Origin of the sequence: Frigoribacterium endophyticum (assembly GCF_011759585.1) — a bacterium.
Lineage (GTDB): Bacteria > Actinomycetota > Actinomycetes > Actinomycetales > Microbacteriaceae > Frigoribacterium > Frigoribacterium endophyticum.
In genome coordinates, this window is record NZ_JAAOYV010000001.1 from 1428814 (window position 1) to 1544156 (window position 115343).

Genomic DNA, 115343 nt, shown 5'->3' on the forward strand with positions numbered 1-115343 from the left:
GCGGCCGCCGGGCCGCCGGGAGACGCGGGGGCGGGGGACGCTGCCGGTGGCGGGCTGGGCTCGTTCTGTCGTCTGCACGGGGAGGGCCAACCGCCCGGCCCGCCCGCGTGTTCCCGGCGCAGACTGGTCGAGTGACCACGACCGCCCCGCCCACCGTGACCTTCCCCGACGGCCGCACCGCCCCCGCCCTCGGCCAGGGCACCTGGTACCTCGGCGACGACCCTCGCCGCCGCGCGGCCGAGCTGGAGGCCCTCCGCACCGGGCTCGACCTCGGCCTCACGCTCGTCGACACCGCCGAGATGTACGGCGACGGGGCCGCGGAGGCCCTCGTCGGCGAGGCGATCGCCGGCCGCCGCGACGAGGTCTTCCTGGTCAGCAAGGTGCTGCCGGGCAACGCCAGCCGCCGGGGCACCGTCGACGCCTGCCACGCGAGCCTCCGGCGCCTCGGCACCGACCGTCTCGACCTCTACCTGCTGCACTGGCGGGGCGGCCACCCTCTCTCCGACACGGTGGAAGCGATGGAGGCGCTGGTCGAGGAGGGCGCGATCGGCGCCTGGGGCGTCAGCAACTTCGACGTCGACGACCTGGACGACCTGGCCGCGGCGACCGGCGCCGGGGGCTCGCCCCGCGCCTCCGGCCCCCACACCGACCAGGTGCTCTACAACCTCGCCCGCCGCGGCCCCGAGTTCGACCTGCTGCCCCGGCTGCGCGCCGACGGCGTGCCGCTGATGGCGTACTCGCCCGTCGACCACGGCGAGCTGCTCGACCACCCGGTCGTCGCGTCGGTCGCCCACGACCTCGGCGTGACGCCGGCCCAGCTGGCGCTCGCCTGGGTGCTGCGCCTCGCCCCCGACGTGTGCGTCGCCGTCAAGGCCGGCAGCGCCGCCCACACGCGCGAGAACGCGGCGGCGCTCGACGTCGACATCGACGACCAGGCCTTCGTGCAGCTCGAGCGGGCCTTCCCCGCGCCGACCGCGGCCGTGCCGCTCGAGGTGCTCTGACCCGTGACCGGCCCCCGACCGGCCCGCGCAGCCCCGGCGACGCCCGGTACGCTCGCCCCATGTCGGTCGTGCGCGAGTTCAGGTCGGGCGCGGCCCTGCTCGGCCGCGGGCTGCGCCTCTGGGGCACGTCGCCCCGCCTGATGCTGCTCGGCGCCGTCCCCGCCGTGATCGTCGGCCTCGTCTTCGTCGGGCTGCTCGTGCTCGTCAACGGCTACGCCGACGACGTCGCCGCGGCGCTCACCCCGTTCGCCGACGCCTGGCCCGAGTGGGAGGCCCAGGTCGTCCGCCTCGTCATCGGCCTCGCCGTGGCGGCCCTCGCCGTGCTGCTCGCCGTGTTCACCTTCACCGCCGTGACCCTGCTGGTGGGCGACCCGTTCTACGAGCGCATCTGGCGACACGTCGAGCGACGCGAGGGCGACGCCCCGGCCGACCTCGGCACCGGGTTCTGGCGAGGTCTCGCCAAGAGCGTCGGCGACTCGCTCCGGCTGCTGCTCGCGACGGCGTCGGTCGGCCTCCTCCTGTTCGTCGGCGGCTTCGTGCCCGTCGTCGGGCAGACGGTCGTGCCGGTGCTGGCCGCCGTGACCGGCGGGTGGTTCCTCACCGTCGAGCTCACCGGCTTCGCGTTCGACGCCCGCGGCCGGACCCTCCGCGAGCGGAGGCGGGCGCTGGGCCTCCGACGGGCGCACACGCTGGGCTTCGGCACCGTCACCTGGCTCTCGTTCCTCGTGCCGTTCGGGGCCGTGCTCGTGATGCCGGCCGCGGTGGCGGGGGCGACCCTGCTCGCGCGGGAGGCCGACGCGGCCGCCCGCGGTGCGGCGCCCGCGGTGTCCGCACCGCCCACGCCGCCGTCTCCGCCCACCCCGCCCGTGCCGACCGCGCCGCAGAAGGGCCGAGCGGGCTGACGCCCGACCGGGCGGCCTGACAGACTCAGTGGCACCACGCCCGCCGACGAAGGAGTCGCCCCGCATGAAGATCGACAAGGCCGAGGTGATCGTCACCAGCCCCGACCGCAACTTCGTGACCCTCAAGCTCACGACCGACGACGGGGTCACCGGCCTCGGCGACGCCACCCTCAACGGCCGGGAGCTCGCGGTCGTCGCGTACCTCTCCGAGCACGTCGTGCCGCTCCTCCTCGGCCGGGACGCCGCCCGCATCGAGGACACCTGGCAGTTCCTGTACCGGAGCGCCTACTGGCGGCGCGGACCCGTCACGATGGCCGCGATCGCCGCCGTCGACGTCGCCCTCTGGGACATCAAGGCGAAGGTCGCCGGCATGCCGCTCTACCAGCTGCTCGGGGGCGCCTCCCGCACCGGCCTGCTCGCCTACGGCCACGCCTCCGGCAAGGACCTCCCCGAGCTGTTCGACAGCGTGCGCGAGCACCAGGAGCAGGGCTACCGCGCGATCCGCGTGCAGACCGGCGTGCCCGGGCTCACGTCGATCTACGGCATCGCCTCGAACGCCACCTTCGACGCCAACGCCGGGGTGCGCTACGACCACGAGCCGGCCCAGCGCGGCGCCCTGCCGAACGAGGAGGACTGGGACACCCGCTCGTACCTGCGCCACGTGCCCACCGTCTTCGAGGCCGTGCGCGCCGAGTTCGGGCCGGAGATCCCCCTCCTCCACGACGGGCACCACCGCATGACGCCGATCCAGGCCGCGTCGCTCGGCAAGAGCCTCGAGCCCTACGACCTCTTCTGGCTCGAGGACGTCACGCCCGCCGAGAACCCCGAGGCCCTGCGCCTGGTGCGGCAGCACACGACCACGCCGCTCGCGATCGGCGAGATCTTCAACACCGTCTGGGACTACCAGCAGATCATCCGCGAGCAGCTGATCGACTACGTGCGGAGCACCGTCACCCACACCGGCGGCATCACGCACCTCAAGCGGGTGCTCGAGTACGCCGCGCAGTACCAGATCCGGTCGGGCATGCACGGCCCGACCGACATCTCGCCGGTGGGCATGGCGGCGGCGATGCACCTCGGGCTGTCGATCCACAACTTCGGGATCCAGGAGTACATGCAGCACGGCTCGCGGACGGACAGCGTGTTCCGGCAGTCGTTCACGTTCGAGGGCGGCATGCTGCACCCGGGCGAGCAGCCGGGGCTCGGCGTCGAGCTCGACGTCGACGAGGCCGGGAAGTACCCGTACGAGAAGGCGTACCTGCCCTACAACCGACTGGCCGACGGCACCGTCCACGACTGGTAGCCCCGGGGAGGCGCGGGTCGGGTCAGGTGCCCGCGTAGGCGGACCGCAGGTCGTCGACCACGAGCCGGCCCATGCCCATCATGGCCGCCATGGCCCGGGCCGCCCCCTCCGGGTCCGGGCCGCCGAGGGTCTCGCCGAGGGCGCTCGGGACGATCTGCCAGGAGAAGCCCCAGCGGTCGGTGAGCCAGCCGCAGCGGCCCTCCTCGCCGCCGTCGGCGACGAGGGCGTCCCACAGGCGGTCGAGCTCGGGCTGGTCGGAGACCGGCACCGAGAACGACACGGCGTCGGAGGGGGCGTGCCCCGGCCCGCCGTTCAGCCCCTGGAAGCCCTGGCCGTCGAGCTCGAACTCGACCACGAGCGCCTGGCCGGCGAGGGCCGGGTCGGGGAAGTCGTCGGGGTACCGGGAGACGTCGGTGACACGGGAACCGGGGAAGAGCGAGACGTAGAACGTCGCGGCGGCCTCGGCCTCGCCGTCGAACCAGAGCACGGGGGTGATGCGGGGCACAGTGCGCCTCCTCGGTCAGGGGCGGCAGCGTCGTCGCCGCCGCGTGCCGCCCACCGTACCGCCGCCCCGCTCAGCCGACCAGGGCCTCGATCGGGCCGCGCACGAAGTAGACGAGGAACCCCAGCGACACGATCCAGAGCAGCGGGCTGATCTCGCGCGCCTTGCCGGAGGCGGCCCGGACGATCACCCAGCTGATGAAGCCGACGCCGATGCCGTTGGCGATCGAGTAGGTCAGCGGCATGGTGATGATGGTGAGGAAGACCGGCAGGGCGACGGAGAAGTCGGTCCAGTCGACGTCCTTGATCTGCGAGACCATGAGCGCGCCCACGATGACGAGCGCGGAGGCGGCCACCTCGAGCGGCACGACCTGCGTCAGCGGCGTGAAGAACATGGCGAGCACGAAGAGCAGGCCGGTGACGACCGAGGCCGCGCCGGTGCGGGCGCCCTCGCCGATGCCCGAGGCCGACTCGACGAAGACCGTGTTCGACGACGAGCTGGTGGCCCCGCCGGCGATCGCGCCGACGCCCTCGATGACGAGCGCGCTCTTGAGGCGGGGGAAGGTGCCGTCGGGTCGGGCGACGTCGGAGGCCTTGGCGAGGCCGGTCATCGTGCCCATCGCGTCGAAGAAGTTCGTGAAGACCAGCGTGAAGACCAGCATCACGGCCGAGAGGACGCCGATGCGGGCGAAGGCGCCGAAGCTGATGTCGCCGATGAGCGACAGGTCGGGCAGGGCCACGATCTGGGTCGGCATGACGGGGGCGTTGAGGTTCCAGTCGTCGAGGTTCTGCCCGTTCGACGTCGGCACCTGGAAGATCGCCTGCAGCACGATCGCGATGACCGTGGTGGCCACGATGCCGATGAAGATCGCCCCGCGCACGCGGCGGGCCATCAGCACGCCGATCACGACGAGCCCGATGACGAAGGTGATGGTCGGCAGCGTCGCGACGGAGCCGGCGGAGCCGAGCTGGAGGGGCGGCGACGCGGAGCCGCTGGTGCGGACGAAGCCGGAGTCGACGAGCCCGATGAACGCGATGAAGAGGCCGATCCCGACCGTGATCGCCGTCTTGAGCGCGGCGGGGACGGCGTTGAAGATCAGGCCGCGGAGGCCGGTGACGGCGAGGATCGTGATCACGAGGCCGTTGATGACGACGAGGCCCATCGCCTCGGGCCAGGTGACGTCCTGCACGACGGTGACCGCGAGGAACGAGTTGATGCCGAGGCCGGCCGCGAAGGCGAACGGGAGGCGCGCCACCGCCCCGAAGAGGATGGTCATGACGCCCGCGGTGAGGGCGGTGACGGCGCCCACCTGGGCGTTCTGCAGCCAGCCTCCCGCGACGTCCTGCGCAGCCTGGTCGGCGCTGAAGCCGCCGAGGATCAGCGGGTTGAGGATGACGATGTACGCCATCGTCACGAAGGTGACGACGCCGCCGCGGATCTCGCGGGCCCAGCTGGAGCCGCGGGCCGTGACCTCGAACCAGGAGTCGAGGCGTCCGGCGACGCCGGAGCGGGGTGCCGGCGCGCCCGTGGGCGCGGACGACGACGAGACGGGAGAGGACATGGCGGCGGCTCCGGTGGTGCGGGGGACGGTGCGGGCACGCGCTCGGCTCTGGGCGCTCTCCCAGCTTACGGGGCCGTGACGTGTCCCCCGTCGTCGGGGTGGTCGACGGGGTCGTCCTCGCCGACGACGGCGGCGACCATCGCGGCCACGACCTCGACGTCGGCCAGCTCGGCGGGCAGCACGACGGGGACGCGGCGGCCCGCCACCTCGACCCAGGTGCGCAGGACGACGGGCGTGGCCCGCGCCTCCGGCGTCCGGACCGCGAGGCCGTCGAGCCAGGGGCACTCCGTCTCGATCCAGCGGGTGTGCACGGTCGGGGCCTCGTCGCCGGGCGGGGCGAAGGCGGGGTCGTCGAGGAGGCGTCGGTGGAAGGGCGCGGAGGTCGCGGGGCCGTCGACGACGAGGTCGTCGAGGGCGCGTCGGGAGCGGCGCAGCGCCTCGTCACGGTCGCGGCCCCAGACCGAGAGGGTCATCAGCAGCGAGTCGCGACCGGGCGGGACATCGTCGCCGGGGGCCACGCCGGCGTCGACGCGGACGCCCGGCCCGCCGGGGAACTCGAGACGGGCGACCGGGGCCGGGGCCGGCAGGAAGCCACGGCCCGGGTCCTCGGCCGTGACGCGGAACGAGAGGGCGTGCCCGAGCACCGGCGGGGCGGCGGCGACCTCGAAGGGCCGCCCGTCGGCGAGCAGCAGCTGCTGCCGGACGAGGTCGACCCCGGTCGTCAGCTCGGTGACGGCGTGCTCGACGGACAGCGCCGTGCCGACCTCCAGGAAGGACACCTGGCCGGACTGCGAGACGAGGAACTCCACGGTGCCGGCGCCGCGGTACGAGACGGCCCCGCAGACGGCCGTGCTGACGTCGACGACGACGGCCAGCTGCTCGTCGGTGAGGAAGGGCGCCGGGGCCTCGGCGAGGAGCTTCTGGTGCCGGCGCTGCACCGAGCACTCGCGCGTGCCGACGACGACGACCCCGCCCTCGCCGTCGCCGAGCACCTGGGCCTCGACGTGCCGGGGCCGGTCGAGGTACTGCTCGACGAAGCACTCCCCGCGGCCGAAGACGGCGACGGCCTCGCGCACCGCGCTGTCGTGCAGGTCGGCCACCTCGTCGAGGCGACGCGCGACGCGGAGCCCCAGGCCGCCTCCCCCGTTCGCCGCCTTGAGGGCGATCGGGAGCCCGTGGCGCTGGGCGAACGCGACGGCCTGGTCGGGCCGGCGGACCGGCCCGGAGGTGCCCACGACGAGAGGCGCGCCGACCGAGTCGGCGAGGGCGCGCGCGGCGATCTTGTCGCCGAGCACCTCCATCGTCGCGGGGTCGGGGCCGACCCAGGTGAGCCCGGCCGCGACGACGCGGCGCGCGAACTCGGCGCTCTCGGAGAGCGGGCCGGCGCCCGGGTGCACCGCGTCGGCGCCGCTGCGCACGGCGGCGTCGAGCATCGCCTGCATGTCGCGGTAGGCGTCGGGGCGGCCGACCGGGGGCGTGCCGACGGCGGTGCCGACTGCGGTGCCCGCGCCGGGTGAGCCACCGACGGCGCCGACGGCCGGGGCGGCGTCGACCGCCGAGCCGGCGTCGAGCGCGTCGACGGGCTCGAGCGCCCAGGCCTCGTCGGCCGCGCGCACGTGCAGGGCGGCGGCGTCGTCGGCCGTGTAGACGGCGACCGAGGGCAGCTGGAGGTCGGCGCAGGCGCGGGCGATGCGCACGGCGACCTCGCCGCGCTCCGCGATGAGGAGCTTGATCACCGTTCCGTCCCCCGCTCGGCCGCGAGGCGCTCGTCGAGGTGGTCGTCCTGCCGGTCGCCGCGGCGACCCCGCCCGAGGTCGGGCCCGGGCACGACCCGGAACCGCACGCGGGCGCCGATCGGCACCTGGGCGGCCCGGTCGAGCTGGTCGCCCACGACGCACGCCACGACCGGGTAGCCGCCCGTCACCGGGTGGTCGGCCATGAAGAGCACGGGGTGGCCGGAGGGCGGCACCTGCAGGGCCCCCGACACGGTCGCCTCGCTCGGCAGCTCGGCGGGCAGCCCGTCGGCGACGAGGCGCTCGAGGGGCCGCTCGCCCTCGAGCCGCAGGCCGATGCGGTTCGACTGCGCCGTGACGGTGAAGCGCTGCTCGGTCAGCAGCTCGACGGCCTCGGGCGTGAACCAGTCGTCCCGCGGGCCGAGCACGACGTCGAGGAAGGTCACCTCGTCGGGCGCCGAGACCGTGCGCTGCACGTCGGGCGCCGCCGCGGCGACGCTCTCGGCCCAGGCGCGGCCCACCGCGAGCTCGTCGCCGACGCGCACCCGCTGCGGGCCGAGCCCGGCGAGCACGTCGCCCGAGACGCTGTCGAGCACCGGCTCGGCCTCCCAGCCGCCGCGGACGGCGAGGTACGAGTAGACGCCCCGGGGAGGCGCCCCCACGTTGAGCACGTCGCCGTCGTCGAGTGCGAAGGCGGCACCCACCACGGCAGGGCGGGGGCCGGCGGGACCGGTGACCGTGATCGGCACGGGAGCACCCGCCACGGCGAGCACGAGGTCGCCGCGCGCCGTCGCCTCGAGGCCGCCGTAGGCCAGCTCGAGGGCGGCCGAGCCGGTGGCGGCGCCGACGAGGCGGTTCGCCTCGCGGAGCGCCCGGTGGTCCATCGCGCCGGAGCGGGAGACCCCGAGGCCGGAGCGGCCGGGCCGGCCGAGGTCCTCGAGGATCGTGTGCGGGCCGGGGCGGTCGACGACCAGGGCCCGGTCAGGGCGGGGCGGCGGCGCGATCGGCGACGACGCGGCCTGCGACGACGCGGCCCGGGTCGACGCGGAGCGCACCACGGCCCCGTCGGCCGGCGCCACGGCCGCGTCGGGCCGGTCGCCGGTGCTCGCCGTGACGTCGACGAAGCGCACCCGCATGCCCGGCTGCAGCAGCGCGGGCACGCGCTCGGCGAGGTCCCAGAGGGCGACCTCGGTGCGGCCGACGATCTGCCAGCCGCCCGGGCTCTCGCGGGGGTAGACACCGCAGAACTCGCCCGCGAGGGCGACGGCGCCGGCCGGCACGTGGGTGCGCGGCACGGCCCGTCGCGGCACGGCGAGGGCGGGGTCGCCGCCGGAGAGGTAGGCGAAGCCCGGCGCGAAGCCGGTGAAGGCGACGGTGTGCACGGCGCCGGTGTGGCGGCGCACGACCTCCTCGACCGTCAGGCCGCTCAGCTCGGCGACCTCGGCGAGGTCGTCGCCGTCGTAGCGCACCGGGATCTCGACGAGGCGCCCCTCGGTCGCGGCGTCGCGCGAGCTCGGCAGCGACCGGATCACCGAGAGCAGGGAGCTGACCGGCAGCAGCGCGGGCAGGAAGCGGACGGCGACGGTGCGCGGTGCAGGGACGACGTCGAGGATCCCCGCCACGGGCTGCGCGAGGAGCGCCCCGAACAGGGCCAGCGACTCGTCGAGGTCGGCGGTCTCGATGAGGATCCCGTCCGTGCCGAGGGGAAGGATGCGCGGCTCCCGCGGGAGGCCGCCGTGCCGGTCGGCGGAGCCGGAGCGGTCGTGGCCGCTCACGTCGACGCCCCCGGGACGGTGACGAAGGAGCGCAGGGCGACCCCCGCCTCCTCGAGGCCGGTGCGGACGGCGCGCGCGACCTCGACCGCGTCGGGCGAGTCGCCGTGCACGCAGACCGTGCGCGCGTCGACCTCGACCTCGTGGCCGTCGACGGAGGCGACCCGCCCCGTCTCGACGAGCGAGAGCACGCGGTCGCGGATCTCGGCGGGGTCGTGCAGCACCGCCCCGGGCTCGCGACGGGGCACGAGCTCGCCCGACGCCGTGTAGGCGCGGTCGGCGAAGGCCTCGGGCACGGTGACGAGGCCCGCGGCGGAGGCGCGGCGGAGGAAGGCCGACCCGGCCAGCCCCACGACGGCGAGCGCCGGGTCGACCCGCAGCACGGCCTCGACGACCGCGTCGGCGTGGGCGGCTCCGCGGTCGTCGTCGCGGGCGATGGTCGTGTAGAGCGCACCGTGCGGCTTGACGTACCGCACGGCCGTGCCGGCGGCCCGGGCGAGGCCGTCGAGGGCGCCCACCTGGTAGGCGACGTCGCCTACCAGCTCGGAGGGCGAGGCGTCGAGGTAGCGGCGCCCGAAGCCGGCGAGGTCGCGGTACGACACGTGCGCGCCGACGACGACACCGCGCCGGTGCGCCTGGCCCACGACGCGGAGGAGGGACTCGGGGTCGCCGGCGTGGAAGCCGCAGGCGACGTTCGCGCTCGTGACGACGTCCAGCAGGGCCTCGTCGTCGCCCAGGGTCCACCGGCCGAAGCCCTCGCCGAGGTCGGCGTTGAGGTCGATGGTCGTCATGGTGGGGCCTTCCGTGCGGCGGGGCCGTCGGTGGGGGGCGGGGTGGGCGGCGTGCGGTGCCGAGCGCCGGGCGGCCGGGCGGTGGTCAGCCCGGTCGGTCGGCGTCCACCGTACCGGCAGGTACGGTCGCGCCCGGTGGGAGCGCGTTCAGCCGGCTCGCCGCACGAGCAGGGCCCGCGTCACGAGCGGCACCTGGAGCGGCAGGCGCACGAGGGTCACGACGCGGCGCACGCGGGAGGCACGGGCGCTGTGCAGGGACCGCGTCGCCATCGACACGTTGGCCGGGAACACGGCGACGAACAGGGCCGCGGCGAGCGCGCCCCCCACGCGCCGGGTGGGGCGGGAGGCCAGCGCCGCCGCGACGACGAGCTCGGCGACCCCGGAGGAGACCGTCCAGAAGCGGGCGGGGCCGGGCATGCTGCGCGGCACGACGGCGTCGTAGGTCGCGGGCGCGACGAGGTGGAGGACGCCGCTCCCGCCGAGGGCCGCGGCGAGGAGGCGGGCGGTGCGGGCGGCGGAGGCGTGCTCGGTGCGGGCGGCGGCGGTGCGGCCGGGGCGACCGGGGCGGGGGCGTCGGGGGCTCATGCGGTCCATCTTCCTCGCCCGCGACTCCTCGGTGCCTGGCCCGTGCCCGCTCGGTGCCTGCCCCGTGCCCGGGGCGTGCCTCAGACGGCGGGGGTGCGGCCCGAGCCGCCGAAGCGGATCGAGACGTCGAGGCGCCAGGCCTTCGGCTCGCCCGTGACGTGGGTCGTGCCGACGAAGCGCAGCCGGTCGCCGGCGCCGAGGCTCAGCACGCCGTGGACGTCCTCCCGGCCCTCGAGCCAGAAGGCGATGTCGTGCTCGTCGAGCAGGTCGTCGTCGACGGTGGCACCGAAGGTGGCCCCGTCGAACTTGAGAGGCACGTCACGGAAGTGCAGGCGCGGCGGGGCGTCCGACCAGTCGACGTCGGCCGGCAGGCGCTCGGCGACCACGGTGGCGTCGACCACCCCGTCGCTCCCGAGCGTCACGGACGAGGCGCGCAGGTCGATGCCGAGGTCGTCGCCGTCGACACGGAATCGGTTCTCCACCCCGCCCACGCTAGCGGCGCGGCCCCGTCTCGTCACCTGTGCCGTGCAGGAGGAATGGGGGCGTGCCCCGCGGGGTTGGCGCTGAGCATGGAGAAGAGCATCGGGTTCCTGTCGTTCGGGCACTACCAGGACGTGCCCGGGTCACGGACCCCGACCGCCCGGGAGGCGCTGGTCCAGTCGATCGAGCTGGCGGTCGCCGCCGAGGAGATCGGCATCGACCAGGCGTCGGTGCGCGTGCACCACTTCGCGAAGCAGCTGGCGAGCCCCTTCCCGCTGCTGGCCGCCATGGCGGCGCGGACGAGCCGCATCGAGCTCGGCACCGGCATCATCGACATGCGCTACGAGAACCCGCTCTCGATGGCCGAGCAGGCCGCGGCCGCGGACCTGATCAGCGCGGGTCGCCTGCAGCTCGGCGTGAGCCGGGGGTCGCCCGAGACGTCCCTGCGCGGCTACGAGGCTTTCGGCCACGTGCCCGTCGACGGCGAGACCGACGCGGACATGGCGCGCCGCCACACCGCGCTGTTCCGCTCCGCGATCGCGGGCGACGCGGTCGCGACGAGCGACCCGCGCATGACCGGCTGGTCGAGCCCGCTCGCGATCGAGCCGCTGTCCCCCGGGCTGGGCGACCGCATCTGGTGGGGCTCCGGCACCCGCGCGACGGCGACGTGGACGGCCGAGCAGGGCATGAACCTCATGAGCAGCACCCTCCTGACGGAGGACACCGGCGTGCCGTTCGACGAGCTGCAGGCGGAGCAGATCGCGCTCTACCGCGAGGCGTGGGCCGCCGCCGGTCACGCCCGCGAGCCCCGCGTCTCGGTGAGCCGCAGCGTCATCCCGATCACCACCGACGAGGACGTCCGGTACTTCGGCGTCCGCGCCCAGCAGGACTCGCGCGACCAGGTCGGCCTGCTCGACGGGGTGCAGTCGCGCTTCGGCAAGAGCTACGTCGGCGAGCCCGACGTGATCGCCGCGCAGCTCGCCGACGACGCGGCCGTCCGGGCGGCCGACACCGTGCTGCTCACCGTGCCGAACCAGCTCGGGGTCGACTACAACGCCCGGCTGCTGCGCACGGTGGCCGACCACGTCGCGCCCGCGTTCGGCTGGGCCCCGGCGCACGCGGCGACGCGCCCGCGCTGACCGACGCGCGGGCACGCCGCGCGACACGGCGACGAGGTGCCCCGCCCTGTGGTCTCCGGGAGTCGGAGGCCGCAGGACGGGGCACCTCGGTGCACGTCGGTGCACCAGCGTCGGCGCGTCAGCCGGCGATGGGCGTCGGGTCGACCGGGTTCGGCGGCACCGGCAGCGAGCCGCGGATCTGGTTCTGCGCCTGGCACTGGCTGGTGCAGTTCGTGGCCCCGGCGCTGAGCTCGATCGCGTCCTCGCCGAGCACGCCGCCGAGGCGGCCGCCGGGCTGCACGAGCCACTTCGTGACGGTGCCGCTCTGGAACGTCTTCGTCGCCACCTGAGGGCTGTCCTTGCCGAGCAGCATCTGGTGCGCGTCGGCCCCCGACGTGACCGCGTCGACCCCGTCGCCGAAGTTGACCTTGCCCGTGTACTGGTTGACGAAGTAGAAGACGCCGGGCGCGAGGGTGTGCACGTACTCGACGGGGGCGGCGAACTCGGCCTCCATCTGGAAGATGCCGCCCTGCGCACCGTCCTTCGCCTGGATCTTGAACTTCCCGGCCGACGTGCTGAACAGCAGCGTCAGGGTGTCGTCCTTGACCTCGAGGGACTTGATGGTCGCTCCCGCCCGCTGCGCCGGCGTCAGCGTCGGCACCTTGGAGGCGAAGACCACGGTGGGCCGCGTCACCATGCGCTGCGTGTCGGGGGCACCGGTGAGCGTGTAGTCGTAGACGCCGAGGGTCGCGACGTCGACGTCGAAGCCGTTGTTCACGCCCCGCACCGCGATGCGGGCGGACGGCGCGAGGTCGGCGAGCTTGAGGCTGCGGCCCGGCGCGGGGTCGTAGGTGGTGCCGCCGATCGTGACGGCGTAGTTCCCGCCGGCGCTGGTCTTGCCGGAGGCGCTGGCCGGGGCGGCCGAGAGGGCGAGCGACCCGGCGACGACGGCGGCGACGAGCACCGCGGCGCGGGCGGAGCGGAGGAGTGACGAGGGCATGGTGGGGGCCTTCCGAGGAGGGTGTGCGGCCGGCTCCGGCCGCATACCGAGTCTCGGCGGGCGCCCGACGCCGCACCATCGGACCTTGGTACTAGTACCCGTGGTCGCGGGCCCAGAGCGCCGCGCTCGTGCGGTCGCCCACACCCACGCGGCGGAAGATGCTGCCCACGTGGGCCTTGACCGTCCGCTCGGCGATGCCGAGCTCGTGACCGATCTGGCGGTTGGAGAGCCCCCGCCCCAGCAGGCGCAGCACGTCGGCCTCCCGACCGACGACGACCCGCGCCTCCGGCGGGTCCTCCTCGCCCCGGCCGCCCGGGTCGGGGACGGTGACCGCCGGAGTCGCGGCGCGGGCCGGCAGGAGCGCCCGCGCCGCCCTCGGGTCGAGCGGTGCGTCGCCGCGCGCCGCCGACCGGACGCCGTCGAGGACGGTCGCCGGGTCGGCGTCCTTGAGCAGGTAGCCCGTCGCCCCGGCGGCGAGGGCGCCCTGGACGGTCGCCGCGTCGGGGAACGAGGTCAGGACGACCACCCGTGCCGACGAACCGCCGTCGATCAGCCGTCGTGTCGCCTCGACCCCGCCGATGCCCGGCATCGACACGTCCATCAGCACGACGTCGGGATCGAGGGGCGGCACGAGCCGCAGCGCGGCCTCGCCGTCCGCCGCCTCGCCCACGACGCGGACGTCGTCCGCGCCGTCGAGCAGGGCGCGGAGCCCCGCCCGCACGAGCGGGTGGTCGTCGACCACCACGACCGTGATCACGGCGCGCCGGTCGTGAGGCGCCACCGGCTGCCCCGGCCCGGCGCGGTCGCGAGCTCGAGGGTCGCCTCCGCCTCGGCGGCGAGGTCGCGGAGCACGCGCAGCCCGAAGTGGGAGGGGTCGGGCCGGTCGAGGAGCGCGGGGTCGAAGCCGACCCCGTCGTCGGCGATCGTCACGACGGCCCCGGGCCGGCCGGCCGGGGCGGCCACGCGCACGGTGCACGTCGAGGCCCGGGCGTGGGCGACCACGTTCACCAGCGACTCCTGCACGACCCGGAAGACCAGGCGCTGGTGGTCGGCGGAGAGAGCCCTCGCGACGTCGGGGTCGACGTCGAGGCGGACGGGCACGCCGCGCGCCGACGCGGCCTGGGCGAGGTCGACGAGGGCCGGCTCGAGCCCCGACGCGGCGAGGCTCGCCGGGTAGATGTCGACCAGGAGGCTGCGGAGGGCGCCCACGCTGCCGCGGACGGTCGCGGCGACGGCGTCGAGCCCGTCGGCCGTCGCCGGGTCGCCGCGGCGTCGCGACGCGGCGGACTCGGCCGAGACCGCGAGCGAGGTCGCGACGAGGTCCTGGACGACGCCGTCGTGGAGGGCGCCCGCGATGCGCCGCCGCTCGTCGCCGCTCGCCTCGAGGGCGCGCTCGAGCAGCGCCTCGCGGTGGCGGCGAGCGCCCTGCAGGGCGCGGAGCAGACGGGCGAGCACGGGGAGCAGCAGCAGCACGACGAGCAGGATGCTGCCGATGGTGATGCCCGCGAAGCCGACCCAGATCTGGCCGCTCCGCTGCACGACCTCGTCGTAGCGGAAGTACACCTCGGCGAGCAGCGGTCGGCCGCTGGGCGTGCGGACGGAGCGGTAGGCCTCGAGCAGGCGGCCCTCGTCGCGTTCGTAGACGTTCTCGGGCTCGGTGAGGTCGCTGACCTCCGACTCGACGCCCGAGCCGCGGAGGGCCTCGAGGTCGTCGTCGCCGAGCTCGAACCGCTGACCGATCAGCCGGTGCTCGTCGCTCCAGACGACCCGGCCGGTCTCGTCCCAGATCTTGACCCGGGCGATGCTCTCGCTGAGCACGTGGTCGCGGACGACGGCGTCCATGACGGCGACGGCCGCGGGGTCGCCCTCGACCAGGGCGTCGGTGAGGTCCGGCTCGATCAGGGCGTCGCCGATGCGGTCCGCGCGATCGGCCGCGTCGGCCACGGACTCCGCCTCGGCGAGGCGCCGGGCGGCGACCAGGGCCGCGACGGAGACCGCGACGATGACGAGCACGGCGACGACCGCGACCCAGACCACGACGCGCCCGGCGCTGGGGTCGTGCGACGCCGACGACGTCGACCGGTCGGGCCGTGTGACGACCCGCCACGGCGGGGCGTCGGCGCTCGCCTCCCCCTGAGGACTGCTCATGCGTCCATCCTGCCCCGGCGGGGGCGCACCTCCGAGCCGACTCGACGTGGGAGCCTCCCCCCGGAGCAGACTCGGGGCATGAAGTCGATCATCTACACCGAGACCGGTCCCGCCTCCGACGTGCTGCGGCTCGTCGACCGCGAGGTGCCCGAGCCCGGCGCCGGCGAGGTGCGCGTGCGCGTCGTCGTGTCGGGCGTCAACCCCACCGACTGGAAGTCGCGCCAGGGCTCCGGCCCCGGCGAGGCCACGCCGTACCCCGAGGTCACCCCGGACCAGGACGGCGCGGGCGTCGTCGACGCCGTGGGCGAGGGCGTCACCGACCTCGCCGTCGGCGACCGGGTCTGGTCGTTCATCTCCGCGAACGGCCACGCGACCGGCACTGCGCAGCAGTACACCGTCCTCCCCCGCGAGCGCGTCGACCCCCTCCCCGACGGGGCCTCGTTCGACCTCGGCGCGAGCCTCGGGGTCCCCGCCATGACGGCGCACCGCGCGCTCACCGTCCACGAGGACGGCCCCACGCGCCTCTCGCCCGGCGCGCTCGACGGCGTCACCGTCCTCGTCTCCGGAGGCGCGGGCGCGGTGGGCCACGCCGCGATCCAGCTGGCCGCCTGGGCCGGCGCCACGGTGATCACCACGATCTCGAGCGACGAGAAGGCGGCCCTCGCCCGCGCCGCCGGAGCCCACCACGTCGTGAACTACCGCGAGCAGGACGCGGCCGCCGAGATCCGCCGACTCGCCCCCGACGGCGTGCAGGTGGTCGTCGAGGTGTCGATCCGGCAGAACGCGGAGCTGGTGGCCGCGGTCGTCGCGCCCCGCGCCTCCGTCGCGATCTACGCGAACGACGGCGGCGACGAGGTCTCGCTGCCGCTCCGCGCCAACATGGGCACCAACACCCGCTACCAGTTCGTGCTGCTGTACACGGTCGGCGAGGAGGCCCTCCAGGCCGCCGCCGAGGACGTCACGGCCGCCGTGCGCGACGGGGCGCTGCCCGTCGGCGAGGAGGCCGGGCTGCCGCTGCACCGGTTCCCGCTCGAACGGACCGCCGCCGCGCACGAGGCCGTCGAGGCCGGCGTGACCGGCAAGGTGCTGGTCGACGTCGCCCCCGAGTGAGCTGAGGCGCACCGAGGTGACCCGTCCTGGGCCCGGGAGAGCCCCGGCGGCCCAGGACGGGTCACCTCGACAGTGCACCGGCGACGCTGCCGACGCCCGGACCGGTCCCGGTGCCCGGGCTAGGCTCGCCGGGTGCCCGCTCCCGCCCCGATCAGCTCCGTGCAGGCCGAGGCCCTGCGCACCCGCTCGCTCCCTCCCCTCGAGGAGGTACGGCACGGCGTCTGGTCGCTGTCGTCGACCGTGGGCGACCGCGTCGAGGGCCACTCGTTCAGCTACCTCGTCGAGGGCTCCGACGGCTCCCTCGCGCTGATCGACCCGGGCTGGGCCGGGCCCGACGCCGTCCCCCGGCTCGAGGCCGCGCTGCGGTCGGTCGACCACGAGCTCTCCGACCTGACGCTCGTCGTGGTCACCCACCTGCACCTCGACCACCTGGGGGCCGCTGACGACGTGCGCCGCGCCTCCGGGGCCCGCGTCGCGATGCACGCCCTCGAGTCCGCCGCCCTCGACCGGCGCGCCGCCGACGGGGCCGCCGCCGACGCCGACGTCGCCCGCTGGGGCGCCCCCCGGGAGCTGACGGAGGCGCTGGTCGCCTCCTGGGGGTCCGGTCGCGCCCTGCCCGCGGTCACGCCCGACCTGCTGCTCGCCGACGGCGACGAGCTGCCGGTCGCGGGCCGCCGCCTGCGGGCCGTGCACACGCCGGGCCACACCGCCGGCCACCTGTGCGTCGTCGAGCCCGAGCAGCGCCTCGTCTTCACCGGCGACCACGTGCTGCCGACGATCAACCCCGGCATCGGCCTCGGCGGCCGCACCGCGTCCAACCCCCTCGACGACCACCTCGCCTCGCTGCGGGCGATGGTCCCCCTCGACCGGCCCGGAGCGGACGCCCTCGAGGTCTGCCCCGGCCACGAGTACCGGTTCGTCGGCCTCGCCGAGCGGGCGGAGGCGCTGGTCGCGCACCGTGCCGACCGCACCCTCGACGCGGTGACCGCGCTCGACGCCCTGCGCGCCGAGGGCGCGGGCGCGGCCTCCCCCACGGTCTTCGAGGTCGCCGAGCGCATGACGGGCTGGCGCGGCGGCCTCCGGTCGATGACGGGCTTCGTGCTCGCCTCCGCGCTCGCCCAGACGGAGTGGCACCTCCGGTCGGCCGGACGCGCCGACGAGCTCGCGACGGACTGAGGGCGCCTCCCGGGCCGGAGACGGCGACCCGGGCCAGACTCGGCGCATGACCACCGACTCCCCCGCTCGCGACTGCGACGCCGACGCCGACTCTGACGCCCGCGCCGCCGCCGCCGTGCCGTCGATCACCGACCCCGTCGCCCCGATGCTCGCGAAGGCCGTCGCGACCGTGCCCGACGCCGACAGCGTCGAGGGCGGCCTGTCGTACGAGCCGAAGTGGGACGGCTTCCGCGGCCTCGTCTACTTCGACGGCGAGACGGTAGAGCTCGGCAGCCGCGGCTCGAAGCCGCTCACCCGGTACTTCCCCGAGCTCGTGGCCGCGCTCGCCGAGGGCCTGCCCGGCCCGTGCGTGCTCGACGGCGAGATCGTGCTGCGGCAGGGCGAGCCCGGCGACGAGCGGCTCGACTGGGACGCCCTCTCGCAGCGCATCCACCCCGCGGCCTCGCGCGTCGCGACGCTCTCGGTCTCGACGCCGGCCTCGTTCGTGGCGTTCGACCTGCTCGCCGAGGGCGACGAGAGCCTGGTGGAGCGCCCCTTCGGCGAGCGCCGGGCCGCCCTCGAGCGCCTCCTCGCCGACGTGGCCGCCCCGCTGCACCTCGGGCGCACGACGACCGACGCCGACGTCGCCCGCCGCTGGCTCGTCGAGTTCGAGGGCGCCGGGCTCGACGGCGTCGTCGCCAAGCCCCTGGCGAGCCCCTACCAGCCCGGCAAGCGCACCATGCTCAAGGTCAAGCACCACCGCACCGCCGACGTCGTCGTGCTCGGCTACCGGGTGCACAAGAGCGGGCAGGGCGTGGGGTCGCTGCTGCTCGGCCTGCACGACGCCGACGGCGAACTCCGGAACGTGGGAGGCGCCTCCGCGTTCTCGGACGCCCGTCGCCTCGAGCTCGTCGACGAGCTGGCCGACCTCGTCGTGCGCGACGACGACGGCGAGGTCGCGCGGGCCGAGACCGACCGCAGCCGCTTCTCGTCGGGGAAGGACGTCTCGTACGTCCCGCTCCGCCCCGAGCGGGTCGTGGAGGTGCGCTACGACCAGATGGAGGGGCAGCGGTTCCGGCACACGGTGCAGGTGGCCCGATGGCGGACCGACCGCGAGGCGCGCTCGTGCGGGTTCGACCAGCTGGAGGTGCCGGCGGCGTACGACCTGGGCGAGGTGCTCGTCCGGGCCTGACGGGACTGCGAGGCGCCTGCGGGAGTCGACCCGCGACTCCCGCCGGCCGACCCGTCGGACTACTCGGTCTGCCCGGTCGCCTCGGCCTGGTCGCCCTGCGGCGCCGCCTTCGCGCGGCTGGGCTGGACGCGGGGCGGCTCGCCCGGCATCTTCGGGAAGTCGGGCGGGAAGGGCAGCTCGCCGAGGCCCGCCTCGACGTCGCGCTCCCACCAGCCGAGCAGCGCGTCGATCGTGCCGGGCTCGTCGTGCATGTGCTCCCACGGGTCGCGCGTCGCGGCGAGGCGGCCCGGCACGGTGAGCACGGTGTGCGCCGCCGGGTCGGTCGCGTCGAGCTCGCTCCACTCGAGCGGGGTCGAGACGGAGGCGCGGGCCAGCGCCCGGGGAGACCAGGCGCCCGCCATGGTGCGGTCGCGGTTCGCCTGGTTGTAGTCGACGAAGACGCGGCGGCCCCGCTCCTCCTTCCACCAGTTCGTGGTCACGGCGTCGGGCATGCGGCGCTCGAGCTCGCGCGCCGCGGCGATCACCGCGTGCCGCACGTCGAGGAACTCCCGGGTCGGCTCGATCGGCGCGAAGACGTGCAGGCCGCGGTTGCCGCTCGTCTTGACGAACGCGGTCAGCCCGGCGTCGGCCAGCACGCGCCGGAGCTCGTGCGCCGCGGGCACCGCGTCGGAGAAGTCGGTGCCCGGCTGGGGGTCGAGGTCGACCCGCAGCTGGTCGGGCAGGTCGCTCGCCCCGGCCCGCGAGGCCCAGGGGTGGAAGACGACCGTGTTCATCTGCGCCGCCCAGACGGCCCCGGCCGGCTCGTCGATGACGAGCTGGGGGTGCGAGCGCGCGCTCGGGTAGGTCACGACGACGCTGCGCACGTGGTCGGGGGCGCCGCGGGGCGGGTTCTTCGAGAAGTAGTCGTCGCCGTCGACCCCGCCGGGGAACCTCTGCAGCGAGATCGGGCGGTCGCCGTTCGCGCGGACGAACGCGTCGCCCACGTCGACGAGGTAGCGCGCGAGGTCGAGCTTCGTCACGCCCAGGTCGTGCCAGAGCACCCGGCCCGGGCTCGAGATCCGGACCTCGCGGTCGCCCACCTGCAGCATCGTCGCCTCGCTCGCCATGCCTCACCCTAGCTCCGGGGCCCGGGCGGGGCCGGCGGGGTCCCGGCGGCGCGGGGGCGCCCGCCGCGGGGCGGGTACGCTCGGGCGGTGACCTCCCCCCTCCGCATCGCGCTCGTCTCGCTGCACACCTCCCCCGGTGCCGAGCCCGGCTCGGGCGACGTGGGCGGCATGAACGTCGTCGTGCGCAACCAGGCCGAGGCCCTCGGCGAGGCCGGGCACCGGGTCGAGATCCTCACCCGGCGCTCGTCGCCCGACGGGCCCGACACCGTCGAGCTCGCGCCCGGGGTCACGCTGCGCGTCCTCACCGCCGGCCCGACCGAGCCCGTCACGAAGGGCCGCCACGAGGAGTTCGTCGACGAGTTCCGCGAGCGCCTGGCCGAGCAGGGCCCCTGGGACGTCATCCACTCGCACCACTGGTTCAGCGGCGTCGCCGCGCTGCCGGTCGCGCGCGAGCGCGGCGTGCCGCACGTGCAGAGCTTCCACTCGATCGCCGCGGGCGACGAGACGCCCCTCTCCGACGGCGAGCGTGCCGAGTCGCCCGGCCGGCTCGCCGGGGAGGCCCTGCTCGCGCGGGAGAGCGACGCGGTCGTCGCGATCAGCCGTGCGGAGGCCGAGACGGTCGCCACGCGGCTCGGCGGCGACCCGGCCCGGCTCTGGGTGGTGCTGCCCGGTGTCGACGCCGAGCTCTTCCGGCCAGCGACGCCGGGCAAGCCCCGCTCCGACCGGCCCTACGTCGTGGTCGCCGGTCGGCTCGAGCCGCTGAAGGCGCCCGACCTCGCCGTGGCCGCGGTCGCGGCCGTCCCCGCCGACCTTCGCCCCGAGCTCGTGATCGCCGGCGGAGCCAGCACCGAGCACGCCGGCTACGAGCACGAGCTGGAGGACCTCGCCGCCCGCCTCGACCTCGACGTGCGCTTCCTGGGGCCGCGGACGCGAGCGGGCCTCGCCGCCCTGCTCCGCGACTCCCGCCTGGTGCTCGTGCCCTCGCACTCGGAGACGTACGGGCTGATCGCCCTCGAGGCGGCCGCGAGCGGGGTCCCGGTCGTCGCCGCCGCGTCGGGGGGCCTGCGCGAGTCGGTCGTCGACGGCGTCACCGGCGTCGTCCTCGACAGCCGCGAGCCGGCCCGCTGGGGCGAGACGCTGACCCGACTCCTCGGCGACGACGCGACCTGGCAGCGCCTCGCGACCGCCGCCCGGCAGCGCGCCCTCGAGCACCCCTGGTCGCTCTCCGCCGCCGAGCTGGCCGACGTGTACTGCCGCCTCACGGGCAGCGACGACTGCACCGAGCTCGCAGCCGCGGGCGGGCGGCGCTGACCCTGCCGCACCGCGCCGACGCCGACGCCCACCCAGACGGCGCTCAGGCCGCCCTCCGGCCCGCGGCCCTAGGCTCGGGGCGGGCGACGACGCCCGCACCACCCGACTCCCCGGAGGCACCCATGACCGACGACACGCTGCTGCGCACCCTCGAGGAGCAGGAGGAGCGCCTGACGTTCCGCCGCTTCACGACCGAGACCGCCCTCGACCTCGGCGCCCACGTGCTCGCCGAGGCCCGTCGCCGTCAGCTGCCCGTGGCGATCGCCGTGATGAAGGGCCGGCAGCGCGTCTTCCACGCCGCCCTGCCCGGCACCTCGCGCGACAACGACGAGTGGCTCGACCGCAAGGCCCGCGTCGTCGAGCGCTGGGGCCAGAGCTCGTACCGCGTCGGCGAGACCTTCCGCGTCGCCGGCTCGACCTTCGACGAGAAGTCGCGGCTCGACCCGGGCGTCTACGCCGCCCACGGCGGGGTGTTCCCCGTCATCGTGCGCGGGGTCGGCCCGGTCGGCTCGGTCGGGGTCTCGGGCCTCCCCCAGGCCGACGACCACGCCCTCGTCGTCGAGCTCGTCGAGGACTTCCTCGCCCACGGCTACGACAGCTGACCCCACCCACGACGGCACGACCGACCGCACGACACCGACCGAGGGAGGCGCGGTGAGCGACGACGAGGCCACGCGCGCGGCCGCGGCCCTGGCCGGCCTGCTCGGCCGCACGGTCGCCGAGCTGGCGGCCCGCGACGCCCGCCAGGAGTCGCTCGCGACCGTGAAGGCGTCACGACGGCTGCTGCTCGTGCACACGTCGGCGTCGCTGCTGCCGGCGGGCCGGGCCTGGCGCCTCGGGGTGCTGCTGCTCGGCGCCGAGGGGCAGGTCTGGGCGACCGGCACCATCACCCGCGCCACCGAGCCGAAGCGCGAGCAGCACCTGTCGGCCTCGGTCGAGGAGCGGCGCGACGCCCGACGGGCCGCGTCGCGGAGGTTCGCCGAGGGCGAGGTCGTCAACTACGGCCACGTGCCGGTGCGCACCGACGCCGAGGCCCTGCGCTCCGGCGCGGCCGAGCCCCTCGTGCTCGTCGGCGACGCCGTGCACGTGCGCTGGGGCCGCGGCCCGGGCGAGCTGCGCGAGCTCGGCGCGTACCTCGCCGACCGCGCCGACCTGCTCTGAGCCGCGGTCTCCCGCGTCTGCCCTCGCTCCCGCCCCGCGCCTCCCCCGCACTCTCTTGCTCGACCTTGCCCCGCGCCTCCCCCCGCCCTGCCCCTCCGGAACCACGTACTCGCAGGCGAACCACGCCGCGGTGTGGTTCCGGTGCGAGGACGTGGTTCGACACGGCGACGCGAGTCAGCCCGCGCCGGTCAGCCCGTGGGCTGACCCGCGCCCGGCGCTGGCACGGTCTGCCAGCTGTCTCGCCTAGCATCGGGAGCGACCCTGGCCCGACCCCCTGGAGGACGCACCGTGCGCCGTCTGCTCATCGCCGCCTCCGTCGTGTTCTGCCTCGGGGCCGTCGGGCTCGTCGTCGCGGTCGCGATGGTCGTGTCGTCGCTGAGCGCTCCCCGTGACGAACCGACCGCCGCCGCGGTCACGAGCCAGCCGACCTGCCCCGACGTGCCGCCCGTGCAGATCGGCACCATCTCGGTGCCCGCCGGCCCCGTCGCCGGCTACTGCCAGGACCGCCTCGTCAACGCCGCGTGGATCATGGAGGCCGCCAAGGCGCAGGGCATCGGCACCCACACGCAGGCCATCGGCGTGATGACCGCGATGGGCGAGTCGAGCCTCCGCAACATCGACCACGGCGACGACGTCGGCCCCGACAGCCGAGGGCTCTTCCAGCAGCGAGACAACGGCCTCTGGGGCACCTACGAGCAGCGGATGGACCCGTACACCGCCGCCACGATGTTCTTCACGAAGCTCGTGCGCATCCCCGGCTGGAAGGAGCTCTCGCCCACCGAGGCCGCCCACGCCGTGCAGGTCAACGCCGACCCCGACCACTACACGCGGTGGTTCGCCGACGCCGAGGTGGTCGTCGCCGAGCTGACGGCGCGCACGACGCCGTAGCTGCCTGGCGCGGCGACACGCACGACGACGCCGGGGCCGCCGGCTCCGCTACCAGCCCATCGTGCCGGGCGCGCCCTTGAACGGGCCGACGACCGACGCCGTGATCCAGCCGCCGTAGAAGTCGCCCTCCTGGGCCTGGACGACCTCGCCGTCGATCTCGCACGAGTCCATCCGCCCCGGGTAGAGCGCGACGTGGTCGACGAGCACCTCGTAGCCCGCCCACGGGCTCGGGTACGTCCAGCCGGCCGAGGAGGCGCGGGCCCCGCCGCCGACCACGTCGACGTACTTCGCGCGGCCCTTGTACTCGCACATGCTCGTGCCGGAGGCCGGCTGCAGCGCCCCCTCCGCGAAGGCCGTGCGCGGCAGGTACCAGACCGGCGGGTGGCTCGTCTCGAGCACCCGGTACGCCGCGGTCGTGTCGGCGACGACCTGGCCGCCGAGGCGGACGACCACCCGCTCGGAGCGGGCCTCGACCCGCGGGGGCCGGGGGTAGTCCCAGACGGACTCCTGGCCCGGGCCGGGCTCCTGACGGCGGACGGGCTCTCGCTTCGCTCTCATGCGGCCATCATGCTCGCGGGGGCTCGGAGACCGCTGCCCGCCCACCTGAGCCTGGGCTGCACGTGTCGCACATCGGGCGGACCGCCTGGTTCGGTCGGGTCTACCGTGCACCCCATGAAGGCACTCCAGTACACCCAGGTCGGTCAGCACCCCGTCGTCGTCGAGGTCGAGAAGCCCTCGCCGGGGCCGGGGCAGGTGCTGCTCCGCGTCACCGCCGCTGGCGTCTGCCACAGCGACGAGTACGTCATGAGCCTCTCGGAGGAGGACTACACGGCGCAGGGCTACCCCCTGCCGCTCACCCTCGGGCACGAGGGCGTCGGCGTCGTCGAGGAGCTCGGCGAGGGCGTCGAGCACGTCTCGGTCGGCGACGCGGTCGCCGTCTACGGCCCGTGGGGCTGCGGACGCTGCCACCAGTGCGCGCAGGGCAAGGAGAACTACTGCGTCAACGCCGCCGCCGAGGGCATCAAGCCCCCCGGGCTCGGCGCCCCCGGCTCGATGGCCGAGTACATGATCGTCGACGACCCGCGCCACCTCGTGCCGCTCGGCGACCTCGACCCCGTCGAGAACGTCTCGCTCACCGACGCCGGCCTGACGCCGTACCACGCGATCAAGGCGTCGCTGCCGAAGCTCGGGGCGGGCACCTTCGCCGTCGTCATCGGCACGGGCGGCCTCGGGCACGTCGGCATCCAGATCCTCAAGGCGCTCTCGGGAGCGCAGGTGATCGCCCTCGACGTCAACGACGAGAAGCTCGAGCTGGCGACGCACGTCGGCGCCGACCACGTCGTGATCAGTGACGAGCACGCCGCCGAGGCCGTCCGCGCCATCACCGGCGGCGTCGGCGCGAACGCGGTCTTCGACTTCGTCGGCGCGCGCCCCACGATGGCCACGGCGGTCGCGGTGGCGGCCACTGAGGCGGACGTCACCATCGTCGGCATCGGCGGCGGCACGGTCGAGCTCGGCTTCGGCTCGATCGCCTACGACGCGGCCGTGCGGGTGCCCTACTGGGGCAGCCGCAGCGAGCTGATCGAGGTGCTCGACCTCGCGCGCGCCGGTCGGGTGAGCGTCGAGACGCAGCGCTACTCGCTCGACGACGCCCCGTCGGCCTACGAGGCGCTCGCGGCCGGGACCGTGCGCGGCCGGGCCGTCATCGTCCCGTAGCGAGGGACAGGCCGAGCTCGACGGGCCGGCGCGGTCAGCCGGCCTGGCTCGACCGACCGAGCTGGTCGTCGAGCCACTCGGCGCAGTCGCGGGTCCACGCCGCGGCGGGCCCGGCGCCCTCGGCGAGCCCGAGGCCGTGCCGGCCCGAGGCGTAGACGTGCAGGGCGTGTGGCACGCCGACCTCGGCGAGGGCCGCGCCCATCAGGTAGGCGTGCTCGACGGGCACCGTCTCGTCGTCGGCCGTGTGCCAGACGAAGGTCGGCGGGGAGTCGCGGGTCACCAGGGCGTCGAGCGACGTCGCGGCCCGGAGGTCGTCGGGGGCGTCGAGACCGATCAGCGCCGCGCGCGAGCCGCCGTGGGTGGGCGTGCGCATGGAGACGACCGGGTAGGCCAGCACGACCAGGTCGACCCGCGCCTCCCCCGTGGCCCCGGGAGCGAGGGCGGCGAGGCCCGCGGCGTGGCCGCCGGCGGAGAAGCCGAGCAGGCCCACGCGCTCGTGGCCCGCCCTGCGGGCGGCCCGGACGGCCTCGCGCACGTGCTCGAGGGGGCCGGGGTGCCGCGTGTCGAGCGGGTAGCGGACGACCTCGGCGCCGTGCCCGAGCGAGCGCAGCCACTCGGCCACGGGCTCGCCCTCGTGGTCGGCGAGGTGCTGGTAGCCCCCGCCGGGCAGGACGAGGACGTGCAGCGGACGGGCGGTCGGCTCGGGGCTCCCGGCGTCGGCCGGGCGGTGGTCGGTCACGGGCAGGACGCTACTCGAAGCGGCCGGGCGGCGCCGCCCGGACGTGCATGCGCTCGCCCTGCCGGCCGAACAGGCTGAGGAACTCGACGTCGCCGGGCCCCACCCGGCCGAACCAGTGCGGTGTGCGGGTGTCGAACTCGGCCGCCTCGCCCGCGGGCAGCACGAGGTCGTGCTCGCCGAGCACCACGCGCAGCCGGCCCTTCAGCACGTAGAGCCAGTCCCAGCCGTCGTGCGTGCGCAGCTCGGGCGTGCCCTCGGGCACCGACGCCGGGATGACGTGCTTGAACGCCTGCAGGCCGCTCCCCCCGCGCGACAGCGGCAGGATCGACCCGCCGCGCCATGCGACGGCCTTGAGGTGCACCCGCGGGTCGCCCGTCTCCGGCGCGCCGACGAGCTCGTCGAGCGGCACCCCGTGCACCCGGGCGAGCGGCAGCAGCAGCTCGAGCGCGGGGCGGCGCTGCCCCGACTCGAGGCGCGACAGGGTGCTGACCGAGATGCCCGTCTCGGCGGAGAGCTGGTCGAGGGTCGCGCCCCGGGCGGTGCGCAGGGCGCGGAGGCGCGGGCCGACCCCGGCGAGGACGGCGTCGGTGTCGTCGGCCGGGGCGGGGGCGGTCGGGCCGTGTCGGTGCGTGTCCATGCCCGCATCTTGCCACTTCGGCAAGAGAGCTTGTCGCCAGTGGAGGCGCGGGGCGACCATCGAGGCAGGAGGTCACCACCATGACGAACGACCACAGCACCCCCGCCCCGAGCGGCTCCCCCGACCCTGTCCGTGACGCCGGTCACGCCGGTGACGCCCGCGCCGTCGTCCGCGACGTGCTCGTCGTCGGCGGCGGCGCCGCCGGGCTCAGCGCGGGCCTCACGCTCGCCCGCGCCCGCCGCGACGTCGTCGTCGTCGACGCGGGCGAGACCCGCAACGCCCCGGCCGCCGGGGTGCACGGCTACCTCACCCGCGACGGGATCGCCCCCGCCGAGCTGACGCGCCTCGGCCGCGCCGAGGTCGAGTCCCACGGCGGCGAGGTCCGTGCCGGGACGGTCACGGCCCTCGACCGCGTCGAGCCGGCCCCGGGAGTCGCGGCCCGCTTCCGGGCGTCCGTCACGCACGCGGGCGGCGGGGTCGAGACCGTCCTCGCCCGGCGGGTCGTCGTCACGACCGGCGTCAGCGACCAGCTCCCGCCCGTGGCCGGCCTCGCCGAGCGGTGGGGCCGGGACGCCGTGCACTGCCCGTACTGCCACGGCTGGGAGGTGCGCGACCGGCTGATCGGCGTGCTCGGCGGCGGGCCGCTGTCGGTGCACCAGGCGCTGCTCTTCCGGCAGTGGAGCGATCGCGTGGTGCTGTTCCTCAACGACGCGGTGGAGCCCACGGAGGAGGAGTGGGAGCAGCTCGCCGCGCGGGGCATCGGTGTCGTGACGGGAGCCGTCACCCGGGTGCTCGTCACCGACGACCGGATGAGCGGGGTCGAGCTCGCGTCGGGGCGCACCCGCCCGGTGGAGGCCCTGGCGCTCGGGGCTGCCCTGCGCGTGAACTCGGACCTGCTGACCGGGCTGGGCGTCGAGCAGGAGCCCCACCCGCTGGGCGTGGGGCTCGTCGTGCCGTCCGACCCGGCCACCGGCGCCACGAGCGTGCCGGGCCTCTGGCTGGCGGGCAACGTCGCCGACCCGATGATGCAGGTGGTCGCGGCGGGGGCGTCCGGAGTGAGGGCAGCCGCCCTCGCGAACGCCGACCTCGTGGCGGAGGACACCGCCCTCGCCGTAGCGGCCCGACGGGCTCCGTTCAGCGCCGCCGCCGAGTCGGCGGGCACCGCCCGGCTGCTCGGCGAGCGGCGGCACGGGGTCGCGCCCCGGTCCGGCGACGCCGACGGGGCCGCGCCGGGCCGCCCCGAGCAGGAGGTCTTCGACCGCGCGTACTGGGAGGAGCGCTACGGCTCGGAGGGCTTCACCTGGAGCGGCGAGCCCAACGCCCAGCTCGTCGCCGAGACGGTCGACCTGACGCCCGGGCGGGCGCTCGACGTCGGCAGCGGCGAGGGCGGCGACGCGATCTGGCTGGCCCGGCGGGGCTGGACGGTGACCGGCACCGACATCGCGGAGGCGGCGCTCGCCAAGGCCGCCCGTCGCGCCGAGGCGACCGACCCGGCCGCCGCCGCCCGGATCACCTGGGAGCAGCACGACGTCACGGCCTGGGCCCCCGCGCCGGGTCGCTTCGACCTCGTCTCGGCGCAGTTCATGCACCTCGCCGACCCGGAGCGAGCCGTGCTCTTCCGGGCGCTCGCGGCGGCGGTGGCTCCCGGCGGGACGCTGCTCGTCGTCGGCCACGACCTCACCGACGACCCGGAGCGCATGGCGCACCGCCGCGACCTGATGTTCACGGTCGACGACGTCCTCGCCGCGATCGAGGGCGAGGGGCTCGAGGTCGAGGTGGCCGGGTCGCGCGAGCGAGCCGCCACCTCGGCGCACCACGGGGGCGGCCCGATGCGCGACGTGGTCGTCCGCGCGCACCGCGCCTCCTGAGCCCGGCCACCGGGTGGTCGCGATCTGCTGCTCCCCGCGGGGGGACGAGCCGTTCGCGACCACTCGGCGAGCACGATCCCGACCGACCCCGCGTGGCCCGGGGTGCCGGGCTAGCCCAGCGCGCTGAGGCGCAGGCGCAGCGCGTGCGCGCCGGGCCGCAGCACGTGGGGCGCCGACACGTCGGGCCCGCAGGCCCGGGAGCCGAGCCCGTGCTGCGCGGCGTCGAGCCACAGGTGCGTGGCCGTCGGCGCCGGCAGCTCGTGCGGGTGCGCGGCCGCGTCGACCTGCTGCGCGGTGTGGCGGCGCAGCGTGAAGCCGGGGCGACGACCCGCCGTGTCGGGCAGGGCCTCGACGCGCAGCCACGCGCCTCCCTCGGCGGTGGCGAGGTCGAGCTGTCGGAGGTCGCTGCGGTGGCCGCTCTCCTGCGGGCGGGCGTAGTCGACGACGAGGTCGTCGACCGCCGACTCGAAGCGGCCGACGACGGCGGCGTGCCGCGAGTCGGGGTACGACTCGGCCGGTCCGGTGCCGAACCACGACGCCCGCTCGACGTCGACGGGCAGGTCGAGCCGCACGCCGACTCGGGGCCAGGTGACGTCCCAGCCCGCGGTCGGCACGAGGTCGAGGGCGAGCCAGACGTCGTCGCCGTCGAGCGTCCAGCGCTCGTCGACGGTGACGGCCTGACCGGCGTCGGCCGCCGCCCAGCGCGTGCGGACCTGCACCGAGGTCGGCGTCGTCGAGACGGCGAGCACACGGCCCGTGAGGCGGTCGAGGCCGGCGCGGCGCCAGACCGTCTCGGCGCTCGGCTCGAGGCTCTCGAGGTAGCGGTCGCTGCGGTGCCGGTCGCGCATGACGTCAGCGTCGCGATCACGAGGTGCCCACCAGTGGCCGCGGTCGTTGTCGGTGGGGGCGCGCCACAGCTCGAGGCGGGGCCCGTCGACCGGCCGGCCGGCCAGGGCCACCAGACGGCCGTCGACGAAGCTCGCGGGGCCGAGGTCGAGCCGACCGGAGGCGATGCCCGCCGCGGTGTCGAGGGCCGTCGCCACCGTGGGCCGCGGCGCGGCCGACGCGACCGGGGCGGAGCCCGGCAGCGTGAGGTCGAGCTGCGCGGTCGAGACGACGTGGCCGGCCGGGGACCAGGCCGCGTCGGCGACGGTGACGACCTCGATCGTCAGCCAGGTCTCGCCGAGGGCCGCGACCGGCACCTCCGGCAGGGCGAGGCGCACGACCTCGCCCGCGGCGAGGGCCCCGCCGCCGAGGCCGACGACGTCGAGCACGCCCGAGGCCGCCTCCACGCCGTCGTGGGCGACCGACCAGCGGAAGGCCACGTCGGAGGCGTCGGCCGAGTGCCGCCGGTTCGACACGACCACGACGGCCCCGCCGCCCTCGACGGCCTCGAACCGCACCCGCAGGGGCGCGACGACCTGGGCCCACTCGGCGAGGCCGGGCGACGCCGTGTCGTCGCTGAGCACCATGCCGTCCATCACGAAGTTGCCGTCGTGCACCACCTCGCCGAAGTCGCCGCCGTAGCCGAAGAACTCGGTGCCGTCGGCCGCCCGCGTGCGGATGCCGTGGTCTCGCCACTCCCAGACGAAGCCGCCGTGCAGGCGGGGGAACTCGTCGACGAGGTCCTCGTACTCGTCGCTCGCGCCGGGGCCGTTGCCCATCGCGTGGACGTACTCGCAGAGGAGGAACGGCTTCGAGCGCTGGCGGGCCGCCTCCGCCGCCGTGGTGCCGAGCAGGGGCACGCTCTCGTCGCCGGCGCCGATCGCGCGCGTCTCGTCGACGAACGAGTACATGCGCGAGTAGACGTCGGTGTAGGCGCCCGTGTAGTCGCCCTCGTAGTGCACCGGGCGGCCGGCGTCGCGGGCGTGGGTCCACGCGGCCATCGCGGCGAGGTTCTGCCCCGTGCCCGCCTCGTTGCCGAGCGACCACATCACGATCGACGGGTGGTTCTTGTCGCGCTCGACCGTGCGCACCATCCGGTCGACCAGGGCGTCGTGCCAGGCCGGGTCGTCACTGGGGTTGCCGACCCAGGCGCCGCGCTCGAAGCCGTGCGTCTCGAGGTCGTTCTCGAGCACGACCCAGAAGCCGTACTCGTCGGCCAGGTCGAGGAGGCGCGGGTGCGGCGGGTAGTGCGAGGTGCGGATCGCGTTCACGTTGTGCCGCTTCATCTGCTCGAGGTCGCGGCGCGACCACTCCTCGTCGAACACGCGGCCGCGGTCGGGGTGCGTCTCGTGCCGGTTCACGCCGTGGAACACGACGCGGCGGCCGTTGACGGTGAAGAGGTCGCCGTCGACGCGGACGGTGCGGAAGCCGAGGCGGAGCGAGATTGTCTCCGCTCCCCCGGCGCTCGTCACGGTCGCGTCGTACAGGCGGGGCGTCTCGGCGCTCCACGGCGCGACGCCCTCCGCGATCTCGACCGGGGCGACGTCGGCGGGCGACGACCAGGTCACCTCGACGCCCAGCTCGGGCACCGCGAGCACCACCGGCCAGGCCGCGGGGCCGGCCGTGACCTCGGCGACGATCGACGCGCCTCCCTCGGGCTCGCCGGCGGCGCCGTGCCACGGCGTCTGCAGCCAGACGTCGTCGAGGCCGCCGACCGGCCGTGCCTGCAGCGTGACGCTGCGGAAGATGCCGGGCAGCCACCACTGGTCCTGGTCCTCGACGTAGCTCGACGCCGACCACTGGTGCACGCGCACCGCGACGACGTTCTCGCCGGGGCGGACGACGTCGGTGACGTCGAACTCCTGCGCGAGGCGGCTGCCGACGCCCATGCCGACCTCGACGCCGTTGACCCAGGCCACGTAGCGCGACTCGACGCCCTCGAAGCGCAGCAGCACGCGCTCGGCGCCGGCGAAGCTCGCGGGCAGCGTGAAGCGGCGGCGGTGGTCGCCCGTGGGGTTCGCGTCGGGCACGGCGGGCGGCTCGGTCGGGAAGGGGAACTGCACGTTGGTGTAGATCGGCAGGCCGCGCTCGCCGTCGCCGGTCAGCACCCAGTGCGACGGCACCCCGACGGTCTCCCAGCCGGAGTCGTCGTGGTCGACCGCGGCGAAGTCCGTCGGGCCCTCGCGCTCGGGCAGGACGCCCCGGCCGCCGGACGTGCCGGGCGCGCCGCTCAGCAGGCGGAAGGCCCACTCGCCGTCGAGCGAGAGGGTCGGGGCGTCGGTGTGCAACGCGGAGCGGGCGGGGCTGCGGAGGCCCGTGCCGGGGCCCGTGTCGGTGAGGTACGAGGCGGTGTTCGTCACGGGACGAGTCCTTCCGGGGCCGCCGCGGGAGGGCGTCGACCGTGCTGAGGGGGGGCGGGCGGGGCGGCCGTCGACGACGACCGGGGCGCAGGCGCGGGCCCCCGGCGACGTGGGCGGGACGCGACGACGCTAACACAGCGTCGAGTGGTCGCTCGAAATTCGCGGGACACGTCGCCGGGCGTCGTAGGCTGCCCCCCATGACCGCCTCGCCCGCCGACCCCGCCGCCGCGCCGGGCAGCGCCGACGCCCCGCGGGCTCGCCGGGGCCCGTACGCCAAGTCGGCGGAGCGCCGGGCCGCGATCGTCGCGGCCGCGTTCGAGGTCTTCGCGGCGCACGGCTACGCGGGGGGCTCGCTGCAGAAGGTCGCCGACGTCGTCGGCATGAGCCAGACGAGCCTGCTGCACTACTTCCCCACCAAGAGCCACCTGCTGCTCGCCGTCCTCGCGCGCCGCGACGAGGTCTCGGCGGGGCCGATGCCGGCGACGCCCGCCGAGGGCTCGATGGTCGAGGCCGTCGTGCGGCAGGCCCGCGCGAACGAGGCCGTGCCCGGGGTCGTCGAGCTCTACGCGGTGCTCTCGGGCGAGGCCGTCACGGCGGGCAACCCGGGCCGCGACTACGTCTCCGCCCGCCTCGCCGGGCTCCGTCGCGAGTTCGGCGACGCCTTCCGCGGGCTCGAGGCGGCCGGGCTCCTGCGGCCCGGCGTCGACCCCGACCGGGCCGCGACCGCCCTCGTCGCCCTCTGGGACGGCCTGCAGCTGCAGTGGCTGCTCGCGCCCGACGAGGTCGACGTGCCGGGGCAGCTGCGCGACCACCTCGAGCTCGTCGTCGTGCCGGAGGCGCCCGCCGCCTCCTGAGGCCGGCGTCGGCCGGGCAGGGGCCGGCAGGGCCGGGGCCGGCAGGGTCGGTGGTGCGTGGCACCATGGCCCGATGACCGACACCGCCGCCCCCGCCGTGACCGACGTCGACGCCGAGGCCCTCGAGCTGCTGCGACGCCTGACCGGGCGTGACGACGCCGTCTTCCACGACGGCCAGCTCGAGGCGATCCGCGCCCTCGTCGCCGACCGCCGACGCGCGCTCGTCGTGCAGCGCACCGGCTGGGGCAAGTCCGCGGTCTACTTCATCGCCACCCTCCTGCTGCGGCGTCGCGGCACGGGGCCCGCCCTGCTCGTCTCGCCGCTGCTCGCGCTGATGCGCGACCAGGTGGCCGCGGCCGCCCGGGCCGGCGTCCGCGCGGTCGCCCTCAACTCGGCCAACGCCCACGAGTGGGCCGACGTGCAGCAGGCGCTGCTCGCCGACGAGGTCGACGTGCTGCTCGTGTCGCCCGAGCGCCTCAACAACCCGAGGTTCCGCGACGAGCAGCTGCCGCTGCTGGTCGACCGGCTCGGCATGCTCGTCGTCGACGAGGCGCACTGCATCAGCGACTGGGGGCACGACTTCCGCCCCGACTACCGGCGCCTGGCCGAGCTCATCCGCACGCTGCCGGCCGGCGTGCCCGTCCTCGCCACGACGGCCACCGCGAACGAGCGCGTCGTGGCCGACGTCGAGGAGCAGCTGACCGAGGGGCCGGAGACCTCGGTGCTGACGATCCGCGGCTCGCTGGCCCGCGCCTCCCTGCGGCTGGGGGTGCTCGACCTGCCCACCTCGCGCGACCGGCTCGGCTGGCTGCTCGCCCACCTGGGCGACCTCGCGGGCAGCGGCATCATCTACACGCTGACCATCTCGGCGGCCGACGACACCGCCCGGCTGCTGCGCGAGGCCGGCCACGACGTCCGCTCGTACACCGGCCGCACCGACCCGGAGGAGCGCGAGCAGCTCGAGCAGCGCCTCAAGACCAACGACCTCAAGGCGCTCGTCGCGACGAGCGCGCTCGGCATGGGCTTCGACAAGCCCGACCTCGGCTTCGTGGTGCACCTCGGCGCGCCGTCGTCGCCGGTCGCCTACTACCAGCAGATCGGCCGCGCCGGGCGCGCGACCGACAACGCCGACGTGCTGCTGCTGCCCGGGCGGGAGGACCGCGAGATCTGGCAGTACTTCGCGACGGCGTCGATGCCCTCCGAGGCGCGCGCGAGCGCCGTGCTCGCCGAGCTGGGCGAGACGCCGCTCTCGACGCCGGCGCTGGAGGCGCGGGTCGACATCAAGCGCACCCCGCTCGAGCTGCTGCTCAAGGTGCTCGACGTCGACGGCGCCGTGCACCGCGTGCAGGGCGGCTGGGTCTCGACCGGGCGGCCGTGGGTCTACGACCGCGAGCGGTACGACCGCATCGCCACCGCCCGGCTCGCCGAGCAGGAGTCGATGATCCGCTACGAGGCGGGCGCCACCTGCCGCATGCAGATGCTGCAGCTCGACCTCGACGACCCCGCCGCGGTGCCGTGCGGCCGGTGCGACGTCTGTGCGGGCCCCTGGTACCCGATCGACGTGACGAGCGACGCGGCCGCGTCGGCCGCCAGCTCGCTCGACCGCGTGGGCGTCGAGGTCGAGCCGCGGGCGCAGTGGCCCACCGGCGCCGACCGGGCGGGCGTGCCCGCCAAGGGCAAGATCGCGCCCGACGAGCGCGTCGAGCAGGGGCGGGCCCTCGCGCGCCTCACCGACCTGGGCTGGGGCACGACACTCCGCGAGGTGTTCGCGCCCTCGACGCCCGACCAGCCCGTCACGCGGGCGCTCGTCGACGGCTGCGTGCGGGTGCTGGCCGACTGGGGCTGGGCCGAGCGGCCCGTCGGCATCGTCGTGATGCCGTCGCAGGGCCACCCGCAGCTCGTGGCCTCGCTGGGCGAGGCCCTCGGCCACGTCGGGCGCCTGCCCGTGCTCGGCCAGCTCACGCCGACCCGCCAGCGCTCGTCCGACGCCCCGCGCGGCGGCGGCAACAGCGTCTACCGCCTCGCCGACGTGTGGGGGTCGGTGGAGGTCGGCCCCGAGCTGGCCGCGGCCCTCGCGGCGACGCCCGGGCCCGTGCTGCTCGTCGACGACCTCGTGGACAGCCGGTGGACGATCACGGTCGCGGGCCGTGAGCTGCGTCGGGCGGGGGCCTCCGCGGTGCTGCCGTTCGCGCTCGGGATCGTCGCGTAGCGCGCGGGCCGGGCGGCGGGCCCGACGAGCGCCGGGCCCGACGAGCCCGACGAGCGCCGCGCTGGCCCGGCTCGGTGAGCGGTGGTCTCAGCGCACCGTGACCTGGTGCTCGTCCCAGCCCTCGGCGCCGTTCGGGGCGGGGGCCATCCGGGCCTCCCGCTGCACCTCGCCGTCGGCGCCGGTCGCCCGGACCCTCACGGTGTGCCGCCCGCTCGTCGCCTCCCAGCGGTGCACCCACTGCACCCAGGTGTCCGCCGAGACGGAGTCCGCGAGCTGGGCGTCGACCCACGGCTCCTCGTCGATCTGCACCTCGACGCGCGCGACGCCCGTGTGCGGGTGCCACGCCACGCCCGCGATCGGCACGGTGCCCGCGTCGACCGACGTGCCCGACGCCGGCACGTCGACCCGCGACTCCAGCTTGACCGGGCCGAGGGCGTCCCAGCCGCGGGGCGTCCAGTACCCCTCGGCGTCGGCGAAGCGGGTGACCTCGAGGTCGACGACCCACTTCGTCGCCGAGACGTAGCCGAAGAGGCCCGGCACGACCATGCGCACGGGGAAGCCGTGCTCCTGCGGCAGGGGCTGCCCGTTCATGCCCACGGCGAGCAGGGCGTCGGTGCCCTCGTCGGTGAGCACGTCGAGGGGGGTGCCCGCGGTGAAGCCGTCCTCGCTGGTCGAGAGCACCATGTCGGCGCCCGCCGTCGGCACGGCCCGGGCGAGCAGGGTGCGGATCGGGTGGCCGAGCCAGAGGGCGGTGCCGATCAGGTCGCCGCCGACCTCGTTCGACACGCAGCTGAGGGTGGCGAGGTGCTCCTCGAGGGGCAGGGCGAGCAGCTCGTCGAACGAGACGACGATCTCGTTCTCGACGAGGCCGTGGATGCGCAGGCTCCACTCGGCGGGGTCGATCGAGGGCACGCGGAGAGCCGTGTCGATGCGGTAGAAGTCCTCGTTCGAGGTCACGTAGGGCGTGATGCCGGGCACGTCGAGGGAGGCGCCGGCCGGCACGGGCTCGGCGGTGACGGCCGCCTCCGGGAGGGCGATGCCGTCGCGCAGGGCCGCGACGTCGGCGCGGCCCGCGTTGATCACCCGGGCGCCGGCGCCCACGACGACCGCGACGGCGCTCGTGAGCCCGATCGCGGTGAGGAAGCTGCGGCGCTCGACCGGGGCTCCGCCGAGCGGCGGCGTGGGCTCGGTCGCGGCGGCCCAGCCGGGGGTGGTCGAGAGGCGCCAGCGCCACAGCCGTCGGAGCAGGCCGGGCAGCACCACGACCGCCACCACCGTGCCGATCACGGCCGGGGCCGCGTCGAGGCTGCCGCTGCCGGCCCGGGTGAGCACCGCGGCGACCGCGAGGGCCCCGCCGACCCCGAAGAGGACGCGGCCGAGCGGCGGGCGGCGCTGCTCGGCGACGCCGGCCAGGCCCGTGACGACGACGAGCACCACGGCCATCAGCACGCCGAGGGCGACCTTGTCGCCGGTGCCGAACAGGCCAACCATCGTGTCCTTGGCGGCGGCCGGCGCGAGGTCGATCACGGCGGAGCCGACGGCGAGCAGCGGGCTGCCCCCGGGCCCGGTGACGACGGCGGCCGCCTCGGCGGCGCCGGCCCAGGCCACGAACGAGACGACGCCGGCGAGGGCGGCCCAGCCCGAGGAGGCGCGGGGCGGCATCCCCGCGGAGGCGGGCTCGACGGGGGTCTCCAGGCGCACGGACATGCCCCGAGGCTAGGCCCGGGGACGGTGAGCCAGCTGACGGCGGCGCGAGCCGTCACCGGTCGCGACGCCCTGGGGCTCAGTCCTCGTCGACGAGGCTCTCGGTCAGCTCGACGATGAAGGCCGCCGACGACTCCGACCCGGCAGCCGGCTCGACGTCGTCGGGCGCGTCGACGACGAGCAGCGGGATGCCCGGGCCGAGCAGCAGCTGCGCCATGTGGGCCACGCCGTCGAGGCGGCAGGCGACCGGCACGCGGAAGGTGCGGTCGTCGTCGCTGAACTCCATCGCCGCGGCCAGCAGCACCTCGGCCAGCTCGTCGGTCACGATCAGCTCCTGGCCCGCGTAGTACAGAGTCTTCATGCGCCCACCCTAGGGGCGGTGACGCTTGCGCTTGAGTGCACTCCAGCTCGTACGGTCGCCCCATGAGGACCACGACCGCCCATGCCCTGCTCGCCCCCGGCGCCCCGCTCCAGCAGATCACGCTCGACCGCCGCGACCTCCGCCCCGACGACCTCGCCGTGCGGGTCGACTTCTGCGGCGTCTGCCACAGCGACCTGCACGCCCTCGAGCAGGCCGGGCCCGGCCAGCTGCCGCTCGTGCCGGGCCACGAGTTCGTCGGCGAGGTCGTCGCCGTCGGCCCGGCGGTCACCGGCTTCGCCGTCGGCGACCCGGTCGCCGTCGGCAACATCGTCGACTCCTGCGGCACGTGCGAGAACTGCCTCGCCGACGAGCAGTCGCTCTGCGTGGAGTTCCCGACCCTCACCTACGGCGGGCGTGACCGCCACGACGGCAGCCGCACCCAGGGCGCCTGGTCGGGCGAGTACGTCGTCCGCGAGTCGTTCGCCTACCACCTGCCGACGGGCCTCGACCCGGCCGCCGTCGCCCCGCTGATGTGCGCGGGCGTGACGACCTGGGCCCCGCTCGCCCGGGCGGGCGTGGGGCCCGGCGACCGGGTCGGCGTCGTCGGGCTGGGCGGCCTCGGCCACCTCGCGGTGAAGTTCGCCGTCGCCCGGGGCGCGGAGGTCTCCGTCTTCACGACGTCGCCGCGCAAGCGGGCCGACGCCCTCGCGCTCGGCGCCGTCGAGGTCGTCGTCTCGACCGACCCCGCGGCCATGGCGGCCGCCGCCCGGCGCTTCGACCTCGTCGTCGACACCGCCTCGGGCGACCACGACCCGTCGCCGTACCTCGAGACGCTGCGTCGCGGCGGCACCCTCTGCATGCTCGGCATCCCGCCGCGGTACAGCGTCTCGGCGATGAGCCTCCTGCCCCACCGGTCGCTGACCGCCTCGGGCAGCGCCGGTCGGGCCGACACCCAGGCGATGCTCGACTTCGCGGCCGAGCACGGCGTCGTCGCCGACGTCGAGGTGCTGCCGGCCGCCCGGCTCGCCGAGGCCCTCGACCGCCTCGCCCACAACGACGTCCGCTACCGGTTCGTCCTCGACCTGCGACCGGGGGCCGACCCGCAGGCGGCCTCGGCGGCCTCGCCCGCCCGCTCCTCCGCCTCCGCCGCCGACGCCGGGGGCACACGGGCCCCGGGCGACCGGGAGGGCGGACGTACCCTGTGACGATGACGCTCGCGACGCCTCCCCCGCTCCGTCCCGTCGACGGCGACGCGGGTCGCGCGCACGACGCGGCCGACCTCGACGACGTCCTCGAGGAGGCGCGGGTCGCCCCGGTCGGCATCGGTCGCGTCGCCGAGGCGACCGGCCTCAGCGTCGACGCCCTGCGCTGGTACGAACGGGAGGGGCTGCTCCCCCTCGTCGGCCGGGGCGCGGACGGCCGACGCCGGTACGGCCCGGCCGCCGTGCGCTTCGTGCGGCTCGTGCAGGCGCTCCGGCGGACGGGCATGCCCGTCGCGGACGTGCGCGCCTTCGTGCAGGCGGGCCGGGGCGAGCTCGTGACGCACCCCGTGCGGCTGGCCCTGCTCGAGGCCCAGGTGACCGCGATCGAGCAGCAGATGACGCAGCTCCGGGCCGACCTCGGCGTGCTCACCGCGAAGTGCGACGACTACCGCGGCCTCATCGCGCGCGGGCTCGACTGCGAGGACGAGGTCGGGGACTGAGCGCGAGCGCATGCGCGGGCACGAGCGTGAGCGGAGTCGGGACCGCTGCGGCCCCGGCAGCGCGCGGCCTCGACGCCGTGCCGTAGCCTCGGCCCATGGCTGACGAACGTGCACCGCAGATCGTGACCGGCGACCCCGACGTGACCCGCGCCTCCCTCGAGCTGAAGCTCCCGGCCGCGCTGCTGCCGGGGCTCGTGCGCCGGGCCGTGCAGTCGACGCCCGGCTTCAGCGTCACCTCGGCCGACGAGGAGGGCGCCGAGCTGCTGCGCCGCAGCGCGACGGCGAGCGACCGCGACGTCGTGCGCCTGGTGTTCACGCCGACCGACCAGGGCATCCGCGTGACCGGCGAGGTGCACTCCCCCGCCGGCACGATCGGCGCGAGCGTCAAGAAGCGCGACGCCGACACGACGGCGCTCTTCCAGGCGATCGCCTCGGCGGCCGGGCCCTTCTAGGCCGGGCCACGCCTCCCCGGAGGCGCCGGCGCACGGGTCCGGGGCCGGCAGGGCCTGCTCCGCGGCACGGGCCGACCCCTGACGCGTCCGCAGGAAGACTCGTCAGCCCTCGGCGGGTGCGCGTCCTCCCCGGCCGGTCAGCGCCGGCCCGCCCGGGAAGACGAGGATCCGCCGCTACGAAGCAGCCTCGTCGTCGTCGTACCGGTCGATGCTGATCGTCGGGATCGACGCCGTGATGACCGAGCCGTCGGCGCGCATCAGGCCGCGCAGGTCGCTCGTCGTCGGCACCTTCGTCGTGATGCGGGGCCCCTGGTCGTCGAGAGCCACGCGCACGGGGAGCTCGCCGACCTCCACCCGCTCGCCGCGGACGCCGACGCTCACGCCGGTGCCCTCCTCGACCGTGAAGACGATCTCGTGCTGCGCGAGGTCGACGCGCACCCGCGAGCCGTGGATGGTGAGCTTGAAGCTCAGCTCCTCCCAGTCGGCGGGCAGGCGCGGGTCGAAGGTGATGTCGCCGAGGTAGTCGCGCATGCCGCCGTAGCCGCTGACCAGCGCGCTCCAGATGCCGCCGGTCGAGGCGACGTGCACGCCGTCGGCCGTGTTGCGGTGCAGGTCGGCGAGGTCGACGTACAGCGACGACAGGAAGTACTGCTGCGACAGCTGGTGGTGGCCCACCTCGGCCGCGATGATCGACTGCACGACGCCCGAGAGGGTCGAGTCGCCGGTCGTCAGCGCGTCGTAGTACTCGAAGTCGCGGAGCTTCTGCTCGGCGGTGAACTCGTCGCCCTGGAGGAAGAGCGCGAGCACGACGTCGGCCTGCTTGAGCACCTGGAAGCGGTAGATCACGAGCGGGTGGTAGTGCAGCAGCAGCGGGCGCTTGCTGGCCGGCGTCGACTCGAGGTCCCACAGCTCCTTGTCGAGGAACTGCGCGTCCTGAGGGTGGATGCCGCGGTGCTCGTCGTAGGGGATCTCCATCGCCTCGGCGGCGACCTGCCAGCCGGTGACCTCGTGGTCCTCCAGGTCGAGGCGGGTGACCATCCTCGAGTAGGCAGCGGGCGACTCCTCGGCCAGGCGGGTGACGTAGCGGACGGCGGCCCGGAGGTTCGCGCGCGCCATGACGTTCGTGTAGAGGTTGTCGTCGACGACCGTCGTGTACTCGTCGGGGCCGGTGACCCCGTCGATGTGGAACCGCTGGTCGCCGTTCGAGCGCCAGAAGCCCAGGTCGGCCCAAAGGCGTGCCGTCTCGACGAGAATGTCGACGGCGCCGCGCTCGATGAAGTCGAGGTCACCGCTCGCCTGCACGTACTGGCTGAGGGCGTGGCTGATGTCGGCGTCGATGTGGTACTGCGCGGTGCCGGCGGCGTAGTACGCCGACGACTCGAGGCCGTTGATGGTGCGCCACGGGAAGAGCGCGCCGCGCTGGTTCAATTCGACCGCCCGGTCACGGGCCGCGTCGAGCATGCCGAGGCGGAAGCGCAGGGCGTTCCGGGCGACGTTCGGTGCCGTGTAGGTGAGGAAGGGCAGGACGTAGATCTCGGTGTCCCAGAAGTAGTGCCCGCCGTAGCCCGATCCGGTGACGCCCTTGGCGGCGACGCCCTGGCCGTCGGTGCGCGCCGTGGCCTGCGCGAGCTGGAAGAGGTTCCAGCGCACGGCCTGCTGCACCTCGGGCTGGCCGCCGACGACCACGTCGGTGCGGGCCCAGTAGTCGTCGAGCCACGCGCGCTGCTTGTCGAACATCGCCGACGGGGGCTCCTCGGCGACGCGGTCGAGGGTGCGGTCGCAGCGGTCGGCGAGCTCGCGCGGGGGCACGCCGCGGCTGGTGTGGTAAGTGATCGTCTTGACGATGCGCGTCGAGACGCCCGCCTTGGCCCGCACCCGGTAGACGTGCTTGGCGAGGTCGTCGTCGATCGACGACGACTCGTCCCACTCGTTCTCGGTGTCCATGACGTGGTCGGCGCCGACCGCGATGGTCATGCCCGAGTTCGTCGTGCGGTAGCCGAGCACCGCGCGCGTGCCGCCGTTGCGCTTCAGCACCGGCTGGAGCACGCGCGAGTCGAAGGCCTCGGCACGGCGCGGGTCGAAGGCGCCGGCCGCGGCGCGCATGCCCGCGTGGTACTCGTCGCCCATGTCCTGCCGGTTGAGGATCTGGCTCGAGATGAGCAGCGACGCGTCGGCGTCGAGCACCGTCACCTCGTACTCGATGATCGCGAGGTGGCGGTCCTCGAAGCTGACCAGGCGACGGCTGGTGACGAGCACGCGCTTGCCTGAGGGGGTGCGCCACTCGACGTCGCGGGTGAGCACGCCGTCGCGGAAGTCGAGGCGACGCGTGTGGTCGAGGATGTCGGCCTCGAAGAGCACGAACGGCTCGTCGTCGACGTAGAGGCGGATCACCTTGGCGTCGGGCACGTTGACGATGGTCTGGCCGACGCGGGCGAAGCCGAAGGCCTCCTCCGCGTGGCGGATCGGCCACGTCTCGTGGAAGCCGTTGACGTAGGTGCCGAACGAGTGGCCGCCGCGCCCCTCGTCGGGGTTGCCGCGGAGGCCCAGGTAGCCGTTGCCCACGGCGAAGATCGTCTCGGTGACGCCCTCGTCGCCCTGCACGTACTCGTCCTCGACGAGCGCCCACTCGTCGACCGGGAAGCGGTGCCGGTCGAGCGGGTCGGTGGTGATGGTGTTCACGAGGGGTCCTCTGCGTCGCTGCTGGTCGTGTCGCTGCTGGTCGTGTCGCCGGTGCTGCCGGAGCCGGCGGAGTCGCGGGTCGCGCCGAGCGCGTCGACCACGTCGCCGAGGTCGTCGACGACCACGTCGGCGCCCGAGGCGAGCAGGGCGGCGTGGCCGGCCCCGCGGTCGACGCCCAGGACGAGGCCGAACGACCCGCGCCTCCCGGCCTCGACGCCGGAGGTGGCGTCCTCGACGACGACGCAGTCCTCCGCGGTGAGGCCGAGGCGGCGGGCGCCCTCGAGGTAGGTGTCGGGGGCGGGCTTGCCGGCGATGCCCTCGGCCGCGGCGACGGCGCCGTCGACGACGACCTCGAAGCGGTCGCGGAGGCCGGCGGCCTCGAGCACGGGCACGGCGTTGCGCGAGCTCGAGACGACGGCGACGTGCACGCCGAGCGCGATGGCCCGGTCGAGGAAGGCGACGCTGCCCGGGTAGGGCTCGACGCCGTTCTCGGCGAGCTCGGCGGCGAAGACCGCGTTCTTGCGGTTGCCGAGGCCGCGCACGGTCTCGGTGTCGGGGCTGTCGTCGTCGTGGCCCTCGGGCAGGGTGACGCCGCGGGCGGCGAGCATGGCGCGGACGCCGTCGAAGCGCGGTCGCCCGTCGACGTGCTCGAAGTAGTCGGCGTCGGTGTACGGGCCGAGGTCGTGGGCGGCGAACCACTCGGAGAAGAGGCGCGACCAGGCCCGCATGTGCACCTCGGCGGTCGGCGTGAGGACGCCGTCGAGGTCGAACAGGAGGGCGCGGAGCTCGCCCAGGCGCGAGGAGTCGCGGGGCAGGAGGGAGGACATGGCGCGGTTCCTTCGGTGGATCGATGTCGGTCGGGGCAGATGCGCGGGAACGACGTCGGTCCGTGGCAGCTCTCGGTGCTCCGGCAGGGATCAGGCCGGGGTCGACGAGCACGGGGTCGGACTCGTCGCGACAAGTGTGGCACTCCGCGAGGGGCGCGCGCGCCCACCCGGCCGAGGGTCGTCCGCCCTCGGGACGACGACAGGGCACGACCGCGCCGGCGGTCGTGCCCTGTCTGGCGCTGGCGTCGCCCTGCGACTGAGCTTCACGGGCAGGGGTGCAGTGCGACACCGGCCGGTGGGAGCGCTGAACGCTTCCAGCCCGTGGAACGGTACGCCCTCACCCGCGGTGTCACCCAGGTCGCGGTCAGCGGGGTACGCGGCGCGCCCCGCACCGCCCCGAGCTGTCCCCCGTCGCGCTCTCGGGGTCTCACTCGGGGTGCGTCCTCAGCGGAGGGCGCGGACCACCTTCGCGACGCCCCGCACCGCGACCACCCCGGTGACGACCCACGGCCCGGCGACGATCAGCGGGTCGAGCCAGCGGTGGCGGCGGTCGACGCGGGTGCGGTCCCGCGACGTGGCCCGCGCCTCCTTCCGGGCCTCGGCCGTGACGCCGGTCTCGCGCAGCAGGTCGTCGGGGCGGCCGCTGACCAGCGACCGCAGGTGGGCGCCGGTCGAGTCGACCCGGTCGCCGACGACGAGGAGGAGCCAGTGCGCGAGCCGGCCCTCGCTGTAGCGGTCGTACGCCACGCGGCGGATCGCGCCCGAGAGCCCGTGCAGAGGCTGCGCCGTGCCGAAGACCGGCGTGACGAAGGCGTGCTCGATCGAGCGCTCCCGCCCCTCGCCGCCCGGCTGCCGCTCGGGGAACTCCCAGTGGGCTCCGGAGGCGCCGGGCGCGTACTGCAGCTTCGGGTGCGACGGGCGGTCGGCCGGGTCGAGGTCGGCGCCCCAGCCGGGCACGCGGGCCCGGAGCTGCTCCTGCGTCGGGACGGCACGGGGCTTCGAGGGGAGGTAGGCGAGGGGGACGTCGTCGTGGTCGCTCATGGGGGCCTCCAGGTGCAGGGATGTGGGGGTGGGTCGTGAGGGTCGGGGGGCGGGGTCAGGCGCCGGGGACGACGAGGGTCTTGATGTTCCCGTCGAGCTTCGCGGAGAAGAGGTGGTACCCCTCGGCGATGTGCTCGAGCGGCACCCGGTGGGTGACGACGTCGCTCGGCCGGAAGTGCCCGGCGCGGATGTGCTCGAACAGGCGCGGCCACTGGCGCTTGACCGGCGCCTGGTTCATGCGCAGCGTGAGGCCCTTGTTGAGGGCGTCGCCGAACTTGACGGCGCTCGGGATGGGGCCGTAGGCGCCCAGGACGGAGACGGTGCCGCCCTTGCGGACGCCGTCGATGGCCCAGTTCAGGGCGACGGGAGACCCTCCCTGCAGCTTGGCCTTGGCGCTGGTCAGGTGCTGCACGAGGTCGCCGTCGGCCTCGGCGCCCACCGCGTCGATGACGACGTCGGCTCCCAGGTAGTCGGTCTGCTTCTTCAGCTCGACGACCACGTCGTCGTGCTCCGCGAAGTTGATCGTCTCGGCGTGGGCGAAGGTGCGGGCCTTCTCCAGCCGGTACTCGAGGTGGTCGACGACGATCACCCGCGCGGCGCCCATGAACCACGCCGACCGCGCCGCGAAGAGGCCCACCGGCCCGGCGCCGAGCACGACGACCGTGTCGCCCTGGCTGATCTCGCCGAGCTGCGCGCCGAAGTAGCCGGTGCTGAGCGCGTCGGTCATCAGCAGGGCGTCCTCGTCGGCGATGTCGTCGGGGATGATGCTCGGCCCCACGTCGGCGAACGGCACGCGGACGAACTCGGCCTGGCCGCCGTCGTAGCCGCCCGTGGTGTGCGAGTAGCCGTAGATGCCGCCGACGGCCGTGGCGTTCGCGTTGACGTTGTGGCAGTTGGACCACAGCCCGCGCGCGCAGAACCAGCACGAGCCGCAGTAGATGTTGAAGGGCACCATCACGCGGTCGCCCCTCTTCAGGGTCTCGACCGACGACCCGACCTCCTCGACGACCCCGATGAACTCGTGGCCGAAGGTGTGCCCGATCCGGGTGTCGGGCATGAGCCCGTGGTAGAGGTGCAGGTCGGAGCCGCAGATCGCCGCCAGCGTCACCCGGACGATCGCGTCGTTCGGGTGCTCGATGCGCGGCACGTCCTTCTCCTCCACGCGGATCTTGTACGGCCCCCGGTAGGTCATCGCTCGCACGGCTCGTCCTCCCTCGTCGTCGGGCGCCCGCCCTCGGCGCGGCGACCCCTGGTCGACGCCAGTGAACGACGGGAGTCGCGGTGAGGGCCGACCGGGCCGGGGGCCTTGCCTCCGGCGCACGTCCCCGGTTACCATCCGCGGCGGCCCCGCGGGGGCCGGTGCGCGGCGGCGACCGGTGTCGGCGGTCGCTGCGAAGATGGTCGACATGCCCCTCCTCGACGTCGCGCCGCTCGTCGACGCCGTCGACGTCATCCGGTTCGTCGGCCCGCGCCCGTTCGCCAAGGGGCGGCAGTACTCGCGCGAAGACCGGGTCCGCGACATCACCTACGACCCCGTCGACCAGGTCGTCACCGGCACCGTCCGCGGCAGCAGCGCTGAGCCCTACCGGTGCGAGATCGTCCTCCAGCCGACGCGCGGCGAGCAGAGCCGCCCCTCGCGCAGCACCTGCACCTGCCCGCTCGGCGGCGACTGCAAGCACGTCGCGGCCGTGCTGCTCGCCAACAACGCGGCGGCGCTGGCCCCGCCCGCGGCCGCGCCGCTCGGCGGCGACGGCGACCTCCCCTCGCCCCGGGCCGGCGGCGGCGCGGCCGGCGACGCGGCCCCCTCCCCCGACGACTGGCGTGCCCGGCTCGGCGGCCTCACCGGCCGGCCGGCGCCCCGCGACGCCCGCACCACCTCCATGGGCCTGCTGTTCGAGCTGCGGCCGCGGGTCGCCCCGCCCCGCAGCGCCCGGTGGGACGCCCCGCGCGTCGACCGGCACGAGCGCTCGACGGGCGGGCTCGGCGGGGGCCTCGTGAGCGGCAGCTCCCTCGCGGGCGCGGGGGGCGCCTCCCCGGCTCCGGTCCGGCCGTCGGGGGCGGCGAGCTGGCGTCTGGGCGTGCGGCCGGTCAGCCTCAGCCCGACGGGCAACTGGGTGCGGGGCGACCTCACCTGGACGTCGCTGCCCTACCAGATGAACCGGCTCGCGATCGGGGCGGAGCAGCACGCCTGGTTCGGGCAGTTCGCCGCCCTGCACCGGTCGGTGCACGCCTCGTACGTGCCGGGCGAGGCGGACTGGCTGATGCTCGACGACTTCACGAGCCCGCTGCTCTGGCCCCTGCTCGCCGAGGCCCGCCGGCTCGGCGTCGCCCTCGTCACCGGCAAGCGCGCCACCGACGTCACGGTCGCCGCGGGGGCCCGCGTCACCGTCGACGCGCGCACCGATCCGGGCCGGGGCCTCGTGCTGAGCGCCGGGGTCACGGTCGACGGCGAGCCGCACGCCGCCGCCGACACGGGCACGATCGGCGACCACGGCGTGTACGTGGCGACGCCCCAGCCGCACCTCGCCGTCGTGCTCGCCCCGACCGTCGCCCCGCTGGCCCCCGAGCAGAAGCAGCTGCTGACGAGCACGGCCGAGATCACGGTGCCCGAGGCCGACGCCGAGGAGTTCCTCCGCGACTGGTACCCGGGCCTGCAGCAGGCGGTCGCCGTGACCAGCCGTGACGAGTCGGTCGCGCTGCCCGAGGTGCTGCCTCCCCAGCTCGTGCTCACGGCGTCGTTCGGCGCCGGCGACGCCCTCGCCCTGACCTGGCGCTGGGTGATCGCCGGCCGCACCGAGCCCTTCTCCGCGCACGAGACGTCGCTCGACCTGGAGGCGCTCGGCGTCCCCGCGCGCGGGGCGACCCTGAAGGGCGTCGCCGCCGCCGAGTTCGTGGCCACCCGCCTGCCCGAGCTCGAGGGGCGCGACGACCTCCGCGTCGTCGTCGACGGCGAGCGCCCCGACTACCGCGAGCTCACCGAGGCGCCGCACCTGACGGTCACCACGGTCGAGACCGACAAGAGGGACTGGTTCGACCTCGGGGTGCTCGTCACGGTCGAGGGGCGGACGGTGCCGCTCGTGCCGCTGCTCACGGCCCTCGCGAGGCGGCGCGACAAGATGCTGCTCGTCGACAAGTCGTACCTGTCGCTCGCCCACCCCGCCTTCGACGAGCTGAAGCGCTTGATCGACGAGGCCACCGGCCTCGACGAGTGGGAGGCCGGGCCGCGCATCAACCGCTACCAGGCCTCGCTCTGGTCGGAGTTCGACGACCTCGCCGACGCGACGGTGCAGGCCGACGCCTGGCGGAGCGCCGTGGGCGGCCTGCTCGAGCTCGCGGCCGGCGACCAGCTGCCGGGCGTGGCCGACACCCCCGTGCCGGCCGGCCTCGACGCCGAGCTGCGGCCGTACCAGCTCGACGGCTTCCGCTGGCTCGCGTTCCTGCACCAGCACGGCCTCGGCGGGGTCCTCGCCGACGACATGGGCCTCGGCAAGACGGTGCAGACGCTGGCGCTCGTCGCGCACGTGCGCGAGGTGGAGGCACGGGCGCACGTGCGCGAGGAGGAGGCGCGCGGGCGGGAGGCGCGGGCCGGGTCGGCGGGGCGCCCGCCGTTCCTCGTGGTCGCGCCCACCTCGGTCGTGCCGAACTGGGCGTCGGAGGCGGCGCGCTTCACCCCCGGCCTCCGCGTGCACGTCGTGACCGAGACCGAGGCGAAGAGCCGGCGGCGGCTCGCCGCGGTCCTCGCCGGCGGCGACGTCGACCTCGTCGTCACGTCGTACGCGCTGTTCCGGCTCGACGCGGCCAGCTACTCCCGGCACGCCTGGGCGGGGCTGGTGCTCGACGAGGCGCAGTTCGTCAAGAACCCCTCCTCGCAGGCGCACCGCTGCGCCGTCGAGCTCGACGCGCCGTTCAAGCTCGCGATCACGGGCACGCCGCTCGAGAACTCGCTGACCGACCTCTGGGCGCTCTTCCACGTCGTGGCCCCGGGGCTGCTCTCGACGCACGTCCGCTTCTCCGACGACTACGTCAAGCCGATCGCGACCGGTGAACGACCGGAGCTGCTCGCGCGGCTGCGGGCGCGCATCCGGCCCCTCATGCTCCGCCGCACGAAGGAGCTCGTCGCCGCCGACCTGCCCGCCAAGCAGGAGCAGCTGCTGCGCGTCGATCTCGCCCCGGCGCACCGCGAGCTGTACGACGCGTTCCTCCAGCGCGAGCGCCTCAAGCTGCTCGACCTCATCGACGACCTCGACCGCAACCGGTTCATCGTCTTCCGCTCGCTGACGCTGCTGCGCATGCTCGCGCTCGACGCGGCGCTGATCGATCCCGAGTACTCCGACGTGCCGTCGGCGAAGCTCGACCAGCTGCTCGACGAGCTCGACGACGTCGTGGCCGAGGGGCACCGGGCCCTGGTCTTCAGCCAGTTCACCTCGTTCCTCGGGCGCGTGGCCGAGCGCCTCGAGCAGCGGGGCACGGCGCACGAGTACCTCGACGGCTCGACGCGGCGACGGGGCGAGGTGATCGAGAGGTTCAAGGGGGGCGCCTCCCCCGTGTTCCTGATCAGCCTCAAGGCGGGCGGCTTCGGGCTCAACCTCACCGAGGCCGACTACGTGTTCATGCTCGACCCGTGGTGGAACCCCGCGTCGGAGTCGCAGGCCGTCGACCGCACGCACCGCATCGGCCAGACGAAGAACGTCATGGTGTACCGGATGATCGCGAACGACACCGTCGAGGAGAAGGTCCTCGCGCTGCAGCAGAAGAAGGCCGCGCTCTTCGACGCCGTCGTCGACGACGACGCCGTCTTCAGCTCGGCGCTGACGGCCGACGACATCCGCGGGCTGCTCAACTAGGCGGTCGCGCCCCGCCGTGTCAAGGCGTCACCGGCCGACGAGCCCCGGTGCTTGCGTGGGAGCCATGTCTCCCCTGCGCCCCCGTGCCGTGCTCGACCGCGACGTCGCCCCCGGGGTGCACCGGCTCGAGCACGCCGACACGAACCTCTACCTCGTCGAGCACGGCGACCGCGTGCTCATCGTCGACGCGGGCCTGCCGGGGGTGTGGCCGCACCTCGTCGAGTCGCTCTTCGAGCTGGGCCACGGCCTCGGCGACGTCGACGGCGTGCTGCTCACGCACGCGCACTTCGACCACGTCGGCACGGCCCGGCGGCTGCGCCAGCAGTGGGGGCTGCCCGTCTGGGTGCACCCCGACGACGCCCGGCTCGCGCGGCACCCCTACTCGTACCGGCACGAGCGGCCCCGGTGGCGCTACCCGGTCGAGCACCCCGCCGCGGTGCCCGCGCTGACCCGCATGGCCCTGGCCGGTGCCCTCTCCGTGCCCGCCGTGCTCGACACGCGCCCGATCACGGAGGCGGCCCTGCCCGAGGGCGCCGTGCTGCTCGAGACCCCGGGGCACACCGACGGCCACGTCGCGCTGCACCTGCCCGACCGCGACGCGGTCATCGTCGGCGACGCCGTGGTGACGCTCGACCCGTACACGGGCCGACGGGGCCCGCAGATCGTCGCGGGCGCGGCGACGGCCGACAGCGAGCTGGCCCTGGCGTCGCTCGACACGATCGCGGCGACGGGGGCACGGGTACTGCTGCCCGGCCACGGAGCGCCGTTCCGGGGAGGCGCGGCGCAGGCGGTCTCGGAGGCCCGGCGCCGCGGGGCGCACTGAGGGCTCGAGCGCGCTGGGGTGTCGAGGGCGCTGAGGTCTCGGACTCGCTGACGTCTCGGACTCGCTGAGGCGCGTGCCGGGGCGACCGACCACGGGTCGCCGCTCCGCGCCTCCGAGGACGCCGACAATGCGAGGGACCCTCCGCGTAGCGTCACGCGCATGGACTCCGACGACTCGACCGCACCGCGCACGCCCGAGCAGGACGCCGCCGAGCTCGCGCTCGCGATCGTCTCGCACGCCACCGCCATCACGCAGGAGGACGACGCGGCCCTCGACGCGAGCGACGAGAACCTGCGAGAGGTCGTGGCGGGGCAGACCGACCAGCCCCTCACGGAGCGGCAGCAGGAGGTCGTCACGACCCTCGGCACGGCCGGCGGGGCCCTCGCGGCTGGCCTGAGCCACGCCCTGGCCGACGCCCGTGGCGTCGACGCCGCCGAGGTGCTCGGCGCGACGGCCCGCTCGGTCGTCGCCCACGCCCGCGACGGCGAGGCGCTCGACGACGCCGTGCGTGACGCAGCCGACGACGAGCTGGCGGCACGGCACGGCGGGGCCCCGGCGCCGTCGGACGACGACCTCGAGGCCGCCGACCCGCGCCGGGGCACGCTGCCCGAGGGCGAGGCCGACCGCCGTGACCTGCACGACGCCGGCGACCAGGGCCTGCGCTCCTCGGGCAGCGACCGCCAGCACGGCGAGGGCGACTCCCCCCGCTGACGCTGCTCCCCCCGGCTCGCCGGCCGAGCGCCCGGCCCGCCCCAGCCCGGCCCTGCCCTGCCCTGCGCACCGAACCAGTCCGCCGAACCACCGACTGATCAACGAACCACGTCATGGCGTGGTTCGTTGATCAGTCGGTGGTTCGCCGGCGTGACGGGTGCGCCGATGGCGGACGAGGGGCGGCGGGGCCGGGCGCTACGCGGAGACGGGTGCCGGGGCGCGGGCCGCGTCGGCGACGACGGCCGACATGCGCCGCAGCAGCTCCTCGCCGGCCAGCACGCCGTCGGCGTCGGTCACCGTGAGGTGCGACGCCGTCCAGCCGAGGTCGTGCAGCTCGCCGTGGGCAGGGCGGAAGGCGTGGTCGGCGACCTCCAGCATGCCCTGGTCGAGCAGCGAGTCGCCCGCGGCGAGCACGAGGTCGGCGCCCGTGCGGGCCCGCACCTCCTCGAGGGCCGCCGCCTTGGTGACCGGGCTCGGCACGCAGTAGACCTTCCGGCCCTGCACCGAGACCGTCCAGCCGAGCTCGTCGCAGCGCGCCGCCAGGTCGGCCACCGCCGTCTCGGGCATCTCGGCACGGTCGACGACCGCGTAGACGAAGAGGTCCTCCGCGACCTTGACCGAGAGCGTCCAGGTGCTCCAGTGCGCATCGGTCAGGAGGGCCTCGACCTGGGCGAGGGGCGCGCACTCCTCCGCGACGCGGGCGTCGAGGCGTCGTCGCCAGTCGAGGTCGGGCACGCCGTCGACGAGCAGCGCGCCGCCGTTGGTCGTCACCGCGTGCGTCGGCCGGACGCCCGGCAGCCGCACGCGCTGGTACTGGGCCACGGTGCGCGTCGTCACCGGGACGAGGTGCGCCGCGGCCGCGAGCGAGACGAGCAGCCCCTCGGAGGCGCGGGTCGTGAACGAGATCGGCACGCCCCCGTAGACCTCCGCCACGAGCAGGTCGGGCGCGTCGCGGTCGTCGCCCTGCAGGCGCAGCGCGGCGGCGGAGTAGATCAGGGTGCGGTCGAGGTCGCAGGCGACGACCACGGGGGCGCGGCTCATCGGGCACCTCCGTCGGTCGAGGAGGTCGGGGCTGGCTCGGCGCGCACGGCGCGCCCGTCGGCACCGGTCGCCCCGGCGGTGTGCACGGGGTGGATCAGCCCGACGCAGCTGTAGGGCAGCTCGTCGACGACCTCCACCGGCACGCCGCGCTGCTCGGCCAGCAGCAGCACGTGGCGGACCTCGTCGAGGGCGTCGGCGCGCACGAGCACCTTCCAGGGGATGCGCCGCAGCAGCACGCGGGTCGTCTCGCCCACGCCGGGCTTGACGAGGTTCACGTCGTGCACGCCCTGCTCGTCGCTGATGCGCTCGACGGCCTCCCAGCCGGCCCAGGTCGGGCCGGCGGCCCGGTCGGGCTCCGTCGCCGCGGCCGCGACGCGACGGTCGACCTCGTCGACGACGGCGTCGAAGCGCGCCGAGACCGTGTCGACGAAGGCGCGCGACACGTCGGCTTCGGCGAGCTCCGAGTAGAACTTGCCGCCGTGGAAGTCGTGGTCGCCGATCAGCCGGCGGTTGTAGACCGTGCGCGAGACGAGGCCCGAGACGGTCGAGTTGAGGCAGGCGGACGGGATGAGGAAGTCGTCGCGGGTGCCCCAGGTCGACGCGCAGCGGCCCGGGTCAGCGAGCACGGCGAGGTCGTCGCCGAAGCGCACGCCGTCGGTCTCCTCGAAGCGCGCCAGGGCCTCGGTCAGCTCGCGGGTGATGGCGCCCTTGCCCGTCCAGCCGTCCACGAAGACGACGCGCGCCGGGTCGTGGTGGGCGACCAGCCAGCGCAGGGCGACCGGGTCGAGGCCCACGCCGCGCACGATGCTCATCGTGAGGTGCGGGGCGTCGACGCCGCGCACGCGGGCGGCCCAGCGGCGCATCAGTACCCCGACGGGGGTGCCGGCCCGCGCGAGCGAGACGAGCACCGGCGCCTGGTCGCGGGCGGCGAGCACGAGGTCGGTGACGACCCCGACGGCCGTCGCGACGCGGTCGGCCGACCGGGCCAGCGCCTCCTCGTACAGGGCCTGGTACTCGGGGGTGGGCTGGTACTCGATCGGCAGCGACTCGGCGTAGTTGGCCGTCCCGCCCTGCAGCGTCGCCTCGCGCTCGTGCGCGGGCGCCTCGAGCTGCGCGTCGCCGAGGTCGGTGAGCAGCCACGACACGTCGTCGGCGTCGTACGAGCCGAACGCCGGGCCGACGAGCGGCTCGGGCAGGTCGGGGCGCTCGGGCCGCTCGGGCAGCTCGTCGGCGGGGCGCGACGCCCCGGTCGGGGCGGCGGGGGCGGTGGAGGCGGGGCTGGGCTGCACGTCGGATCTCTCGGTGAGGCTGTCGGCGGGGCGGGCGGGCGCGGGGGCGGGGGCTTCGTCGGCCGCCGCGAGCAGCACGACGAGCACGTGATCGGCGACCTCGCGGAGCGCCTCGGTGACGCTCCCGGCACCGACGAGCTCGTCGGGGTCGGTGCCCGGCTCGGGCATCAGCACGACGACGCGGGGCCGGGCTCCGGCCCGGGACAGGTTGTAGGCGTGCCGCGGCCCGGGGCCGTCGAGGGTCACGTCGTGGCTGCGGAAGGTGACGCCCGAGGCGACCGCGTAGTCGGGGCGGTCCAGCACGGCGATGGGCGACCGCGTGGTCGACGAGGCCCGCGTGGGCAGGTGGCCGTCGAGCTCGTGCGCGACGGCGAGGGGGACGGAGAGGAACTCCTCGGTGCCGAGCACGACGACCGGGTCGCCGCCTCGGGCGCCCGCGCGCAGGTCGGTCGGCAGGGCCTCGAGCACGGCCGCCACGACGCCGGCCACGTCGACGGCGGCCGTCGCGGCCGGGGCGTCGACCCCGAACCGCTCGCTCCGCACCGGCGCGACGACGTCGCGGAGGTCGAGCAGCGCGACGGCGTCGGCCGCCGCGGCACGGAGGAGGGCGGGCACGGCCTCGCCGAGCCCGGCCGCCACGTCGGCCCCGACGGTCAGCACGTCGGCGGGCAGCTCGACGCGCCCCTGCCCGAGCGCCACGACGTCGACGCGGGTGCCGAGCTCGCGCGCGACGGCGTCGAGCGCGGCCCGGTCGTCGTCGCCCCGGAGGTCGACGAGGGCCGCGACCACGAAGCGCTCCTGCGGCACCCGCGCGTGCAGGTCGCGGACGGTGTCGACCACCGTCGCCCCGGTGCTCAGCTCGTCGTCGACGAGCACCACGGTGCCGCCGACGCGCAGCCGAGACGGGTCGGTCGGCAGCAGCCGGTGGCTGGTGGCGTGCGAGTGGGCCTCCTCGAACGCGCCGAAGGCGACGGCGCCCGCGGGGTCGTGACGGGTCGAGTGGAGGTACCACGAGCCGAGGGCGTCGGCGACGAGGCGCCCTAGCCCGGTCGCCGTCTCGGCGTAGCCGAGCGTCGCGACGCCGGGGTGCCCGGTGCGGAGGGCGGCCAGCTCACGGCGCAGGGCCGTGAGGTCGCCCCGGAGTCGCGCCCGCGCCTCCCCCTCGGCCTCCCGCTCGGCCAGCAGCCTGGTGAACTCGCCCGCCAGCCGCCGGAGCTCGGCACCGCGGGCGCCCGCGTCGCCCTCGGCCAGCGCGAGGTCCGCCGCCGTGCCGAGCAGCTCGCCCGCCACCACGGCGAGGCCGGGGACGGTCGGCACGTGCTTGGCGAGCACGGTGGAGACGAGGAGGTGCGCCCGTCGGGGGTTCCGCCGGAGCGCGAGGCCGACGAGGAGCTCGACGGGCACCAGGCCGTCGCCCTCGGAGCGCACGACGATGCCGACCCGGTCGTGCACGAAGCCGCTCTCGGGCGACATCGGAAGGGCGGGCGGCGTCGAGGCAGCGACGGGTGCGGCGGCGGCGGGCGCGGCGGACCGCACCGCCTCGGAGACCGGGCCGGGGCTCGCGCTCACGCCGCGCCTCCGGCCAGGCTCAGCGAGGTCGCCCGCATGCTGAGCTCGAGCAGGTCGACGTACGTGGTCTCCTCCGCGGCGACCCCGAAGGCCGCGGCGCGCAGCAGCGTGCGCTCGGCCCAGGCGCGGTGCGGCTTCATCTCGTTCATCTTGTTGCGGTACGGCGAGGCGACCGCGCCGCCGCCCTGGCGACCCGTGATCGCGAGGGCGTCGTGGTACTCCTCGTGGCTGACGACGCTCATGGCGTGCACGAGCGCGACGTGCGACGGGTGGATGACGGTCTTGCCCGTGATGCCGTTCGCCTGGTCGAGCGCGATCTCGCGCAGCAGGCCGTCGAAGTTCTCGAGCAGCAGTCGGCGGCGCAGGTCGACGTCGTCGGCCTCGACGAAGGGCGTCATGCGCAGCTGGGGGCGCAGGAGGCGCTCGGTGTCGGCGTAGTGCTCCCAGACCGGGCCGCTGATGACGAAGCCGCGGTCGTGGCGCCCCAGCCGGTTGACGATGTCGGCGATCATGGACGCGACGACGCCCACGTCGTAGATCGTGAGGTCGCGCGACCGGCGGAGGCCGAAGGCGCTCGAGAGGTCGGTCGCGCCGATGCGGACGGCGAGCACGTCCTCACGGTGGCGCTGCAGCACCTCGGTGATGCCCTCGAGCGCCGCGGTGCGCGTCTCGGCGTGGATCATCACGGGCGACTCGAGGATGGGCATGACCCGGAGCCGCCGACGGGCCGCGTCGCCGCCCTGGTCGAAGCGCTCGTGGATCTCGTGCAGCACGGCGAAGAAGCGGTCGGCGTAGCCGTCCTGGTTCTCGAACTTCGGCAGCACGAAGCCGCTGAGCACGTCGAGCGCGGAGCCCGACCGCTCGGCCACGCGGAGCATCTGCTCGGGCGTCCGCACGCGCACGAAGAGCAGGGGCGCGGGCAGCGGCGCCGCGTCGGGCGCGAGGTCGCCGGCCTGCTCACGGTGCAGCTCGGCCAGGGCCGCCACCACGGCGTCCTCGGCCTGGTCGACCTCGTCGTCGGCGACGCTGTCCTCCAGGCAGAGCACCATGCTCATGACGCCGCGGGCCGCCTGCTTGTGCACCGCACCGACGAGGTCGGGGCGCGTGCCGGGGCAGTAGAGCGTGGCCCCGAGGGCGACCGCGAGCAGCGGCGCGGGCGACGAGAAGTCGAGCCGCTGCGGGATCGTGTGGAAGACGAGCGACAGCTGCTCGTCGCTGAGGAAGCCGAAATGGCGCATGGGCGATCATCTCCCGTTCGGGGCGCTGTCACCGGGACGCTCGGGGATCGAGTACCCGAATCTCTGGTGGACGAGAGGTGGCGTGAGGGTGTCCGGCAGGGTCACCCGGCGCAGCTCGAGGAGGCCGTCGACGACGAGCACCGCCAGCGCGACCCGCTCGCCGGGCTCGGCCGGGTCGACCGAGAGGCGGCGGTCGCCGGGCAGCTCGACCTGCAGCCACGCACCGTCGCCCGCCACGACCAGGGCCCGGCGCAGCTCGCGCACGTGCCGCAGGGTGACGAGCACCTCGTCGCCGTCGAAGGCCACGAGCGGGCGGTTGCCGCTGGTCGTCACGACGTCGCCCATGCGCTGGCCGGTCGAGAACGCCGCCCCGTCGACCAGCTCCGTGCTCTCCCACACGGCGTGCACGCCGGCGGTGACGACGAGCGTGCCGATCGCCGACCGCCGCGGCGAGAGCCGCACGACGGGCTGGTCGCGGCTCAGCTCGCGGACGTCGGTGACGTCGGGGGCCGGGAACGGCGCGGGTCGTGTCGGGCGGGCGGGGCGAGCGGGGCGGGCGGGGCGAGTCGTGCCGGTCACGCTCGACGGGCCGGAGGCGGGGCGCGAGCCGGGCGCGGAGGTCGCGGCCGCGGCCCCTCCGCGGGGTCCGCCCAGCGAGAGGCCCGACGACGCGGGCGGCGTGGCCGTCGGCGTCGGCGTCCGAGTCGGCGTCGGCGTCACCGGCGTTGAGGCCGGCGCCGCCGTGTGCGTCGCGGCGACGTCGGGCACCGCGACCTGCGGCTTCACCCGCCGTCGCAGGAAGACGAGGTCGGTGCGCGTCGGACGCTCGGCCACGGCTAGAGCGTCACCTTGTAGTCGCGGGCCACGCCGGCGAGGCCGGTGGTGTAGCCCTGGCCGAGGGCACGGAACTTCCAGTCGTCGCGGTGGCGGTAGAGCTCGCCGAAGAGCATCGCGTTGATCGCGTGGTTCTCGTCGCTCGGCACGACGAAGCGGACGAGATCGCGGCCGTCCTTCGTGGCGACGCGCATGCTCGCCTGGCGGACGGCCCCGAAGGTGCCGAGGCCGCGGCGGTCGGGGTCGACGTAGACGACGAAGACGATCTTGGCCACGTCGTCGGGCACGAGGGCGAGGTCGACGTCGATCTGCTCCTGGTCGGCGTCGCCGTCGAACGCGACGGCGCCGTCGGCCGAGACGAGCTGGTTGAAGAACACCACGTCGTCGCCGGTGCGGGCGGTGCCGTCCGCGCCGCAGAGCACCGCGAGGGGCACGAGCTCGGGCTGCGGGCCGCGGCTCGGCGTGGTCTGCCACGAGAAGCCGACGAGCAGCTCGTGCACGTCGGGGTTCTCGGCGGTCAGCGCGGCGTTGCTGCCGGGCACCATCTCGCCCATCAGGGTCCTTCCAGTCGGAGGGTCGGCTCGTCGAACTTCGAGCGGAGGAAGCGGCCGTGGGTCGACAGCTCCTCGATCGCGCCGAGCCTGACCTGGTTCGTGAAGTCCAGGACGGTCTCGTGGACGATGCCGAGCTGCTCGACGAAGAGAGCGGTGGGGCGGGAGTCCTCGGTGCGGTCGACCGCGGGCAGCGAGAGGTAGCGGCCGAGCGGCGTGGGCACGTGGTCCTCGACGAGCTGCTCCATGAGCACCCGCTGCTCGGTCGAGGCGCCCTGCGACTCGATCAGGGCCGCCGACTCGCGGAGCACGTCGACGATCTGGAGCAGGTGCGAGGTGACGAGGGTGGGCAGGCGGCCTCCGCCGGCGTCGATCGAGCGCGCCAGCTCCTCCAGCCGACGGGCCTCCGGCGTCGTGGAGCCCTGCCCGAGCGCCGACGCGACGACCTCGCCAGCCGCGGCCACCGCCTCCACCGGGGTCGACGACGGACGCGCCGGGACGGAGTCGTCCCGGTCGCGCCCGAAGATCCTGCCGAAGACCATCGGCTAGGCCGAGGGGCCGCCCAGCGCCGGGCGGGCGGTCGCGCCGCCGAGCTCGGCGGCCTCGCCCTGGCGGCTGCGCTCCAGGTAGGGCTTGGCCCGGGTGATGCCGGCCTCGAGGGCCGCCACCGTGCCGGACATGTTCTGCGCGGCCTGCGAGCGGAAGGAGTCGATCGAGTCCATCGTCGCGAAGACGTTGTCGAAGGCCTTCTGCAGCGTGTCGACGCTGACGCCCGATGACGACGCCTGCTCGTGGATGCGGGCGGTCTGGTCCTTCAGCATCTCGCTGGTCTGCAGGATCATGTTGTTCGTCGTGGTGTTGATGGCGTCGATCTGGTCGAGCACCATCTTCTGGTTGGCCAGGGCCGCCGCGACCGTGACGGCCGTGCGGAGGGCGGCGATGGTCGTCGTGCGGGCGCGGTCGACGCCCTTCACCAGCTCGACGTTGTTCTTGCGGATGAGGTCCATGGCGAGGTAGCCCTGCACCGACACCGCCAGCTGCGTGAGGATGTCCTGTCGGCGCTGGCGGATCGGGAAGAGGACGTCGGCCTCGAGCTTCTGCGCCTGCTCCAGCTGGCCGGAGGCGCGGGCGGAGTCGATCTTGGCGGTCGCGGCCTGGTCGAGGGCGTCGGCGAAGACGGCGTACTCGCTGAGCTGACCCATCGTCTCCCAGAGCTGCTGCTTCTCGCCGGCCAGGGCCGCGTTGTCTTTCAGGAGCTCGTCCTTGCCCGACATGAGCGACTTGATGATCGCGTCGAGCTGCGTCTGGGCCGACTCGTACTTCTGGAAGTACTTGGCCAGCTTGTTCCCGCCCGGGATGAACCCGAGGATCTTCCGGCCCACGCCGAGGTCGGCCTGGTTCGGCGTGAGGTCCTCCACCGTCGACCGCAGGTCGCCCAGGGTGTTCGCGACCTTGATCTGGGCGCTGTCGCCGCCGCGCTTCGCCCCGGCGACCGACGAGCTCGACCGCTCGAGCATGCGCGTCGAGTAGCCGCTCGACGAGGTCATCTCGGCGCTGGCGAGGCTCGAGATGCCCTCGACCTTCTCCGTGAACTCGGGCGCCCGCGGGTCGAGGGTCGACACGTCGCGGATGAACTCCTGCGCCTGGCGCCGGATCTCGACCTGGCGCTCCTCCGGCACGGGGATCATGCCGGGCGCCGTCTCGGGCTCGACGATCGCCGGCGCCTCGGGTGCGCGCAGGACGAGTTCGCCGCTCTCGTCGGGGTCGGGAGGAGTGAGGGTCATGCTCATGGGTGATCCGATCCTGAGGTGTCGACGGGGTGGAACCGGGTGGTGGGGTCGGCTCAGCCGAAGGTGACGCCGAAGTCGCCGGCGATGCCCGCGAGGCCGGTGGTGTAGCCCTGGCCGACCGCCTTGAACTTCCACTCCGAGCCGCTGCGGTAGACCTCGGCGAAGACCATGGCGGTCTCGGGCGCGGCGTCCTCGCTGAGGTCGAAGCGGACGATCTCCTTGTCGTCCTGGTCGAGCACGCGGCAGTAGGCGCCGCGGACCTGGCCGAAGTTCTGGCGACGCTCGTCGGCCTGGTCGATCGAGACCGCGATGACGACGCGGTCGACGTCGGCCGACACGCTCTGCAGGTCGATCGAGATCTGCTCGTCGTCGCCGTCGCCCGCGCCGGAGCGGTTGTCGCCGAGGTGCTTCACCGAGCCGTCGGCGGCCTCGGTCTGGTTGTAGAAGATGAAGTCGGCCGACGAGCGGACCTTGCCGGCCGGGCCGACGAGGAGGGCCGAGGCGTCGAGGTCGAAGGCCTCGCCGCTGGTCGTGCGCGGGTCCCAGCCGAGGCCGACGGTGGCGACGGTCAGCCCGGGGCTGGTCTTGGTGAGCGAGAGGTTGTTGCCCTTGGCGAGCGAGAGTCCGGCCATGGTGTCGTCCTTCTGTCGTGGTGGTGCGCGTACGGGGTGCGGTGGCGCTGGCGGTGCGGGGCGGTGCGGGCCCGGGCTCAGTCGAGCACGATGCCGAAGTCGGTGGCGATGCCGTAGAGGCCGGTGGAGTAGCCCTGGCCCACGGCGCGGAACTTCCACTCGGCGCCGTGGCGGTAGATCTCGGAGAAGATCATGGCCGTCTCGGAGGCGGCGTCCTCGCTGAGGTCGTAGCGCACGACCTCCTGCCCGGTGTCTTCGTTGACGACACGGCAGAACGCGTCGCGCACCTGCCCGAAGTTCTGCCGACGGACGTCGCCCTGGTCGATCGTGACGCAGATGACGATGCGGTCGACGTCGGCGGGCAGCAGCGACAGGTCGATGCGGATCTGCTCGTCGTCGCCGTCGCCCTCGCCGGTGCGGTTGTCGCCGAGGTGGGCGACCGATCCGTCGGGGGTGGCCAGCTGGTTGTAGAAGATGAAGTCGTCCTGCGACCGGACCTTCCCGTCGGCGCCGAGCAGCAGCGCCGAGGCGTCGAGGTCGAAGGCCTGGCCGGCGGTGGTCCGCGGATCCCAGCCGAGGCCGACGACGGCACGGCTCAGGGTCGGGTCGGCCTTGGAGAGGGAGAGGTTGTGGCCCTTGGAGAGGGTGAGGCTCGCCATCGATGTGTTCCTTCCGTGCGGGGTGCCGTGGTGCGGGGTGCTGTCGGCTCGGCCGACGACCTAGAGCGCGGCGGCGGCGGGGCCGACGAGCTCGGGCACGGCCCGGCCGTTCGCCCGGTCGCCGATGGCGGTGAAGGTCCAGCCCTCGGTCGTGCGCGCGACCTTGGCCATGATCATGGCGGTGTGCGTGCCCGAGTCGGTCAGCTGGTAGCGCGCGACCTCGGGGCTGCCGGCGGTCGAGTCGTCGACGACGCGGCAGAACGCGTTCTTGACGAGGTCGAAGGTCTGACGGCTGTAGCTGCTGATGACGAAGACGATCTGGCTGACGCTCGGCGAGACGCGGGTGAGGTCGATCATGATCGTCTCGTCGTCGCCGTCGCCCTCGCCGGTGAGGTTGTCGCCGGTGTGCCGGGCCGAGCCGTCCTTGCTCGCGAGCTGCTGGAACCAGACGAGGTCGAGCACCGCGCCGTTCGCGTCGAAGAAGATCGCGGAGGCGTCGAGGTCGACGTCGGCCTCCTTCTTGAGGCCGCCGAAGAAGCCCTTCTTGGCCGGCGTCGCGCTGTCCCAGCCGAGGCCGAGGCGCACCTTCGACAGCTGGCCGCCGTCGGCCTTCTTGAGGCTCAGCGACTGGCCCTTCTGCAAGCTCAGACCCATGATGTTCTCCTTCGATGATCGTGGTGGAGAGCTGCCGCGAGGACCGCTCCTCCTGTTCGTTGCCTGTGTGACTGGTGACATCCTGTCCGAACGACCTGGGCTGGTGCTGACCGCGGGCGATGGAGCAGCTGTCGGAGCCCTGTGCCCGAGGAGGCGCGGAACGGCACCCGGAGCCCGCTAGCGGGAGGCGGTGACCGGCGCCTCCGCCGCCTCCTCGCGCGCCACGCGCCGGTTGCGCACCAGCGACGACGCGAACGCGGCGAGGATGAAGACGACCCCGATGAGGCCCGTGACGACCTCGTTGACGTGGACGCTGATCGACACGAGCAGGATCGTGGCCAGCGCGCCGATCGCCCAGTGCGCGCCGTGGTCGAGGTAGACGTAGTCGTCGAGCGTGCCGGCCCGGACGAGGAAGACCGTGAGCGACCGGACGAAGATCGCGCCGATGAGGCCGAGGCCGAGCGCGATGAGGATGGGGTCGCTCGTGATGGCGAACGCGCCGATGACCCCGTCGAACGAGAACGACGCGTCGATGACCTCGAGGTAGAGGAAGAGCAGGAAGGCCGCGCGGCCCACGACCTTGCCGCCGGTGTTGCGCGGGCCGCCGGCGCTGATGCGCTCGGCACGCGCGGCGACCTCCTCCGGGTCGATGTCCTGGTCGTCGTCGTCGTCCGACACGTCGAACAGGGCTCCGAGGCCCGTGACGAGGAAGTACGCGACCATGCCGAGCGCCCCGGCGACGAGCACGACCGCCTGCTTCTCGCCCGCCGCGAGCGAGGCCACGACGAGGGCGACGAGGCCGATGACGACGGAGGCGCTGCTGAGCTTGCCGACCCAGGCGAAGGCGAGCTCGGGGATCTTCAGCCAGCGGATGTCGCGGTCCTCGAACATGAAGTCGAGGAAGAGCATGAGCAGGAAGATCCCACCGAAGGCCGCGATCTGCGGGTGCGCGTCGTTGAGGATGTACGCGTAGGTGCCGGGCTCCTCGATGCTGCCCTGCTCGAGAGCCAGGCGGATGGCCTCGACCGGGTTCAGCTGCGCCGTGACGGCGACGATCAGCAGCGGGAAGAGGATCCGCATGCCGAGCACGGCGATGAGGATGCCCACGGTGAGGAACATCTTCTGCCAGAAGGCGCTCATGCGCTCGAGGATGCGGGCGTTGACCACCGCGTTGTCGAAGCTGAGGCTGATCTCGAGGATGCCGAGCACCGCGACCAGGATCAGCGCCTCGACGCCGCCGTACACGAAGCCCACCGCGAGGGCCAGCACCGTGACGACCAGCGACCCCGCGAACGTCTTGAAGAACACCTGGCGACTCCCCCTCGGCCGGTCGTGCCGGCCTGCTCGTGACCGTGCGGGCCCGGGCCCCCACGGGGTGCCCCGGCCGTCGGCCCGGGCACCCGCCGAGTATATGGGCGCGCCGCGGGCTCGGCACGGCGGTCGTGCACATCGTGCAGCCGGGCCGGGCCGGGCCGGGCGGGGCGGCGCCGGGGCCTACGGGATGAGGCGCGCCTCGCGGTAGCGGGCGAAGAGCCGGGCGAAGGCGGTCTCGGTGCGGACGAAGCCGAGGAAGCCGGCCTCGCGGCTCTTGCCCATGTCGGTCACGACCTCCATCTCGCGGCCGAGGTCGGCGTCGGTGTGCCACCACGAGGCGACCCGGGAGAGGTCGGCCTCCGCCAGGCCGAGGCGCCCGGCGATCTCGGCCCAGTCGGCCTCCCGCCCCGCGAACTGCTGCTCGAAGGGGCGCGGCGCCCCCTCGTAGCCCTGCACGAGGGCGGGGTCGACGCCGAGGTGCTCGGCGAGGCGCGGCCACATCCAGCGCCACCGGAACACGTCGCCGTTGACGACGTTGAACGGCTCGTCGGCGCCGGCCGGGTCGGTGGCGGCCCAGACCATGTGGTCGGCGAGCAGGCCCGCGTCGGTCATGTCGGTGAGCGAGTTCCACTGTGTCTCGCTGCCGGGGAAGGTGAAGGGCAGGCCGAGCTCTCGGCTGAGCGTGGCGGCGGCCGCGACGGTCAGGCCCATGTTCATGGCGTTGCCGACGGCGTAGCCGATCACCGTGTGCGAGCGGTGCACCGACCAGGTGAAGCCCTGGCGCTCGGCGGCCGCGAACAGCTCGTCCTCCTGCGCGTAGTAGAAGTTCGGGGTGTCGAGCCGCGGCTCCTCCTCGTGGAAGGGCGTGTCGGGCATCTCGCCGGCCGCGTACGCCTCGAACGGCCCGAGGTAGTGCTTGAGGCCGGTGACGAGGGCGACGTGCTGGAGGGGCGCGTGCGCCAGGGCCGCGAGCAGGTCGCGCACCATGCCGGCGTTGACGGCGATGTTCTCGGCCTCGGTCTCCTGTCGCGACCACGCCGTGAAGAAGACGTGCGTCGGCCGTTCGTCGCGGAGCGCCTCGGCGAGGCTCTCCGCGCTGCGCAGGTCGGCGGCGACGCCGCGCACGCCGGGGGCGGAGGAGGCGCGGCGCGAGAGCGCGAGGACCTCCCACCCGTCGCGCGTGAGCGCCTCGACGAGCGCTGTGCCCGTGATGCCGCTGGCGCCGACGACGAGCGCGGTGCGGTCGGCCTCGCCGGAGGCGCGGGCGGGGCCGGGCCCCGCCTCGCCCTCGGTCGACGGGCCGGTGGTCGTGGGGGTGGTCGTGTTGTCGGTCACGTGTCGTGAAAGTACGCGGCGCCGCTCCGTGTTCCCCCACAGCCCCGCCCGGGCGCGTCGCCCGACCGGCCGCCCCACGGTCCACGGGCCGTCCCCCGGTCGCGCTTACAGTGGAGGGACGCCCCCGGGCCGACCCGCCAGACCGATCCGCTCGGTCGCCCGACCGAACGGAGCGCTGATCGCGCTGAGCACCACCTCGACGACCCTCGCCGGCCTCGGCGGCCCGACCCGCGCCTCCTCGGGGGCCCGGCCGTGAGCGACGGCCCCCGCGCGTACGACCCGCCGCCGCGGCCGGTCGCGCCCGAGACGACCGCACCCTCGCCCACGACCGCGGTGACCCCGGCCGCGGGCGCGCCGCTCCGCGACCCGTCGGCGCCGCCGCCTCCGCGCCGCGAGGCCGCCTCACCCGCGGGCAAGCCCGCCGCCCGCCCGGCCCGCCAGCGCCGCCGCCGGGTCAACCCGCAGGAGATGCGCGACGTCCGTGCCCGCCTCCGCGGCACCATCTACGAGGGCACGACCCCGCAGCACGGCCGGCTCGGCGACCTCTACTCGCCCCGCCAGATCGTCGACTTCTGCCTCGACCTCGGCGAGGTGATGCTCGCCTCCGGCGCCGACGTCCGCACGGTCGAGGTGGCCATCGTCGCCGTGAGCACGAAGTGGAACCTCGCCCCGCTCGAGCTCGACATCACGGGCACCGCGATCACGCTGCAGTACGCCCCGGCCGAGGGCCCGCCGCTCGTCAAGATGCGCGTGGTGAGCGCGGAGGGCAGCGACCTGCACCGGCTGTCGCTCGTCTACCAGATCGTCGACGAGCTGCTGCACGACGACCGCGACATGACGAGCGCCGTCGAGGGCCTGGTCGAGGTGCTGCAGTCGCCGCCTCGGTGGCCGTCGTGGATCACCGACGGGGCCATGGGCCTCTTCGGCGTCTCGGTCTCGCTGCAGGCCGGCGGCTCCATCGTCGGCGCCGTCGGGGCCTTCGTGCTGATGATCGGCGTCATGACGCTGGGCCGCTGGCTCGCCCGCAAGGGGATCCCGCAGTTCTTCGCGGTCGTGCTGCAGTCGGCCTGCGTCGCCGCCCTCGGCACCCTCGCGATCTGGGCGGGGGCGATGCCCGCGGGCAGCGCGGCGGCGATGGTGGCCGCGGTGGTCGTGCTCATCCTGCCCCACGTGACGATCGTCACCTGGGCGCAGGACGCCATCTCGGGGTTCCGGGCCATGGCCGTGTCGCGAGCGCTCGTGATCGTGCTGATCGTGGCGGGCATCGTCGTGGGGATCCCCGGCGGCCTCGCGCTCACCTCGGGCGTCGCGCTCGAGGTCGACCCGACCGACATCACCCTGCGGTCGCTGCCGATCTGGCTGCTGCTCATCACCACCTTCTTCGCCGCCGCGGCCACGGCCGTGACGCAGGGCGCCAACGCGCGCGTGATGCCGGTGGCGATCGGGGTCGCGATCGTCGGCACCGTGTCGCTCTGGGGGCTGAAGCAGCTCGGGCTGCCGCTGCTCGGCGCGACCTTCCTCGTCGCGGTGCTGCTCGGGGCGCTCAGCACGGTGGTCGCGGCGCGGCTGCGGGTCTCGGCGACGGCGATCGCGGTGCCGGCGTTCTGCGGCTCGCTGCTGCCCTCGCTGGCGGTGGCGTCGGCGCTGCTCAACTTCATGGCGGGCACCGACGGCGCGGCGGTCGACTTCGTCGCCTCGATGTCGACGACGCTCGCGATCGGCGCCGGGCTCGTGCTCGGCAGCCTCCTCGCGACGCCCGGCGCGCGCCGCTACCTGCGCCGTCGCACGAAGCGCGTCGTCGTGCAGTCGCAGCGGCTCGACACGTCGCCGATCGCGATCGTGCCGCCGGCGCCGGCCGTGCCGCCCGTCCCGCCGACCTGAGCGCGCGGCGCGACGCCCGGCGGCAGCGGCAGCCCGCGGGCAAGCGGGCCGGGCCGGGCTGGTCGTCAGGCACCACGTCCTCGCCTCCGAACCACGCCGCGGCGTGGTTCCCCTGCGACGACGTGGTTCCTCCTGCTCGGGCCGGGCCCGGCCGGGCCGGGCAGCGGGGTCGCTAGCCTGGCGACGGTCGTGCACCGCGGCGCGGCCGGACCCCAGGAGGCGCCCGTGACCACCCAGCTCCGTGCCGCGACGGCCGACGACGCCGAGTTCCTGGCCGAGGTGCTGTTCCAGGCCTTCACCTGGCGGGGCCAGCCCGACGGCCTCGACCGCGCCGGCCTCCGTCAGAGGCCCGAGATCTGGCACTACGTCGCGGGCTGGCCGCGGGCCGGTGACGCCGGGCGCGTGGCGGTCGTGGACGGGCACCCTGCCGGTGCCGCCTGGTGGCGGACCTTCGACGAGCGCGACCGCGGCTACGGCTGGGTCGCCGACGACGTGCCCGAGCTCAGCATGGGCGTGGCGCCCGCGCACCGTGGTCGCGGTCTCGGCGGGCAGCTGCTCGACGTCCTCGTCGCCGACGCGCGCGAGGCTGGCCTGCCCGGCCTGAGCCTCTCGGTCGAGGACGGCAACGACCCGGCGCGTGCCCTCTACGAGCACCGCGGCTTCGTCCCCGCCGGCCGCGACGGCGACTCCGACACCCTGCTGCTGCGCATGCGGTGATCGCGGAGGCCCGCCGAGCGGGCCTCCGTGCGCCCGACCGGGCCCGCCCGGGCCGCGGATCGGGGCGCTGGAGTACAGTCCGCCCCGATCTCCCGGCACGCCCCGGTGTCGATCAGGACGTCGACCCTCTACCCTTGCAGGATGAGCCCCACCGATACGCGCGACGAGATCGACGCCGACACCCCCGACTCTGCGCCGACCTTCTCCGACCTGGGGCTCAGCGATGCCGTCCTCAAGGCCGTGAAGGAGATCGGCTACGAGACCCCCTCCGCCATCCAGGCGGCCACCATCCCCACCCTCCTGTCGGGTCGCGACGTCGTCGGGCTCGCCCAGACGGGCACCGGCAAGACGGCGGCCTTCGCGCTGCCGATCCTCAGCCGCCTCGACGTCTCGGCCAAGAAGCCGCAGGCGCTCGTGCTCTCCCCCACCCGTGAGCTCGCGCTCCAGGTGTGCGAGGCGTTCGAGCAGTTCGCCTCCGGCATGCGCGGCGTCCACGTGCTCCCCGTCTACGGCGGCCAGGCCTACGGCGTCCAGCTGAGCGCGCTCCGTCGCGGCGTCCACGTCGTCGTCGGCACGCCCGGCCGCATCATGGACCACCTCGCGAAGGGCACGCTCGACCTCTCCGAGCTCAAGTACCTCGTGCTCGACGAGGCCGACGAGATGCTCAAGATGGGCTTCGCGGAGGACGTCGAGACGATCCTCGCCGACACCCCCGACGACAAGCAGGTCGCGCTCTTCTCCGCGACGATGCCGCCCCAGATCCGTCGCATCTCGAAGCAGTACCTCAACGACGCCGAAGAGATCACGGTCAAGCAGAAGACCACGACCTCGGCGAACACCACCCAGCGCTACCTGATGGTGTCGTACCCGCAGAAGGTCGACGCCCTCACGCGCATCCTCGAGGTCGAGAACTTCGAGGGCATGATCATCTTCGTCCGCACGAAGAACGAGACCGAGACCCTCGCCGAGAAGCTGCGCGCCCGCGGCTACTCCGCCGCCGCCATCAGCGGCGACGTGGCGCAGGCCCAGCGCGAGCGCACGGTCAACCAGCTCAAGAGCGGCAAGCTCGACATCCTCGTCGCGACCGACGTCGCGGCCCGCGGCCTCGACGTCGACCGCATCAGCCACGTCGTCAACTACGACCTGCCGATCGACACCGAGTCGTACGTGCACCGCATCGGCCGCACCGGCCGTGCCGGCCGCAGCGGCGCGGCGATCAGCTTCGTCACGCCCCGCGAGCGTCGCCTGCTCGGCGCGATCGAGAAGGCCACGCGTCAGCCGCTGACGCAGATGCAGCTGCCCACGCTGGAGGACGTCAACGTCACGCGCCTCGCGCGCTTCGACGACCAGATCACGGAGGCGCTGGCCCAGGAGAGCCGGATCGCCGCCTTCCGCGACATCATCGGCCACTACGTCGAGCACCACGACGTGCCGGAGGCCGACGTGGCCGCCGCCCTCGCCGTGGTCGCCCAGGGCGAGACGCCGCTGCTGCTCGACCCGAAAGACGAGCGACCGGCCCGGCGCGAGCGTGACGACCGTCCCGCCCGTGACGACCGCGGCGGCGACGACCGGGGCGGCCGCTTCGACCGCGACGACCGTGGCTCGCGCCCCGAGCGCGACCGCGGCCCCCGCACGTCGAAGCCGATGACGGCCTACCGCATCGAGGTCGGTCGTCGTCAGCGCGTCGAGCCCCGCCAGATCGTCGGCGCCCTCGCCAACGAGGGCGGCCTCAGCCGTGACGACTTCGGCGCGATCCAGATCCGCCCCGACTTCTCCGTCGTCGAGCTCGCCTCGGACGTCAGCAAGGAGATGCTCGACCGTCTCGTCGACACCCGCATCAGCGGCGTGCTCATCGAGATCAAGCCCGACCGCCGTGGCGGCGGCTCCGGTGCGCCCCGTCGCGACGACCGCGACGAGCGCCCCCGCAAGCCGCGTCACTCGTAGGCCCGGCTCCGCCTCCCCGGACGGCGCCCGCTCGCAGGTGACTGCGACGGGCGCCGTCCGTCGTCCCGGCCCCGACCGGCCGTCCGTCCGTCACGTCGCCCTGGAGTACCCGTGGTCCCCCTCCTCACCGCTGCACCGTCCGGCCCCACCGGCACCGGCGCCCTGTTCGGCGTCGTGCAGACGACGCTCACCATCGGAAGCGTCGTGCCGCTGCTGCTCGCGGTGGTGGCCCTCGTGCTATGGGCCAGGATGCGCCTCCGTCGCCCCGACCTGGCCGGAGACGACGACGGCGGGCAGCGACGTCACGACCTGGGGCGGGTGAGCCTGCTCGGAGCAGCCTTCGCACTGGTGCTGCTCGCGATCGGCGAGGTCGTCGTCGGCTACGGCCGACCGGGCGGCGTCGTCGGGGCGTTCGGCGACGGCGTCTCGCCGCTCGTGCCGGTCGCGGCGGCCCTCACGGTCGTCGCGGCGGTCGTCTTCGCGATCTCCCCGGCGCCGCGGCGCTGACGAGCGCCGGCCGACGGCGTCAGCGCCGCCGTCAGCCCTGTCGGCGCCCGGTCAGCCGTCGCACGCTCTGCACGACGCCGAGCACGCACATGGCGGGCGCCAGCCAGATGAGCACGCCGCCGAGCCCGCTCTCGGTCGACCCGAGACCGGCCGGGTCCTGCGTGAGGAGGCGCGACACGACGAGCAGGACGACCCCCGCGATCGCGGTGAGCAGCGTGCCGACGGCGGCGAGCCCGAAGACGCGCAGCCCGCGACCGCGGATCATCGCGACGACCCCGTCGATGAGGAACGACGCGACGAGCGGAACGCCGACCGCGAGGGCGACCAGCCCGGCGATCATGAGGAGGACGGCGAAGAAGCTCTCGGGGTCGAGCACGGCACACCTCCTTCGTCTCCGTCGACGTTAGCGAGGGCGTGCTGGGGGAACGCCCTCGACGAGGCGACGGGTGTCGGCGAGGCGACCCGCGACTCCCCCCGTCCGGCCGCACCGGGCACAGCCCCGGGGCGAGGTCAGCGGTCGGCGAGGGCGCGGAGCTCGCCGGGCGTGACGGCGACGGAGCGCTCCCCCGGCTCGACGACGACGCCGGCGTGCCCCTCGGCGAGCGCCACGACGGCCAGGTCGGCGAACGAGACCGCCCGGGCCGTGGAGCCGGGCGCCCAGGCCCAGGCGGCCGCCGGGGTGGCGTGGACGACCGACCAGGTCTCGCCCTGCTCGCCGGTGGCCGTGGCGACGACGGTCGAGGTGGCTTCGCCCTCCGCGTCGCGCTGCTCGACCTCGGCGACGTACAGCGACGGCGAGGTGCGGAGCAGCTCGAGCATGTCGGGCCAGGCGATGGTGCGCTCGGCGAGCGCCCGCGCGACCGGGACGGAGGCGGTGACGTCGTCGCCGAGGCCGCGTCGGAGCTCGTCCGAGTAGGCGATGAACTGCGTCTCGGGGGTGCCGGGGTCGAGGGCGAGCCCCTCGTACTCGCGCACGGCCTGGTCGACGACGACGGCCGCGGGCTGGGCGAACGGCACCGGAGTCTCCCCGTCGCGGTAGCGGGCGAGGCGGTCGGCGCTGGTGAAGGCGAGGAGGAGGCGCTTGCCGGCGTTGTCGGTCTGGTGCGCGATGGCGACGACGTCGCCGTGCTGGGGCCCGGCGGCGGGGTCGGCGAGGGTCGAGCGGGTGAGGTCGACCAGCAGCTCACCGGCGGTCAGCTCGGCCATGACGGCGCCCAGCGTGACGGAGTTCTTCTCCCGCCCCCAGCCGGTCAGGGCCTGCTGCAGGGCGGTGTGGACGACGGGCCCCGAGGAGTCGCGGGTGGGCTGACCAGCCTCGGTCACCTCGGTCTCGGCGCGGCTGGCCTTCGCGGGGCCCACCTCGTCGGCCTGCGGCTCCGTGCTCGGGGGCGCCTCCGCGGGTCGGACTGACGTGCGGCGCGAGAAGAGACCCATGGGGACGAGCCTACGACGGGTGGGCGGCGGCCTCGGTCAGTAGGTGTCGAACGAGGTCTCGTCGTCGCGGAGGAGGAAGCAGCGTGAGGCCGACACCACCGTGAGGTCGCCGTCGTCGTCGACGTCGGCGACGAACGACAGCCCCTCGGGCCCCGACACGACCATGAGAGGCGTCGTCGAGCCCTCTCGGAGCTCGGCGGAGAAGCCGTCGTCGTCACGGAACCCGGCCCCGACGTCTTCGAGCACGTCACGCCGGTCGCGGCCTCCCTCGAGCTGGAACGTCGTGCGTCCTGTCCACTGGTACGCCGTCTCCGAGCAGGAGAGGAGCACGCCGTCCGGCTTCTGTTCGGACGACACGACCTCGCCCTCGGGCAGGCTCTCCGCGACTCCGCTCTCAAGAGCCTGCGTCTCCGCCTTGGCCTCGACGACGGTGAGGGCAGGGTCGGTCTGACCGGCCCCGCCGCCCGAGCACCCACCGAGGACGACGCAGCAGACCAGAGCGACACCGGCCCCGATCCGCCGGGGAGGCCTCGTCGTCGTGTGTGCGACAGTTGGCAGAATCAGTACCTGTCGTGGACGGATTCGCCGTCACGGAGCACGAAGCAACGGGACGCCGAGGCGACGGACAGCACGTCGGAGTCGTCGACCCTGGCGACGAAGGCGAGCCCGTCCGGGCCCGAGACGAGGATGCGTTCGCGTTCACCGTTGTCCTCGGACGTCGAGCGGAAACCGTCCTGCGACGTGAACCCGGTCGCGACGGCCTCCAGGACGTCGTGCTCGGAGCGACTGCCGTCGAGCTGGAAAGTGATGCGCCCCGCCCACTGGTGGGTGTCGTCACTGCAGGAGAGCAACGTCCCCTCGTCGCGCTGCTCGGACGAGAGGACTTCACCGTCGCCGAGGAACGAGGCGACGCCCTTCTCAAGCTCCATCGTCTCTGCCTTGGCCTCGGTCACCGTCAGGCCTTCATCCACGTCCACGTCTCCTCCTCCGGTCTGTCCAGCCGCACACCCTGTCGAGACGGAGAGGAGAGCCATCACGACCGCAGTCGCGGCGATCCTGGTCGCCGGTCGTCGCCATCTCATCATTTGTCCCTGCCCACGCGGATGCGCTCGTAGATCGAGTCCAGCACACCCAGATTCTCCGCTTCCTGTGATGCGATCAGCTCGTGGTTCCTCTGCGGATGGACCGTGACGTCGAAGCCGGGAGGCGGCTGCAGCGACATCCCCTGCGGGTCACCGTCGGACACGTACCAGGTGAAGTCACCTTCCCGGGTCAAGATCTCGGAATGGAAGTCGGGGCTCCCACTGGGGTTGTTCCCCCCACCGACCATCCCCGAGTACTGAGCCATCGACAGGAAGTCTCGGTAGCTCTGGTGGCTGTACTGGGTGTCAGGGCGCGCTTCCCAACCCGGTGGCATGTAGGCGCCGGCCAGCGACTCCACCTGGGCGTAGTGCGCGTTCGCCACTTCCGAGCCCGTCACGGCTGCGAGACCCCAGGAATGGCCGATGCCGACGTCGTACGTGGTGCCGAGCCACGGGTCGGTGTGCACGACGTCCTGGAAGGACGCGAGGTCGCGGCCCTTGCGCAACGCGAAGTCGGTCTCATTGGCCTCAGAGAGGCCGTGGGCGATGTTCTCGCCCTCGCTCCCACCCGGGAACTCCCCGTCCATCCAGACGAAAGCGACCGTCTCGTCGTCCTGACCACTCAAGTAGTCCGACACCTGCTGCACACCGCCATGGTAGAACGACTGGATGGTCGTGGCCGTGCCGGGGCTGTACGTGATGGTCGTCGTCGTGTCGCGGCTAGGCGTGCCGAACATCTGCACGATGCGCGCGTGGTCAGGGTCGTAGAGCACGAGCTGCACGGCGTAGGTCCCGTCCTCCGTCGGGGTCGTCGCCCTCTTCAGGTAATCCACGTCGTCATCGAAGGCCGAGACGGCGGCGCGGAGACGCTCTTCCTCAGGGTCGTCCACACCATCCCGAGAGTAGATCTCGTGCCGGTCCTCCAGGTATTCGTCCAGAGACTCCTGAGCTCGCTCTTGCCGATCGCGGACACGCGCCAGCTCGTCCTCTGCGTTGTGGCGGTTGGCTTCCAGACGCACAGGCAGCGGGACTCCCCCCAGCGCACCGATGATCGCGGGCGCTCCGAGCACGAGCGCAGACTGCACCGGAGACGTCGCGCCGTCTTCGGCGAGCCCGTTCCACCAGTCGAGCGCCTCCTCCGGCTCGGGCGGGTGCTCGCGCAGGTGGTCGACCCACTCCGGGTGCTCCTCGACCAGGCGTTCCACGGCTTCGGGGTCAGACAGTGCGAGGCGGTCGAGCACCGCGCGGCCGAGGTCGGCGTCGAACGACGTCTGGGCCGCTGCCCCCGAGGTGCCGAGGGCGGCCTGGTCCGCGGCTCCCGACAGGGCGGTCAGCCCGGCCGGGTCGGCGAGGGCGGAGAGGTCGGCCGTCGCCTCGTCGACGGCGGTCTCGATGAGCGTGCGGATCGCCTCCCGTTCGTTGACGAGGTCGAGGTGCCGCTCGTACTGCCCGGGGCCCCAGACGTCGCCGGCGTCGGACTCGTCCACCTCCATCAGCTCGGCCTGGTCGGAGCGGTACGACGCGACGGAGGCGCGGAACGGCGGGATCTCCGCCGCGAGCGTCTCGAGGCGCTGCTTCGCCCCGGCGAGCGCCTCGGCGCAGGTCGACAACGTCGACGCGACGGACGACAGGGACTCGGTGAAGTCGTCACCTGCGGTCCCGACCACCCCCATCTTGCTGATCAGGGATTCGGTCTCGGGAGCGTCGTAGTGGGAGCCGAGTCGCCCCCAGCGGGCGACGACGTCCTCCGTGGCCGGGGACACGAGGCCGGCCTGCTGCGACAGGGTCGTCGCGGCGGCGTCTAGCCCGTCGACGTCGACCGTGATCTCGGGCAGCGAGGCCACGGTGATCAGCCCGCTCATCGCGGCACCGATCCGAAGCGGCCCGCGTAGGGGTTGGTCGCGGGCGACGCCTCCTGGGCGGTGGCCGTCGACGCGGCCATGCTCTCGTCGGCCTGCACGTAGAGCACGGCGTTGGCCTGGACCGTCCTCACGAGCTCCCCGGCACGAGCCACGAGGTTCGGTCCCGTCGTCCGTCGGCCCTCTACCGCTCCGCGCAGGGCTGCGGCGAGCCCGCCCTCGGCGCTCACCGCCCCCAGGGCGTCGTCGACGGCCGTCAGCGCCCCGTCGATCGCCCCCGAGGCCTCGTCGAGCTCTCCCGTGACGTCGGCGGTGACGTCCGAGATGCCCCCCACGTCCATCAAGTACTTCACGGGCCCCACGCTAACGGCATCTCGGCCCCAGCGGAACGATCGGTCCGTTTCTCCACCTCACGGCGTACGCGCAGGTCACCCGCCCCTCCCCCGAGAGGAGTCGCGGGCCTGCACCCACAAGCCGTCCCCGACGCCCCCGGCTCGGCCTCGATCCCGCCCTACCGTCGCCGCATGATCATCGAAGCCGGGTACGACCTCCACCAGATCCTCATGCCGACCGTCCACGAGAGCCGGGCACGGGGCGAGCACGGGCCCCACGACAGCCCGCTGTGGCTGCTCACCCTCGACCGGGACCTGCGGGTGCAGTACCTGGTTCAGGTGACGCCCGACATGCGCGGCCGCCCCGCCGACGAGAGGGAGGCCATCGCCGCGGCGCTCGACTGCAGCGACCTCTTCGCGGTGAGGTGGCTCGTCTTCGCCTGGTGGTCGCCGACGGTCGCTCCGGTCGACGAGAGCTGGCAGCGCCACCTCGACGACGAGGCCCTGAGGGCCGCCCCGGAGCTGGCCGACTACGAGCTGCTCGGCACCGTGGTGTACGACGACGAGGGCTTCGCGTGCACCTTCCCGCGGTTCAGCTTCTGCGACTACGACGAGGGGCTGCCCGTCGCGGCGGTCATCCACGGCCGGCACCCGCGCGGCTGCGACTGCCTCGCCTGCGAGCAGGCGCGAGTGCGGCGCGCCGAGCGGGAGGAGCGGCGAGAGGCGGCACATGGGGGCTCGGCCTGACCAGCCCGCCGCGTCCGGCCGCGGGCGACTTCGACTCTGACGACGAGACCCGGCGCCGCATGAGCCGGATCCGCCGTCGTGACACGCGCCCCGAGCTCGCTCTGCGACGGGGGCTGCACGCGAGGGGCTGGCGGTACTTCGTGGACCGCCCCGTGGCGGGGGTCTCACGGTGTCGCCCCGACCTGCTCTTCCCGCGCCTCCGCGTCGCCGTCTTCGTGGACGGCTGCTTCTGGCACTTCTGCGTCGAGCACACGCACCTCCCGATCGCGAACGCGGCCTACTGGCACGCCAAGCTGCTCGCCAACCGGCGGCGCGACGCGGCCCACGACCACGAGCTGAGGTCGGCGGGGTGGGCGGTCGTCCGGGTGTGGGAGCACACGCCCCCGGCCGAGGCGATCGACGCCGTGGAGGCGGTGCTGCGGCGCGCGGTCGCGGGCGTGTGACGCGAGCTCGAGGCCGCGACGACGCACCACTTCTTCGCAGGGGAACCAGGCCGCGGCGTGGTTCGGGTGCGAGAACGTGGTGCCGCTCGGGCAGGTAGGACGGCCGCTCGCCGAGATGAACCCCGTTCTCGCAGGGGAACCCTGCCGCGGCGGGGTTCCCGTGCGAGAACGGGGTGTCCCGCGGGCCGGAGCGGCGCGCGCCGCCCGCGGGACACCCACGGGCCAGCACGGCGCGCGCCGCCGGGCCCACCCGCCTCGCGCGCGCGTCAGCGCCGCTCGACCAGCTCGATGAACCGCGACAGCGTGCCGAGCCCCGCGATCGACGTGGGCATCGAGCTGGCGAGCGCGGGCGAGTGCACGAGGTACGCCGCCCACTGCGCGCGGCTGATGCCGACGTTGAGCCGGTTGGGCATGAGCAGGAAGTCCAGGCCGCGCGGGATGTCGGCGGCGCTCGACGCGGCCAGCGAGACGATCGCGACCACCGCCTCCCGCCCCTGGAAGAGATCGACGGTGCCGACCGTCGTGCCGGTCAGGCCCGCGGCGTCGAGCGCGTCGCGGATCACGGCACCCTGCGCGTTGTACGGCGCGACGACGATCACGTCGTCGTCCGTCAGCCGACGCGTGCCGTGCTCGTCCGACCACTCCCGACCGACGCCCGACCGGGCGAGGTCGACCACGCGCTCGGCCTCCTCGACCGACGACGTCGTGTTGCCCGCGTGCTCGACCGGTACGGCGTGCAGCCCGGGTTCGACGCCCTCGAGGTGCCGCTCGGGCGCCCGCGACTCGAGCGCGCCCTCGTACGAGAGCCGCGACACCGGCGCCGTCACCGCCGGGTGCATCCGGTACGTCCGCGACAGGAAGTAGCCGAGCTCCGGCGGCAGCACGTCGTGCCCGTCGGCGAGCCAGCCGAGCGACGACGCGTCGACGGGCTCGGGGTGCGAGCCCTGGCTGACCTGAGGCAGCTGCTGCGGGTCGCCGAGCAGCAGCAGGCGCTGCGCGGCGACGGCCGACGCGATCGTCGGCGCCAGCGAGAACTGACCGGCCTCGTCGACGACGAGCAGGTCGAGCGAGTGCCGCGCGACGTAGTCCGGGTTGGCGAAGGTCCAGGCGGTGCCCCCGACGACTCCGCCGGTCTCGCCCGGGCCGGTGAGGAACTCGGCCAGGCCGGCCCCGTTCTTCACGGGCGTCCACGCGGCGGCCTCGACCGCCTCCGCGCTCGCTCCGCTCTTCGGCACCTTGACGACCAGCGCGGGGTCGACCCCCTTGCCGACCACCGCCTCCAGGAAGTTCTCCACCACCGCGTGCGACTGGCCGACGACGCCCACGCGCCAGCCGTGCTCCCGCACCAGCCGCGCCACGACCGTCGACCCGACGTAGGTCTTGCCCGTTCCGGGCGGGCCCTGCACGGCGAGGTACGACCGCTCGAGGCCGAGCAGCGTCGCCGTGACGGCGCCCACGGTGTCGTCGCCGACGACGGGCACGACCCCGCCCCGCGGAGGGACGCGACGCAGCAGGTCGAGCACCGCGTCGTCGACGAAGGCGGGCAGGCCGTCGAGCACCGAGCGACCCCACTCGGAGATCGCCGCGGGCTGCGGGGCCGCGCGCGGCGGCGCCGCCGGCGTGATCGCGAGCGGGAACGCCTCGTGCGGGTCGGCGCCCCCGGGCAGCGACTCCTTCACGAGCATCACGACGCCGTCGTGGTCGGCGTCGACGTCGAGCACCGCGACCCGCGACGTCGCGCCGCGCAGGCCCGGCCCCGACGCCGTGATCGAGGGAGGCAGCGGGGCGTCGTAGACGAGGTGCGGCGCTCCCCCGGGCGTCAGCCGGCTGCCGGGCGCGAGCGAGCCCCTCAGCCGCAGGTCGCGCGACAGGGTGCGGGCGCGCGGCAGCTTCTCCCAGTCGCGGACCACCTGGGCCTGCTCGACGACGAAGACGTCCCGCGTGTCGGCCCATTCGTCGAGCGGGTCGCGGAGCCGCCCGAAGTGCTCCTGCCAGAACGTCTTCGCCTCGCGCCGGTGGTAGTCGATCGCGGCCGCGGCGAGCGCGAGGGCCGTCTGGTCGGGCGTGCGGTCGAGCGGGTCGACGTCGGCGAGCAGGGCCGACAGCTCGACGAACACCGGGTCGGGCTCGGCGCGCACGCGCTCGTCGTCGACGAGGGCGACCGCCTCGTCGGTCGTCGACCCGGGCGGCACGAACGACAGCAGCCAGTCGCGCAGCCGGAGCGTCGACCGGCAGTCGTACTCGTTGTAGTCGGCGACCTGGTCGAGCCGCGCCTGGCCGGCCGGGTCGCCGGCCCGCACCGCCGCGATCGCCTCGACGTAGGCGGTGATGCTGTCGGCGCCGTTGAGGACCCCGTCGCCGTCGCGGAGGTCGCCGCCCATGTAGAGCGGCTCCAACTTCTTGATCGAGTAGCTGCGCGAGCCGACGACGAGAGCCTTGCGCACCACGGGGTAGAGGTCGACGAGCACGCCGTCGCGCAGCAGGTCGTCGACCTCCTCCTCGCCGACGCCGTGCCGGGCGGCGAGCGAGAGCAGGTGGGTCCGCTCGTAGGAGGCGTAGTGGTAGACGTGCATGCCCGGGTGCGCCGCCCGTCGCTCCCGCACGAAGGCCAGGAAGTCGACGAGCGCCTGCCGCTCGGCCCGGAGGTCGTGCGCCCAGAAGGCGGTCGAGCGAGCCTCGACGTCGACCAGCCCGAAGAGGTAGTCGAGGCCCCAGGTGCCGCCGTCGCCCTCCGTGTACAGCGGGTCGCCCTCGAAGTCGAAGAACACGTCGCCGTCGTCAGGGGCGGGGATCGCCGCGAGCGCCCCGGGGTCGACGAGGCGCACCTCGGGCACGCCGCCCTCGCTGGCGACCTGCAGCTGCGCCTGGGCGCGCAGCCGCGACAGGGCGGCCCCGCCCACGCCCGGCACGCCTCCCGTGCTCCGGGCGAGCGCGTCGATGCTGTCGACGCCCGCGGCGATCAGCGCGGCCCGCTGCCCGAGGCTCAGCCCGGCGACGAGCACGAGGTCGCGGTGCGCCTCGACCTGCGCCGCGCACTGGGAGCACCGGCCGCAGGCCGTCACCCCGGGTGCGCCCCAGGGCAGGGCCGAGGAGGCGCGCTGCCGTCGTTCGACCGCGTCGCGCAGCCGAGACCGCTGGGCCCGGTGCACGGGGGCGATGTCGGCGAGCTCGTGCGTCGACCGCGACCCGTCGCCCAGCACCAGGTGCACCTGCGCCCCCACCGGCACCCCGAGCGCCGCGATCTGCTCGGCGTAGGCCGCGAGCTGGAGGAGGGCGGGGATCTTCGCGTGCCGGGCGAGCTTGGTGTCGTAGACCTCGTACTCGCCGGCGTCGTTGCGCACGAGGAAGTCGGAGAAGCCGATGAAGGTCGGGTCGTGGAACGTCGCCTGGTAGAGCACCGGCACGCCGTCGCGCATCGCCTGCTCCGCGGCGGCCGCCGCCGCCGGGTACCCCTCCCGGGACGGGCGCTCGAACTCGACCACCTCGTGGCTCGCGCGCAGCTGCTCGAGGAAGCGCACCTCGTGGTCGTCGCCCATCCGCGCCGTCCGGTCGAGCATGGCGTCCGACACGGCGTCGATCCGGTCGATGCGCCCCAGGGCGGCGTCGAGCCGCCGGAGGAACGCCCACTCGCACGCCGCCCAGGTGGTGAGGTCGGACGGGCTGGTGACGACGAGGTCGGTGTCGGGGTCGATGTAGATGGCGGCCTCCTCGGCGGGCGGTGCGGGCGGTGCGGGCGGTGCGGTGCGGGGCGGTGCTGACGCGCACGTCGGGCCCGGGCGGCGACCCGGCCGTGCTCGAACGCTAGCGGGCGCGACCGACAGCGGGGGCGACTCCCCCGGGCTCCCGGAGCCGCGGTCAGCGCGTCGAGCGTCCGTGCAACAGCCGGGGCGCGAGCGTGACGCGGCGGGCGCCGCCGGAGTCGTCGCGGTCGCCGCTCGCCAGGGCGTCGAGCAGCAGCCGCACGGCCTCCCGGCCCATGGCGGGCCACGGGTGGCGGAGGGTCGTGATCTCGCGCTCGTCGTCGCCCTCGACCGACGACACGTCGAGCAGGCTCGCGACCTGCACGGCCCCCGGCACGTCGACGCCGTTGAGGCGGAGCACCGTGACCAGGCCGTGCGCCACGTCGTCGTTGGCGCAGACGATCGCGTCGAGCCGCGCGAGGTCGCCGCTCGCGACGAGCTCGTTCGCGGCGGCGACACCGCCGGCGAGCTCGGCCCCGGCCGGTCGCGCGCCGTCGAACCGCACGCCGCGCAGCTCGCACGAGGCCCGCACGGCCGCGATGCGGCGGGCGTCGGCGGGGTCGGCCGGCGACAGGCCGACGGTCACGAGCTCCGTCGCCCCGCCGTCCGCGAGGGCGCCGACGAGCAGGTCGGTCGCCCGGTTGTCGTCGAGGCCCACCGAGTCGGTGCCGTCGCCGAAGATGTGGCGGCCCACCTGCACGACGGGCACGCGGTCGGCGGCCGCGACGGCGTCACGGCTGACCTCCTCCGTCGGGGGGCAGATGACGAGGCCGTCGACGCGGCGGCTGAGGAGCGACTCGACCGTGCGGGCGTCGTGGTCGTCGCCCTCCGCGGAGTACCGCAGCACCAGCGAGAGCCCGGCGTCGTCGAGGGCCTCGCTGACCGACTCGATCAGGGCGGAGAGGAAGCCCGTCGTGTACCGGGGCAGGATGAGCCCGACGGTCTCGGTGCGCTGGCTCCGCAGGGCGCTGGCGACGGCGTTGTGCCGGTAGCCGAGCTCGGTGATGGCCTTCCGCACCGCGCGGGCCCGGGCCTCCGAGACGTGCTGGGCCCCGGAGAGCACGCGTGAGGCGGTCGCGATCGACACCCCGGCCTCCCGGGCCACGTCGACCAGGGTGGGGACGGACGTCGGGCTCACCGCGCCTCCGCCCGGCCCGCGAGCACGCCGGCGACGAAGTCGTCGAGCACGGCGAGGCACCCCTCCACGGTGGCCGCGAGCAGCCGCTCGCCCTTCTCGGCGGTCGCGAGGGCGGGGTCGCCGAACACGCCGCTGGGCGAGAACGGGTGCAGCGGCATCGGCGCGGTGCCGAAGTGCGACGGGAACACCGGGTAGCAGGCCTCGTACCGGTCGGGGTGGACGTCACCCGGCGCGAGGCGCAGCATGATCGAGGTCTCGACCTCCTCCGCGTGGGCCAGGCCGGGCGCCGCGGGGGCGCTCTCGCGCACCTCGTCGATCGCCTCGGCCATGCCGGGGTGGTCGAGCGTGACGACGGGCAGCACGCCCTCCTCCGTGAGCTGCTGGGCCGCGACGAGCAGCGGCGCCCGGTTGCCCCAGTCGCCGTTCACGACGACGAGGCCGCCCGCGCCCGACGCGGCGAGCGCCCGCCCCAGGTCGACGACGATCGCGGTGACCGTCGCGGCCGAGAGCGAGAGCGTGCCCGGCCAGCCCGAGGTGCCCCAGGTCGCGCCGTAGTGCACCGGGGGCAGCAGCACGGCGTCGAGGCGCTCGGCCAGGCGGCGGGCGACCTCGACGGCGGTGGCCGTGTCGGTGCCCAGGGGCAGGTGCGGCCCGTGCTGCTCGTGCGCGCCGACGGGCAGCACGGCGAGGCCGGCTCCGCGGCGGTGGGCGGCGGCCACGTCGGGCCAGGGCGTGTGGTCGGCGTCGATCATCACTAGGGAGCGTACGTCTGCACGGTGCGGCCGTGCGACCGGTCGGTGAGCCCGGGCAGGCGCTCGTTCATCTCGGTCATCAGCGGCCCGAGGTCGACGTCGACGAGGCGGCCGTGCTCGACGACGACCCGGCCGGCGACGATCACCGTCTCGACGTCGCTCGCCCGCACGCTGAGCACGAGGGCGGCGGCGAGGTCGTTCATCGGCTGGAGGTGCGGCTTCCAGGGGTCGATCAGCACTATGTCCGCGGCGAACCCGGGCGCGAGCGACCCGAGGTCGTGCTCGCGCCCGATGACGGCGGCGCCCTGGCGGGTCATGAGGTCGAGGGCGTGGGCGCTCGTCATCCAGGTGGCGTCGCCCGTGTGGGCCTTCTGCACGAGGGCCATCGTGCGGGTGCTCTCGAGCACGTCGAGGGTGTTGCCCGACGCGCAGCCGTCCGTGCCGATCCCCACCGGCACGCCCGCGTCGTGCAGCAGGCGGATCGGAGTGGGCCCGTGCGTGTGCTTCTGGTAGACCTTCGCGCAGCACGCGACGCCGACCCGGTCGGCGACGGGCGTCAGCCACTCCAGGTCGCTCTCGACGATGCCCGTCCCGTGCGCGATCAGGGCTCCCGCGTCGAGCACGCCGGTGTCGTGCAGCACCTGGATCGGCGTCGCCCCGCGCCGGGCGAGCGACGACTCCGTCTGGTGCATGGTCTCCGACGCGTGGATGTGCGTCCGCACCCCGATCGACCGGGCGGCCTCGGCCGTGCGGGCCAGGTCGGCGTCGTCGACGGTGTAGACGGCGTGCGGCCCGAGCATCGTGGTGATGCGCCCGCCGGCCGCGCCGTCCCACTCGGCCGCGAAGGAGGCGCTCCGGTCGAGGCCCTCCGCGCCCTGCGACGAGAAGAAGGTGCGGGCGAGCACGGCCCGCATGCCGCCCTCGTCGACCGCCGTGGCGATCTGCTCGGTCGAGAAGTAGTGGTCGGCCACCGTGGTCACGCCCGCGAGCAGCATCTCGGCGACCGCGAGGCGCGCGCCGAGCAGCACGTCGCGGTCGGTGAGGTTGACCTCCATCGGCCAGATGTGGTCGTTGAACCAGGAGGCGGTGGGCACGTCCTCCGCGGAGCCCCGGAAGAAGGTCATCGACGAGTGGCTGTGGGCGTTGACCAGGCCGGGGATCGCGACGCGGCCCGGCGCGTCGACCACCCGGGCGCCGGCGAGGTCGGCCGGGCCGAGGTCGGCGTCGGGCACGATCCAGGCGATGACGCCGCCCGCGACGCCGATCGCCTGGTCGGCCACGAACACGGCCGGGGCCGGTCGCCCGGGGTCGCCGGGGTCGAGGTCGGTATACCCGACCGGTGGCCGGACGGTCGGCGCGAGCACGGTCACGCGACGGACGACGAGGTCGACGGGCACCGGAGCGGCGCCGGGAGCTGCGGGGGTCATGTCGCCAGCGTGCCACGGACGCGGGAGTCGCTGAGAACGTTTACCCGACTCCTTACGTCCCCGAAACACGTCGGTAACACGAGCCGGTCTACGGTTGTGGCACCCCTGCACCCCCTCGGAGCCGATCCTGCGAGCGCCCGAGGCCACCTGCCGTGAAAACGTTCACAGAACCGGAGCACCCCATGCCCCTGCGCCGCCCCCGTCGCCTCCTGATCGTCTCGGGAGCCGCGCTCAGCGCCACGCTCCTCCTCGCCTCCTGCTCGGGCCAGACGGCCGCGACGGCCCCCTCGGCCGACCCCGACGCCGCGACGGTCGCGCTGCTCTACGGCACGACGGGCGACTACTCGATCATGGACGGCGGCTACGCCGGCTTCACCGCGGCGCAGGAGGACCTGGGCTTCAACCCCCTCGAGCTGTCGAGCCCGAACACCGACGACTACCAGGACCGCCTCGACCTCGCCGTCTCGCAGGGCGCCGACCTCGCCGTCGGCATCGGCTTCCAGTTCGCCCAGCCGATGGGCGACACCGAGCACCCCGACACCGCGTTCGTCGACGTCGACACCGACATCGGCACCGAGATCGACGGCGTGACGACCATCTCGTTCGCCGCGAACGAGTCGTCGTACCTCGTCGGGGTGGCCGCCGCGCTGACCTCGACCACCGGCCACATCGGCTTCGTGGGCGGCGTCGACCAGCCGTCGATCCAGAACTTCTTCGTCGGCTACGAGGCCGGGGCGAAGAGCGTCGACCCCGACGTCGTCGTCGACTCCACCTACCTGTCGCCGCTCGGCGACTTCACCGGGTTCTCCGACCCGACCAAGGGCAAGGAGGCCGCCGCCTCGATGTACGCGGGCGGCGCCGACGTCGTCTACGCGGCCGCCGGCGGCTCGGGCCAGGGCGTCTACGAGCAGGCCGCGGCCGCGAGCACCGACTCCGCCAAGGTCTGGGCGATCGGCGTCGACGGCGACGCGTACGCGCAGGTCGACGACGACATCAAGCCGTTCATCCTCACCTCGGCGCTGAAGAACGTCGACGTGGCCGTCCAGGACGTCATCACCTCCTTCGACGAGGGCAGCCTCGAGCCCGGCGAGCAGGTCTTCGACCTGGAGACCGGCGGCGTCGGCTACTCGACCAGCGGCGGCTTCGTCGACGGCATCGCCGACCAGCTCGAGGCGGCGAAGACGGCCGTCGTCGACGGCGACGTCACCGTCCCGACGGCACTCTGACACCGTGGGGGCGCAGGAGGCGGCGGTCCGGCTGACCGGGATCGTCAAGCGCTTCGGGACGTTCACCGCGAACGACCGGATCGACGTCCTCGTGCGCCCCGGCACGGTGCACGCCGTCGTCGGCGAGAACGGGGCCGGCAAGTCGACCCTGATGAAGGTGCTCGCCGGCGAGGAGCGCCCCGACGAGGGCACGGTCGAGGTCGAGGGAGTCGCGCACGACTTCCGCTCGCCGCGCCAGGCCCAGCAGGCCGGCGTGGGCATCGTCCACCAGCACTTCCTCCTCGCGGGCGCCCTCCGCGTCTGGGAGAACGTCGTCCTCGCCGACGAGCCCGGCTCGGCCTGGCGCATCGACGCCGCCGCTGCTCGCCGGCGCGTCGGCGAGCTGGCGTCGGCCAACGGCTTCGACGTCGACCCCGAGGCGTTCGTGTCCGACCTCGGCGTCGGCGACCGGCAGCGGGTCGAGATCCTCAAGGTGCTCTGGCGCGAGGCCCGCGTCATCATCCTCGACGAGCCCACGGCGGTGCTCGTGCCGTCGGAGGCGACCGCCCTCTTCGCGTCGATCCGCGCACTCACCGCGAGGGGCGCCTCCGTCGTCTTCATCTCGCACAAGCTCGACGAGGTCCTCGCCTTCGCCGACGACATCACGGTCATCCGGGCGGGGCGCGTGGTGGGGCGCACGACGGCCGCCGAGACCACGCCGCGGGAGCTGGCCGGGCTGATGGTCGAGGTCGCGATGCCGACCGTGGAGCCGCGCAGCACGCCGCCGGGCGACGACGTCGTGCTCGCGGTCGAGGGGCTCACCGTCGGCCGACCCGGCGAGCGCCCGCTGGTCGACGACCTGTCGCTCACCGTGCGCCGGGGCGAGGTCGTCGGCGTCGCGGGCGTCGAGGGCAACGGCCAGTCGGAGCTGCTGGCCGCGCTGCTCGGGCGGGTCGAGCACACGGGCAGCGTGTCGCTCGGCGGGCGCGTCATCGACGACCTGCCCACCCGCGAGCGCCGCGCGCTCGGGCTCGCGTACATCCCGGAGGACCGCCACCGCGACGGGGTCGTGCTCGACCTGAGCCTCGCCGAGAACGCCGCGCTCGGCTACCAGGGCCGGGCACCGATCCGTCGGGGCTGGTGGTTCAGCCGCTCGGCCGCCACGGCGGCGGCCGCAGAGATCATCCGGCGCTTCGACGTGCGGGGCGGCACCCCGTCGACCCGCGCCCGGGCGCTCTCCGGCGGCAACCAGCAGAAGTTCATCATCGGCCGCGAGCTCGGCTCCGACCCGACGGTGCTGGTCGCGGCGCACCCGACCCGCGGCGTCGACGTCGGCGCGCAGAGCGCCGTCTGGCGCGAGCTCGTCGAGGCCCGCGACGCCGGCCTCGGCACGCTGCTCGTCTCGGCCGACCTCGACGAGCTGCTCGCCCTGAGCGACCGGCTGCTCGTCATGTACGGCGGCCGCGTCGTCGCCGAGCTCGACCCCCGACACGTCACCGCCCTCGACCTGGGAGAACACATGACCGGCGCCCACGCCCCCGCGACGGGAGGGGCGAGCTGATGCGCCGCGTCGTCGTCACCGCGGCCGGGCCCGTCGTCTCGGTGCTGCTGGCCCTCGCCGTCACCGCCCTCTTCCTCACCGTCGGCGGCTACAGCGCGTCGAGCGCCTTCTCGGTGATGTGGTCGTACGGCACGCAGCCGTCGTCGCTCGTCGCGAGCCTCGACTCGGCCGTGCCGCTCTACCTCGCCGCGGTCGCGGGCGCCTTCGCGGTGCGGATGGGCCTCTTCAACATCGGCGTCGACGGGCAGTACCGCATGGCGGCCCTGGCCGGCGCGGTGGCCGCCGCGTCGCTGCCGTTCCCCCTCGCCGTGCGCCTGCCGCTGACCCTGCTGATCTCGTGCGCCGTGGGCGCCGGCTGGGCCCTCATCCCCGCCCTGCTCAAGATCCACCGCGGCGTCAACGAGGTCATCACCTCCATCCTCCTCAACGCGGTCGCGACCACCGTCGTCGCCGTGCTGCTCAGCGGCGTCTTCCGGTCGGGCGGCGGGCAGAACACCGGCACGGCGATGATCGACGCCGGGGGGCTCATGCCCGCGCTGCCCGGCACGGGCAGCGGGCAGGGAGCCGTCTCGAGCTTCGTCGTCGTCGCCGTGCTGGTCGGCGTCGTGTACCACCTCGTCGTCGACCGCAGCCTCTTCGGCTACGGCCTCCGGGTCGCGGCCCGGTCGCCCGAGGCGGCGGAGTCGGCCGGCATCCGGGTCGACCGCAAGATCGTCCAGGCGATGCTCGTCAGCGGCGCCGTCGCCGGGCTCGTCGGGCTGCCCCACGTGCTCTCGGTCGCCGGCCGCTTCGACGGCACGCTGCCGACCGACCTCATGTTCACCGGGCTGGCCGCGACCCTCCTCGGCCGTCAGCACCCGGTCGGCATGGCGCTCGGGGCGTTCGTGCTCGCCTTCGTCGAGCGCAGCAGCCAGGTGCTCGGCCTCGTGCAGCTGCCGACCGAGGTGGGCCAGGTCTTCCTCGCCGTCGTGCTGCTCTCGTCGGCCGTCGGGTACTGGCTCACCGAGCGCGTCGACCAGCGCGTCGCCCTCGCCGCCGCCGTGCGCCGCCGCCTCCGGGCCGCCCGCACCCCCGACGCCGCCCCGACCGGAGGAGCCTCCTGATGAGCACCGGCACCGATCCCCTCGCCGCGGTGACCCCCTCGGGGGCCGGGCCCGCCCGCGCCTCCGTCGACCGCCTCCGCCCGTCCGCCCGCCACGTGCGCGCCGCGCTCCGCTGGGCCCTGATCGGCCTGGGCCTGCTCATCCTCGCCCGCTACCTGGCCGACGCCCCCGGCATCACGGCGTCGGCGACCTGGGGCTCGGCCCTCCGGCTGACCGTGCCGATCGCCGTCGTCGCGATGGGCGGCCTCCTCTCCGAGCGCTCGGGCGTCATCAACGTCGGCCTCGAGGGCATGATGATCGGCGGCACCTGGACGGCCGGCCTGCTCGGCGCCGTCGCGGGCCCGTGGGCCGCCCTGGTCGGCGGCGTCGCCGGAGGGCTGGTCTTCGGGGTGCTGATGGCGGTGCTCTGCATCGAGATGGGCATCAACCAGCTGATCGTCGGCGTCTCGATCAACGTCATCGCGGCGGCTGTCGCGCGCTTCGCCTCCGACATCGTCTTCAGCGGGATGGACGGCGGCACCATCGCGCGCTCGCCCCGCATCGGCGCGGACGTGCCGCACCTGTCGCTGCCGTTCGTCAGCGGCGGCCTCGGCACGCCCGACCTGAGCCGCACGATGGAGGCCTCGGAGCTGCCCGTCGTCGCCCAGGTCGGCGGCCTCGTCGGGGGCCTGACCCGCGACGTCTCGCTCGCCGCGGTGATCGGCCTGCTGATCATCCCCGTCATCGCGTGGGTGCTCTGGAAGACGCCGTTCGGCCTGCGCTGGCGCGCCGCCGGCGAGGAGCCCGCCGCCCTGCAGGCCCTCGGCGGCAGCGTGCACCGCACGCGCTGGATCGCGGTGCTCGTCGGCTCGGGGCTCGCGGGCTTCGCGGGGGGCTACCTCACCCTCATCTCGCAGGGCTACATCGAGAACCAGACCGCCGGCCGCGGCTTCATCGGCCTCGCCACGCTGATCTTCGGCAACTGGACGCCGTCGGGCGTGTTCTTCGGCGCCGCCCTCTTCGGCGTCAGCGACGCCGTCGGCATCGGCCGGCCGGAGACGCTGCGGGCGCTCGTGCTCGTGCTCGCCGTCGTCTTCACGGCCCTCGGCCTGCTCCGGCTGCGCCGCACGGTGCCCGGCCGGAAGCTGCGCGAGGGCCTGCCGCCCCTGGTCGTGGGCGTCGTGCTGCTCGTCGTGTTCGTCGCGGTGCCGCTGCCCGCCGCGGTCTCCAGCGCGACCCCGTACGTCGTGACGCTGGCGGTGCTGGTCGTCGCCTGCACCCGCATGCGGCCCCCGGCGGCGCTCGGGCGGCTGGTGCCGCGACGCACGCGCCGCAGCTGACACCGCTCGGCCCGTCCTGCCCCTGCCACTGCCCCTGCTCCTGCTCCTGCTCCTGCTCCTGCTCCTGCTCCTGCTCCCCCGACCTCTCGAGGACCCACCGTGCTCCACCATGCCTCCCCCACCTCCCTCGCCGGCGTCGACGTCTGGGACGGCCACGGCGCGCTCGGCCCGAGCACCGTCAGCTGGGGCCCCGCGCGGCCCGGCGTCGAGACGGACGCTGTGGTCACCGCGGTGGAGCCCGCCGAGCCGTCGGCCCGCTTCGAGGGGCTGTCGCTCGTGCCCGGTCTCGTCGACACCCACGTCCACCTGATCGGGAACGCGGGAGGCGCCTCCTCGGGGTTCCTGACCTGGCCGCTCGTCACGCCCCCCACCGAGCAGGTGCTGCACGGCCTGGCCCACGCCCGGCGTGCCCTGGCCGGCGGGGTCACCACCCTGCGCGACCTGTCGGCCGACGAGGTGCAGTTCTCGCTGGCGCGCGCCGTGGAGGCGGGGCTCGTCGAGGCGCCGCGGATCCTCGCGCACGGCATGGTGAGCATGACGGGAGGGCACGGCGACATGTTCGTGCCCCCGGGCGTCGACCCGCGCCTCCGGAAGCCCACCGCCGACGGCGTCGACGCCTGCCGCGCCCTGGTGCGGACGCACGCGCGCGCGGGGGCGACGGGCATCAAGATCGCGACGAGCGGCGGGCTGCTCTCCGAGGGCGACGCCCCCTCCTGGCGCAACCACACGAGCGCCGAGATCGACGCGATCGTCGACGAGGCGCACGCGCTCGGCCTGCTCGTCGCGGCCCACGCCCACACCGCCGAGGGCATCCGCGTGGCCCTCCGCGCGGGCGTCGACTCGATCGAGCACGCCACGCAGCTCGACGGCGACCTCGCCCGGCAGGTCGTGGCGGCCGGGCTGCCCGTCGCCCCCACGCTGCTGATCAACGACGCCATCGCCGAGGGCTCGGTGCCCGTCTCGGCCGAGCAGCGCGAGACGGCGGCCGCGCTCGTCGCGACCCGCGACCCCGCGTTCCGCGCCGCCGCCCAGGCCGGCGTCGACTTCGTGCTCGGCACCGACGCCAACGGGTTCCACGTCGCGTTCGGCGACCAGATGCGCGAGCTGCGGCGGATGGGCGACGTCTTCGGCTGGTCGCCCGAGCGGGTGCTCCGGGCGGGCACGTCGCGCGCGGCGGCGGCGATCGGCCGGTCGACGCAGCTCGGCCGCGTGGCCGTCGGGGCCGCCGCCGACTTCGTGCTGCTGCGCGGGCGCCCGTGGGAGGACGCGGCCGCGCTCGACCGTGACGCGATCGTCGCGGTCGTGGCCCGCGGGCGGGTGGTCGCGGGGGCGCTGCCCGCGGCCTGAGGACGGTGCTGCCCGCGGCGCGAGGACGGCGCGGCCCGCCAGCGCCGCCCGACCAGGCCCCGTCCGGCCCTGACCTCAGCCCTTCCGCTGCGCCCGGTACCCCACCGGCGTCGACCCGTGCACCGCCTTGAACTGGCGCGAGAAGTAGAAGGGGTCGACGTAGCCCACCCGCTCCGCCACGAGCCCGACCGGCAGGTCGGTGGTGTCGAGCAGCTCCCGGGCCCGCGCCATGCGCAGCTGCGTCTGGTACCGCAGCGGGGTCGACCCGGTCTCCGCCTTGAAGCGCGCCGCGAAGTGCGACGGGCTGAGCCGGGCGAGGGCCGCGAGCTCCTCGACCGAGACGCGGTCGGTGACGTGCTTGCGCAGGTAGTCCTGCGCCTGCTCGACCGCCGACTCCCGCGGGCTGCCGACCCGCCGCTCCGAGCAGAGCAGGGCCATGAGGTGCCACGCGGCGCCCGACGCGGCGAGCACGCTGGCGAAGGTCTGGTCGCGCTCCATCGCCTGCACGACCTCCTCGATCAGCGCGACGACGCGGTAGACGTCGGTGAGCTGCCGCACCGGCGCCGACGCGGTCAGGCCGGCGACGCGGAGGAACTCGGCGAGGTCGCGCCCGTCGAGGTGCAGCCACCAGAGCGTCCAGGGCGCCGCGTCGTCCGAGCCGTACTCGTGCGCCGTCTCGGGCGGCACGACGACGACCTGCCCGGCGCTGACGACGTGCCGCACGCCGCCGACCTCGCACCAGCCGCCGCCGCGCACGCAGACGAGCACGACGCTCTGCGGCACCCCGGCGGGGCGGGCCATGCCGTGCGCCCGGGCCTCGGGGAAGTACCCCGCGTCGGTCACGACCAGGTGCGACGTGCCCGGCTGCGTGAGGGCGGTGCGCACCGCCTGGCGGGGCATGACGAGCAGCCGCTGCCCGGGGAAGCCGTCCTCGATGGTCATGGGTCGATGATGGCGGGCGATCGTCGTTTCGTCCAGGGACGCCGGTGGATCGGGCGTTCCGGAGGCGCGGGTCGGCTCCGTACGCTGGCCCCATGCTCACCGCCGAGTCGAGGTTGACTCTTCCCCCCGTGCCCGCTGACCAGGCCTCGGCAGGCGTCGCCGCCTGGTCGGAACCCCTCGTCGTCGACACCTACCTGCCGGGCGAGCCCGACAGGTACCCGGCCTTCCTCGACTCCCGGGTCTACCAAGGATCGTCCGGGCGGGTCTTCCCGCTGCCGTTCCACGAGCGCATCGAGGCCGAGAAGCGGCCCCACGCGTGGGACGCCGTGCACCTCGAGAACGAGTGGCTGCGCCTCGTCGTCCTGCCGCAGCTCGGCGGCCGCATCCACGTGGCCTACGACAAGACGGCCGACTACGACATCTTCTACCGCAACAACGTCGTCAAGCCCGCGCTCGTCGGCCTCGCCGGGCCCTGGATCTCCGGCGGCGTCGAGTTCAACTGGCCCCAGCACCACCGCCCCGCGACGTTCCTCCCCACCGACGTGTCGATCGAGCGCGAGGCCGACGGGGCCGTCACCGTGTGGTGCTCCGACCACGACCCCTTCGCGCGGATGAAGGGCATGCACGGCATCCGCCTGCGGCCCGGCTCTTCCCTGATCGAGGCCCGCGTGCGGCTCTTCAACCGCAGCGACGAGACGCAGACCTTCCTCTGGTGGGCGAACGTCGCCGCCGCGGTCAACGACGACTACCAGTCGTTCTTCCCGACCGACGTCCGGCACGTGGCCGACCACGCGAAGCGCGCCGTCGTCGACTTCCCCCGGGTCGCCGGCGAGTACTACGGCGTCGACTACCCCGCGCGCGTCGACGCCGACCACCCCGACGGCGACCGGCTCGACTGGTACCGCAACATCCCGGTGCCGACCTCGTACATGGTCACGCACACCGACGACGACTTCTTCGGCGGCTACGACCACGGCCGTCGGGCGGGCTTCGTCCACTGGGCCGACCGGGCGATCTCCCCCGGCAAGAAGCAGTGGACGTGGGGCGACGCTCCCTTCGGCTGGGCCTGGGACGACAACCTCACCGACGGCGACGGCCCCTACGTCGAGCTCATGGCCGGCGTGTACACCGACAACCAGCCCGACTTCTCCTTCCTCACGCCCGGCGAGACGAAGACCTTCAGCCAGTTCTGGTACCCGATCACCGAGATCGGCCCGGCTCATCAGGCGACGCGCGACGCCGCGCTGCGTGTCGACCTGCCCGAGGAGGGGCCCGCGGTGCTCCGCGTCGGCCTCGCCGTGACGCACGCCCACCCCGCCGTCGACGTCGTCGTCCGGGCCCGCGACGGCCGGGTGCTCGACCAGCACCGCGTCGCCGTCGCGCCCGGCTCGCCCGCGGTGCTCGACCGCCCGCTGCCCGAGGGCACGGTGCTCGACGACGTCCTGGTGGAGGCGCGGGCCGAGGGGCGCGTGCTCGTCGCGGTCGACGGCCGCAGCGTGGCCGCCCAGCTCGACGCCGAGGCCGGCGCGGACGGCACCGGCGGCCCCGACGGCACCGGCACCGTCGACGCCCCGGCCGCCGCGGTCGCTCCGCCGGCCCCCGCCGACGTCGCCACCGTCGACGAGCTCTTCCTCGTCGGCCAGTACCTGCAGCAGTACCGCCACGCGACCCGGTCGCCCGAGCCGTACTGGCGGGAGGCGCTCCGTCGCGATCCCGGAGACGTGCGGGTCAACGTCGCGCTGGCGACGCTCCTGCACGACTCCGCCCGCTGGGGCGAGGCGCTCGACCTGCTGCGCACGGCCGTGACGCGCCAGCTGGCCTGGGCACCGAACCCCGCCGACGGCGAGCCGCTCTACCGGCTCGGCCTCGCCCTCACCCGTCTCGGCCGCGGGGCGGAGGCGCAGGAGGCGCTGGCGAAGTCCGCCTGGAACGCCGCCTGGGCCGGGCCCGCCTCGCTGGCCCGCGCGCGCCTCCTCGGCCGCTCCGACCCCGCCGCCGCGGAGCAGCTGCTCCGCGCGGTGCTGCGCCGCGACGCCGACAACCTGCAGGCCCGCGACCTCCTCGTCCTGACCCTCCGCGACCTCGACCGACGCGAGGAGGCCGACGACCTGCTGCACGAGACGCTGGCCCTCGACCCGCTCGACCAGTGGGCCCGGCACCTCGCCGGCCGGGTCCTCTCCGACGACTCCCCCACCCTGCTCGACGTCGCCCTCGAGTACGGCTCGGCGGGGTACCTCGACGAGGCCCTCTCGGTGCTCGACCTCGCCCAGGCGCAGCTCCCCCGCGCCGCGCAGGGTCAGGTGAACGTGGGCCCCCTGCTCGGCTACCATCGCGCCTCCCTGCTGGCCCGGGCCGGCCGCACGGCCGAGGCCCGCCGCGCCCTCGTCTCGCTGCACGCCGTCGACGCCACCCGCTGCCTGCCCTCGCGGCTCGACGACGTCACCGTGCTGCTCGAGGCCGTGCAGGTGGTGCCGGCCGACGGCCTCGCCTGGTCGCTGCTCGGCAGCTGGTACTACGCCCACGGCCGCGGCGCCGACGCCGCCGACGCGTGGCGTCGGGCCCTCCAGGGCGACCTCGACGACGCCCAGGCCGCGGTCGTCGAGCGCAACCTCGGCGTGGCCGCCTACAACGTCGCCCACGACCCCGAGGCGGCGGCCGAGCACTACGCCGCGGCCCGCCAGCTCCGGCCCGACGACTCGCGCCTGCTCTTCGAGAGCGACCAGCTCGCCGAGCGCCGTGGGGTGCCCGCGGCCGAGCGACTCGACGCCCTCGAACGGCAGTCGGCCCTCGTGCTCGAGCGCGACGACCTCAGCGTCGTCCGCGCCCGGCTGCTCACCGCCGTCGGCCGTCACGACGACGCCCTCGCCGCGGTGCGCGCTCGTCGGTTCCAGCCCTGGGAGGGCGGCGAGGGCCAGGTGCTCGGCGCCTGGGAGGCCGCCTCGCTGGCGGCCGCCCGCGCGGCGCTCGCCGCGGGCGACGCCGACACGGCGCACGACCACGTCGTCGCCGCGCTCGAGCCCCCGACGACCCTGGGCGAGGCCCGCCACCCCCTGCAGACGACGGCGGAGCTCCACCTCGCCCTCGGCGACGCCCTCGCCGCTCGCGGCGACGACGACGCCGCCCGGTGGGCCTGGCGGCAGGCGGCCGACGCCACGGGCGACTTCGCCGGCATGGCCGCCCAGGCCTTCACCGAGCGGAGCGCCGCGTCGGTCACCGCCCTGACCAGGCTCGGCGCCGACGACGAGGCGCGGGCCCTGCTCCGCCGGTTCGACGCGTTCGTCGACGAGCTGGCCGCCGCCCCGGCCGAGGTCGACTACTTCGCCACCTCGCTGCCCACGATGCTGCTCTTCCAGGACGACCCGCAGCAGGGGCGCGACGCCGAGGTCACCCGGCTGCGCCACGTGGTCGCCGAGCTGTGGACGGGGCTGGGCCACGAGCCCTCCCCCGTCGACCCCACCACCCCCGACCCGACCGCCCCCGCGGTCACGTCCGGCGACGACGCCGGGCGCCCCTAGGAAGGAACCATGACCACCATGTCGACACCGATCAGGCCGAGGGCGCGACGCCGCGTCCTCTCCGCCGCCGCGCTCCTCGCGGCGGCCGCCGCCCTCGCGGGCTGCTCCATCCCCAGCGCCGACGGCGGCGAGGGCGGCGCCGAGCGCATCGGCGCCCTCTACCTCGACTCGCAGGGCTTCTACGGCGGCGTCAAGAAGGGCGTCCAGGACGCGGCGGACGCCGACTCGAAGAAGGTCGACTTCCTCGAGTCGACCTCGGCGGGCGACGTCTCGAAAGAGAGCTCGTTCATGAACACGCTCACCTCCTCCGGCGTCAGCGCGATCATCATGTCGGCGGTCTCGACCGACGGCAGCGTGCCCGCGGTGCGCCAGGCCAGCGAGGCCGGGATCCCGGTCATCTGCTACAACACCTGCGTCAGCGACGACGCCGTCGACCAGTACGTCACGGCCTGGGTGCTGGGCGACCCGCTGAAGTTCGGCGGCGACCTCGGCACGCAGGCGGCGGCGTACTTCACCGAGGCCGGCATCACGGCCCCGAAGATGGGCGTCATCAACTGCGAGCAGTACGAGGTCTGCCAGCAGCGCTTCAGGGGCTTCTCCGAGGCCCTGACCGCAGCGCTGCCCGGCACGGTCTTCGTCGCGAACCAGGAGGGCGCCGAGGTCGACCAGGCGGTCTCGACCGCCGAGCAGATGCTCAGCGCGAACCCCGACCTCGACGGGCTCTACGGCGAGGCCGGCGGCGCGACGGTCGGGGCCTACAAGGCCGTCCAGACCCGCGGCCTCACCGGCCAGGTCGCCGTCTTCGGCTCCGACATGACGTCCGACATCGCGGCCGAGCTCGCCGACGGCTCCGTGCTCAAGGCCGTCGTCGACATCAGCGGCATCGAGGCGGGCAAGCTCGCCTTCGCCGCCGCGCAGGACGCCATCGACGGGAAGACCCCCGACGAGAAGGTCGTCGCGGCGCCGATCGACCTCTACCTGCCCGCCGACGCGGCCGGGTGGACCGAGACCCACCCCGACGGTCTCCCGTGATCGGCACGGTGAGCCCGGCCCCCGCCGGGCTCACCGTCGCCCCTCTCATCCACCACCACCCGATCCCCGGAGGATCCCCTTGTCAGAGTCGACAGCCGACACCCCGATCGCGCCGCTCGATCCCGCCCGCGACCGCGGCGCCCCCATCGCCGAGGCCCGCGGCGTCAGCCAGGTCTACCCCGGCGTCACCGCCCTCGACGGGGTCGACTTCACCGTCCACGCCGGCGAGGTCCGCGCCCTGCTCGGCCAGAACGGCGCCGGCAAGTCGACGCTGATCCGCCTGCTCAGCGGCGTCGAGACCCCCAGCGCCGGTGAGGTCCTGCTCGGCGGGCAGCCGCTCGGCAACGGCGGCGTCACCGCCGCCTCCGCCGCGGGCGTCGCCACGTGCTACCAGGAGCTCAGCCTCGTGCCCGGCGTCACCGTCGCCGAGAACCTCGCCATGGGCCGCTGGCCCCGCGGCCGGTTCGGCATCGACACCCGCGCGATGGTCGAGCGGGCCCGCGCGACCTTCGAGCGCCTCGGGGCCGACATCGACGTGCACGCCGAGGTCGCCGGGCTCACGCTCGCCCAGCAGCAGATCGTCGAGATCGGCCGTGCCCTGCAGGACGACCCGCGCCTGCTCATCCTCGACGAGCCGACGAGCGCGCTCGCGGCGGCGGAGGTCGACCTCGTGCTCGACACCGTCAAGCGGCTCGCCGCCCAGGGCGTCGCGGTGCTCTACGTCAGCCACCGGATGGACGAGATCCGTCAGATCGCCGACACCGCGACCGTGATGCGCAACGGCAAGGTCGTCGAGACCGTCTCCATCGCGGGCAGCGACACCGCCCACATCATCGAGCTGATGATCGGCGCCGACCCCGAGCAGCGGGCCGTCGCCACGCGACCCGTCACCTCGGGCGAGGTGCTCCTCCGCGTCGACGACCTCGACGTGGCCCCGAAGCTCCGGGGCGTCAGCTTCGAGGGCCGGGCCGGCGAGGTGCTCGGCATCGCGGGGCTCCTCGGCTCCGGGCGCACCGAGCTGCTGCAGGCGATCGCGGGCTTCCGGCCGGCGACGGGCGGCACCGTCTCGATCGCGGGCTCCGTCGTCGACCGGCCGACCGCCTCCCGCATGCTGGCCCTCGGGGTCGGCATGACCCCGGAGGACCGCAAGGGCCGCGGCGTCGTGCCCGGCCTCGGCATCGACGAGAACATCGTCATGAGCGACTTCGGCCGGGTCACCCGGGGAGGCGCGCTGTCGGCCGGTGCGATCGCCACCGCCACGAAGGCGCTCGCCGACCGGCTCAGCATCAAGGCGCACGACCTCTCGCGCCCGATCAGCACCCTCAGCGGCGGCAACCAGCAGAAGGCGGTCATCGCCCGCTGGCTGCACGCCGACAGCCGGGTGCTCCTCCTCGACGAGCCCACCCGCGGCGTCGACGTCGAGGCGAAGGCGCAGATCTACGAGATCATGCGCGCCGTCGCCGACACCGGCAAGCTCGTCGTCTTCGTCTCGAGCGAGATCGAGGAGCTGCCCCTGGCCTGCGACCGCGTGCTCGTCCTCCGAGACGGCGGCCTCCGCGAGGAGTACCGCGCCCCCGACATCTCCCTGCCCGTGCTGCTCCAGGCCTCCATGGTCTCGAGCTGAAGAAGGACGACCCGATGACCTCCACGCTCGACCCCACCACCACCTCGGCCACGCCCGGCGATCGCCCCCGCGGCGGCGCCGTCGGCCGCGTCCGCGACGCGTTCCGTCGCAACACGACCCTCGTCAACATCGTCGGCCTGCTGGTCGCGATCGTCGCGCTGTACCTCTACCTGATGTTCAACGCGGTGGGCTTCTTCACCGTCGCCAACCAGAGCGGGCTGCTCCGCGACGCCGCGCTGATCGGCATCGCCGCGACGGGCATGACCCTCGTGATCATCGCCGGCGAGATCGACGTGAGCACCGGCCCGGCCGTCGCCCTGTCGTCGGTCATCGTCGCCGTGGCGATGACGCAGTGGGGGCTGCCCGCGCTGCTCGCCATCCTGATCACCCTCGTGGTCGGGGCGGGCTGGGGCGCCCTCGCCGGCGTGCTGCGGGCCCGCTTCCTCGTGCCGTCGTTCATCGCGACGCTCGGGCTCTGGAGCGTGCTGCGCGGCCTCGGCCAGTTCAGCACCGACGCGCTGCCCGTGCCGCTGCCCCTCGACGAGCCGGTCATGCCGTTCCTCACCGGCACCGTGCTCGGCGTGCCGACCCCGGCCGTCATCATGATCGTCGCCTTCCTGGTCTTCGCCTTCGTCGCCCGCAAGACGGCCTTCGGCCGCTCGGTCTTCGCCATCGGCGGCAACGCCGCGGCGGCCCGGCTCGCGGGCATCAAGGTCGCCCGCGTGCGGGTGCTGCTCTTCGCGATCATGGGCATGCTCGGCGCCCTGAGCGGCGTGCTGCTCGCCGCCCGCCTCGGCTCGGGCAACGCCGGTGCGGCCAACGGCCTCGAGTTCGACGTCATCGCCGCGGTCGTGATCGGCGGCACCGCGATGTCGGGCGGGCGCGGCAGCCTCGTCGGCACCTTCCTCGGCGTGATCTTCATCACGCTGATCGGCAACGGGCTCGTGCTGCTCGGCGTCGACTCCTTCCTCCAGAGCGTCGTGCGCGGTGTGATCATCGTGCTCGCCGTCCTGCTCAACGTCACCCTCTCCCGCAAGCGCGGGTCGATCGAAGAGAGCTAGGCCATGACCACCACCGTCCCCTCCCCCGAGGCCGCGACCCGCGCCTCCTCGCCCGCCGGCACCATGCAGGGCGTGTTCCTGCCCGGCGACGGCACCGCCGAGCTGCGCACGCATGACGTGCCGACGCCCGGCCCCGGTCAGGTGCTCGTGCAAGTGGGCGCGAGCGGCATCTGCGGCAGCGACATCGGCTTCATCTACAACGGCTACAAGACGCACAAGGGCCTCGACGGGGCGCCCGCCTACAAGGGCGTCGTCGCGGGCCACGAGCCGTGCGGGCGCATCGTGTCGTCGGGGCCCGGGGTCACCCGCTTCGGCGTCGGCGACGACGTCATCGTGTACCACATCCAGGGCTGCGGCCGGTGCCGCAACTGCCGGGCGGGCTACTTCATCAGCTGCACCGACCAGCCGCACAAGGCGTCGTACGGCTGGCAGCGCGACGGCGGCCACGCGGAGTACGTGCTGGTCGACGAGTCGACCTGCGTGCCCCTGCCCGACGGGCTGTCGTACGTCGACGGCGCGCTGATCGCCTGCGGCTTCGGAACGGCCTACGAGGGCCTCCGCCGCACGGGCATCCACGGCGGAGAAGACCTGCTCGTCGTCGGCCTGGGCCCGGTCGGCCTCGCCGCCGCCATGCTCGGCCGGATGCTCGGCGCCCGCCGCGTGATCGGGGTCGAGCGGTCGGCGGAGCGCATCGAGTTCGTCCGCGCGACCGGCCTCGTCGACGACGTCGTGCTGGCCGACGGCGACGCCGTCGAGAACGTGCTCGCGCTCACCGACGGCGTGGGCTGCCAGGTCACGGTCGACTGCTCGGGCAGCACGCCGGGCCGCCTCACCGCGGTCGAGGCCGCGGCGGAGTGGGGCCGGGTGGGGCTGCTCGGCGAGGGCGGCCGGCTCGAGACCGAGGTCTCCGACACGCTCCTGCACAAACAGCTCACGATCACCGCGTCGTGGGTGACGTCGCTCCAGGGCATGGAGGACGTCGCGCGCATGATCGCCGAGGGCGGCCTCAGCCCCCAGATCGTCGTCTCGCACACGCTGCCGCTCACCGACGCCGACGAGGCGTACCGGATCGCGGCGGCCGGCGCCACCGGCAAGGTCGTGCTCGTGCCGGCCGGCGCCCCGGTGCGCGAGGAGCCCGCCGCCCGGGCCACGACGATCGGGCACCCGGCCTCGTGACGGTGCGGGTCGAGTCGGTCGGGGCTGGCGAGGCCGACGGCCTCCCTCTGATCAGGGTCGTGACCGACGAGCTGGCGCTCGCGTTCGCGCCGACCCGCGGGGGGCGCCTCCTCTCGCTCGTGCACGCGGGTCGAGAGCTGCTCTGGCGCGACCCCGCCCTGCTCGACGGCTCGCTGCGGCCGGTCACGCCGGTCTCGGCCTGGCCGGCCGGCGACGGCGGCATGTCGACCTGGGCGAACGTGGGCGGGTCGAAGACCTGGCCCGCCCCCCAGGGCTGGTCAGGGCCCGACGAGTGGGCCGGGCCGCCCGACCCCGTGCTCGACTCGGGCACCTGGTCGGCGTCGTGCACGGTCGACGAGTCCGTCGCCGTGGTCACGCTCACCAGCCCCGACGACCCGCGCTCGGGCCTGCGGGTCACGCGCCGGTTCACCGTGCGTGACGCGTCGACGCGCCTCGACCAGCACGTCACCTTCGAGAACGTGTCGTCGACGACCCGGCGATGGGCGATCTGGGAGGTCTGCCAGGCCGACACGGCCGACGGCGCCGCCTCCCCCTCCGCCGGGTCGTCGGTGGTCGTGCCCCACGACCGGGTCGCCGACGAGCTCGACCTCGGCACCTACGAGGGCGAGCTGCCCAGCGGCCGACGCGGCCACGACGTCGTCCTGCCCCTCGGCACCGGCGTCGCCAAGCGGGGCTACCCCGGAGCCTCGGGGTCGGTCGCCCTGCACGACGAGGGCGGGCCCGTGCTCGCGCTGTCGACGACACCCGCGCCCGCGGGCACCTGGCCCGACGGCGGCGCGAAGGTCGAGGTCTGGCTGCAGCGCCCGACGGCCGAGCCGATCGCGTCGCTGGAGGGGCTCCACCCCTCGGCCCACCTCGTCGAGCTGGAGGTGCTCGGGCCGCTCGAGACCCTGCAGCCGGGCGACGCGTCGACGCTCGAGATCGAGTGGCGGGTCGGGCCGGCGTAGCCGGAGCGAGCCGGAGCCGGCTGGGCCGGGCAGATGCGCGACCTCGAGCCGTGCGGCGGGTCCCCGTCCCTCCGGGCGGGTCGGCGCCGACCCGCCCAGGAGGACACCGACCCGCCGCACCCTCGGGCCGCGCCCCGCCGCACCCCACGACGAGCACCCGAGGGCCCCGTGACGGCACCGACCGGGCCGCCTGCGTCCGGCGCTACGCCGCCCCCGCGGTATCGTCGTCCGTCGACGATCAGGGAGGCTGGGCAGTGGAAGAACCGTCGGGGCACGACGCCCTCAGCCGCGACGGCGTGCGCGAGGTGTTCGGCACCGACCCCACCTGGGCCCTGCTGCGCAGCTCGAACAGCCGCTGGATCCTCCCCCTCTTCTCCCGCCACCTCGAGCGCGCCGAGGGCCCCGTCTCGGCCGACTGGTTCCACCAGGCCGTCGCGGAGGCGCTGGCCGAGAACGCCGCGGAGGCCGCGGCCGGCGAGACGGCGAGCGCCGACGCCACCGCCACGACCACGACCCCCACCACGGACACCACCCCCGGGGAGGCGCCCGCCGGCCCCGCAGAGACGGCCGACCTCCCCGAGGCCAAGACCCCGGCCGACTACTGCCGCGGCTGGGTCGACAGCCGGTGGCTGATCCGCACCCGCGCCTCCGGCGAGGAGGACGGCCAGGCCGCCCGGGCCCGCTACCGCCTCTCGCCGCACGCCCTCAAGGCGCTGCGCATCGTCCGCGAGCTGGCCGAGGCCGACAACGCCGTCTCCGAGGCCCGCTTCGGCAGCATCGCGCACGCCGTCCGCCAGCTCGCCGGCCTCGCCGACCCCGACCCGGCGTCGCAGGTCGCCCGGCTCGACGAGCAGATCGCCGAGCTGCAGCGCCGCCGCGACGAGGTCGAGCGGCACGGCCCCGTCCCGGCGACCGCCGACGTCGTGTCGCGCCAGGTGCGCGAGGTCGTGCGGCTGACGGCGTCGCTGCCCGAGGACTTCCGCCAGCTCAGCGCCATGGTCGAGCAGCGCCACCGCGAGGTCGCCCGCCGTGCGACCCACGAGCACGTCGGCAAGGGCGCGCTCGTCGAGCAGTACCTCCGCGAGAACGACCTGCTCGAGCAGACGCCCGAGGGCCGTGCCTACCGCGGCTTCGCCCAGATGCTCTCGTCGCGCGAGATCGACGTGATGCGCGCCGACATCGACAAGGTGCTCTCGCAGCCCGGCGCCGCCGAGCACCTCACCGAGCGGCAGCGCGAGCAGCTCGAGCAGCTGATCTCGTCGCTGCTCGCCGAGGAGCAGTCCGTGCAGGAGACGTACGGGCGTTGGACGTCGTCGCTCCGCCGCTTCCTCAGCCGGTCGGGCGCCGAGAAGCACCAGCGCCTGCTCACCCTCGCCGAGCGCGCCCTGCACGCCGGCGCCGCCTGGGCCGAGCGTCGCCCCGGCGCCGCGGTGCTGCCCGAGGACGTGCTCGGCCTCGGCCCCGTCGACGTCGTCGACGTCAGCCAGGTGCAGCTCTGGAGCGAGCGCGGCCGCCCCACCGTCGAGGTGCGCGTGGCCGAGGGCGACGCCGCCCTGCCCGCCGCCGACCGCGCCGCGCTCCGCCTCACCGCGGGCACCAGCCCCGCCGCGGTCGCCGCGACGATCGACCGCCTGCTCGACGAGGGCGACGGCCGTGACGAGGTGACGAGCGCCGACGTCTACCGCGCCACCGAGCCCGAGTTCCGTCGCCTCACGCTCGTGCTGAGCATGCTCGACCTCGCCGTCGAGCGCGGCGTCGTCACCGACGAGACCGAGTCCGTCGTCCTCACCCCCGACGACCCGTCCGGCACCGGGGCCGGAGCACCCCGAGGAGGCGCCCCCCGCGAGGTCACGCTGCCCCGGTTGGTCTTCACCCGGGACGCACCCCCGCCCGGCGCCGACTCCGCCGCACCCGCCGCCCCCGCCCGCACCCTCCAGGGAGACCCCGCATGACCGCCGCCCCGACCGACGACCTCCGCCCGGCCGACGCAGCGGCCGACGCGACGCCCGATACGACGGCCGACGTGGCGCTCGACGCCGACGACGCCCCCGCCCGCCCCGTCTCCGACGAGCTCCCCCTCGCCGGCCGCAAGGCCCTGGTCACGCTGATGACGCACCGCTTCATCAGCCGGGCCAAGCAGAAGGAGGCGTGGGCCGGCCTCCTGGCGCACGAGCCGGAGATCCGCGCCCGCCTCGCCGAGATGTTCCTCGAGCTCGAGGTCGACCGCGGCTACGAGGTCGCCTTCAAGCGACAGGCCGGCGGCGACGACGCCCCCGTGCTGCTGCGGCGCGAGAAGCCGCTGTCGCGCGACGCGTCGTTCCTGCTGATCTTCCTGCGCCGCGAGCACGCCTACGCCGACGGAGACGACGACGCGGTCGTGGTGTCGCGCGACCAGGTCGCCGAGTTCCTCGGCCGGTTCCACGACGACACCGCCCACGACGAGGTCCGCGCCCTGCGGCGCGTCGACGCCGCGATCGCCGCGATGATCGCCCGCGACCTGCTCGAGCCCGAGCCCGACGACCCGTCGCTCTTCGTCGTCGCCCCCGCGATCGTGCCGCTCGTCCGCCCCGAGCAGCTGCGGCACTTCGAGCGCCTGTACCTCGAGGCCGCGGGCGCCGAGCCGGAGGTCGGCGCGTCCGCGGCGAGCGCCGGAGCACCGGGCGAGCTGGACGAGCCCGACGAGCTGACCGACTTCGACCCCGAGCTCGACGCGGGTGACGACCTGACCGAGCTCGACCCCGACGCCGAGCCCGACGACGGCGCGCCCGCCCCCGCCGACGCGCCCCGCGCCTCCGACACGGCCCTCGACCTGCCGCTCGACCTCCCCCTCGACCCGGAAGCAGACCAGGCATGACCCCCGCCTCCCCCGCCGACGCGCCCCGCGCCTCCCGCACGCCCGTCGAGACCGGCGCCGAGTCCGCCGCCCCCGCGGCCCGCCCCGCGACCGCCGCCGACGTGACAACCTCCACCACGCCCACGCCCCCCGTCACCCCCGCGCTCGACGTCGACGTCGAGCCCGAAGACGCGCCCGACCTCGGCATGTTCCACTCGGGCCAGTACCGCATCGAGCTCGTGCAGCTGCTCAACTGGGGCAGCTACGCGGGCCTGCACCGCATGCCCGTCGGGCGGGGCGGCATCGCCATCCTCGGCCCGACCGGGCGGGGCAAGTCGACCGTGCTCGACGCGATGGCCGCGGTCATCATGCCGAACCCGCAGGAGTTCAACCGGGCCGCCCGCGACGACTCGCGCCAGCGCTCCGAGCGCACCGTCTACAGCTACGCGCGCGGCAAGACCGACGAGGTGCGCGACGCCGACTCCGACCGCACGACGACGCGGTTCCTGCGCCCGCTGGGCGAGTCGTTCGCGAGCGGCGCCGCGATCACCTGGAGCACCGAGCTCGGCGAGACCCTCACCGCCGTGCGCCTCGCCTGGATCGGCCCCGACACCGCCAGCCAGGACGACGTCACGCAGGCGAGCGTCTACCTGCTCGTGCGGGGGCGCTTCGACCTCAGCCGGCTGACCGACGTCCGCCGCGACGAGACGAGCACGTCGCCACTGACGAAGAGCTCGCTGACGCGGCTCGTCGACCCGGCGCACGACCTCGTCACCTACTCGCAGCCCGAGCTCCGCGTGCAGCTCTGCGCGCGGCTCGGCATCGGCGGCAGCGACGAGTCGCAGCTGAAGGCCCTGACGCTGCTGCGGCGGGCGCAGGCGTCGAAGGGCGTCTTCTCGATCGACGAGCTGTTCAAGCAGTTCGTGCTGACGCAGCCGAAGGCGCTCTCCCGGTGGGAGACCACGCTGGCGACCTACCGCGAGGCGTCGCAGCTCTACGACGTGTTCGAGACGACGCGGCGGAAGCTCGACGTGCTCGAGCCGGTGCCCGGCCTCGCCGAGCGCTGGCGCAGCGCGGGCGACGACGCGACCGCGAAGCGCCGCCTGCTGGCCGGCGGCGACGACGAGCCGCGTCGGCTCGACGTCTGGCTGGCCGAGGCGGTCGGCAGCTGGGTCGGCGGCGAGGTCGACCGGGTGCAGACCGAGAAGCGCGGCCACGTCGAGACGAGGAGGCGCGCCGCCGAGGCCGCGGAGGCCGCCCTCCGTGCCCGTGAGCAGGCCCTGGCGCAGATCGCCGACCTCGGCGGCGACCCCTCGCACTCGCTCCGGGAGCAGGTGCGCTGGGCCGGGGAGGCGCTCGGACGCGTCGAGAAGGAGCACCGCCGGTTCGCCGCCCCGCTCGAGGGCGTCGGCGAGCCGGTGCCCACGACCGCGGACGAGCTGGAGTCGCTGCGCACGCGGGCGACGGAGCTCGCGGCCGAGGAGGCGGCGGCCCGCCGCGAGCACGACGAGCTGCGCGGCGACCTCGCGGCCCGGATCGCCGAGACGCGGCGGTCGGTCGGCGAGCGCCAGCGCGAGAAGGAGTCGTTCGAGCGGCGCCGCAGCAACGTGCCCGACGACGCGGTCGAGCGACGTCGGCGCATCGCCGACGGCACGGGCGTGCCGGTCGCCCGGCTGCCCTACGCGGGCGAGCTGTTCGAGGTCGCCACGGAGCACCGCGACTGGACGACCGCGATCGAGAGGGTGCTCGGCGACCTGGCCACGCACCTCCTCGTCGACCCCGATGACTTCGACGCCGTGCGCCGCTTCGTCGACCGGGAGGACATGCGCGGCCGCGTCACCCTCGTGCCCGCGACGCCGGGCCTGACGCCGACGCGCACGCCGCTCGCGCGCACCGTGCCGTCGATGCTCGTGTTCGACGAGGCGAGCCCGTTCGTGGGCTGGCTGCGCGACGAGGTCGTCGACGACCGCAGCGTGCTCTGCGTCGACGACGCGTCGGCGCTCGACGACCCGCTGCCCGTCGGCGCGAGGGGCGCCGTGACGCGCTCGGGCCTCCGCACCGGCTCGCGTCGTCGGGTGACGAAGGACGACCGGCGGGTCCGCTCCTGGATCGGCCTCGACAACACCGGCCGGGTCGCCGAGCTGACGGCCGAGATCACCGCCCTGACGGAGTCGCTCGACGCGGCGCGCGCGGAGTGGGACGCCGCCGAGACGGTCGCCAGCGCCCGCCGCACGGTCGTCGAGACCGTGGCGCGCGCCGCCGCCGTGGAGTGGTCGGACGTCGACCCCGCTCCGGCGCGGGCCCGCCTCGCCGACCTGCAGGCGCAGCTCGAGCGGGTCGCCGTCGAGCGCCCCGAGGTGACGGCGCTGCAGGCCGAGGCCGCGGCGCAGGACGAGGCGCGGCTCGAGGCCGTGCGTCGCGGGGCCGAGGTGCAGCAGGTGCTCGACCAGCTCGAGGCGACGCACGCGACGCTGGTCGACATCGAGGACGCGTTCAGCGACGCCTCGGGCGCCGACCCGCTGACCGACGACGAGCGGGTGCTGCTCGCGCCGCTGCCGTTCGCGGCGCCGCGCGAGGTGGCCGACGTCGAGCGCACGCGCCGTGAGGCGGCCGCGCAGCTGCGGGCGCAGGTCGACGCGCACGACCGTGAGCGGACGCAGCACGAGCTCACGCTCGAGCTCGTCTTCACGCGCTACCTCGAGCTCGACCCGAACGCCGGCTTCGACGCGTCGATCGAGAGCCTGCCGGCCGTGCTGGCGATCCACCGCACGCTGGTCGACGACGACCTGCCCCACGCGAAGCAGCGCTGGCTGGCGAAGGCCGGGGCGAGCGTGGGCGACAGCCTGCGGGCGCTGCTGGTGCAGATCGAGGAGGACGGGCACGTCATCCGTCGTGGCGTCCGGCCGATCTCGCAGGCGCTGGCCGCGATCGAGTTCCGGCAGGGGTCGACGCTCGACATCGAGCCGCGGCCGGTGTCGAACAGCGACCTGGCGGAGTTCAAGCGGACGCTGCGCGAGCACACGGGCGGCGGTGCCGGCGGCGGTTCTGCGGCTGGCGCGGGCGGCTCTGCGGCCTCGGCCGTCGATCCACGTGACCCCGCCGAGATCGAGCGCCGCTTCCTGCGTCTGCGGCGCGACCTGGCCAGCCTCGAGGAGCGCTCGAAGTCGGGTGAGGCCTGGCGTCGCCGGGTGCTCGACGCGCGCGAGCACTACCAGTTCCGGGCGATCGAGACGAGGCGTGACGGCACGCAGATCGTGCACGAGGGAGTCGCGGGCAAGTCAGGCGGGGAGGGCCAGGAGCTGATCGCGTTCGTGCTCGGCGCCGCGCTGCGCTTCCGGCTCGGCGACGGCACCGACCGGGTGCCGACCTACGCGCCGATCGTGCTCGACGAGGGCTTCGTGAAGGCCGACACGGAGTACACCGGCCGGGCGCTCTCGGCGCTGCGGTCGCTGGGCTTCCAGCTGGTCGTCGGGGCCCCGCGAGACAAGGTGAACGCGTTCGAGCAGCACGTCGAGAGCGTCGCCTACATCTCGAGCGATCCGGTGAACCCCGAGCTGTCGCGCATCTACCCCCTCACGATCCGCGAGGCGATGGAGGTCGAGCGCCACGGCCTCGACCCCGCCGCGCTCGGCTAGCCCGCCGAGTGGTCGCCATCCGCGCCTCCCGCCCCTCTGGAGCCGCAGTTCGCGCCCACTCGCCCCGCGCCTCCCCTGTCCTCTCCCAATTTGAGAGAGATCTGTCCGCCAAGTGAACAGGCGTCCCGTCCCCTCCGAATTTGAGAGGGATCAGCGCCTGACGCACCGGTGAGCCTGAAGGAGTCGCGGGTCGGCACCCGGATCCCTCTCACTTTCCCGAGACCCTAGGCTCGGCCCGTGCTCTTCTCCCCGCCGCCGGAACCCCCGCCGTCCGACCCGGCGCTGGTGGCGCCGGGCCTCTTCCGAATGACCGTCCCGGGTGTGCCGGACGCCGTGAGGGGCTGGCTCTCGATCAGGCGGTCGTGGGAGTGGACCGTCGAGGGCCCCTGGTGGAGGCGACGCGACGTGCGGCCGGAGGTCAGGGCGGAGTTCGACGTCGTCTGGAACGGCGACTTCACGACCCTCGACCTCTTCCCCGGTGACGACGCCGACCACTGGTTCGACGGAGGCGGCGACGAGCTCGCGGCTGACGAGCTCGCCGAGATCGAGCAGGGAACGTTCACGATGAGGGGTGTCGTCTTCGACCTCGAGTTCGTCGACCCCCGGGATGATCCCGAGGCCTGGATCCGCTGGTGGTACTTCCTGCCCCGTGCGACCCCCGCCGCCTGACGCTGTGCCCCTCGAATCACCTCAGCCCCCGGCGACCTCGGCGTCCCGCTCGACGCGCCCCGCCGCCCGGTGCGCGGCGACCCCGCCCACGGCTGTCCCGGCGAGCAGCGCTCCGCACGCGGCGAGGATGCTCGCCGCCGCCTCCCCGTCGGTCCACCCCGTGACGAGCGGGAGCACCGAGGCGACCGTCGCGACGGCGCACCCGACGACGACCGCCGGCAGGGCGGCGCGGTGCCCGGCCTGCCAGGTAGCCGTGGACTCCATGACGGAGGGGATGCGCAGCCCGGCCAGGGCGTTCGGGGCGAGGCGCCCGCGGGCCGCGGCGGCGACGACCGCCACGACGAGGACGTTGCTGAGGACGAGGATGACGACGGCGACCAGCATCGCTCCAGGCTAGGTCCGGTCGCCTCGGCGGCGCCTCCCCCGTGCGGTCGACCGGCGGATCGACGGACCGGCTGCTGCCGAGCGGCAGGAGTCAGCAGGTCGGCATCGGGGCGGCCGCGGCGGACGCGATGCGCTCCTCTGTCCAGTAGGTCGGGCCGTTGACGGGGGCGGCCGTGGCGACGACGGGGCCGGCCTCGCCGTCGCCGACGGAGCTCGTCGAGCCCCCGCCGCACGACGACCCGCCGAAGACGACGACCAGCACGACGAGCACGACGGCGACGACGAGCACGCCTGCGCCCACCCCGGTCACCACGCGCTGCAGCTGCATGACGCTGAGCCTAGGCGGCGGGAGCGGCACCGTCGCCCGTGGTGCTGGTCTGTGGTGTCGTCGCGCGCTTCCCCTGTGACATCCACACCGCCCAGCACGCGGCGGCTGCTCCTCCGACGACGCCGACCACCGTGCACGCGACCGCCGCGCCTAGAGGAGGCGCCAGCTGCAAGGCCCAGCCCAACCAACCACTGGTGGCGCCTCCGAGCACGCTGGCGACCGTGACCGTCACGACCGCCCGGCCCCGCGACTCCGGCCGGCCGAGCGTCACGAGGCACGCCGCACCCCACGAGAGCAGAGCGGACGCAGCGCCCACGATGATGCCCGCCATCATGAAGCACCCGACGAAGAACGCGGCGGAGCTCACGGCGTAGGAACGGTTGGCGGGGTCCCCGGCGACGTACGTCACGAGGGCGCCGGGCCCGCCCGCGGCGATCAGGGCGACGACGAGGGCAGAGGCACCGCCCCCGAGCACCCCGCCCCACACGACGTGGCGCATCCGCAGCGGTCTCAGTCTCGCGCTCATGTCTCCCCCGACCCCGCGCGTCGATCACATGTCAGGTCGCCGGCAGCGCTGCTCGGCGACCGGTGGCGCAGAGCCATTGGACTCATCGCGAAGGATCGTCCACGGCGAACACCCGCGCATAGTCCGCTTGCACAAGTGGCCACACAGAACTTCGACCTGCGCTCGCGCTCACCGCGGCGTCTGCGAGAGGCCCGAACAGCACGAACTCATGCGGGATCAGCCGACCAGCCCGGTCGCACCTTCCTTCAGGGTCGGAGAATCGCAGGGCGACCACACCGCCGTCGTGCTCACACACCTCCGGCGCATCCCCGACAGCACCGAAGGCGCGATCATAGGCGACGAGAGGATCGTCAAGATCGGCCGATCTGAGGAAGCGGAAACCCCAACGGGCGCCGCGCGTGGCCCAGATGAACCTGTCTTGATCCGTTGCAGTCCGATTCACTTGAGACTCCTGGATAGGACGCCCTTGTCCTCCGCCGCGTCGAGGTCGAGCTGGAAGCCAGAGAGCACGGCGGTCAAGAAGTCGTGACGACTCTTGGCTTGTTCGTGCACGGAGTGGACCTTTCCCTGCGACATGTCGGCGAGCTTGTCGAGAGCACTGGCCCCGGCCACCCTCTGCAGGAGTCCGAGAGGCCCTGGCAGTGTGATCTTGCCCAAGAACGTCACCGCGAGCGGTGCAGCGACGTAGGTCAACCGCTCGGCGACCTTGCTGCCCTTCGCGAAGCGGGCAGCCCACCGGATGTGCCGCGAGAAGGGGAGCATCGCCGCTAGCGGCAAGATCAGATCGACACCCACCCTCTTCTCGACGTCGATCGAGCCCGCGTCGAAGGCAGCGGACGACAGGACGACGAAGTCTTCACCGATTGACATTGCCTCCGGAGCCTCGGCGAATTCCGAGATCGTCTTTCCGAGCTCGACGAGGTCCTCGCCGCCCTTCTCGATGACGAGATCGCGGAAGTCGGTCACGGTCACGCCCGGGAGAAGATCGGCCTTGGAGAGCGCCACGACCCATATCCGGGGAAAAGTGACGAGTCGGCCCTTGTCGCCGACGACGTCGTCCCGCAGCTTGATGAGACCGTTGCGCAGGTTGGAGAAGAGCGACTTGAGATACCGCTCCTCGTGACCGTCGTTCTCGATGAGCTGTTGACCGTCGACCAGGACGAGCGCCACATCCGAATTGAGGAGCGACTTGAAGGTCTCAACCCGCCTCTGCGCCTCTGTGTCGCCGCTGGGTTCCTGTTCGAACCATTCTCCGGGGTAGTCGTGCCAGATCAGGCGGAGATCTTCCGCGACGCCCGCCTTCTTGGCCTTCGAAGCTCCGGATTTCTTGCGCTTGATGGAGAACGAGTACGACTCGCCCTTGAAGCGGTTAGCCGGCGGGACTGCGCCCGCCCTCTTCATTCCGAGGTAGTTCTGGTGCAGACGCAAGCCCTGCGCTGAGTCATCCGCAACGACGTTGAAAAGGCTCTTGCTGATGAACCGTGGTTCCTGACTCGTGCCGTAGAACGACGAGAGCAGGACTGTCTTGCCGCTCCCACTGCCCCCGAAGACGGCGATCTGCTGCTCACGAGCCACTTTGTTGAGTTCCATGACCTGAACCTATGTCAGGAAGACGACCGGGCAACGCATCCAGCCAGGGCCCGTCGTCGTCCACGCCGCAGTTGATCTCGCCGACGCAACGTCAACCCTGGGCGCGCGGCGCTACGTCATGCTGTCGGGTCGCACGCCCGTCAATGCGGCAGAGTACTGACGTGTCCACTTCTGACGATGCTGTCTCTACGGTTCCCATCTGGCCCGAATTCGTCGTGCCTGTGCTCCGAGTGTTGGAGTCTGGTCGCACCTTGCATCGAAAGGACGTCGTCGAGGCTGCGGCCGACCTGGCTGGCCTCAGCAGCGCTGGACGAGCCGAGATGCTCAACTCTGGGGGAACGCGCTACGAGCAGCGAGTGGGTTGGGCGATCAGTCACCTGACGAAGGCGGGGTGGATAAGTCGTCCCGAGCGCGCGCACTACGCCATCACGGAGGAGGGTCACCGCGGACTCGCCAAGTACCCCGGCGGCTTCGACTACGCACTCGGCAAGGCGGTCTTCGCGCCGTTCTGGCCTGAGCGCAGAAACTCTGCGACGGCGCCGGAGCTGCAACCCGATGTGCAGGACGCCGTAGACATCCTGGATCCCATCGAGCAGATCGCCGACGGCATCAGCCGCATCGAGGAAGAGGTCGGGATAGATCTGCTCGATCGGCTCCGTGAAAGCCACCCCGATTTCTTCGAACAAGCGGTCGTCGATCTGCTCCTCGCCATGGGCTACGGCGGCGCTGAACAGCGTGGCACGCGCATCGGCGGCTCCGGCGACGCCGGCATCGACGGCATCATCGATCAAGACGCGCTGGGGCTTGACCGCATCTATGTCCAAGCGAAGCGGTACAAGGAGGGCAACAACATCGGCCGGGAGACCATCCAGGCCTTCGTGGGTGCACTACAGGGCTTTGGGGCAACACGAGGCATCTTCCTGACGACGAGCGCTTTCACGCCGCTGGCGCAGACATACGTCGAGAACGTGCAGTCACGGGTCATCTTGATCGACGGGAAGAGGCTCGTCGCCCTGATGATCAAGTACCGCGTCGGCGTGCAGGTCAAGAAGACCTTCACTGCCGTCGAGATCGACGCGGACTTCTTCGACTGACTCGGCGTGGACGAGAGGCGGTGAGCCGGAGTTGTGTTCAGCGTCCGCCGACGCTGACCTCCTGGGCGACGGGCGCGACGACGGTCAGTTCGCTGCGGAGCACGCGGCGCAGCTCGACCCCGTCGGCGGTGACGACGTCGTAGCTGCGGACGACGCTGCCCATGTGGCCCTCGTGGGTGACGACGGAGGTGCCCGAGTCGAGCTCCGGGTCGGTGTAGGTCGTGGTGGTGAAGGCGACGGGCTCGGTGACGTCGACGCGGGTCGTGCTGATGACGGCCCCGGGAGGCGCGGTGGGCGCGGCCGTGGAGGTCGCCTCCGGTGCCGTGGGCACCGTCTCGGCCTCAGCGCTGGTCTGCGCTCCCATCGTCTCCGCGGTCGCGCTGACCCCGCCGCCGATGACGATGCACGCCGCCAGCACGCCGGCGCTGCGCAGCACACGGCTCTTGGTCGTCATGTCGTTCCACCACTGCATCACTGTCGTTCTCCGAGTATCTGACGACTGTCGGGTAGCCGTCCTCTCGATGCTGGCCGGTATGCGCGGCGGGCGGCACACCCCGTTCGGGTCGGGAGGCCGCGGGGCTGGCCCCAGTCCGGGGCAGCCGCGCCCGCGGCGCCGGCCGCACTGCGGCTCCGGCTCGCGAGGAGGCGGCGCTCACCGCCGGAACCGTGCCCCCGTCTCCTGCTCCAGGAACACCCACATCCACTCCAGTGCCCGCCTCGGCGTCAGCCCCGGCGCCTTCTGCGCGAGCTGCGTCGCCACGCCGTCGCTGTAGGCGGCGAGCTTCAGCGCCAGCTCGGACGCGTCGTCGACGGCGAACGTGCCCGCCTCGGCACCGCGCCGGAGCGTCCGCGTGAGGCACGCCTCCCACACCCGGATGCGGTCGACGTACTCGGCGGCGACGGCGGGCTTCCGCGCCACGGCCGTCCAGTAGTCCGACCAGAGACGCCAGTGCTCGTCGGTCGCGTCGGTGTCCTGGAAGAGCGGCTCGACGAGCATCCGCACACCGTGCACCGCGTCGGGCTCGGTGTCGACCGCCTCGATCACCGCGGCGTAGAAACGAGCGGTCTCGAGCACGACCACCTCGTTGAGGATCTCCGCGACGCTCTCGAAGTGGTAGGTGACCGTGCCCACCGAGACGCCCGCCTCCGCCGCGATGTCGCGCAGCCGGGTCGCCCCGAGGCCCTCGCGCACGATCACCGCGCGCGCCGCCTCGACGATCAGCGCCCGCCGCTCGGCCGGCTTCCGCCGCGTCGCCGCGCCGGTCACCGGAGCAGGCCCTGCACCTGCACCCACACCCGCACCCGCACCAGCACCCACCGCGCTCACGCCGACGTCCTCGGCACGCGGTCCTCGAACCACCGCTCGGCCACGAGCACGACCTCCGCGTCCGGCCCGCCGTCGCGGGCCCACGCCCGCACGTCGTTCTCGACGACGAACTCCGTCGCCGTCGCGGTCAGCCGCGACGACGTCTCGAGCCACGCCTTCCACTCGGGCTTCTCGAGACCGATCCGCCACTGCGACTCGGCGGTGGCCGACAGGGGGTCGCCGTCGACGATGCGGTACGTCTCGCGGCTGTCCTCGGTGAAGACCAGGCCGTCGGGGTACTCGCGCCCGCCGCCGTAGCCGGGGTCGACGTCGAGCGTCCACTCCCCCGTCTCGACGTCGTGCGTCACGCTCCGCTGCGGCAGCGACGACGCGGCGGGCAGCCTCCGCACGGCGAGCGGCTCCGCGTGCGAGGGCGGCGCGAACCGCACGCCGTCGTCGCCGGCCCGCGTCCACACCGGCAGCGTCACCGAGCTCTGCGCCGGGTCGACGACGAGCGTCGCCTCCTCGGCGCGCGGCCAGACCCAGGGCCAGTAGGTCGACGACAGGGCGATCCGGAGGCGGTGGCCGGCCGGGAAGGAGTGCCCGGTCGAGACCAGGGCGACGCTCACCACCTGCTCGACCCCCGCCTCCATCGCCACGGCCCGGTCGCGCCCGTGGCGCGCGTCGAGGTTGAGCACACCGCGGGTGACCAACGTCGAGCTGCCGTCGGGAGCGACGTCGCAGAGCCGCACGATGACCTGCGCGTGCGGCACGTCGCTCGTGACGGCGAGGTCGACGACGACGTTGCCGAGCACGTCGAGCGGCGCCGCGCCCGCCCCGACCGGCAGGTCGAAGCACACCGACCGACCGTCCTCCGCCCGCTGGTCGGGCGGCAGGTCCGTCGCGTTGCCGAACGGGAAGAACCGCCCGGCGTCCATGCCGGTGCTCTGCGGCGAGCGCACGACCACGGTGCCGTCGGCGCCCACGGCGGACGGCGCCGCGAACGACCCCAACGGCACCGCCCGCGCCTCCGTCGTCGCCGACGGCCACGCCTCCGCGGCAACCCACCGCCCGGTCCGCTCCGCGTAGTACGTCGCGGGAGGCTCGGAGTCGTTGATCCAGGCCCGCAGCGCCGGCTCGTCCTCGACGCCGTTGGGCTCGTCGAGCAGCCAGCAGTCCCACCAGCGCAGCGTCTCCTCGAGGAACCCGATGCCCGGCCCCGGAGCCAGCCCGCGGTCCGGGTACTGGTGCGACCACGGCCCGATGATCCCCTTCACCGGCGCGTCGAGGTTCGACACGAGCCGCAGCACCGCGTCCCGGTACGGGTCGGCCCAGCCGCCGACCGCGAGCACCGCGGCCGTGATCGACGAGTAGTCCTCGCAGACGCTGCCGTGCCGCCAGTAGTCGTCGCGCTCCTGGTGAGCCAGCCAGGTCGGCGTCATCGGCACGTTGTGCTCGAGCCGTTCACGCCAGCGGGCGATCCAGTCGGGGCCGACGACCTCCGGCCGGGGCGGACGCGAGCCGAACGCGAACATCGTGCCGCCCCACGACGCCATGTCGATGCCGAGCACCGCGCCGCCGACGTAGTGCACGTCGTTGTCGTAGCGGTCGTCGGTCGAGCACACGGTGACGATCGCCTTGAGCGCGGCGGGAGCCCTCCCGGCGAGCTGGAGCGCGTTGAACCCGCCCCACGAGATGCCGAACGCCCCGATCGCGCCCGTCGACCAGGGCTGCGCGGCGAGCCACTCGATCAGGGCGATGCCGTCGTCGAGCTCCTGCACCGAGTACTCGTCGTCGAACAGGCCGTCCGACGACCCCGTGCCGCGGATGTCGACCCGCACCGACGCGTACCCCCGCGCCGCGTACCAGGGGTGCCGCTCGCTGTCGCGCGGAGCCGTCCAGTCGTCCAGCCGGTACGGCAGGTACTCGAGCAGCACCGGCACCGGGTGCTCGACGACCGGCGCCCAGATGCGCGCGTGCAGCCGCGTCCCGTCCAGCAGCGGCACCCACTCGTCCCGCACGCGGACGTCGTGCGAGGGGCGCGGGTCCTGCGGGAGGCGCCCGTCCGGTCCCGTGCCGACCCCCGCCTCCTCGCCGGCCGCCGTCCCCGGCAGCCCCGCCCCGCTCACATCGACTCCCAGCGCGCGACGCGGTGGCCGTCGCCGTGGTCGTCCCACCCGCCGGCGTCGCGCCAGCGCGGCCGGGCGTCGCCGACGGAGGGCAGCTCGGTGGTGCCCGGGTCGAGCGTCGCCTCGAGCAGCGTGCGTGTGTAGGGATGGTTCGGTCCGCGGAAGACGTCCTCGGTCGAGCCGATCTCGACGATGCGGCCGCCGGTCATCACGGCGACGCGGTCGGCGACGCCGCGCACGACGGCGAGGTCGTGGCTGATGAAGAGGCAGCTCAGCCCCTTGTCGTCGCGGAGCGTCGTCAGCAGGTCGAGCACCCCTGCCTGCACCCGCACGTCGAGCGCCGTCGTGATCTCGTCGGCGATGATCAGGTCGGGCCCCGCGGCGAGCGCCCGGGCGATGCCGACGCGCTGACGCTGCCCGCCCGAGAGCTGGGCCGGCAGCCGCGCCGCGAAGTCGGGCGTGAGGCCGACCTCGACGAGCAGCTCGGCGACCCGCTCGCTCGTCGCGCTGCCGGTGAAGAGCTTCAGCGGGCGGGCGATCGCCGCGCCCACCGTGCGACGCGGGTTGAGCGAGGTGTCGGCGTTCTGGAAGACGAGCTGCACCGACCGGCGCAGGGCGAGCGTGCGCCGAGCGACGGGCTGGGTGAGGTCGCTCTCGACGCCGTCCGAGCCGTGGAACGCGAAGCTGCCCGACTCGGCGGGGATCAGCCCGGCGAGGGCGGTGGCGAGCGTCGACTTGCCGCTGCCCGACTCCCCCACGACGGCGAGGGTCTCGCGCCGGCCGATGTCGAACGAGACGCCGTCGACGGCCGCGGGCAGCGAGCGCCCGTACCGCACGACGAGGTCGCGCGCGGCGACGACCGGCGGTGCCGCCGGCGCGAGGTGCGACCCGCCTCCCCTCGGCTCCTCCGCGTGCCTCCCCAACCACCGACTGATCAACGAACCACGCTTTGACGTGGTTCTTTGATCAGTCGGTGGTTCGGCGCCGGCTGAACCCGCGGCGGCAGCCCCCGACGCGCGCGGGATGCTCGCGAGCAGCTCCCGCGTGTACTCGTGCCGCGGGTCGGCGAACAGCTCGGCGGTCGGCCGGTGCTCGACGATCTCGCCGTCGTGCATCACGGCGATCTCGTCGGCCATCGTCGACACCACGCCCATGTCGTGGCTGACGAGCACGATGGCCATGCCGAGCTCGACGGCGAGGTCGCGGATCAGCGCGAGCACCGCCGACTGCGTCACCACGTCGAGCGCGGTGGTCGGTTCGTCGAGCACGAGCAGGCGGGGTCGGGCGGCGACGGCCATCGCGATGGCGATGCGCTGCTGCTGCCCGCCCGAGAGCTGGTGCGGGTAGCGCCGCACGATGGTCTCGGGGTCGGGCAGGCGCACGTGGCGCACGAGCTCGAGCACGCGGTCGTGGCCGCCGGGCAGGCCGTGGCTCTCGAGCGCCTCGCGCAGCTGCTGGCCGACGCGCATCGAGGGGGTGAGCGCCTGGTCGGCGTTCTGGGCGACGAGAGCCGCGGTGCCGCCGCGCAGGGCGCGCGTCGCCGCGTCGTCGAGCGCGAACACGTCCTGCCCGTCGACGGTGACGCTGCCGCTGCCGCCGACGATGCGTGAGCCGCGCCGCAGGTGGGCGAGCAGCGTGCGGGCGACGGTCGACTTGCCGCTGCCGCTCTCGCCGACGAGGCCGAGGGCGCGGCCCGGCTCGACGGTGAAGCTGACGCCGCGCACGACGGGCACCTCGCGGCGCCCATCAGCGTACGAGATCGAGAGGTCGTGGACGCTGACGACCGGGTGGGAGGCGGTGCCGGCGACCCGGCCCGCGCCTCCGACGGTCTGGGGTGCGGTGGTCACGAGACGGCTCCCTTCTGGGCCCGGTCGACGCCGAGCGACTTGCTGAGGCCGTCGGCGCTGAGGTTCAGGCCGATGACGAGGGTGGCGAGCGCCACCACGGGGGCGAGCGTGCCGAGGGGCACGACGGTGAGGGCGGTGCGGTTCTCCTGCACCATGAGCCCCCAGTCCGGCGTCGGCGGGTTCGCGCCGAAGCCGAGGAACGACAGCGTCGAGATGAGCAGCACGATCCACGAGGCGCGCATCGCGTACTCGACGAGCACGACGTCGGTGACGTTCGGCAGGATCTCGCGGAACACGATGCTCAACGGCTTCTCGCCACGGGCGCGAGCGGCCGTGACGTAGTCCTGCGTGATGACCGTGCGGGCGGCGCCGCGCACGACGCGGGTCACGGCCGGGGCGTAGACGACGGTGACGGCGAGCACGATCACCCAGAGCCCCGAGTCGAACACGGTCACGACGACGAGCAGCGCGAGGATCGACGGCACGCTGAGCAGCGCGTCGACGATGCGCATGACGACCTCGTCGAACCAGTTGTCGGCGTAGGCCGTGACGCAGCCGAGCACCGTGCCGATGCCGACCGCGATGGTCGTGGCGAGGAACGTCACGAGCAGGGCGTAGCGACCGCCGTTCAGCGTGCGCGACAGGATGTCGCGCCCGTACTGGTCGGTGCCGAGCCAGTGCGACCAGCTCGCGCCGGTGAGGGCGGCGGTCGAGTCGGTGGCGACGGGGTCGTGGCCGGCGATCCAGGGCGCGAGCACCGCGAGCACGACGTGCAGCGCGATGAGGCCGAGCCCCAGGCTGAGGGCGGAGGAGGCGCGGAGGCTGCCGGTCAGGCCGGTCGCGGTGCTGCGCAGTCGCGTGCCGACCGTGCGCGGGGCGGCGGGCCGAGCGGACGACGCGGCCCGCGCCTCCTCGGTGCCTGCTCCGGTGCCGGTGCCGGTGCCGGTGCCGGTCCGGGTGCTGATGCTGCGGCCGGTGGTGTCGCGCGGGCTCATGAGCGGGCCTTCCGTCGGGTACGGAGCCTCGGGTCGAGCGCGAGGGCGATCAGGTCGGCCGCGAGGTTGCAGACGACGTAGACGAGCGCACTGACGACGGCGATGGCCTGGATGGTGGGCAGGTCGCGGGTGAAGACCGACTCGAGCATGAGCTTGCCCATGCCGGGGTAGTTGAAGACGTTCTCGACGACGACGACTCCCCCGAGGAGCCAGGCGACGTTGAGCGCGACGACGTTGAGGGTCGGCAGCATCGCGCTCGGCACGGCGTGGCGCCAGACGACCTGGCGGGTGGTGAGGCCCTTGAGCTCCGCGGTGGTGACGAACTCGGAGGCCATCACGTCGATGGTCGACGAGCGGGCAGTGCGCACGATGTAGGCGGCCATGGCGAGGGTGAGCACGATGACGGGCAGCCAGACGGCGGGCAGCAGCTCGGCGACGGTGGCGCTGTCGCCGCGCAGCACGACGGCGGGGAAGACCGGGATCGCGACGGCGAAGAGCAGCACGAGGATGGTCGCGACCATGAACTCGGGCACGCTCATGACGATCAGGCTGATCAGCGAGATGGCGTGGTCGCTCGGGCGTCCGCGGCGCACGCCGGCGATGACGCCGAGGGTGAGCGACAGCGTGACGCCGACGAGCATCGCCGGCACGGCGATGAGCATGCTGTTGCGGAACGCGATGAGCAGGTCGGGGCCGACGGGGGCGCCGCTGACGAGCGAGACGCCGAAGTCGCCGTGGCTCGCGCCGAGCAGCCACTGGCCGTAGCGGGCCCAGACGTTCTGGTCGAGGCCGAGCGTCTCGCGGAGGGCGGCGACCGCGTCGGGGGTGGCGTCCTGGCCGAGCAGCTGCTGCGCGACGTCGCCGGGCAGGGCCTGCACCGCGAAGAAGACGAGGAAGGAGGCGAGCAGCACGGTGAGCAGGGCGGTGGCGACCCGGCGGGCGACGAGGGCGAGGGTGGCGAGGCCGGCCCCGCTGGGTCGGGCGGTGCTGTGGGGCGTGGGGGCGCCTCCTCGG

98 protein-coding genes (2 of these 98 only partly in view) are annotated in these 115343 nt (G+C 74.5%); 43 read left to right on the plus strand and 55 right to left on the minus strand.

Annotated elements, in window-relative coordinates; genetic code table 11:
• Positions 1 to 78 carry the 5' end (the start) of an MFS transporter gene (locus FHR77_RS06640; RefSeq protein WP_167259280.1) on the minus strand. 1239 nt of this gene lie to the left of the window's left edge, so the window shows 78 of its 1317 coding nt (coding positions 1-78); the start codon lies at positions 76 to 78; its stop codon lies beyond the left edge, outside the window.
• A 53-nt stretch (positions 79 to 131) separates the two neighbouring features.
• Between FHR77_RS06640 and FHR77_RS06645 the strand changes: the two genes are divergently transcribed.
• The 3 genes from FHR77_RS06645 (at position 132) to manD (ending at position 3206) form a co-directional block, all read left to right on the plus strand.
• On the plus strand, positions 132 to 1001 hold the full coding sequence (locus FHR77_RS06645; RefSeq protein WP_167259281.1) for an aldo/keto reductase: 870 nt from the start codon (positions 132 to 134) through the stop codon (positions 999 to 1001).
• A gap of 59 nt (positions 1002 to 1060) precedes the next feature.
• Positions 1061 to 1903, plus strand: a complete 843-nt coding sequence (locus FHR77_RS06650; RefSeq protein WP_167259282.1) for an EI24 domain-containing protein — start codon at positions 1061 to 1063, stop codon at positions 1901 to 1903.
• A gap of 64 nt (positions 1904 to 1967) precedes the next feature.
• Positions 1968 to 3206: a D-mannonate dehydratase ManD gene (gene manD, locus FHR77_RS06655; protein WP_167259283.1), complete on the plus strand. Its 1239-nt coding sequence runs from the start codon at positions 1968 to 1970 to the stop codon at positions 3204 to 3206.
• A 22-nt stretch (positions 3207 to 3228) separates the two neighbouring features.
• Here manD and FHR77_RS06660 read toward each other — a convergent pair whose 3' ends face one another.
• The 7 genes from FHR77_RS06660 to FHR77_RS06690 all read right to left on the minus strand — a co-directional run bounded on the left by FHR77_RS06660 (position 3229) and on the right by FHR77_RS06690 (position 10632).
• Entirely contained in the window at positions 3229 to 3711 is a 483-nt protein-coding gene (locus tag FHR77_RS06660; protein ID WP_167259284.1) for a VOC family protein, read from the minus strand.
• Positions 3712 to 3781: 70 nt separating this feature from the next.
• Entirely contained in the window at positions 3782 to 5269 is a 1488-nt protein-coding gene (locus FHR77_RS06665) for an NCS2 family permease (RefSeq protein WP_167259285.1), read from the minus strand.
• Between the two features lie 65 nt (positions 5270 to 5334).
• On the minus strand, positions 5335 to 7005 hold the full coding sequence (locus tag FHR77_RS06670) for an ATP-binding protein (protein WP_167259286.1): 1671 nt from the start codon (positions 7003 to 7005) through the stop codon (positions 5335 to 5337).
• A complete protein-coding gene (locus FHR77_RS06675) occupies positions 7002 to 8777 on the minus strand; it encodes a 5-oxoprolinase subunit B/C family protein (RefSeq protein WP_341777251.1) in 1776 nt (591 codons plus the stop codon). Before FHR77_RS06675 ends, FHR77_RS06670 begins: the two co-directional genes overlap by 4 nt.
• Positions 8774 to 9565, minus strand: a complete 792-nt coding sequence (locus FHR77_RS06680) for a LamB/YcsF family protein (RefSeq protein WP_167259287.1) — start codon at positions 9563 to 9565, stop codon at positions 8774 to 8776. Before FHR77_RS06680 ends, FHR77_RS06675 begins: the two co-directional genes overlap by 4 nt.
• A 147-nt stretch (positions 9566 to 9712) precedes the next feature.
• A complete protein-coding gene (locus tag FHR77_RS06685; protein ID WP_167259288.1) occupies positions 9713 to 10150 on the minus strand; it encodes a DoxX family protein in 438 nt (145 codons plus the stop codon).
• A gap of 80 nt (positions 10151 to 10230) precedes the next feature.
• Entirely contained in the window at positions 10231 to 10632 is a 402-nt protein-coding gene (locus tag FHR77_RS06690; RefSeq protein ID WP_056055167.1) for a hypothetical protein, read from the minus strand.
• 87 nt (positions 10633 to 10719) lie between these two features.
• Here FHR77_RS06690 and FHR77_RS06695 point away from each other — a divergent pair, with 87 nt between their 5' ends.
• Entirely contained in the window at positions 10720 to 11769 is a 1050-nt protein-coding gene (locus FHR77_RS06695) for an LLM class flavin-dependent oxidoreductase (protein WP_167259289.1), read from the plus strand.
• A gap of 118 nt (positions 11770 to 11887) precedes the next feature.
• Here the strand turns inward: FHR77_RS06695 and FHR77_RS06700 are convergent, their stop codons facing one another.
• From FHR77_RS06700 to FHR77_RS06710, 3 genes are all read right to left on the minus strand, one after another.
• The gene (locus FHR77_RS06700) at positions 11888 to 12748 is read right to left on the minus strand and encodes a hypothetical protein (protein WP_167259290.1); all 861 of its coding nucleotides are present in this window, start codon (positions 12746 to 12748) and stop codon (positions 11888 to 11890) included.
• 91 nt (positions 12749 to 12839) lie between these two features.
• Positions 12840 to 13505: a response regulator gene (locus FHR77_RS16590; protein WP_167259291.1), complete on the minus strand. Its 666-nt coding sequence runs from the start codon at positions 13503 to 13505 to the stop codon at positions 12840 to 12842.
• Positions 13502 to 14896: a sensor histidine kinase gene (locus FHR77_RS06710; RefSeq protein ID WP_167259292.1), complete on the minus strand. Its 1395-nt coding sequence runs from the start codon at positions 14894 to 14896 to the stop codon at positions 13502 to 13504. Before FHR77_RS06710 ends, FHR77_RS16590 begins: the two co-directional genes overlap by 4 nt.
• Positions 14897 to 14974: 78 nt before the next feature.
• Between FHR77_RS06710 and FHR77_RS06715 the strand changes: the two genes are divergently transcribed.
• From FHR77_RS06715 to FHR77_RS06725, 3 genes are all read left to right on the plus strand, one after another.
• A complete protein-coding gene (locus FHR77_RS06715) occupies positions 14975 to 16006 on the plus strand; it encodes an NADPH:quinone reductase (RefSeq protein WP_167259293.1) in 1032 nt (343 codons plus the stop codon).
• A 132-nt stretch (positions 16007 to 16138) separates the two neighbouring features.
• Entirely contained in the window at positions 16139 to 17182 is a 1044-nt protein-coding gene (locus FHR77_RS06720) for an MBL fold metallo-hydrolase (protein ID WP_167259294.1), read from the plus strand.
• Between the two features lie 46 nt (positions 17183 to 17228).
• Complete coding sequence (locus FHR77_RS06725) at positions 17229 to 18353, plus strand: ATP-dependent DNA ligase (protein ID WP_208380417.1); 1125 nt, start codon at positions 17229 to 17231, stop codon at positions 18351 to 18353.
• A 59-nt stretch (positions 18354 to 18412) separates the two neighbouring features.
• Here the strand turns inward: FHR77_RS06725 and ligD are convergent, their stop codons facing one another.
• The gene (gene ligD / locus FHR77_RS06730) at positions 18413 to 19459 is read right to left on the minus strand and encodes a non-homologous end-joining DNA ligase (protein ID WP_167259295.1); all 1047 of its coding nucleotides are present in this window, start codon (positions 19457 to 19459) and stop codon (positions 18413 to 18415) included.
• Positions 19460 to 19546: 87 nt separating this feature from the next.
• Here ligD and FHR77_RS06735 point away from each other — a divergent pair, with 87 nt between their 5' ends.
• The 4 genes from FHR77_RS06735 (at position 19547) to FHR77_RS06750 (ending at position 22819) form a co-directional block, all read left to right on the plus strand.
• Positions 19547 to 20770, plus strand: coding sequence for a glycosyltransferase (locus tag FHR77_RS06735; RefSeq protein WP_341777252.1), 1224 nt, complete (start codon positions 19547 to 19549; stop codon positions 20768 to 20770).
• Between the two features lie 122 nt (positions 20771 to 20892).
• Positions 20893 to 21372, plus strand: a complete 480-nt coding sequence (locus tag FHR77_RS06740; RefSeq protein WP_056055189.1) for a heme-degrading domain-containing protein — start codon at positions 20893 to 20895, stop codon at positions 21370 to 21372.
• Positions 21373 to 21424: 52 nt separating this feature from the next.
• Positions 21425 to 21931, plus strand: a complete 507-nt coding sequence (locus tag FHR77_RS06745; protein ID WP_167259296.1) for a hypothetical protein — start codon at positions 21425 to 21427, stop codon at positions 21929 to 21931.
• Positions 21932 to 22219: 288 nt separating this feature from the next.
• The gene (locus tag FHR77_RS06750; RefSeq protein ID WP_056055195.1) at positions 22220 to 22819 is read left to right on the plus strand and encodes a hypothetical protein; all 600 of its coding nucleotides are present in this window, start codon (positions 22220 to 22222) and stop codon (positions 22817 to 22819) included.
• 48 nt (positions 22820 to 22867) lie between these two features.
• Here the strand turns inward: FHR77_RS06750 and FHR77_RS06755 are convergent, their stop codons facing one another.
• Positions 22868 to 23377 carry a DUF427 domain-containing protein gene (locus FHR77_RS06755; RefSeq protein ID WP_167259297.1) on the minus strand — a complete coding sequence of 170 codons (510 nt, stop codon included), beginning with the start codon at positions 23375 to 23377 and terminating at the stop codon, positions 22868 to 22870.
• Between the two features lie 114 nt (positions 23378 to 23491).
• On the opposite strand from FHR77_RS06755, the gene FHR77_RS06760 reads away from it, so the two are divergent.
• Entirely contained in the window at positions 23492 to 24535 is a 1044-nt protein-coding gene (locus FHR77_RS06760; protein ID WP_167259298.1) for an NAD(P)-dependent alcohol dehydrogenase, read from the plus strand.
• A 34-nt stretch (positions 24536 to 24569) separates the two neighbouring features.
• Here the strand turns inward: FHR77_RS06760 and FHR77_RS06765 are convergent, their stop codons facing one another.
• Together FHR77_RS06765 and FHR77_RS06770 are read right to left on the minus strand one after the other, a co-directional pair.
• Positions 24570 to 25274 carry a prolyl oligopeptidase family serine peptidase gene (locus tag FHR77_RS06765; protein WP_167259299.1) on the minus strand — a complete coding sequence of 235 codons (705 nt, stop codon included), beginning with the start codon at positions 25272 to 25274 and terminating at the stop codon, positions 24570 to 24572.
• 10 nt (positions 25275 to 25284) lie between these two features.
• Positions 25285 to 25911, minus strand: a complete 627-nt coding sequence (locus FHR77_RS06770; RefSeq protein WP_167259300.1) for a helix-turn-helix domain-containing protein — start codon at positions 25909 to 25911, stop codon at positions 25285 to 25287.
• Positions 25912 to 25991: 80 nt separating this feature from the next.
• On the opposite strand from FHR77_RS06770, the gene FHR77_RS16595 reads away from it, so the two are divergent.
• Positions 25992 to 27779 (plus strand): FAD-dependent oxidoreductase, encoded by a 1788-nt coding sequence (locus FHR77_RS16595; protein WP_167259301.1) that lies wholly within the window; start codon positions 25992 to 25994, stop codon positions 27777 to 27779.
• A 110-nt stretch (positions 27780 to 27889) separates the two neighbouring features.
• Here the strand turns inward: FHR77_RS16595 and FHR77_RS06780 are convergent, their stop codons facing one another.
• Positions 27890 to 31024: a glycoside hydrolase family 2 TIM barrel-domain containing protein gene (locus tag FHR77_RS06780; protein ID WP_167259302.1), complete on the minus strand. Its 3135-nt coding sequence runs from the start codon at positions 31022 to 31024 to the stop codon at positions 27890 to 27892.
• A gap of 197 nt (positions 31025 to 31221) precedes the next feature.
• Here FHR77_RS06780 and FHR77_RS06785 point away from each other — a divergent pair, with 197 nt between their 5' ends.
• Both FHR77_RS06785 and FHR77_RS06790 read left to right on the plus strand, forming a co-directional pair.
• A complete protein-coding gene (locus FHR77_RS06785; protein WP_167259303.1) occupies positions 31222 to 31878 on the plus strand; it encodes a TetR/AcrR family transcriptional regulator in 657 nt (218 codons plus the stop codon).
• A 73-nt stretch (positions 31879 to 31951) separates the two neighbouring features.
• Entirely contained in the window at positions 31952 to 34087 is a 2136-nt protein-coding gene (locus FHR77_RS06790; RefSeq protein WP_167259304.1) for a RecQ family ATP-dependent DNA helicase, read from the plus strand.
• 87 nt (positions 34088 to 34174) lie between these two features.
• On the opposite strand, the gene FHR77_RS06795 is transcribed toward FHR77_RS06790, so the two are convergent.
• Positions 34175 to 35794 (minus strand): molybdopterin-dependent oxidoreductase, encoded by a 1620-nt coding sequence (locus tag FHR77_RS06795; protein ID WP_167259305.1) that lies wholly within the window; start codon positions 35792 to 35794, stop codon positions 34175 to 34177.
• Positions 35795 to 35870: 76 nt separating this feature from the next.
• Positions 35871 to 36152 carry a hypothetical protein gene (locus FHR77_RS06800; protein WP_056055219.1) on the minus strand — a complete coding sequence of 94 codons (282 nt, stop codon included), beginning with the start codon at positions 36150 to 36152 and terminating at the stop codon, positions 35871 to 35873.
• 62 nt (positions 36153 to 36214) lie between these two features.
• Here FHR77_RS06800 and FHR77_RS06805 point away from each other — a divergent pair, with 62 nt between their 5' ends.
• The 3 genes from FHR77_RS06805 (at position 36215) to FHR77_RS06815 (ending at position 38306) form a co-directional block, all read left to right on the plus strand.
• Entirely contained in the window at positions 36215 to 37357 is a 1143-nt protein-coding gene (locus FHR77_RS06805) for an NAD(P)-dependent alcohol dehydrogenase (protein ID WP_167259306.1), read from the plus strand.
• Positions 37358 to 37359: 2 nt separating this feature from the next.
• Complete coding sequence (locus FHR77_RS06810) at positions 37360 to 37854, plus strand: MerR family transcriptional regulator (protein WP_167259307.1); 495 nt, start codon at positions 37360 to 37362, stop codon at positions 37852 to 37854.
• A gap of 95 nt (positions 37855 to 37949) precedes the next feature.
• Positions 37950 to 38306, plus strand: coding sequence for a hypothetical protein (locus FHR77_RS06815; RefSeq protein ID WP_056055223.1), 357 nt, complete (start codon positions 37950 to 37952; stop codon positions 38304 to 38306).
• 174 nt (positions 38307 to 38480) lie between these two features.
• On the opposite strand, the gene FHR77_RS06820 is transcribed toward FHR77_RS06815, so the two are convergent.
• From FHR77_RS06820 to FHR77_RS06835, 4 genes are all read right to left on the minus strand, one after another.
• The gene (locus tag FHR77_RS06820) at positions 38481 to 40985 is read right to left on the minus strand and encodes a glycoside hydrolase family 65 protein (protein ID WP_167259308.1); all 2505 of its coding nucleotides are present in this window, start codon (positions 40983 to 40985) and stop codon (positions 38481 to 38483) included.
• Positions 40982 to 41812: an HAD family hydrolase gene (locus FHR77_RS06825; RefSeq protein ID WP_167259309.1), complete on the minus strand. Its 831-nt coding sequence runs from the start codon at positions 41810 to 41812 to the stop codon at positions 40982 to 40984. Before FHR77_RS06825 ends, FHR77_RS06820 begins: the two co-directional genes overlap by 4 nt.
• Before the next feature lie 444 nt (positions 41813 to 42256).
• Entirely contained in the window at positions 42257 to 42853 is a 597-nt protein-coding gene (locus FHR77_RS06830) for a hypothetical protein (RefSeq protein ID WP_208380418.1), read from the minus strand.
• A 55-nt stretch (positions 42854 to 42908) separates the two neighbouring features.
• Positions 42909 to 44054, minus strand: coding sequence for an alcohol dehydrogenase catalytic domain-containing protein (locus tag FHR77_RS06835; protein WP_167259310.1), 1146 nt, complete (start codon positions 44052 to 44054; stop codon positions 42909 to 42911).
• Between the two features lie 205 nt (positions 44055 to 44259).
• Between FHR77_RS06835 and FHR77_RS06840 the strand changes: the two genes are divergently transcribed.
• From FHR77_RS06840 to FHR77_RS06850, 3 genes are all read left to right on the plus strand, one after another.
• The gene (locus FHR77_RS06840; protein WP_167259311.1) at positions 44260 to 47697 is read left to right on the plus strand and encodes a DEAD/DEAH box helicase; all 3438 of its coding nucleotides are present in this window, start codon (positions 44260 to 44262) and stop codon (positions 47695 to 47697) included.
• A 64-nt stretch (positions 47698 to 47761) separates the two neighbouring features.
• On the plus strand, positions 47762 to 48520 hold the full coding sequence (locus FHR77_RS06845; protein ID WP_208380419.1) for an MBL fold metallo-hydrolase: 759 nt from the start codon (positions 47762 to 47764) through the stop codon (positions 48518 to 48520).
• Positions 48521 to 48679: 159 nt separating this feature from the next.
• Complete coding sequence (locus FHR77_RS06850; protein ID WP_167259312.1) at positions 48680 to 49231, plus strand: hypothetical protein; 552 nt, start codon at positions 48680 to 48682, stop codon at positions 49229 to 49231.
• Between the two features lie 195 nt (positions 49232 to 49426).
• Here the strand turns inward: FHR77_RS06850 and FHR77_RS06855 are convergent, their stop codons facing one another.
• The 12 genes from FHR77_RS06855 to FHR77_RS06910 form a co-directional block, all read right to left on the minus strand.
• Positions 49427 to 50272, minus strand: a complete 846-nt coding sequence (locus FHR77_RS06855) for an HAD family hydrolase (RefSeq protein ID WP_167259313.1) — start codon at positions 50270 to 50272, stop codon at positions 49427 to 49429.
• Positions 50269 to 53130 (minus strand): phosphoribosyltransferase domain-containing protein, encoded by a 2862-nt coding sequence (locus FHR77_RS06860; protein ID WP_341777253.1) that lies wholly within the window; start codon positions 53128 to 53130, stop codon positions 50269 to 50271. Before FHR77_RS06860 ends, FHR77_RS06855 begins: the two co-directional genes overlap by 4 nt.
• Entirely contained in the window at positions 53127 to 54368 is a 1242-nt protein-coding gene (locus FHR77_RS06865; RefSeq protein ID WP_167259314.1) for an HpcH/HpaI aldolase/citrate lyase family protein, read from the minus strand. Before FHR77_RS06865 ends, FHR77_RS06860 begins: the two co-directional genes overlap by 4 nt.
• A 6-nt stretch (positions 54369 to 54374) precedes the next feature.
• A complete protein-coding gene (locus tag FHR77_RS06870; RefSeq protein ID WP_167259315.1) occupies positions 54375 to 55202 on the minus strand; it encodes a hypothetical protein in 828 nt (275 codons plus the stop codon).
• A gap of 2 nt (positions 55203 to 55204) precedes the next feature.
• Entirely contained in the window at positions 55205 to 55756 is a 552-nt protein-coding gene (locus FHR77_RS06875; RefSeq protein ID WP_056055253.1) for a TerD family protein, read from the minus strand.
• On the minus strand, positions 55756 to 56295 hold the full coding sequence (locus tag FHR77_RS06880) for a hypothetical protein (protein ID WP_167259316.1): 540 nt from the start codon (positions 56293 to 56295) through the stop codon (positions 55756 to 55758). Before FHR77_RS06880 ends, FHR77_RS06875 begins: the two co-directional genes overlap by 1 nt.
• 3 nt (positions 56296 to 56298) lie before the next feature.
• Positions 56299 to 57543 carry a toxic anion resistance protein gene (locus tag FHR77_RS06885; RefSeq protein WP_243861375.1) on the minus strand — a complete coding sequence of 415 codons (1245 nt, stop codon included), beginning with the start codon at positions 57541 to 57543 and terminating at the stop codon, positions 56299 to 56301.
• A gap of 53 nt (positions 57544 to 57596) precedes the next feature.
• The gene (locus tag FHR77_RS06890; RefSeq protein WP_056055259.1) at positions 57597 to 58175 is read right to left on the minus strand and encodes a TerD family protein; all 579 of its coding nucleotides are present in this window, start codon (positions 58173 to 58175) and stop codon (positions 57597 to 57599) included.
• 77 nt (positions 58176 to 58252) lie between these two features.
• Complete coding sequence (locus tag FHR77_RS06895; RefSeq protein WP_167259317.1) at positions 58253 to 58834, minus strand: TerD family protein; 582 nt, start codon at positions 58832 to 58834, stop codon at positions 58253 to 58255.
• A 60-nt stretch (positions 58835 to 58894) separates the two neighbouring features.
• Positions 58895 to 59488, minus strand: a complete 594-nt coding sequence (locus FHR77_RS06900) for a TerD family protein (RefSeq protein ID WP_167259318.1) — start codon at positions 59486 to 59488, stop codon at positions 58895 to 58897.
• Positions 59489 to 59665: 177 nt separating this feature from the next.
• Positions 59666 to 60796 carry a DUF475 domain-containing protein gene (locus FHR77_RS06905; protein ID WP_056055266.1) on the minus strand — a complete coding sequence of 377 codons (1131 nt, stop codon included), beginning with the start codon at positions 60794 to 60796 and terminating at the stop codon, positions 59666 to 59668.
• A 186-nt stretch (positions 60797 to 60982) separates the two neighbouring features.
• Entirely contained in the window at positions 60983 to 62137 is a 1155-nt protein-coding gene (locus FHR77_RS06910) for an NAD-dependent epimerase/dehydratase family protein (protein ID WP_167259319.1), read from the minus strand.
• A 252-nt stretch (positions 62138 to 62389) separates the two neighbouring features.
• On the opposite strand from FHR77_RS06910, the gene FHR77_RS06915 reads away from it, so the two are divergent.
• From FHR77_RS06915 to FHR77_RS06930, 4 genes are all read left to right on the plus strand, one after another.
• Entirely contained in the window at positions 62390 to 64018 is a 1629-nt protein-coding gene (locus tag FHR77_RS06915) for a threonine/serine exporter family protein (protein WP_341777254.1), read from the plus strand.
• A 225-nt stretch (positions 64019 to 64243) separates the two neighbouring features.
• Complete coding sequence (locus FHR77_RS06920; protein WP_341777255.1) at positions 64244 to 64735, plus strand: GNAT family N-acetyltransferase; 492 nt, start codon at positions 64244 to 64246, stop codon at positions 64733 to 64735.
• 141 nt (positions 64736 to 64876) lie between these two features.
• Positions 64877 to 66679, plus strand: a complete 1803-nt coding sequence (locus FHR77_RS06925) for a DEAD/DEAH box helicase (protein WP_167259321.1) — start codon at positions 64877 to 64879, stop codon at positions 66677 to 66679.
• Between the two features lie 111 nt (positions 66680 to 66790).
• Entirely contained in the window at positions 66791 to 67186 is a 396-nt protein-coding gene (locus FHR77_RS06930) for a hypothetical protein (protein WP_167259322.1), read from the plus strand.
• Between the two features lie 31 nt (positions 67187 to 67217).
• Here the strand turns inward: FHR77_RS06930 and FHR77_RS06935 are convergent, their stop codons facing one another.
• The 6 genes from FHR77_RS06935 to FHR77_RS06960 form a co-directional block, all read right to left on the minus strand.
• Positions 67218 to 67562 carry a hypothetical protein gene (locus FHR77_RS06935; protein WP_167259323.1) on the minus strand — a complete coding sequence of 115 codons (345 nt, stop codon included), beginning with the start codon at positions 67560 to 67562 and terminating at the stop codon, positions 67218 to 67220.
• 134 nt (positions 67563 to 67696) lie between these two features.
• On the minus strand, positions 67697 to 68620 hold the full coding sequence (locus FHR77_RS06940) for an SseB family protein (RefSeq protein ID WP_167259324.1): 924 nt from the start codon (positions 68618 to 68620) through the stop codon (positions 67697 to 67699).
• Between the two features lie 36 nt (positions 68621 to 68656).
• Positions 68657 to 68977: a hypothetical protein gene (locus FHR77_RS06945; RefSeq protein ID WP_167259325.1), complete on the minus strand. Its 321-nt coding sequence runs from the start codon at positions 68975 to 68977 to the stop codon at positions 68657 to 68659.
• A gap of 203 nt (positions 68978 to 69180) precedes the next feature.
• On the minus strand, positions 69181 to 69657 hold the full coding sequence (locus FHR77_RS06950) for a hypothetical protein (RefSeq protein ID WP_167259326.1): 477 nt from the start codon (positions 69655 to 69657) through the stop codon (positions 69181 to 69183).
• A gap of 44 nt (positions 69658 to 69701) precedes the next feature.
• Complete coding sequence (locus FHR77_RS06955; protein ID WP_167259327.1) at positions 69702 to 71564, minus strand: hypothetical protein; 1863 nt, start codon at positions 71562 to 71564, stop codon at positions 69702 to 69704.
• On the minus strand, positions 71561 to 71914 hold the full coding sequence (locus tag FHR77_RS06960) for a DUF6507 family protein (RefSeq protein ID WP_167259328.1): 354 nt from the start codon (positions 71912 to 71914) through the stop codon (positions 71561 to 71563). Before FHR77_RS06960 ends, FHR77_RS06955 begins: the two co-directional genes overlap by 4 nt.
• A 171-nt stretch (positions 71915 to 72085) precedes the next feature.
• Here FHR77_RS06960 and FHR77_RS06965 point away from each other — a divergent pair, with 171 nt between their 5' ends.
• Both FHR77_RS06965 and FHR77_RS06970 read left to right on the plus strand, forming a co-directional pair.
• Positions 72086 to 72640: a hypothetical protein gene (locus FHR77_RS06965; RefSeq protein WP_167259329.1), complete on the plus strand. Its 555-nt coding sequence runs from the start codon at positions 72086 to 72088 to the stop codon at positions 72638 to 72640.
• The gene (locus FHR77_RS06970; RefSeq protein ID WP_279589070.1) at positions 72637 to 73083 is read left to right on the plus strand and encodes a very short patch repair endonuclease; all 447 of its coding nucleotides are present in this window, start codon (positions 72637 to 72639) and stop codon (positions 73081 to 73083) included. The genes FHR77_RS06965 and FHR77_RS06970 overlap by 4 nt, the downstream gene beginning before the upstream one ends.
• A 266-nt stretch (positions 73084 to 73349) precedes the next feature.
• On the opposite strand, the gene FHR77_RS06975 is transcribed toward FHR77_RS06970, so the two are convergent.
• The 4 genes from FHR77_RS06975 to FHR77_RS06990 all read right to left on the minus strand — a co-directional run bounded on the left by FHR77_RS06975 (position 73350) and on the right by FHR77_RS06990 (position 80140).
• Positions 73350 to 76652, minus strand: coding sequence for a TM0106 family RecB-like putative nuclease (locus FHR77_RS06975; RefSeq protein WP_341777256.1), 3303 nt, complete (start codon positions 76650 to 76652; stop codon positions 73350 to 73352).
• A gap of 286 nt (positions 76653 to 76938) precedes the next feature.
• Positions 76939 to 77961: a LacI family DNA-binding transcriptional regulator gene (locus FHR77_RS06980; RefSeq protein ID WP_056055292.1), complete on the minus strand. Its 1023-nt coding sequence runs from the start codon at positions 77959 to 77961 to the stop codon at positions 76939 to 76941.
• The gene (locus tag FHR77_RS06985) at positions 77958 to 78713 is read right to left on the minus strand and encodes a creatininase family protein (RefSeq protein WP_156369936.1); all 756 of its coding nucleotides are present in this window, start codon (positions 78711 to 78713) and stop codon (positions 77958 to 77960) included. The genes FHR77_RS06980 and FHR77_RS06985 overlap by 4 nt, the downstream gene beginning before the upstream one ends.
• Positions 78714 to 78715: 2 nt before the next feature.
• Positions 78716 to 80140 carry an amidohydrolase gene (locus FHR77_RS06990; protein ID WP_167259331.1) on the minus strand — a complete coding sequence of 475 codons (1425 nt, stop codon included), beginning with the start codon at positions 80138 to 80140 and terminating at the stop codon, positions 78716 to 78718.
• Positions 80141 to 80322: 182 nt separating this feature from the next.
• On the opposite strand from FHR77_RS06990, the gene FHR77_RS06995 reads away from it, so the two are divergent.
• From FHR77_RS06995 to FHR77_RS07015, 5 genes are all read left to right on the plus strand, one after another.
• Complete coding sequence (locus FHR77_RS06995) at positions 80323 to 81366, plus strand: BMP family lipoprotein (protein ID WP_167259332.1); 1044 nt, start codon at positions 80323 to 80325, stop codon at positions 81364 to 81366.
• 4 nt (positions 81367 to 81370) lie between these two features.
• Positions 81371 to 82906 carry an ATP-binding cassette domain-containing protein gene (locus FHR77_RS07000; RefSeq protein ID WP_167259333.1) on the plus strand — a complete coding sequence of 512 codons (1536 nt, stop codon included), beginning with the start codon at positions 81371 to 81373 and terminating at the stop codon, positions 82904 to 82906.
• The gene (locus FHR77_RS07005) at positions 82906 to 84009 is read left to right on the plus strand and encodes an ABC transporter permease (protein WP_167259334.1); all 1104 of its coding nucleotides are present in this window, start codon (positions 82906 to 82908) and stop codon (positions 84007 to 84009) included. The genes FHR77_RS07000 and FHR77_RS07005 overlap by 1 nt, the downstream gene beginning before the upstream one ends.
• Positions 84009 to 85328, plus strand: coding sequence for an ABC transporter permease (locus FHR77_RS07010; RefSeq protein WP_167259335.1), 1320 nt, complete (start codon positions 84009 to 84011; stop codon positions 85326 to 85328). The genes FHR77_RS07005 and FHR77_RS07010 overlap by 1 nt, the downstream gene beginning before the upstream one ends.
• Before the next feature lie 99 nt (positions 85329 to 85427).
• Complete coding sequence (locus FHR77_RS07015; RefSeq protein ID WP_167259336.1) at positions 85428 to 86675, plus strand: amidohydrolase family protein; 1248 nt, start codon at positions 85428 to 85430, stop codon at positions 86673 to 86675.
• A 75-nt stretch (positions 86676 to 86750) separates the two neighbouring features.
• Here the strand turns inward: FHR77_RS07015 and FHR77_RS07020 are convergent, their stop codons facing one another.
• Positions 86751 to 87617: a helix-turn-helix domain-containing protein gene (locus tag FHR77_RS07020; RefSeq protein ID WP_167259337.1), complete on the minus strand. Its 867-nt coding sequence runs from the start codon at positions 87615 to 87617 to the stop codon at positions 86751 to 86753.
• Between the two features lie 92 nt (positions 87618 to 87709).
• Between FHR77_RS07020 and FHR77_RS07025 the strand changes: the two genes are divergently transcribed.
• The 10 genes from FHR77_RS07025 to FHR77_RS07070 all read left to right on the plus strand — a co-directional run bounded on the left by FHR77_RS07025 (position 87710) and on the right by FHR77_RS07070 (position 104130).
• Positions 87710 to 91132, plus strand: coding sequence for a DUF5107 domain-containing protein (locus FHR77_RS07025; protein WP_167259338.1), 3423 nt, complete (start codon positions 87710 to 87712; stop codon positions 91130 to 91132).
• A gap of 9 nt (positions 91133 to 91141) precedes the next feature.
• Positions 91142 to 92164, plus strand: coding sequence for a substrate-binding domain-containing protein (locus tag FHR77_RS07030; protein ID WP_167259339.1), 1023 nt, complete (start codon positions 91142 to 91144; stop codon positions 92162 to 92164).
• A gap of 79 nt (positions 92165 to 92243) precedes the next feature.
• The gene (locus FHR77_RS07035; RefSeq protein ID WP_208380420.1) at positions 92244 to 93788 is read left to right on the plus strand and encodes a sugar ABC transporter ATP-binding protein; all 1545 of its coding nucleotides are present in this window, start codon (positions 92244 to 92246) and stop codon (positions 93786 to 93788) included.
• A 14-nt stretch (positions 93789 to 93802) separates the two neighbouring features.
• A complete protein-coding gene (locus tag FHR77_RS07040; protein WP_167259340.1) occupies positions 93803 to 94849 on the plus strand; it encodes an ABC transporter permease in 1047 nt (348 codons plus the stop codon).
• A gap of 3 nt (positions 94850 to 94852) precedes the next feature.
• Positions 94853 to 96025 carry a zinc-dependent alcohol dehydrogenase family protein gene (locus FHR77_RS07045; protein WP_208380421.1) on the plus strand — a complete coding sequence of 391 codons (1173 nt, stop codon included), beginning with the start codon at positions 94853 to 94855 and terminating at the stop codon, positions 96023 to 96025.
• 59 nt (positions 96026 to 96084) lie between these two features.
• A complete protein-coding gene (locus FHR77_RS16600) occupies positions 96085 to 96993 on the plus strand; it encodes a hypothetical protein (RefSeq protein ID WP_167259341.1) in 909 nt (302 codons plus the stop codon).
• A 254-nt stretch (positions 96994 to 97247) separates the two neighbouring features.
• Entirely contained in the window at positions 97248 to 98945 is a 1698-nt protein-coding gene (locus FHR77_RS07055) for a DUF3375 family protein (RefSeq protein ID WP_167259342.1), read from the plus strand.
• The gene (locus tag FHR77_RS07060) at positions 98942 to 99847 is read left to right on the plus strand and encodes a DUF4194 domain-containing protein (RefSeq protein ID WP_167259343.1); all 906 of its coding nucleotides are present in this window, start codon (positions 98942 to 98944) and stop codon (positions 99845 to 99847) included. The genes FHR77_RS07055 and FHR77_RS07060 overlap by 4 nt, the downstream gene beginning before the upstream one ends.
• Entirely contained in the window at positions 99844 to 103461 is a 3618-nt protein-coding gene (locus tag FHR77_RS07065; RefSeq protein WP_167259344.1) for an ATP-binding protein, read from the plus strand. The genes FHR77_RS07060 and FHR77_RS07065 overlap by 4 nt, the downstream gene beginning before the upstream one ends.
• 306 nt (positions 103462 to 103767) lie before the next feature.
• Positions 103768 to 104130, plus strand: coding sequence for a hypothetical protein (locus FHR77_RS07070; RefSeq protein WP_167259345.1), 363 nt, complete (start codon positions 103768 to 103770; stop codon positions 104128 to 104130).
• Positions 104131 to 104151: 21 nt separating this feature from the next.
• Here the strand turns inward: FHR77_RS07070 and FHR77_RS07075 are convergent, their stop codons facing one another.
• From FHR77_RS07075 to FHR77_RS07090, 4 genes are all read right to left on the minus strand, one after another.
• Complete coding sequence (locus tag FHR77_RS07075; protein ID WP_167259346.1) at positions 104152 to 104514, minus strand: SdpI family protein; 363 nt, start codon at positions 104512 to 104514, stop codon at positions 104152 to 104154.
• 91 nt (positions 104515 to 104605) lie between these two features.
• The gene (locus FHR77_RS07080; protein WP_167259347.1) at positions 104606 to 104842 is read right to left on the minus strand and encodes a hypothetical protein; all 237 of its coding nucleotides are present in this window, start codon (positions 104840 to 104842) and stop codon (positions 104606 to 104608) included.
• Positions 104843 to 104852: 10 nt separating this feature from the next.
• Positions 104853 to 105368, minus strand: coding sequence for a hypothetical protein (locus FHR77_RS07085; protein ID WP_167259348.1), 516 nt, complete (start codon positions 105366 to 105368; stop codon positions 104853 to 104855).
• 438 nt (positions 105369 to 105806) lie between these two features.
• Positions 105807 to 106958, minus strand: coding sequence for an ATP/GTP-binding protein (locus FHR77_RS07090; protein ID WP_167259349.1), 1152 nt, complete (start codon positions 106956 to 106958; stop codon positions 105807 to 105809).
• Between the two features lie 161 nt (positions 106959 to 107119).
• Here FHR77_RS07090 and FHR77_RS07095 point away from each other — a divergent pair, with 161 nt between their 5' ends.
• On the plus strand, positions 107120 to 108052 hold the full coding sequence (locus FHR77_RS07095) for a restriction endonuclease (RefSeq protein WP_307803362.1): 933 nt from the start codon (positions 107120 to 107122) through the stop codon (positions 108050 to 108052).
• Between the two features lie 37 nt (positions 108053 to 108089).
• Here the strand turns inward: FHR77_RS07095 and FHR77_RS07100 are convergent, their stop codons facing one another.
• The 6 genes from FHR77_RS07100 to FHR77_RS07125 all read right to left on the minus strand — a co-directional run.
• The gene (locus tag FHR77_RS07100) at positions 108090 to 108506 is read right to left on the minus strand and encodes a G5 domain-containing protein (RefSeq protein WP_167259351.1); all 417 of its coding nucleotides are present in this window, start codon (positions 108504 to 108506) and stop codon (positions 108090 to 108092) included.
• 198 nt (positions 108507 to 108704) lie between these two features.
• On the minus strand, positions 108705 to 109319 hold the full coding sequence (locus FHR77_RS07105) for a TetR family transcriptional regulator C-terminal domain-containing protein (RefSeq protein ID WP_167259352.1): 615 nt from the start codon (positions 109317 to 109319) through the stop codon (positions 108705 to 108707).
• Positions 109320 to 109375: 56 nt separating this feature from the next.
• Positions 109376 to 111379 (minus strand): CocE/NonD family hydrolase, encoded by a 2004-nt coding sequence (locus FHR77_RS07110; protein WP_341777257.1) that lies wholly within the window; start codon positions 111377 to 111379, stop codon positions 109376 to 109378.
• Between the two features lie 104 nt (positions 111380 to 111483).
• Positions 111484 to 113334 carry a dipeptide ABC transporter ATP-binding protein gene (locus FHR77_RS16605; RefSeq protein WP_167259353.1) on the minus strand — a complete coding sequence of 617 codons (1851 nt, stop codon included), beginning with the start codon at positions 113332 to 113334 and terminating at the stop codon, positions 111484 to 111486.
• A complete protein-coding gene (locus FHR77_RS07120) occupies positions 113331 to 114329 on the minus strand; it encodes an ABC transporter permease (RefSeq protein WP_243861377.1) in 999 nt (332 codons plus the stop codon). The genes FHR77_RS16605 and FHR77_RS07120 overlap by 4 nt, the downstream gene beginning before the upstream one ends.
• Positions 114326 to 115343, minus strand: the 3' portion of a protein-coding gene (locus FHR77_RS07125; protein WP_167259354.1) for an ABC transporter permease. It continues 59 nt past the right edge of the window; 1018 of the gene's 1077 nt are visible here — the last part of the coding sequence; the start codon falls outside the window, past its right edge — the gene reads right to left on this strand; it ends in the stop codon at positions 114326 to 114328. Before FHR77_RS07125 ends, FHR77_RS07120 begins: the two co-directional genes overlap by 4 nt.

What these genes read in the sequence shown, in the direction of transcription:
- FHR77_RS06965 (WP_167259329.1), top strand. Translation starts at nt 72,086, where the DNA reads ATGATCATCGAAGCCGGGTACGACCTCCACCAGATCCTCATGCCGACC.
- FHR77_RS06900 (WP_167259318.1), bottom strand. Translation starts at nt 59,488, where the DNA reads ATGGGTCTGAGCTTGCAGAAGGGCCAGTCGCTGAGCCTCAAGAAGGCC.
- FHR77_RS07010 (WP_167259335.1), top strand. Translation starts at nt 84,009, where the DNA reads ATGAGCACCGGCACCGATCCCCTCGCCGCGGTGACCCCCTCGGGGGCC.
- FHR77_RS06840 (WP_167259311.1), top strand. Translation starts at nt 44,260, where the DNA reads ATGCCCCTCCTCGACGTCGCGCCGCTCGTCGACGCCGTCGACGTCATC.
- FHR77_RS06985 (WP_156369936.1), bottom strand. Translation starts at nt 78,713, where the DNA reads ATGATCGACGCCGACCACACGCCCTGGCCCGACGTGGCCGCCGCCCAC.
- FHR77_RS07100 (WP_167259351.1), bottom strand. Translation starts at nt 108,506, where the DNA reads ATGACGACCAAGAGCCGTGTGCTGCGCAGCGCCGGCGTGCTGGCGGCG.
- FHR77_RS07025 (WP_167259338.1), top strand. Translation starts at nt 87,710, where the DNA reads ATGCTCACCGCCGAGTCGAGGTTGACTCTTCCCCCCGTGCCCGCTGAC.
- FHR77_RS06710 (WP_167259292.1), bottom strand. Translation starts at nt 14,896, where the DNA reads ATGAGCAGTCCTCAGGGGGAGGCGAGCGCCGACGCCCCGCCGTGGCGG.
- FHR77_RS06785 (WP_167259303.1), top strand. Translation starts at nt 31,222, where the DNA reads ATGACCGCCTCGCCCGCCGACCCCGCCGCCGCGCCGGGCAGCGCCGAC.
- manD (WP_167259283.1), top strand. Translation starts at nt 1,968, where the DNA reads ATGAAGATCGACAAGGCCGAGGTGATCGTCACCAGCCCCGACCGCAAC.
- FHR77_RS06815 (WP_056055223.1), top strand. Translation starts at nt 37,950, where the DNA reads ATGGCTGACGAACGTGCACCGCAGATCGTGACCGGCGACCCCGACGTG.
- FHR77_RS06760 (WP_167259298.1), top strand. Translation starts at nt 23,492, where the DNA reads ATGAAGGCACTCCAGTACACCCAGGTCGGTCAGCACCCCGTCGTCGTC.
- FHR77_RS06845 (WP_208380419.1), top strand. Translation starts at nt 47,762, where the DNA reads ATGTCTCCCCTGCGCCCCCGTGCCGTGCTCGACCGCGACGTCGCCCCC.
- FHR77_RS07090 (WP_167259349.1), bottom strand. Translation starts at nt 106,958, where the DNA reads ATGGAACTCAACAAAGTGGCTCGTGAGCAGCAGATCGCCGTCTTCGGG.
- FHR77_RS07005 (WP_167259334.1), top strand. Translation starts at nt 82,906, where the DNA reads ATGCGCCGCGTCGTCGTCACCGCGGCCGGGCCCGTCGTCTCGGTGCTG.
- FHR77_RS07085 (WP_167259348.1), bottom strand. Translation starts at nt 105,368, where the DNA reads ATGAGCGCGAGACTGAGACCGCTGCGGATGCGCCACGTCGTGTGGGGC.
- FHR77_RS06700 (WP_167259290.1), bottom strand. Translation starts at nt 12,748, where the DNA reads ATGCCCTCGTCACTCCTCCGCTCCGCCCGCGCCGCGGTGCTCGTCGCC.
- FHR77_RS06885 (WP_243861375.1), bottom strand. Translation starts at nt 57,543, where the DNA reads ATGAGCATGACCCTCACTCCTCCCGACCCCGACGAGAGCGGCGAACTC.
- FHR77_RS07045 (WP_208380421.1), top strand. Translation starts at nt 94,853, where the DNA reads ATGACCACCACCGTCCCCTCCCCCGAGGCCGCGACCCGCGCCTCCTCG.
- FHR77_RS06865 (WP_167259314.1), bottom strand. Translation starts at nt 54,368, where the DNA reads ATGCGCCATTTCGGCTTCCTCAGCGACGAGCAGCTGTCGCTCGTCTTC.
- FHR77_RS06850 (WP_167259312.1), top strand. Translation starts at nt 48,680, where the DNA reads ATGGACTCCGACGACTCGACCGCACCGCGCACGCCCGAGCAGGACGCC.
- FHR77_RS06830 (WP_208380418.1), bottom strand. Translation starts at nt 42,853, where the DNA reads ATGAGCGACCACGACGACGTCCCCCTCGCCTACCTCCCCTCGAAGCCC.
- FHR77_RS07120 (WP_243861377.1), bottom strand. Translation starts at nt 114,329, where the DNA reads ATGAGCCCGCGCGACACCACCGGCCGCAGCATCAGCACCCGGACCGGC.
- FHR77_RS06800 (WP_056055219.1), bottom strand. Translation starts at nt 36,152, where the DNA reads ATGAAGACTCTGTACTACGCGGGCCAGGAGCTGATCGTGACCGACGAG.
- FHR77_RS06810 (WP_167259307.1), top strand. Translation starts at nt 37,360, where the DNA reads ATGACGCTCGCGACGCCTCCCCCGCTCCGTCCCGTCGACGGCGACGCG.
- FHR77_RS06890 (WP_056055259.1), bottom strand. Translation starts at nt 58,175, where the DNA reads ATGGCCGGACTCTCGCTCGCCAAGGGCAACAACCTCTCGCTCACCAAG.
- FHR77_RS06925 (WP_167259321.1), top strand. Translation starts at nt 64,877, where the DNA reads ATGAGCCCCACCGATACGCGCGACGAGATCGACGCCGACACCCCCGAC.
- FHR77_RS06685 (WP_167259288.1), bottom strand. Translation starts at nt 10,150, where the DNA reads ATGAGCCCCCGACGCCCCCGCCCCGGTCGCCCCGGCCGCACCGCCGCC.
- FHR77_RS06790 (WP_167259304.1), top strand. Translation starts at nt 31,952, where the DNA reads ATGACCGACACCGCCGCCCCCGCCGTGACCGACGTCGACGCCGAGGCC.
- FHR77_RS07030 (WP_167259339.1), top strand. Translation starts at nt 91,142, where the DNA reads ATGACCACCATGTCGACACCGATCAGGCCGAGGGCGCGACGCCGCGTC.
- FHR77_RS06990 (WP_167259331.1), bottom strand. Translation starts at nt 80,140, where the DNA reads ATGACCCCCGCAGCTCCCGGCGCCGCTCCGGTGCCCGTCGACCTCGTC.
- FHR77_RS07060 (WP_167259343.1), top strand. Translation starts at nt 98,942, where the DNA reads ATGACCGCCGCCCCGACCGACGACCTCCGCCCGGCCGACGCAGCGGCC.
- FHR77_RS07020 (WP_167259337.1), bottom strand. Translation starts at nt 87,617, where the DNA reads ATGACCATCGAGGACGGCTTCCCCGGGCAGCGGCTGCTCGTCATGCCC.
- FHR77_RS07040 (WP_167259340.1), top strand. Translation starts at nt 93,803, where the DNA reads ATGACCTCCACGCTCGACCCCACCACCACCTCGGCCACGCCCGGCGAT.
- FHR77_RS06755 (WP_167259297.1), bottom strand. Translation starts at nt 23,377, where the DNA reads ATGAGAGCGAAGCGAGAGCCCGTCCGCCGTCAGGAGCCCGGCCCGGGC.
- FHR77_RS06955 (WP_167259327.1), bottom strand. Translation starts at nt 71,564, where the DNA reads ATGAGCGGGCTGATCACCGTGGCCTCGCTGCCCGAGATCACGGTCGAC.
- FHR77_RS06795 (WP_167259305.1), bottom strand. Translation starts at nt 35,794, where the DNA reads ATGTCCGTGCGCCTGGAGACCCCCGTCGAGCCCGCCTCCGCGGGGATG.
- FHR77_RS06680 (WP_167259287.1), bottom strand. Translation starts at nt 9,565, where the DNA reads ATGACGACCATCGACCTCAACGCCGACCTCGGCGAGGGCTTCGGCCGG.
- FHR77_RS06665 (WP_167259285.1), bottom strand. Translation starts at nt 5,269, where the DNA reads ATGTCCTCTCCCGTCTCGTCGTCGTCCGCGCCCACGGGCGCGCCGGCA.
- FHR77_RS06995 (WP_167259332.1), top strand. Translation starts at nt 80,323, where the DNA reads ATGCCCCTGCGCCGCCCCCGTCGCCTCCTGATCGTCTCGGGAGCCGCG.
- FHR77_RS06725 (WP_208380417.1), top strand. Translation starts at nt 17,229, where the DNA reads ATGACCACCGACTCCCCCGCTCGCGACTGCGACGCCGACGCCGACTCT.
- ligD (WP_167259295.1), bottom strand. Translation starts at nt 19,459, where the DNA reads ATGGCGAGCGAGGCGACGATGCTGCAGGTGGGCGACCGCGAGGTCCGG.
- FHR77_RS06805 (WP_167259306.1), top strand. Translation starts at nt 36,215, where the DNA reads ATGAGGACCACGACCGCCCATGCCCTGCTCGCCCCCGGCGCCCCGCTC.
- FHR77_RS06855 (WP_167259313.1), bottom strand. Translation starts at nt 50,272, where the DNA reads ATGAGCCGCGCCCCCGTGGTCGTCGCCTGCGACCTCGACCGCACCCTG.
- FHR77_RS06875 (WP_056055253.1), bottom strand. Translation starts at nt 55,756, where the DNA reads ATGGGCGAGATGGTGCCCGGCAGCAACGCCGCGCTGACCGCCGAGAAC.
- FHR77_RS07080 (WP_167259347.1), bottom strand. Translation starts at nt 104,842, where the DNA reads ATGCAGCTGCAGCGCGTGGTGACCGGGGTGGGCGCAGGCGTGCTCGTC.
- FHR77_RS06650 (WP_167259282.1), top strand. Translation starts at nt 1,061, where the DNA reads ATGTCGGTCGTGCGCGAGTTCAGGTCGGGCGCGGCCCTGCTCGGCCGC.
- FHR77_RS16595 (WP_167259301.1), top strand. Translation starts at nt 25,992, where the DNA reads ATGACGAACGACCACAGCACCCCCGCCCCGAGCGGCTCCCCCGACCCT.
- FHR77_RS07070 (WP_167259345.1), top strand. Translation starts at nt 103,768, where the DNA reads ATGACCGTCCCGGGTGTGCCGGACGCCGTGAGGGGCTGGCTCTCGATC.
- FHR77_RS06695 (WP_167259289.1), top strand. Translation starts at nt 10,720, where the DNA reads ATGGAGAAGAGCATCGGGTTCCTGTCGTTCGGGCACTACCAGGACGTG.
- FHR77_RS06770 (WP_167259300.1), bottom strand. Translation starts at nt 25,911, where the DNA reads ATGGACACGCACCGACACGGCCCGACCGCCCCCGCCCCGGCCGACGAC.
- FHR77_RS06740 (WP_056055189.1), top strand. Translation starts at nt 20,893, where the DNA reads ATGACCGACGACACGCTGCTGCGCACCCTCGAGGAGCAGGAGGAGCGC.
- FHR77_RS06715 (WP_167259293.1), top strand. Translation starts at nt 14,975, where the DNA reads ATGAAGTCGATCATCTACACCGAGACCGGTCCCGCCTCCGACGTGCTG.
- FHR77_RS06895 (WP_167259317.1), bottom strand. Translation starts at nt 58,834, where the DNA reads ATGGCGAGCCTCACCCTCTCCAAGGGCCACAACCTCTCCCTCTCCAAG.
- FHR77_RS07075 (WP_167259346.1), bottom strand. Translation starts at nt 104,514, where the DNA reads ATGCTGGTCGCCGTCGTCATCCTCGTCCTCAGCAACGTCCTCGTCGTG.
- FHR77_RS06880 (WP_167259316.1), bottom strand. Translation starts at nt 56,295, where the DNA reads ATGGTCTTCGGCAGGATCTTCGGGCGCGACCGGGACGACTCCGTCCCG.
- FHR77_RS07065 (WP_167259344.1), top strand. Translation starts at nt 99,844, where the DNA reads ATGACCCCCGCCTCCCCCGCCGACGCGCCCCGCGCCTCCCGCACGCCC.
- FHR77_RS06825 (WP_167259309.1), bottom strand. Translation starts at nt 41,812, where the DNA reads ATGTCCTCCCTCCTGCCCCGCGACTCCTCGCGCCTGGGCGAGCTCCGC.
- FHR77_RS06940 (WP_167259324.1), bottom strand. Translation starts at nt 68,620, where the DNA reads ATGGGTCTCTTCTCGCGCCGCACGTCAGTCCGACCCGCGGAGGCGCCC.